Origin of the sequence: Streptomyces odontomachi (assembly GCF_024435355.1) — a bacterium.
GTDB classification, from domain to species: domain Bacteria; phylum Actinomycetota; class Actinomycetes; order Streptomycetales; family Streptomycetaceae; genus Streptomyces; species Streptomyces odontomachi.
In genome coordinates, this window is sequence record NZ_JAMJWG010000007.1 from 229,569 (window position 1) to 344,911 (window position 115,343).

Genomic DNA, 115,343 nt, shown 5'->3' on the forward strand with positions numbered 1-115,343 from the left:
GCGGCGAGGTTGCGGCCGGCCCGTTCGGGGTCGCTGGTCTTCCGGAGGAACCCCACCCCTGCCCCGTCCCGGGTCCGGATCGCGGCGGCGCGGAACTCCGGGGTCGGTAGCAGCCAGACGGCCTGCGCGACCTCGGCGAGCAGCGGTCGCACGAGATGCGGCAGCAGCCGGAAGCCCTCGACGACCACGCGGGGGTGCGGGGGCAGTTGGAGCAGGTCCTCGACGATCAGGTCGAAGGCTTCGCCGCGGAACCAGTGGAACGTCTCCAGCATGGTCTCCGGCGACCGCTTCACCCATCGCTCGTCCATGTCCATGGCCATGAACGCATGCAGGAACGGGGCCTCTTCGGGGATGGTCCGGTCGGTGTGGTCCCGCATCACGTCGTCGGTCGCATAGTGGTGCCAGCCGTACCGGTCCGCCAGCCGGCGGGAGATCGTCGACTTGCCCGCGCCGGGCCCGCCACCGATCCAGTAGACGTGCCGCAGCTGGGCGCGCAACGCCGAGAGGCCGGCGCCGTCCAAGGCGGGTTCTTGCTGCAAAGCGTCTCCTCGGGAGGGGCGCCGGTCACCTGGACGGCGGAAGCCTACTAGAGCTGGTTCCGTGTAAGGGACACCTGTACATCACATTTATTGCATATTTATGGTCGCATGCTGTTCTTGATCAGAATCACTTCGAGTGGAGGTTCCATGCCCAACCAGCCGCTCCGGCGCACCCTCCTGTGCGTCGCCACGGTGGTGGCCGTCTCGTCTGGCCTTCTGATAACGGGGAGTTTTCCGCGCGCATCCGCGTCGACCGGGGCTTCTGTCGTTGACTTCAACGGCGACGGCTACTCCGACGTGGCGTTCGGCGCGCCTGACGTCGTCGGCGATGACCCGTCCCTGTACGGGGGTTCGGTGACCGCCGTCTACGGATCGGCTGACGGCCTGGGGGAACGTCAGACGATCTCCCAGGACAGCGAAGGCGTCCCGGGAACGGCGGAGTACGACAACGCGTTCGGCCAGAGCCTGGAGCCCGCCGATCTCGACCGCGACGGATTCACGGATCTCGTGGTCGGAAGCCCCGGCGTACCGCATGACCCGCAGGGGGGCCGTGGTTCGGTGACCGTCCTGTGGGGCAGCCCGGACGGACTCAGCGGTGGCACCCTCCTGAGCCCCCCGGAGGAGTCGTTCGACGAAGCTCGCCACTACGGTCAAGATCTCGCTGTGGCGGACTTCGACGGCGATGGTGCGCTGGATGTCGCGGCTGTCGCCTATGCCGACGATGCCGACGTCTGGGTGCTCAAGGGTCCCTTCACCCGCACGGGGGCGTCCGGAGCACCCGTACCGATCAAAACCTCCGACGTCGCGTTCGAGCCGTCCTCCCTCGCCGCCGGCGACGTCGACGGTGACGGGGTCGGCGATCTCGCCGTGATGGGCTACTCCGCCGCCACGAACCAGCTGGTGCTCACTGCGGTTCTCGCCGAGGGCGGTCCGAGCGGGTTCACCCTGGGAGACGCCTTCCACCCGTACAGCGGCCGCGTTGCGGAAGGTACGCACATGTTCGGAGCGATCGCCGACTTCGACCGGGACGGCCACGGTGACCTCGCCGTCGGTCTTCCGGTGAAGTACACGGATGAATCGGGCAGCGTCAACGTGTACTACGGCACCGGGTCCGGGCTCAGCATGACCCGCACGCAGACCCTCACTCAGGACACCCCCGGTGTTCCCGGCACGGTCGAGGCGGAGGACTGCTTCGGCAGTGACGTGTCCGCGGGGGACGTCGACGGCGACGGCTTCCCTGACCTGGCGGTCGGCGTGAAGGGGGAGATGGTGGACGGCATCGGCGCGGGCGGTGTGAACCTGCTCAGAGGCGGCAGCTCGGGGCTGGTGGGAGAAGGGGCGCAGCTCTTCACCCAGGCGACCTCGGAGATCGACGGTGACCCGGAGACCACCGGGCTGTTCGGTGCCACCGTCCGGCTCGGTGATGTGACGCGAGACGGCAGAGCCGACCTCCTGGTCTCCGATCCCAGCGTCGACATCGGTCCGGACAGCTCCCCCGGCGGGTACGCCTACGCGCTGTGGGGCACGAGTGAAGGGCTCACCGCCCATGACTCGCTACTTCTTGGACCCGGCCTCGGCTCGGTGCTCGGTAACTGAACGGCGCCGTGGTGACGCGTGCTGCGCACCGCAGCTCGCCGACGAACACCTGACCACTTGGATCGCGCTGAAATCAACTCGCCCCTGAGGGATCGGCCTACGGGGCATCCGGCCCGGCCGACCGGGCGCGTGCGGCCCTGGGGTGGGGTTGCAGGGCCACCGGTCGGTCGGGCCGGAGTAGCCGTGAAGGTAGCACTGCTGCAAGGACTTGCGAAAGGCCTTGCAGCAATTTCCGGGCCGACCTGCGCCACCTTCAGCCGTTCCCAACTCCCCTTGTGACAAGGGTTGACCGCTGGTTACGCCGATCGTACGGTCTCGGATGCGGCAGACCTCTGACGGCTTGCTGCAAGAATCTGCAATTCACGGCATCCGAACATTCCGAACATCCGAGAATCCGAGATCGGACCTCCGGGCAGGGCGCGTTGTCCGAGGCGGCACTCGTGTGCAGTCAGGAGGAAACATGGCCGGCAGACCGCTGACCGTGACGCTCGCCCTCGCCTTCGCGGCGGGTGTGGCGGCCACGGCGATCATCCCGCCGGGCGCCGCGGAGGCGTCCCCGCCGGGTGGCAAGGACGTCACCGCAGAACTCTTCGAGTGGAAGTACGACTCGGTCGCCCGGGAGTGCACCCAGACCCTCGGGCCGGCCGGCTACGGCTACGTCGAGGTCTCCCCGGCCACCGAGCACATCCAGGGCGACCAGTGGTGGACCTCCTACCAGCCGGTGAGTTACAACATCGCCGGCCGGCTCGGCGATCGCAGCGCCTTCAAGAACATGATCGACACCTGCCACGCGGCCGGCGTGAAGGTCGTCGCCGACGCCGTCATCAACCACATGTCCGCGGGCTCCGGCACCGGCACCGGCGGCTCGTCGTACACCAAGTACAACTACCCCGGGATCTACCAGTCCCAGGACATGGACGACTGCACCTCCGAGGTGAACAACTACGCCGACCGGTTCAACGTCCAGCACTGCGAGCTGGTGGGCCTGGCCGACCTGGACACGGGCGAGACGTACGTGCGCCAGCGTCTCGCGCAGTACCTGAACGACCTGCTGTCGCTCGGCGTCGACGGCTTCCGCGTCGACGGCGCCAAGCACATCGCCAGCGAGGACATCGCCGCGATCAAGTCCCAGCTGACCAACCCCAACGTCTACCTCAAGCAGGAAGTGATCTACGGCGCCGGCGAGGCGGTCCAGCCGGACGAGTACCTGTCCAACGGCGATGTGCAGGAGTTCCGCTACGGCCGCGACCTCAAGCGGGTCTTCACCAGCGAGAAACTGGCCTACCTGAACAACTTCGGCGAAGGCTGGGGCTATCTCCCCAGCGGCCAGGCCGGCGTCTTCGTCGACAACTGGGACACCGAACGCAACGGCTCCACGCTGAACTACAAGGACGGCGCGAACTACACCCTGGCCAACGTCTTCATGCTCGCCTGGCCCTACGGCGCGCCGGACGTCCACTCCGGCTACGAGTTCTCCAACAACGACGCGGGCCCGCCGAACGGTGGCACGGTGAACGCCTGCTACCAGGACGGCTGGAAGTGCCAGCACCACTGGCCGGAGATCCAGAGCATGGTCGCGCTGCGCAACACCGCCCGGGGCGAGTCGGTCACCAACTGGTGGGACAACGGCAACAACGCGATCGCCTTCGGGCGGGGCAGCAAGGCCTTCGTGGCGATCAACCACGAGTCGTCGTCGCTCACCCAGACCTTCCACACCTCGCTGCCGGCCGGCGGTTACTGCAACGTGCAGAACGGCACACCGGTGACGGTGGCGTCCGACGGCACGTTCACGGCGACGCTCGGCAGCAACACGGCGCTCGCGCTGCACACCGGGGCGCGGTCCTGCTGAGCTGAGGCCCTTGCGAGGCCGAGCGCGGCGGGGCGGCGGGTGTCCCGGCCGGCGAGCGTCACGACGTGACCGGCGCCGGCGCCAGGGCCGCCAGCCGCTCCGCCAACTCCCCGAACACCCCGTCGGGCGGCTCCTCGGCGAACAACTGCCCGACCAGCCGGGCCAGCCCGTCGTCATGGACGGCGGCCACGGCGAGCAGGGCACCGAAGTCGTGCACCAACTGCCGCTCCACCTCGGCGCGCGGAATCGCCCCCCACGGCCCTGCCGACGTGGCCGGGACGCCCGGCCCTTCCAGCCAGATCAGCGCCGTCGACTCGACCAGCGTGATCCACGAGCGCAGCACGAGATCGAGCCTGGCCGGCGGCTCGGACACCCCCAGGTGCGCAAGCACCTGCTCGTACGCCGCCTGCCGCACCGAGTCGACCACGGCACCGGCCGCCGGCGCCGCGGCACCGTCACCGCGCAACAGCGTGACGAAACCCCGGCTGTGCTCCTCGGCGAAGTCGAAGAAACGCCGCATCACCCGCAACAGCCGCTCCCCGAACGGCCCTTGGTGCGGCTCCACGAACCGCCCGGCGAGATCCTCGGCGGCACGCTGCAACGCCGCCTCGTACAGGCCCAGCTTGCCGGGGAAGTAGTGGTAGACCAGCGGACGCGAGATACCGGCGGCGCTAGCGATCTCATCGATGGAGACCTCGTCCGGCGAACGGCTGCTGAACAGCTCCAACGCGATCCCGATCAACTGCCGCCGTCGTTCCTCCACAGCCATCCTGCGGCGCACCCCGGTTGTCATACGAACACCTTACCGACCATTTTCAGCCGTCCTAAAGCCCGGGCAGCTGGCCGGATATGGCACCGAATGCCACTGAACGGCACCGTAGACGCCTGATAAGGGCCACGGGGAACCGCGCGAGCAACCACCCACCGGACAGCAGATCCGGCCACGACAGAGGCCCCCCTTTGGGGAGGGGGACGACCCGAAGGGCCACGTAAGGGGCGCGGGGAACTGCGCGAGCAACCACCCACCGGACAGCAGATCCGGCCACGACAGAGGTCCCCCTTTGGGAGGGGGACGACCCGAAGGGCCACGTAAGGGGCGCGGGGAACTGCGCGAGCAACCAGGCACCGGACAGCAGGCCCGGGTACGACAGGGGAACCCCTCTGGGGAGGGGGACGACCCGAAGGGTCGCGTAAGGGGCGCCGCACGCCGCAAGGCGTCACCGTGGCGGTACGACCGGCGTCCCGTCCGCCAACCGCCCGGTCACCCGAGGCCGAGCGCCCCGCTCGGCCGGCACCGCGAGGATGGGCCCCGCAACCCGCCCCCGCACCGCGCCCCAGGACACGATCGAGACGACGTTCTCGCTCCCCGCCGCCAGCAGGTACCAGGTGCCGGCCGCCGACTTCCACAGCACCGCCGCCAGCACCTGCGGGGCACGCACCCCGCAGACGGGGGAGTTCTCGGCCGCGGCCACGAGCGCACTGGTGGTGCGGTCCGGGATCTGGATGCCGACCAGCACCCGGCTGCCGGGGCCCCGCCAGGTGTCGGCCCTGGCGCACAGCCAGGTGGCGACGCCGCCACCGTCGGGCAGGGTCTCCTCGGCGTACCGCCAGGAGTTGACCGCGCGCACGCCGTGCCCGCGCAGCTCCGTCAGCAGGCAGCCGATGTGCCCCCAGTCGACGCGCGACGCCCGCCCGGTGGCCTCACCCGCCGACGTGGGCCGGCCGGAGGTGAGGTGCGCCGGCACCGGCTCGCCGAGGTCCGTCATGAGACGGGTGCGGTCGCCGGCACGGACGCGGAGCGCGGGCCAGGAGACGCAGCTGCCGGAGCGCGGCGCGGTGGGCGCCGGAGACGTGACGCCGTCCGGGGAGCGCGGCAGCGTGGTGGCACCGGCCTCCGGCCTCAGCAGGTCGACGACGGCGATGTCGCGCACCCACGGCGCGGACAGATAGCGGGCCCGGTTGCCCTGGCGGCTCACCACCACCGCGGTCGCCTCCGACGCCACCGCCCCGTCGGCCCGCGCGACGTCGAGCTCGGTGCGCCGCCCGGCCTTCTCCGGTTCGGCGTACCGCACGAGCCGCAGCCCGTCGTAGAGCAGCACCACCCGGGTGTGATCCAGCGCGCCCGCGTAGAGGAGTTGGGCCGGTCCCGGTGGCGCGCCCGTCGGGGTGCCCGGTGTCGCGGACACCCGTACCCGCTTGCCGGGCCCGGCCCAGGTGGTGAGCGCCCGCCGCAGCAGCGCCCGGTCCTTGGTGAGGGTGCCGCGTGCCGGCCACACCGCGTAGTCGTTGCGGGTGGCCGTCCGCCAGGCCGCCTCGTCAGCGGTGACCAGCCGGGCGGGATCGAGCACGTCGGCACGGGCCACCGGCGGCGGCGTACGGTGCGGTGCCGCCGGCAGGTCGTTGATCCCGTGCTGTCCCGGCAGCCCCAGCAGCGGACCGCAGATCAGCACGGTGCAGCCGAGCACCAGTGCCGCTTTGACGCGCTGCCGGCGCCGTAGCAGGTCGGTCGGCCGGGCCCGTAGGGCGCACGGGTCGAACGCGGCGGAGCCCATCAGGGCGGCGATTCCGTTCGGGGACCCCAGGGTGCCGGCCGGGCGAGTGCCGTCCGATCCGGGGGCGGTCGTCCGGCCCACGTTCGCCGGCAGCCCGTCGGGCGATGCGCCGTCGCCTTCGGAACCGCGGGGCGCGCCCGGGTCCCCGCTGCCCCGTCCGGGGGGTGACGCCGCGGTCCCGTTCCCGGAGTCCGGTGGCGGCACGATCGTTTCACCGCCGGTGTGCGGCCGGGCCGCGGCGCCGTCCCCGGAGGCGGCCGGTGTGCCGGCCGCACGGTCCCGTTGGGCGGGCACCGTTCCGGTGCCCGGCGGGTACGTCAGACGGGCGGCCGTCGCGAGGGCGGCGTCCGGGTGGGTGACGCCGGCGGCGACCAGCACCCGGCGTGTCCCGGCCTCGCTGAGGCCCTCCAGGGTGCGCAGGACGACGGCGGCACGGGCCGGGGGGTCCAGCGCTGACAGCCGCCGGTCGAGCAGGAACTCGGCCTCGCCGCCCGGGTGCGGGGCCAGCCGCAGTCCCCAGACCAGCGGCAGCAGCGGCGGCGGATGCAGCAACCGCGTGGCCCATGCGGGACGTCGCCGGCGTGGTGCCCCTTCCTCCAGGGCACCGCGCACGACCCGTACCCGGATGCACGCATAGCCCGAGTCGACGTCCTCGCCCGGCGGTCGGCGCCCGCCGCGTGCGGCGTCGCGCGACCCGGGGGCACCGGGCGGCCGACCGGCGTCGGGCGCTGCGACACCGTCGGGCGGCTGCCCGGTGTCGTGCGACGGTCCACGGGTGGCCGGGGGCTCGTCCGGTACCCGGGACCAGGGCAGCGCGCGCTGGATGAGGGCGTGCGCGGTGCGCACCCTGGTGTGCCGGGGCAGTCCGGCGGGCAGCAGCAGGTACGCCAGGCGGGCCAGCCGCGCGTAGTGCTCCATGAGGGCGGCTTCGGCCTGGGCCACGTCGATGGTGGCCGGCGCCTGGGTGGTGACTTGATGGGGGAGCACGTTGAGCAGAACGAGCGGGGCGCGGTGTTGGTCACCGCGGAACTCCACCCCCGCGGCCGTGCCGCACGCCTACTCCGCCTGCCATCCCCGGAACTCCACGAGGCCGCGCGTGCCGTTCCCGCCGTTCGTGGCCGTCATGAACATCCCCGCGTCCTGGGCGACGGCCGCCTGCGGCACCGCCACCGTGGCCACGGTCTGCCAGGTGGCACCGTCGTCCGTCGAGCACAGACCGGTGTACGAGGTGCCGGCGCGCACCAGGCGCAGCCACACCGGGGCCTTGATGCCGGTGAGGCGCTTGTAGGCGTCCAGGGTGCCGTCACCGGTGGTGTCGTAGGTCAGTACGACGCCGTTGGCGGGGGTCACCGCGAGGTTGATGACGCCGGGGGAGCCCGCGGTGGCCAGCGAGTTGCGGGCGATGATCCCGGCGCGCGCCCAGGGGCCGGTGGCCGGCTGGGTGTCCACCCGCAGGGTGAGGGTGGTGCCGTCGGTGAGGACGCCTTCCCGGTAGACCGCGCCGAACTGGTTGGTGGTCTTCCACAGGTCGGACCCCGAGCCCTCGATCGCGAACCGGTCGTCGAGCTGCCCGAAGACCGCGTCGTTGCTGCTGACCGTCCGCCAGTCGGCGTCCAGGGGGCCGGCCTCGTGGAGGGTGCCGGGGAAGACGTCGGTGACCGGGTCGGCGCCCGCGGGCCCGTAGGTGGCCGTGAGCGTGTACGGCAGGGGCCGCAGGGGGCGGTCGAGCGGGGCGGCGGGGGCGCTCCCCTGCCAGACGAGGGTGCCGCTGCCCGCGGCGGGGACGCCCGGCAGGGTGGTGCCGGACTGCGGCTCGGCGTCGACACCGTCGAGGGCCAGGGCGACTTCTCCGGTGGCCTTGAAGCCGTTGACGTTGGTGAAGACGACCGTCAGCCGGGTCTGCCCGCCCGGCGGGAACACCGCCGGGTCGGCGGTGACCGCCACCGAACCCTGGTAGGGGGCGGCGGCGAGCACGTCACGGACCCGGACGGCCGTGCGGTACGGGTCGGCCACCGGCCGCAGCGGATAGTCCTTGCGCTCCCGTGTCCAGGGCTCCTCGAACGCGAACCAGTCCACGGGCGTCGGCGCGCGGCCCTCGTGCAGGGCGTCGGTCAGCTCGTCCAACCAGGTCTGCCAGCGGGGCAGGTAGAAGTCCGCGACGAGGCCGTGCCAGCTGCGGTTGGCGTACTCGTGCAGGGTGCCGGCGGTGGTGCGGTCGCCCCAGACCGTCACCAGCGCCTTCGCGGTGCGCTCGAACTCGGCGCGCTCGGCGTCGTCGGTCGCCATCCGGCGGGCGTCGTTCACCCACGGCCCGAGCAGGAAGTCGGGGTGGGTGCCGGCGACGTCGTCGGTGAGCCGCATCAGGTTCAGCCAGAGCGTGGTGAGCGTCCGGAACGTCGCCTCGTCGCCGCGGTCGTAGGCGTCCTTGAGGCGGGGCAGGTACTGGCGGCTGCGGTGCTCCAGCGCCTGGCGGGCCACGTCGACCAGGTCGTGGCCGTAGGCGCCGCTGCGGCGCAACGGCGCGGCCACCGCCAGTAGACCGGTCAGGGCCCCGTCGAAACGGGCCGGGTCGTAGGTGAGGTCGCTGGGCGCGTACTGGGCCGCGCGGGCGGCGGCGAGATCGGGGCGGGCCGCGAAGAGGGAGTCGTGCGGGTCGCTGCGCTGCACCGCATGCTGCTGGTACGCCGTCGCCTCCAGCACCCCCCAGGCGGCGCGCGCACCATCGTCGCGCGCCCCGTAACGGAAGTCCGCGTAGGACGCGAACCACGCGGGGCGGTCCACCGGACCCGACGACCAGGCAAGTTCGGAGAAGAGCTCGAAGGCCGCCGGGTCCCGGTCGGTCGCCTCCGGCAGATAGGCGGTGCCCACCAGCGCGCTGTCCGCCTTGTCGCGCCAGGCGAAGAACTTCTCGTTCCAGATGTGCGCCCGGGCGCCCAGCGTGGTGCGCCCACCGAAGTTGGGGATGGTGCCGAAGGCGTACGGCGTGCCGCCCCAGTCCTGCTCCCGGTCGGTGACGGACGTGTACCGGTCCGAGACTCCGTCGACGATCAGCATGCGGCTCTTGTCGACGGCGTCCAGCAGCTCGGGCAGCGGATTGGCCTCCCAGCCGAGGATCACCCAGGTCGCGTCCGGATGGGCGACGTCCAGGGCCCGCTGCACCCCGCGCGCCGCGTCCGGCACCGGCACGTCACCGGCCGTGCCACCCTCGTGCAGCAGGTCCATCTTGAAGTGCCCGGCGGCCCCGAACACGTCCTGCTGGTGGCGGTAGAACGCGGCGGCCACCGCGGCGAACGCGCCGGTGCGCGGGTCGAGCCAGTCGGGGCGCTCGAAGCCGTGCCAGGTGCCCTGGGGGACGACGTGCGCGTCGCCGCCGTAGCGCGCCGCGAACCCGGTGGGCACGTGCCCGTAGTAGCCGGGCAGCACCGGTGCCATGCCCAGCTCGCGCAGCCGGTCCGCGATCCGGCGGCCGAGCTGGGCGCGTGCGGCGATCAGGTCGGCACTCAGCGGGCCGCCGTAGCCCGAGAGGTTCTGCAACAGCCACCACGGCTGGTACGCCGGCGCGGGCAACCAGGCGCGCGCCTCGGCGTCCGAGTAGCCGAACTCCATGAGGGTGCGCTGGTAGACGGCCTCCATGCCGGCGATGACCAGCACCTCGTTGCAGCCGTGCAGCGCCAGGATGTCGATCATGCGCTCCCAGTACGACCAGTCGGCGTACGGGGCGGTGTAACCGTCGTTGGTGTCGTTCAGCGCGAACCGGTGCCGCAGGGCGGTGCTGCGCTCCAGCGGCCGGGCGGGTGCGGGCAGCCTGGCGGGCAGCGCCGTCTGGCTGCCGTTCCAGCTGAGGTGCGCCCCGCACACGTACTTCAGGTACCAGTGGACGCCGGTCAGCAGCACCGCGGGGCTGGTGCCCTCGACCGTGACGTGGCCCGTGCTGCCGGTGACCCGGAAGCGTTCCTCACCGTCCCCGGTCGGCAGGGCGCGCAGCGTGAACTGGTCGGCGTGACCGGGCAGCAAGCGGTGCACGGCGTCGGCGGCGGGGCCGGTGGCGAAGGTCGCGTGGGGCGCGTCCTGGGCGGCGCCGGAGGCCGGTGTCCGGGAGACGGCGTGCGCGGGGGAGCGGGACACCAGCGAGGTGCCTGCCCCGAGGACGCCGGCGGCGGACAGCAGCGCACGGCGCGTCGGACGCCGCGCGCCATCCGGTGGCGCCGGGGGGCGCACGGTCCCCGGCGCTCCGGAAGGCGTCCGTGAGCCGTGGGTGGCCCTTGCACCCGATGGAAGCGGCGAGCCCGACGAAGCGGTCATGTTCCCCCCACTGTGATGATCTGGTGGCAAGGTTGCAGTATGTGCATGCTGCTGAGCGCACGGTAGTGATCGTTACGCCTGAGGGCAACGGGGCGTGACGAGAGCCGTGTGAAGAATGTGCCGGCAGTACCCCGACGCGCCGCGTTTTCTGATGCCGCGTGGGCTGACGCCGAGCAAGCCTGCGGCCGAGTGGGTCCGACGCGGGTGGCCTGGCGGACAGCCGGGACGCGGCGGCGGAGCGGACCGTCAGCGGTCGCGGTCCAGGTAGGCGAGGACCGCCAGGACCCGCCGGTTGTCGTCGTCGGAGACCTCGAGGCCGAGCTTGGCGAAGATGTTCGACGTGTGCTTGGCGATCGCGCGCTCGGTGACGACGAGTTGGCCGGCGATGGCCGCGTTCGACCGGCCCTGCGCCATCAGCTCCAGCACCTCCAGCTCCCGCGCGGTCAGCACGGACAACGGCCGCTCCACCGAGCGGCGCGCCAGCAGCTGCGAGATGACCTGCGGGTCCATCGCGGTGCCCCCGGCGGCCACCCGCTGCACGGCGTCGACGAACTGCCCGGCGTCGAACACCCGGTCCTTGAGCAGATAGCCGATGCCACCGTCGCCGTCCGCCAGCAGTTCGCGCGCGTACAGGCGCTCCACGTGCTGCGAGAGGATCAGCACCGGCAGCCCGGGGCGCTCCCGGCGGGCCGCGAGCGCGCACTGGAGGCCCTCGTCGGTGTGCGTGGGCGGCAGCCGGACGTCGATCACCGCCACGTCGGGCCGGAGCTCGGCCAGGGCGCGGGTCAGCTCGGGGCCGCTCTCGACGGCCGCGGCGATCTCGAAGCCGAACGCCTGGAGCATCCGCACCAGACCGTCGCGGAGCAGGAAGAGATCTTCGGCCAGTACTACGCGCAAGGGATCTCCATGGTGATCATGGTGGGGCCGCCGCGCGGTGAGGTGACGGCCAGGATGCCGTCGAAGGTACCGAGTCGCCGTTCGACTCCGGAAAGCCCCGTCCCGGCACCGATCACCGCGCCGCCCTTGCCGTCGTCGGTGACCGCGATGCGCAGCATGCCCTCGACGTGGTGCACGTCCACCGCGATGCGGTCGGCACCGGCGTGCTTGATCGCGTTGGTGAGGGCCTCGCTCACCGCGAAGTACGCCGCCGACTCGACCGGATCGGTCAGCCGCGCCGGCAGGGACGCGTCGATGTGCACGTCGACCGGGATCGGCATCCGCAGCGCCAGCGCCCGTATCGCGTCCCCGAGACCGCGCTCGGCCAGCACCGGAGGATGGATGCCGCGCACCAGGTCGCGCAGCTCGGTGAGCGCCTCGGCGGAGGACTGGCGGGCCCGGGCGAGCAGTTCACGTGCGGTCGCCGGGTCCGCCTCCAGCAGCGCCTCCACGGTGCCCAGCTCCATGCCGACGGCGACCAGCCGGGCCTGCGCGCCGTCGTGCAGGTCGCGCTCGATGCGGCGCAGTTCGGCGGCCGAGGTGTCCACGGCGTCGTGGCGAGTGGTCGTGAGCCGGTCGATGCGCCGGCTGAGCGCGGCCGCACGCCCGCGGTCCAGCAGCGCGGCGGCGCACCGGAAGTGCAGCTCCACCAGTCGCGAGCCGACCATCGGAAGCACCGCCAGCCAGACACAGCCGAGCAGCCCCGCGAGGAAGGCCGTGCCCCAGCCGCCGACCGGGATGAACGCGAACCACCAGCCGTTCGCCGCGTCCACCACCGGCCGCCACAGCCCGAACGCCAGCAGGATCCCGAAGACACCCTCCTCGAGCAGGGCCGGCGTGAGGATCGCGAGCACCGTGCCGATCGTGACGTCGAACGGCAGCCACGCCAGGTCCCGCCAGGTCGCCCGGTCCTTCAGCATCAGCAGGCAGCGCCGCACCTGCCCGGCGATCCCCCCGGGCAGCCGCTTCGGGAGCGGCGCGTACGGCACCGGGATGCGCACCCCGCACCACTCGGCGGCCAGCAACCGCCGGTAGTTGGCGTGCCAGCGCACCAGGTCCAGCACGACCGGGGTGGTGAGCAGCCCCACGCCGATCGGGATCAGGGCGAGCGACAGAACGGTGAGCACGAACAGCGGGATCGAGCCGGCGAGCGTGGCGAGGGTCAGCAGCACGCCGCGCAGCACGGCGAGCCCCGCGGTGCGGGCACGCGCCTGGAGCTCGGTGCGCCAGTCGTCCGGGAGCAGGTTCCGAACGGGTACGCCGGGGACGCGCCGTCCGGTGGCGCCGGCGCCGGTCCGCTCGTCGCCCAGGGGCCGGCCGTGGCCGCGCGGCGGCGCCTCGGGATGTTCCGTCCCGCGCCCCACAGGGGTACGGGGTTCGCCGCGTTCAGGGCCGGGTTCCGGGGTCATGGTGCCCAGTGTCGCCGAGCAGGCCGCCCGGGGGCACGGGGTTCTGCCCCCGTGCCGGGGGTGTACCTGGCACCACCTGTCGCCTGTCCCGCGCCGGGTCCGGCAGCGCCGCGGGCCCGGCGGGCTCAGTGGGCCGCCGGCGGCGTGTACTTGTAGCCCACCCGGCGCACCGTCTGGATCACGCGCCGGTGCTCGGCGCCGAGCTTGCGCCGCAGGCGGGCGATGTGGACGTCGACCGTGCGCCCGTCGCCCACGTGCCCGTAGCCCCACACGGTGGTGACCAGGTGGTCGCGGGTGTGCACCCGGTGCGGATGGGCGACCAGGTGCGCCAGCAGTTCGAACTCCAGGTACGTCAGGTCCAGATGCCGCCCGTCGACCTCGGCGGTGCGGCGGACCGCGTCGATCCGTATGAGGGCGTCCCGGTCGCCCGGGACGCCGCCGGCAGCGCCCGCCGCGGCTTCCGCAACGCTCCCGCCCGGCGCGCCGTGGACCGGCACCCCGTGGACCGGCACGGCGGACGGCAGGCCGGCGAGTCCCGGAAGCTGGTCGACGGGGACGAGGACCAGGTAGCCGACCATCGGGGGGTGCCCCGGCAGGGTGGGCAGGGCGTGCGGCGGGGCGGGCAGCCAGGTGGCGCCGGGCGGGAGGAAGTCGGTGATGTCCTGGCCCAGGCTCTCCACCGCTCCCCCAGAGTTTTGAAGGGCCTGGGAGGTGCCCCCAGAGCGGGGGAGACCCCAATCCGGGTCCCGGTCGACGGCGCGTAGCCGGTGCCGGGCGGACCCGGAAGCGGCGGCTGCGGCGGGGGAGGGTGCGGCTTCGGCGACGGTGGTGAAGGAACGGGGGTGTGCCATGGGGAGTCAGCTCTTTCGCGCGAGAGGTTGTCGAAGGACATACGTCGTGCGCGCTGGTCGAACGCCGGGAAGACGAACGGCTTTCAGAGGGCCAGCGCGATCCACGCGCGGCAACACACCCGGTCGAAGTCGTGATTCTGACGGGACGGCCAGAAAGGCTCGAGGTCGTGATGACCCGTCGCGGTGTCCTGGAAGCCTGCCATGGAGCCATTGAACCAGACGGCGGCCCGATGGCCGAGGGTTCCGTGCGCCAGGTCTCACCCAGCGATACGACGTCCCTTCGACGGTTCCCGCCGCGCGATGCGCAGGCCCCGACGTGGCACCCGTCCGGCACCCGTCCGGCCACCTCGTCAGGATGCTCCTGGCCGTCTCTTCGGGGGATCCCCGGCCGCCTCCGTTCCCCCCTCGCACCACCCCGCCCCCGGGCCCCCTCCGCCCACCCCCGTCCCACCCTCCACGACGCCCTCAACTGCCCTGCTGGCCAGCGGCTTTTGTCAGTGGGGCGCAGTAGAATTGAAGCAGTGTTCGAGGGGTTCCGATCGGACGGAGAAGGACCCCTGACCGCGACAGGAGGATGGCTGTGCCCGCTGCCGCACTCACCTCGAAGCCCGTGCTCTTCGACCTGCCGTACACCCCGATGAAGAAGAAGCCGCTGCCCGCCGGACGCCCCCGGCAGTGGTACATCTCGCACAATCGACGCCTCAAGGCGATGCGTCTGGCCATCGCCCTGCTCGACTCGGGCGTCTACCTGCCGAGCCAAGCTCCCGATCACCGCATCAGGACCACCGCCGCCCGCGTCGGCATCCACCCGCCGTCGGACACGACCTGCCACATGGTCCGCGCTCTGCTGCGGTACAGCCGCTAAGTTCGCGCGGCGCCCCTGAAAGGGGCGCGGGATCGGTCGCGGTGCCCCCAGGGGCGCCCCGACCTCCCGCGCCCCTTGACGCCGTACGAGGCGTCCGCCGAGCACCACTCATCCGCGGCCCTGCCGCACATCGCCGGCCAAGACGCGGAATTCACCGAGGCGTTGCCGATCTGACGCCCGTCGGCCACCACCAAGAGGCGCCTGCTCGGGTACACCTGTGTGACACCGTCCCACCCGGTCCGTCACCGCCCCAAGCCCGCTGCGAAACGCGACTCCAGCACGCCCGACAACCCCTGACAACCCCTGACAACCGCTGCACCCGAACAGCTCCAGCCCCCAAGAGCCCCACCACACGCAAGAGTCACCATCAGAAACGGCCTCCCGGGGAGCGCTCGCCCACCGTCGCGCTCCCCGGGAGGCCGTTCGCCGCGGTCGCCGCACGCGGGCGGTGCCGCCGTTCCCACCGCATCCAGGGAGACCCGAATGACCCGATCGGCCCGTACGTCCGACCCCGCCCGTACGACCGACCCGATCGCGATCGCCGTGCCGGCGGGTCGCCCGCGTCGTGCGCGGCGCGCTGCCGGCGTCCTCGCGGCGGGTGCGCTGGTGCTCGGCAGCGTCCTCGCGGGCGGCGGTGCCGCGGTCGCCGCACCGGTCCGTGCCTCGGGCGCCGCGGGCTGCGCCGCCGCCACCGGGGCGCGGTCGTGCGCACAGGCCGGCGACCTCATCGACGTCACCCTCGGCGAACTGCACCCCACCCAGGCCACCCTGGGCTTCGACCAGATCTACTACAAGCTCGACCGCTACGGCAGCGCCAAGGACGAGCAGAACGGCGACGTGAACAAGCGCTTCGACGACTACTGCGAGACCAACGGCCAGGACCAGGCCGACGAGGTGCCCGCCGACGCCACCCTGTCCGACCCCGCCAGCTTCACCTGCAAGGTCGACGTCGGCGACGAGACCGACGACACGCTCGCCCAGATGAAGACGGTCGTCATCGGCCCCGGCGGGGCGCTGTACCTCACCGACGGACACCACTCGCTGACGTCGTTCCTCGAGACCCCCGACGGCGGCCCGAACCTGCGCATCCGGCTGAAGGTCGAGGCGAACTGGAGCGGACTGTCCCAGGCCGACTTCTGGCAGTCCATGACGGACCACGACTGGGTCTGGCTGCGCGACGCGCACGACGACCCGATCACCCCCGACCAGCTCCCGCAGCACCTCGGCCTGTCCGGCTTCCAGGACGACCCCTACCGCAGCCTCGTCTACTTCACCCGCGACATCGGCTACACCGCGCCGGACGGCGCCGCCGAGTTCCTGGAGTTCATGTGGGGCAGCTGGCTGCGTGACCGCGTGGACCTGGCTGCCTACGACCTCACCCACCTCGACTCCTACCTGGCCGCGGTGCGCGACGCCGCCGAGCAGATGACCGACGTCGACCAGGACACCGTCATCGCCGACGGCCGCACCGCCGACGACCTCGGCGTGCTCGGCAAGTGGAACGACGGCGAGGACGCCGACGACGGCGAGTTCGGCAAGCTGAGCCGCCCGCTCTCCGACGACGAGCCCGGCAAGCTGGCGTACGCACTGGACTTCCGCAGCCGGTCCTGAGCGCCGGGCCGCGTGCCCGGCGGTGCCGGCGGGCCGTGACGGTGTTGAATGTCGATGTGCAGGTTGCCGCTGCACGCCGGCAGTGACCGCAGTGACGGCAGTGACGGCAGTGGCCGCAGCGAAGGCACAGGACGTCGGCACGCACGCCGGCGTTGCACATCGGCAGACACGACCAGCCGGCCACCGGGCCGGCGACGCACGGCTTGGGGGCGCTTCGCCATGATCACCGGGACGATGTCATGAGCGGGGCACCGGACCAGGACGACGGCCGGGACCGGCCGGAGGTCGAACTCAGCGGGGTGCAGGAGACCCTGCTGTGGAACCTCTACCAGCGGGCGTGCGAGGCCCGTGAGCCGGGGACGGTGCTGGAGGACCCCAGGGCCGTCGAGCTCGTCGACCGTCTCGACTATCCCTTCGAGAAGAAGTTCGGCCCGTCCGTGCCCTTCCTCGCCCAGGGGCAGGCACTACGGGTGCGCAGCTTCGACGCGGCGGTGCGGGCCTTCCTCGCCGAGCACCCGGACGGCACCGTGGTCGCCCTCGCCGAGGGCTTGGAGACCCAGTTCTGGCGGGTGGACAACGGCCGGGTGCACTGGGTGTGCGTCGAGCTGCCGGAGACCGCCGAACTACGCGGCAGGCTGCTCCCGGACGGCGCCCGGCAGTCCACCCTCGTGCAGTCCGCGCTCGACCTGTCCTGGGCGGACGCCGTCGATCCCGCACGGGGTGTGCTGATCACCGCGCAGGGCCTGCTCATGTACTTCCAGCCCGCCGAGGTACGCGAGCTGATCGCCGGGTGTGCCGAGCGGTTCCCCGGCGCGGCACTGGTCTTCGACGCGGTGCCCAAGTGGTTCAGCGCCCGCACCCTGCGCGGCGAGATGCGCACCGCGCAGGGCTACTCCGCGCCGCCCATGCCCTGGGGCCTGGACGCGGGGGAGCTGCGCACCGTCCGCTCGTACCACCCGCGGATCACCGACGTGCGGGAACTGCGCGTGCCGCGCGGCCGGGGCTTCTACCACGGCGCGCTGTCCCCCCTTCTGCAACGGCTCCCGGGCCTGCGCAACATGCGCCCCACGATGACGGCCGTCGCACGCTTCGGATCCTGACGGGCTCTTCTTTTCCGCACCCTCCGCACCCTCCGCCCCCCTCGGCGCGCGGGCGCGTCCGCGCGCTCCCGTATCCGCCGGCACACGCCGGGCGGCCCGTGTGTCCTAGGCGCCCGCTGAACCGTCCGGGATACTTTCCGGATGGCTGCGACGCAGCCCTCAAAACCAGCCCTGAGAATCCCATCCGCCTGAGCAACCCGAGCCAACAGATCAGAGCACTGTCCCCCGGTCGAGGTGCGCCATGCCGCCGTACTCGTTCCTGTTCGTACTGCAACGGCTGATGAGGAGCGCCTGGGGTGGCAGCCGTCATCTGACGGCCGCGGTGTGGGCCGGCGCGGGCACGGTGGTGTGTCTTCTGGTGGGGGCCGCGCTGATCGTGCCCGCCGAGCGGGGCGCGCCGAAGGCGACCATCACCACCTACCCGCGCGCCGTGTGGTGGTCGATCGAGACGGCCACCACCGTCGGATACGGCGACTTCTTCCCCGTCACCGCATGGGGACGCGTCATCGCGTCCGTGCTGATGCTGGTCGGCATCGCCGCGTTCAGCATCGTCACCGCGGCCATCGCCACCTGGTTCGCCGGCGCCGCCGCGCGGGACATGCGCCGACTGGCCGTGGAGGCCGGCCGGATGGAGCACCGGGCGAAGACGGACGCGGCCGGCGACCTGCACGCCCTGCACGACCGGTTCGACCGCGTGGAACGACTCCTCAGCGAGTCCCGGGGGTCGTCCGGGGGACCGTAGGACCGTAGCGGCATCCACCGCCCCACGGGCCGGCAACATCCCCATCCCCATCGGCACCCGCCACCCGGCACCGGCATCCGGCACGCACCACCGAGTAGGCTCAAGGTTCCCCTCTCCCTTCCCTCTCGCCGAAGCGGCCCTGTCCAGGGCCCCGACCACCACTGGGAGTCCCTTGCTGGAAATGCTCGGGATACCACCGGAGCAGGAGCGGCTCTACGTTGCGCTGATCGCCCGCCCCGGTGCCTCGCTCGCGGAACTCGCCGATTTCGCGGACGTTGCCCTGGCCACCGCCGCGGCACAGCTCGACGAACTGGTGGCGCACGGCCTCGCGCTGGCCGACGGCGTCCAGCCGGGCGGGGCCCTTGAGGACGGCGACACCACCCGGACGTTCCGCGCGAGTTCGCCGTCCGTGGCGCTGCTGCCGCTGCTGGTGCGCCGGCGCGCCATGCTCGACCGGACCGAGGCTGCCGTCATGGCCCTCGTCGACCACTACCGCAGCCTCTCCTCGCCCGCGGCGGGGAGCGTCGTGGAAGTGGTCCACGGCGTCGTCGGCACCCGGCACCGCTTCACCCAGCTGCTGGGCGGAGCACGCCGCGAGGTCCTGCTGTTCGCCTCCGAGGCGGTGGTCGCCGTCGACCGGGAGTCCGCCGATCCGATGGTCGAGGACGTGCTGCGGCGCGGCGCCGAGCTACGCACGGTGATCTCCCGTCAGCATCTGCAAGGGCAGGGCATGATGGCGGCCGCGCTGGAGTCCGTGCAGGCCGGCGTGCAGGTGCGGGTCGCCGAGGAGATCCCGCTGCGCATGCTCGTGTGCGACCGGTCCAACGCCCTGCTCCCGCTCTCGCTCGCGGGCGACGGCGAGGCGGACTCCCTGGTCATCCACGGCACCGCACTCGTCCAGGCGCTCGCCCTGCTGTTCGAGCAGTACTGGCGGCGAGCCCACCCCGTGTTCCTGGACGACGGGACGTTCGCCGGCCAGCCGGTCCCCTCAGGTCCGACCGCAGAGGACCGGCTGATCCTCTCGCTGCTCTCCCTCGGACTGTCGGACCGCAAGATCGCGGCCCAGCTCACCCTGTCGCTGCGGACCGTGGAGCGCCGCATCCGGGCCCTGATGGACCGGGCCGACGCCCAGTCCAGATTCCAACTGGGCTGCCATGCGGCGCGGCACGGCTGGCTGCCCGAGACCGACGGCATGGCGGCAGGGTGACGGCACCCGTCCGGTGACGGCCCTCGCTTCGGTGACGGGTTTCCGTCAAGACGGGAGGCCGCCGCGTCCGGACGCGCCGGACCGGATGAACGATCGCCAAGAATGCCCACAGCCGCCGTTCGCACGAATTTCCGGAGGGCATTCTTGGCATCACGATTCGCACGTCGAAGGGGGCTGCGGGCCCTCGGCGCGGCCCTGCTGGCCCTGGCGGTGACCCCGCAGGTCGCCGACGCCGCCGGGCAGTCCACCGGTCACCCGGCCACCGTGCGCCCCGCGTCCGCCACCACGGGCACCCAGGCCGTCACCCTGATCACGGGCGACAGGGTCACGGTCAGGACGCTCGCGGACGGGCGCAGCACCGCCACCGTCAAGCGACCCGCGCACCTCACCGGCAGCGTGCAGACGCAGGAGATCGGCAAGGACCTGTACGTCTACCCCTCCGAGGCACTGCCCTATCTCGCCGCAGGCGTGCTCGACCAGCGGCTGTTCGACGTCACCCGGCTGATAGCCGACGGCGACGACGACGCCCACGCGGCCGGGCTGCCGCTGATCGTCCAGTACGGCGGCGACGGTGCCGTGCCGAAGTCGGCCGACCACCCGGCCGGTCTCGCCACCCGCCGGAGCCTCAGCTCGATCCACGGCGAGGCCGCCACCGCCACCCGCGCCAAGGCGGCCCGGCTGTGGCGGGACCTCACCCCGGCCGGCTCGCTCGACCGTGCCGAGGCCCGTTCCGCGGCGTTGCACGCGCAGCAGCCGCAATCCCGGAAGCAGGCCGCTTCCGCCACGCCCGTCTTCGGCGGCGGTGTCGCCCACATCTGGCTGGACGGCAAGGTCAAGGCCACCCTCGCGGACAGCACCGCGCAGATCGGCGCCCCGGACGTGTGGAACTCCGGTGTCGACGGCAAGGGCGTGGACGTCGCGGTCCTGGACACCGGCATCGACGCCGACCATCCGGACCTCGCCGGGCAGATCGCCGACGCGCAGAGCTTCGTGCCCGGCGAGGACACCGTCGACCACCACGGACACGGCACCCACACCGCCTCCACCGTCGCCGGCACCGGGGCGGCCTCCGACGGCAAGGAGAAGGGCGTCGCCCCGGGCGCGCACCTGCTCGTCGGCAAGGTCCTCAACGACGAGGGCAACGGGGACGATTCCTGGATCATCGCCGGTATGCAGTGGGCCGCCGAGACCAAGCACGCCAAGGTCATCAGCATGAGCCTGGGCTCCCAGGACGCCAGCGACGGCACCGACCCGATGAGCCAGGCACTCAACGCCCTGAGCGCGTCCACCGGAGCACTGTTCGTCGTCGCCGCGGGCAACGCCGGTGGCCCCCTGATCGGCTCACCGGGCGCGGCCACCTCCGCGCTGACCGTGGGCGCGGTCGACTCGGGCGACGGCCTCGCCGACTTCTCCAGCTGGGGTCCGCGGTCCGGCGACGGCGGGCTCAAGCCGGAGCTGACGGCTCCCGGTGTGGACATCCTGGCCGCCCGCTCCCGGTACGCGGAGGGCTCAGGACCGTACGCGACGATGAGCGGCACCTCGATGGCGACCCCGCACGTCGCCGGCGCCGCCGCGCTCGTCGCCCAGCAGCACCCGGACCTGACCGGCCAGCAGATCAAGGACGCCCTGGTCAGCACCGCCCACGCGACCCCGGACATCCCGCTGTCCCGGGGCGGCGCCGGACGCCTGGACACCAGGGCCGCGGTGCTCGGCGACATCCACGCCTCGGCCACCGCCTGGTCCGGTCTCTATCCCTGGCCGCACACCGCTGACCAGCCGTCGACGCAGACCATCACCTACACCAACACCGGTGCCGACGACACCACGCTGGACCTGGCCGCCAGGGCCACCACGACCGACGGCACCCCCGTGGACGGGAGGATCTTCACCCTCTCCGCGCCCACCGTCACCGTCCCGGCCCACGGCACCGCCTCGGTGACCGTCACCGGCGACCCGGACGCGGCGCCGTACGGCGTCACCGACGGTCTGGTCGAGGCGACCGGGGCGGACGGATCAGCGGTCGCCGGCACCCTGATCGGCATCGACCGCGAGGAGGAGCGCTACGACCTCACGCTCAGGGCCACCGACCGTGCCGGTGCCCCGGTCGCGGGGATCGCGGCGCTCTACCGGACCGGAGACACGCAGCCCTCGCAGGTCCAGATCCCGGACGGCGGCCGGCTCACCCTGCGGCTGCCCAAGGGCGAGTACTCCGTGGTCATGTATGCGGACCTGCCCGGCGCCGGCGGTCCCGACGACCTCGGACTCGGCGTGCTCTCCGCGCCGCAGATCGACCTTGCGGGCGACCGCACGGTGGACCTCGACGCCCGCCGGGCACACCGTGTCCTGGGAGTGACACCGCAGCGCACCGACGACGCGATGACACGGATCGAGTGGAACCGGGTCGCCGACGGCCACAGCTTCGACGAGAACGTCCTGCTCCCGATCGCCTACACCAGCGTGTGGGCGCAGCGCACCGCCAAGGTGACCAGCGGCAGCTTCAACTTCGTCGCCCGCTGGCGCAAGATCCACCCCGTGCTCACGGCGACGGCCACCACGAAGCCGTTCACCGGGGAGGACTCCCTGGAACTGACGCCGCAGGTGGGCGCGACGAGGCTGCCGGCGGGAACCAGCCACCTCGGCGTCGTCTACGCCGGAAAGGGCACCGAGGCCGACTACGCAGGGCTGGACGCCAAGGGCAAGGCCGTGGTCGTCACGTACGACCGCACGGCCTCCGTCGACGACCAGCCCGCGGCCGATGCCGCCCAGGCCGAGGCCGCCGTCGCGGCGGGCGCCAGGCTGCTGCTGGTCGTGGGCGACAGCGCCGGCCGGCTGAGCAACTGGTTCGGCTCCACCGACCTGGTGACCGACACGCCGATCGAGGTCGCGAGCCTACGGGCGACGGCGGGAGCCGTGCTGATCAAGGCGGCCGAGCACCCCGGCCTCCAGCTGAAGCTCACCTCGACGCCTGCCTCGCCGTACGTCTACGACCTGGTGGACCGGCACGACGGGGCCATCCCCGCGACCGGACTGACCTACCGCCCCGAGCAGCGTGACCTGGCCAGGTTCGACTCCCGCTTCGCAGGCCGGACCGACGCGCCCGGTTACAACGGCCGATACGACATGGAGGACTTCGACAGGTACGGCGCGGGCTTCGACACGATCCAGCAGCTCGGGACCGCCCGCACCGACTGGGTGACCCCCGGCAGGGGGAAGTTCACCTGGTACGAGCAGTCCGGCATCGTGGACGTGGTCGAGGAGCGCGCGCCCCTCGCCGACCCGGAGCCGGGCTCCCGCACCGCCGACCAGTGGCTCTCGCCGGTGATCCACCCACGGCTGGGCGACAGCGTGCTGCCCAACCGGCAGGGCGACTACTTCACCGTCAACGTCCCCGCCTGGGGGGACGGCAACGCGCGCCACACCGGCTACGACTTCGGCGACTGGCTGGAGACCCCGGACCAGCTGCACCAGACGGTGGCCCTCTACCAGGGGGACACCCTGATCGCGTCCACCGACCACCAGCAGTTGAACACCTTCGACCCGGCCAACCCTGCCGCCCTGCCGTACCGGCTGGTCACCCGGACCAGCCAGCACACGGTGTTCCCGACCTCGACGCAGACCAGCACCGAGTGGGGCTTCACCTCCGGCTCGGCCGGCTCCGGCACCGCGGACCTCCCCCTGATCCAGCTCGACTACGGCGTGGCCACCGACCTGACCGGTGCCGCCGCACGGCGCACCACGCTCACCCTGAACGCCTCGCACATGCCCGGCGTCACCGGTGCGGGGACGGTCGACGGGGCGACGCTGGCGGTGTCGTACGACGACGGCTCGCACTGGACCGGTGCCACCCTGCACCGAACGGCAGACGGCGCCTGGACCGCGCAGGTCCGGGCCCCGAAGTCGGCCCACCACGTGTCGCTGCGCGCCACCGCGAAGGACAGCGCCGGCAACACGGTCGACCAGACCGTACTGCGCGCCTACGGCGTGCGGTAGCGCCGGCGTGTGGCGAGTGAAACAGCCCTGAACACACGGGAGCCGCGTCCCACCTGGCCACGGCTCCCGTGCCATGGTCCGCACCGGCATCCCGAGCGGATCACTCGTCGACATCCCGACGGCAGGTGGACGCCGGAGCTGCTGATGGGTGCGTTGACCAACCCCTTCAGCGCCATCGAGATCCACCCCCCGCTCGCCTTCCGCACGAGCCGCTGCCCCACGGCGAAGGCTGCCTCCCCCGGGCGGGGGCGACAGCCTTCACATGGATTGGATCAAACGGCTCACACGTCGAAGTACAGCTCGAACTCGTGCGGGTGCGGACGCAGCTGGAGCGGGGCGATCTCGTTGGCGCGCTTGTAGTCGATCCAGGTCTCGATCAGGTCCGACGTGAAGACGCCGCCCTGGAGCAGGAACTCGTGGTCGGCCTCGAGGGAGTTGAGGACGGCCGGGAGCGAGGTCGGGACCTGCGGGACGTTCGCGTGCTCCTCGGGGGCCAGCTCGTAGAGGTCCTTGTCGATGGGCTCGGCCGGCTCGATCTTGTTCTTGACGCCGTCCAGGCCGGCCAGCAGCAGGGCCGAGAACGCCAGGTACGGGTTGCCGGAGGAGTCCGGGGCGCGGAACTCGACGCGCTTGGCCTTCGGGTTCGAACCCGTGATCGGGATACGCATCGCTGCGGAGCGGTTGCGCTGCGAGTAGACCAGGTTGACCGGGGCCTCGAAGCCCGGGACCAGCCGGTGGTAGGAGTTCACCGTCGGGTTGGTGAAGGCCAGCAGCGACGGGGCGTGCTTGAGGATGCCGCCGATGTAGTAGCGGGCGGTGTCCGACAGGCCCGCGTAGCCCTGCTCGTCGTAGAAGAGCGGGGCGCCGCCCTGCCACAGCGACTGGTGGACGTGCATGCCCGAGCCGTTGTCACCGAAGATCGGCTTCGGCATGAAGGTGGCGGTCTTGCCACGGCGCCAGGCGACGTTCTTCACGATGTACTTGAAGAGCTGGAGGTCGTCGGCGGCGGCGAGCAGCGTGTTGAACTTGTAGTTGATCTCGGCCTGGCCGGCGGTGCCGACCTCGTGGTGCTGGCGCTCGACCTGGAGGCCGGCCTTGTTCAGCTCCAGGGAGATCTCGGCGCGCAGGTCGGCGAAGTGGTCGACCGGCGGGACCGGGAAGTAGCCGCCCTTGTAGCGGACCTTGTACCCGCGGTTGTCCTCCAGGGCGCCGGTGTTCCAGGCGCCTGCCTCGGAGTCGATGTGGTAGAAGGACTCGTTCGCACTGGTGGCGAAGCGGACGCTGTCGAAGACGTAGAACTCGGCCTCGGGACCGAAGTAGGCCGTGTCGGCGATTCCGGTGGAGGCGAGGTAGGTCTCGGCCTTCTTGGCCACGTTCCGCGGGTCACGGCTGTACTGCTCGCCGGTGATCGGGTCGTGGATGAAGAAGTTGATGTTCAGCGTCTTGTCGGCACGGAAGGGGTCGACCCGGGCGGTCGACAGGTCCGCGCGCAGCGCCATGTCGGACTCGTGAATGGCCTGGAAACCGCGGATCGACGAGCCGTCGAACGCGAGTTCCCCCGCCGGGTCGAACGCCTCAGCCGGCACCGTGAAGTGCTGCATCACACCCGGCAGATCGCAGAAGCGGATGTCGACGAACTTGACCTCCTCATCCGCGATGAACTTGTTGGCCTCGTCGGCGTTCTGGAACATCCAGCTCCTCCTATCCCGGCCCGACACCCGGGTCGGGGGCTTGTGGCTTCGTCCGTGCTGCCAGTGCGGTGACGCACGCCCTCGTGCTGCCAGTGCGGATGGCACCCGTTGGGACCCGACCATAAGGACAGGGCATTTCTCAAGCGTGACCCATTTGTTTCGTCGAAGTTAACCGACCTGGGGGCGCTCCCGCGTTTCCGGCGTCGCCCGGGCCCTGGGGTCCAAGGGTAGTCACGGCCGCAGTACCGTGGACGGGTGGACAATAGGCAAGCAATGGGATCGTGGCTCTCGGGACCACGTTCGGCCGCCGAGGACATGGGCGTCGAGTTCGGTTACCGGGGGAAGCGGCTGGGGCTGCCGGAGGATGGCCCGGGCTCCATCGCACCGTTCGGACGCCGCTTCGGTGCGCTCGTGGTCGACTGGGTGGTGTGCATGGTGATCGCATACGGCCTGTTCGCGCACGGTGACCGCCAGGCGGTGGGGAACTGGACGCTCGGCATCTTCTTCGTCCTGAGCCTGCTCACCGTGGGCACGGTCGGCAGCACGCCCGGGAAGCGGATCTTCAGGCTACGGGTTCTCGGCGAGAACGGCACCCGTCTCGGCTTCGCCCGGGTGGTCCTGCGCAGCGTGCTCCTGTGCCTCGCCGTGCCCGCCCTCATCTGGGACCGCGACTCCCGCGGCCTGCACGACAAGCTCTCCCGGGCGGTCGAGGTTCGTTCCTGAGGCCGTCGAGGTTCGTTCCCGAGGCCGTTGCGGTGGGCCCGGCGGGGGCCAATCGAAGTCCCCTCGCGGGCCGGGGGAGCGGCCGGCGGCCAAGCAAGAGAAGGCGCGCCAAGAGAAGGGGCGCCCGGAACCATGCAGGTTCCCGGCGCCCATCAGTCGGTCACGAAAGGCCGGCACGCTCGTCTTCGGCGCCGCCGGCGTCACCTCACCGCAGCCGCCCTCCGCGCGGCATCCGCATCCCCTTGGGCATCGGCCCCTTCGGCAGCGGCATGTTGCTCATCAGGTCCCCGAGCGCCCGCAGCCGGTCGTTGGTCGCGGTGACCTGCGGGCCGGTGAGGGTACGCGGGTACTTCAGCAGGGTGGTGCGCAGCTTCTTCAGCGGGACCTGACCGTCGCCGTCGCCCACGATGACGTCGTGCACCGGGACATCGGCCACGATGCGGTTCATCTTCTTCTTCTCGGCCGCCAGCAGGGACTTCACCCGGTTCGGGTTGCCCTCGGCGACCAGTACGATGCCTGCCTTGCCGACGGTGCGGTGCACCACGTCCTGACTGCGGTTCATCGCCACTGCGGGCGTGGTGCTCCAGCCGCGCATGTTGTCGAGCACCGCTGCCGCCGCTCCGGGCTGGCCCTCCATCTGCCCGAACGCGGCGCGCTCGGCACGGCGGCCGAACACCCACGCGGTCGCGAGCAGACCGAAGAGGAAACCGGCGATACCGAGGTACACCGGGTGACCGATCAGGAAACCGACCGCGAGGAAGACGCCGAAGGTGACGATTCCGACGGCCGCCAGCACCAACCCGATCTTCGGATCGGCCTTGCTGGTCATTGAATACGTCAGGGCGATCTGCTTGAGCCGCCCGGGGTTCGCAGCTTCCGCTGCGGGTTCCTTCCTCGCCATGCTGTGAAGTCTACGTGGCACCCGGAGCCGCCACGACGGGCGGTACGGGAAAGCGCAACGGGCGAGGTGGCCGGGGTCGCGGGGCCGGACACCCGGCAGCGGACCGGACCCGGAGAAGGGCCGCCGGCCGGCTACGACGTACGGGCGGTGACCCCGGCGGCGCCGGTGGCCCGAGGGCCGGTCCCGCCGGCCGTACCGAGGCCGTCGAGCGCGTCGCCGGCGCCGAGCCGGTCGAGCATGCGCTGCACCTCGATCCGGTCCTCGGCGCGGCGGCGGTCCTCGAGTACGCAGGTCCAGGCGTTGCGGCGGGCGGTGCGCTGGCCGCCGTTCAACAGCAGCGCCTCGACAGCGCGCAGTGCGGCGGTGACGGACGGACGGGAGCTGCGGACGGGCGCTGCCTGCATGGCGAGGGTCCCCCTGGGAGCGCGAAGAGCGGTTTTTGCGGTGGACGAAACGGTGGCGCGTACCGGTGGCGGTACCGGAGGTACGCGGTGTACGTCCACCGTTACGGTTCGGTGTTACCAGGGCGTGACCGGCCGGTCAAACGGTCATGAAGGCCGGGCGGGCGAGGTGAAACCGCCGGTGACGCGCCACGCCGGGCCGCTACCTGCGGCGACCGGGCGAAGGCGCCGCGCCACCGCCCGTACCCGACGGTAATGGCTTGTGCGCAGTTTCACATTTACCGGGCCGCCGAACGGGCGAACCGCGTCCGTCCGGGACGTCAGACCGCCTGCGACGCCACGCGGTCCCCGCGGCGCTCCATCGCCATCTTGTACAACCGCCCCGCCCGGTACGAGGAGCGGACCAGCGGACCCGACATGACGCCGGAGAAGCCGATCGCCTCGGCCTCCTCCTTCAGCTCCACGAACTCGTGCGGCTTCACCCAGCGCTCCACCGGGTGGTGGCGCACGGACGGGCGCAGGTACTGGGTGATGGTGATCAGCTCGCACCCCGCCTCGTGCAGCTGCCGCAGCGCCTCGCTGACCTCGGCGCGCTCCTCGCCCATGCCGAGGATGAGGTTGGACTTGGTGACCAGGCCGGCGGCGCGGGCCTCGGTGATCACCTTCAGGGAGCGCTCGTAACGGAACCCGGGGCGGATCCGCTTGAAGATCCGCGGCACCGTCTCCACGTTGTGGGCGAGCACCTCGGGGCGGGCCGAGAAGACCTCGGCGAGCTGGTCCGGCTCGGCGTTGAAGTCGGGGATCAGCAGCTCGACCTTGGTGCGGCCGGCCTCGCGGTCGGCGGTCATCGCATGGATCCTGCGCACCGTCTCCGCGTACAGCCAGGCGCCGCCGTCCGCCAGGTCGTCGCGTGCGACGCCGGTGATGGTGGCGTAGTTCAGGTCCATGGTCCGGACGGACTCGCCGACGCGACGCGGCTCGTCGCGGTCCAGGGGCTGCGGCTTGCCGGTGTCGATCTGGCAGAAGTCGCAGCGCCGGGTGCACTGGTCGCCGCCGATGAGGAAGGTGGCCTCGCGGTCCTCCCAGCACTCGTAGATGTTCGGGCAGCCCGCTTCCTGGCAGACCGTGTGCAGGCCCTCGCTCTTCACGAGCTTCTGCATGGCCTGGTACTCGGGGCCCATTTTCGCCCTGGTCTTGATCCACTCGGGCTTGCGCTCGATGGGGGTCTGGCTGTTGCGGACCTCCAGGCGCAGCATTCGCCGGCCGTCAGGCGTGGGCGCTGACTGCCCTTCGGGTGCGGCTGCGGACACGGGGGCTCCCTGCTTCCTGGATCTCCAGCCGGGTTACGACTGGGTGGTGTCTTCCGGGGTTGTGTCTTCGATTCTTCGGCGCACCCCAGCGTACGCCCGTAAGGAGTACGGCTCCTCGCCCCACCCAACCTCCGGCCGGCCGGGTGCATTCCCCCGCCGCGGTGGGGGCCGGCGGGCCCGGGACGGGCCGGTGGATCAGGGTCGGCCGGCACCCGCCGGTGCGGACGCCGGGGCCGGCTGCGCCACGGGCCGGGGCTTCGGGTCGGCGTTCTCCAGCACGTCCCGCAGGTGTTCGACGACCACGGGCAGCACCTCCTCGACGGTGATGTCGCGGCCCAGCTCGTAGGCGAGGGACGTCACCCCCGCGTCCCGGATGCCGCACGGCACGATCCGGTCGAACCAGGTGTTGTCCGGGTTCACGTTCAGCGCGAACCCGTGCATGGTCACGCCCTTGGCGACCCGGATGCCGATCGCGGCGATCTTGCGGTCCTCGCGCCGCTGGCCGGCGTTGGACGGGGCGTACTCCGGGCCGTTCAGCCGGGGGTCGAACTCGTCGTCCGCCAGGCGCGGGTCGAAGTCGAGCGCCAGGCCACCGAAGGCGGACGCCTGCTCGCCCGGATCCTTGGCGTCGCCCAGCACCCACACACCGCTGCGGCCCTCCACCCGCGTGGTGGCCAGGCCGAAGTCGGCGCAGGTGCGGATCAGGGCCTCCTCCAGGCGGCGCACGTGCGCGACCACGTCGACCGGCCGCGGCAGCTTCATGATCGGATAGCCGACCAGCTGACCGGGCCCATGCCAGGTGATCTTGCCGCCGCGGTCCACGTCGATGACCGGGGTGCCGTCGAGCGGGCGCTCGGCGGGGGCCGTCCGGCGGCCGGCGGTGTAGACGGGCGGGTGTTCGAGCAGCAGGCAGGTGTCGGGAACCTCGTCGGCGAACCGGGCCGCGTGCACCCGGCGCTGCTCGTCCCAGGCCTGCTGGTACTCGACCGCGTCCGCCCCGAACCCGAGCCGGACGAACCGCATCTCACTCACGGCAAGTGCCTCCCTTGAACAGCGACCGTGCGGCGCCTGAACAGCGACCGTGCGGCGCCGCCGCAACCACCGAAACCGGCGCCGCATCCCCCGGCCCTCGGCGCGCCGGGTACCTCGCGCACGCGACTCATGGAGAAGCCGCCCCCGCGTGCGTGCCCGCGCGCCGTGCCGGTGTGCGCCGCTCTCGCGCCGCTCGTCGGTGACCCCCGCAGGTGCGGGGGCGCCCCTGCCACTCTACGGGGCCAGGTCGAGCGTCAGTCCTCGGACTAATCCTCACACGATCGGATGAATGCGGGGCGAAGCTGGCGATGAGGACAGCGTTGGCCGTTACATTCACGCCGACCACGAGATCACGTCGCTCCCCGCAGCTTCCTGCAGCCTCACAAAGAGCTGCTCACGACGGGTTCGGAAGGCAGGAGACCGCACAGCAGATGACGGAACGACCTCCGCAGCGCACCCCCAACCGCCAGCTTGCCGCCTTGATCGCGGAGGCAGGATTCTCCAACGCAGGTCTGGCGCGCCGAGTCGACCAGCTCGGCGTGGAGCACGGGCTCGACCTGCGGTACGACAAGACGTCGGTGACGCGCTGGCTGCGTGGGCAGCAGCCCAGAGGGACCACGCCGGCGCTGATCGCCGAGGTCTTCACCAGACGCCTCGGTCGACGGTTGAGCACCCAGGACCTGGGTCTCGACGCGTCGGCGCCCGTCTACGCCGGCCTGGAGTTCGCCGCGACGCCCGAGGAGGCCGTCGACATCGTCGGCGGGCTGTGGCGCAAGGACTCCGGCAGCCACGCCGAACTACGCAAGATCGCGTTCACCCCCGCCGGACTCGTCGTCCCCAGCCGTGACTGGCTGATCGGCCGGCCGGACGAGCGGGTGGCACGCGCCGACGAGCGCCCGGCGCCCAGCGGTCGGCTGGACGGGCGCACCGTCCCCGACCGCCCCGGCGCACCGGCCGGCCGCACCGCCGACCGGCCGGTCAGGGACGGCCGGCCCGGCGCCCGCATCCCCGAGCAGGGCCGCGGCGTGCCCGCCGGGACCCCCCGCGTGCCCACCGGCGTCCCGGAACCGGGCCGCCAGGCCCTGGTCGAGCAGCGCAGGCGCAGCATCGAGCGCGGTCCGGGACAGCGGGTGACCGGCGGAGACATCGCTGCGCTGCGCTCGGTCGGGGACCTCTTCCGCACCCTGGACCACGCCTACGGTGGCGGCCACGCCCGCCAGGCCCTGGTGCGCTACCTGGAACACGAATGTGAGCCGATGCTGCGCGGCGTGTACGGCGAGCAGACCGGCCGCAAGCTGTTCGCCGCCGCGGGCGAGCTGACCCGGCTGGCCGGCTGGACCTCCTACGACATCGCGGCACACGGCCTCGCACAGCGCTACTTCGTGCAGGCCCTGCGGCTCGCCCAGGCGGCCGGGGACCGCGCCTACGGGGCGTACGTCCTGGTCACGATGAGCCGCCAGGCGGTCTACCTCGGCCACGGCCGGGAGGCGGTGCAGCTCGCCCGGGTCGCCCAGCAGGGCGTCGGCTCCGCGGTGCCGTACACCGTGCAGGCCCTGCTGCACGCGGCAGAGGCGCGCGGGCACGGTGTGCTCGGCGAGGTGCGTGCCTGCACGGCCTCGCTGGCCCGGGCCGAGCGGGCGCTGGAGACGGCGCGCGCCGGTGAGGAGCCTCCGCAGTGGGTGCGCTTCTTCGACGAGGCACAGCTCGCCGACGAGTTCGGGCACTGCCACCGCGATCTCCAGCAGTACCGGGCCGCCGCCCAGCACGCCGAGCGTTCGCTGCAACTGCGGGCCCCCGGTTACGCCCGCAGCCGGCTCTTCTGCCGTGTGGTGCTCGCCACCGCCCGGCTCGGCCTGGGCGAGCTGGAACAGGCCTGCCAACTGGGCGCGGAGGCGGCCGAGCAGGCTGCTGACATGCGCTCGGTACGGGCCCATGAGTATCTGCGCGACTTCGAGCGCCGCCTCGAGCCCTACCGCGATGCCCCGCCGGTGCGCGGATACCGCGAGCGGGTCGCGGCCCTGGGCTGACGCCCGAGCCGTCGCGGCCACCCGCGCCGGTGCGTACGCCTTCGGGCGCCCTTGACACCAAGGGCGCCCGATCGGCGTTCACGGCTCATGCGCCGGCGGATCGGCGTTCACGGCTCACGCGACGGCGCGCAGCGGTACCGGTTCGGCGTGCGGCGGCTCCGGTTCACGTGCGGGAGCCGCCGCGAAGTCGGCGAGCAGGGCCTGGGCGGCGCGCCGCCCGGAATGCAGGGCCCCCTGCACCGTGCTGGTGTCCCGGTGCTCCCCGCACACATACAGGCCCGACAGCACCCGCACGGGCCGCAAGCGGTCGTGCGGCGGCGGCATCGCGGGCACCGCCTCGGGATCGTGGTGCACGGCGAGCAGTTCCCAGCCCGTCGTCGACGTGCCGTAGAGCTCGGCCAACTGGGCGCGTACCGCCCGGTCGAGGTCGGCGGTGGGCGCACCGAGCACCGTGGACGACACGAGCACCCGGCCAGGGGGGACACGGGACGGGTCGATCTCGCTGGCCACCGCGGTGTGTGCGACCGGACCCGCGCGATCCGCGTCGACGAGGAGAGCGCCACCCGCGAACGGCGGCTCGTCCGCGGCATGGTGCACGACCGTCACCGGGTGGGACGGCGGCACCCTGAGACCGGGCAGCAGGGCGGCGGCCGAACCGGGGCCGGTGGCGAGCAGCACCGCGTCGCACCGGATCTCGCCGTGTTCCTCGGTGGTCACGGACGTGGTGGACACCCCGGTCACGCGTACCCCGGTGTGTACGGTGCCGGGCGGCAGCGCGGACACCAGCCGGCCGGGCAGCGTGTGCGCACCGCCCTCCGGCAGGCACAGCCTGCCACGGGCGAAGGCGGCCAGCGCCAGGTCCGCGTACCGGCTGGACGTGGTCAGGTCCGGGTCGCACAGCAATGCGCTGAGCAACGGGCGCAGCAGACCGCTGGCGGCCCCCGTGGACAGGCCCCGTGCGATGAGCGCCTCGGCGGTGGGCTGCTCGGGCCGGGCCAGCAACCGCTTCTCGTCGACCGCGGCCAGCCGGGCGAGCACCGCGCCGAGCCGGGCCCGCTCCATCGGGCGGCCGAACGACGTGGGCCGATACGGTCGGGCACCCATCACCAGGGCGCGCGCCGCGCCCCGTGCGCCCGTCATGCCTCCTCTGGAGGCGCCCGACACTCCTCTGAGGCCGGGGGTGTTCTCCCACCGCCCGGAACGGGCTCCCCCACTGCCTTGAAGGGCGTGGGAGGTACCTCCAGAGGTGTCCCCGCCCTCGCCGTTCAGGCGGTGGGGGAGTGCACGTCCCCGTCCGGCGCGGCGGCCCTCGGCGCGGGCCGGTTCGCCCACGTGATGCAGCCGGTCACCGCTGCGCACCACGGCGCCCGATGCGAACGGCCGGAGCACCAGCTCGTCGAGCCCCGGCACATGCCGTAGCTCCTGGTAGGTGGCGAGCAGCAGCCGGCCGGTGCGGTCCAGCCGGAAACCGTCGAGCTGCTCGGTCGTCATATGGCCGCCGGGTTCCGCACGGGAATCCAGGACCACGGTGTGCACCCCCGCCCCGGTCAGTTGCTGGGCGGCCGAGAGCCCGGCGACCGAGGCTCCCACGACTACGACGTCCACACGGTGCGCAGGCTCAAGCACGTGCCCTCCCCGAGGTTGCGCGGCTGCTGGAGGGCTGATGCCCCGACAGCCGTCGGGCGTACCCGCGTTTTGGTCGAGAGTAGGCATGAAGGGGGCGGATGACAGTCGCGCATTGACCGGGCACGGGCGCACAGAGGTCGCATACCGTCGAATACGGTCATGTCGCATGTCGGTTCGGGCTGTGTCGCACGTCGCCCGGCCGCGTCAGCGTGCCGCCCTGAGTCGCGCGGCGGAGCGCTCGACGGCTTCGGCCGTGTCGCCGAGGCCGACGAGCAGTGTGGTGGCGAGTGGTAGCAGCGCCTGCTCGATGCCCGGGGCGCCGTCGAAGAAGCCGGCGATCTCCAGCAGCACGTAGCCGTGCGTCGCGCTCCAGAACTGCATCGCGATCAGGCCGGGGTCGGCCGGTCGGATCCGGCCCGCTGCGATGACCCGTCGGACGGCGTCCACCAGCTGGGCGAACGCGGGTTGCCCCTTGGTCAGGTCGCTCGACAACGTGACGACGTCCAGCTGCTCGCCCCGGTATCGCACGGCGTCCGGCGTCGTCACGCCGAACATCAGCCGGTAGAGCGAGGGGTTGTCGAGCGCGTGGTCGCGGTAGGCCAGTCCGAGCGCGAGCAGGTCGGCGACCGTGTCATCGGTGCGCGGCACCTGCCCGAGCCGCCGGCTGAGCCGGACGAACCCCTCCTGCGCGAGTTCGCGGACAAGCTCCCGCATCCCGCCGAAGTGTGTGTAGACGGCCATCGTCGACGTACCCGACTCGGCCGCGAGTCGCCGGGCCTGGAGTGCCCCCGGCCCGCCCTCGGCCAGCAGATGCAGGGCGGCCTCCAGCAGGCGGCCGCGGGTGGTTTCCGCGCTCACCCTTGCCAGTCTGCCATAACGTTGTTATACCCGACCATAACAACGTTATGGAGGTCTCCGATGCTGTTTCTGGAGGGCAACTACGCGCCGGTCGACCAGGAGCACACCGCCGTCGACCTACCGGTGACCGGCACCATCCCGGAGCATCTGGACGGCCGCTATCTGCGCAACGGGCCGAACCCGGCGTGCGAGGTCGACCCGGACACGTATCACTGGTTCACGGGCGACGGCATGGTGCACGGCATACGCATCCGGGACGGCCGGGCCGAGTGGTACCGGAACCGCTGGGTACGTTCCCCCGGTCTCGACCGTGCGCTCGACGCCTCCGGAGGGCGTCGTCTCACCGGCCCGTCCCACCACGAACTCGGCCCGAACACGAACGTCGTCGGTCATGCCGGCCGCACGCTGGCGCTGGTCGAGTCGGGGCTGTTGGGCTACGAGCTCACCGAAGAGTTGGACACCGTCGGGCCGTGCGACTTCGACGGCACGTTGCGCGGCGGCTACACCGCCCACCCCAAGCGCGATCCGCGGACCGGCGAGCTGCACGCGGTGTCGTACTTCTTCGGCTGGGGGAACCGGGTGCGCTACTCGGTGACCGACCCGGCCGGACGCGTCCGCCGCACGGTCGACGTGCGGGTCGGCGGCAGCCCGATGATGCATGACTTCTCGCTCACCGAGTCCCATGTCGTCTTCTACGACCTGCCGGTGACGTTCGCCCCGCGCCGGGCGGCCGAGGCCACGGTGCCGCGGTTCCTGCGCGGCCCCGCGCGGATGGTGCTGTCGGCGCTCATCGGCCGGGTGCGGGTGCCGGACCCGATCAGCGCGAGGGCCGTCCGCAAGACCGGCGCGAACGGCGTGCTCCCGTATGCCTGGAACCCGGCGTACCCGGCACGGGTCGGCATCATGCCGCGCACGGGCGGCGCCGACGACGTGCGCTGGTTCGACGTGCGACCCTGCTACGTGTTCCACCCGCTGAACGCCTACGACGACGGCGACACGATCGTGCTGGAGCTGGTCCGGCACGAGAAGATGTTCGACCGGGAGCAGCACGGACCCGGCGAGGAGGGCGCTCCGACCCTGGCCCGCTGGACGATAGACCCGGGCGCGGGCCGGGTACGCGAGGAAACGGTCGACGACCGGCCGCAGGAGTACCCCCGCATCGACGAGCGCCTCGTCGGCCACCGGCACCGCTACGGATACTCCCTCGTCCTGAACGGCAGCGGCCCGAGCGACACCCTCCTCAAGCACGACATCGTTCGGGGTGCGACCGCGGCCCGGTCCTTCGGCGCGGGTCGCGAGGCCGGTGAGTTCGTCTTCGAGCCGAACTCGTCCGGCGCCGCCGAGGACGACGGCGTGCTCATGGGCCTGGTGTACGACCGTGAGAAGGACCGGAGCGACCTGGAACTCCTCGACGCCGGCACTCTGGAGACGATCGCCAGCATCCACCTGCCCAGCCGCGTACCGCACGGGTTCCACGGCAACTGGCTGCCTGCGTGACGCCTGGGGGAGCACCGGCGGGACCGGCGTCGTTCACGAGCAGCCGCGCCGACGGCACCACGGGCGGGACCCGTGTCGAGGTCGCGAGTGCGCGCGGCACCGTCCGTGCCCGCGGTGCGAGGAACGGCGACACGGCGCCCGGCTCGCGTGCCGCCCGGACGGCGGCCCGGGTATCAGGCGAGGGCCGCGCGCAGCATCTCCTCGATGGTGCCGGACGTGAACGTGAAGCCGGACGCCAGCAGCCGGGCCGGCAGGACGCGTTGGCTGGTGAGCGTGTCGTTCGCCAGCTCGCCCAGGGCCAGCCGCAGGACCGGGGCCGGTACCGCGAACGGCGTCGGGCGGTGCAGTACGCGGCCCATCGCGGCGGTCAGCTCGCGATTGGTGCAGGGCTCGGGGCCGGTGAGGTTGACCGGGCCCGACAGGCTCTCGTCGGCGAGGAGCCGGCGCAGCGCGGCCACCTCGTCCCCGAGCGCGATACAGCTCCAGTACTGCCGGCCGTCACCCAGCCGGCCGCCGAGGCCCGCCTTGAAGAGCGGGAAGAGCCGCTGCCAGGCCCCGCCCTCACGCGCCACGACCATCCCGGTCCGGGCGAACACGGTGCGCACGCCGGCGTCCTGGGCGGGCGCGGCGGCACCCTCCCACTCCTGGCACAGGGACGGCAGGAACCCCTCGCCGGCCGGGGCGCTCTCGTCGACGGCCCGCTCTCCGGTGTCCCCGTAGAAGCCGACCGCACTGCCGTTCACGAACACCCGCGGGGGCGTCCCGAGGGTCGCGAGCGCCCCGGCGAGCGTGGCGGTGCCCTGCACCCGGCTGTCGCGCACCGCCTTCTTGTGGGCTTCGTTCCAACGGCGTGCAGCGATGTTGACGCCCGCCAGGTTCACGACCGCGTCGCAGCCCGTGAGGCCCGCCGCGTCGACGTACCGCCGTGCGGGGTCCCAGCGCACCTCGTCGGGCTCGCGGGGCGGCCTGCGGACCAGCCGGACCACGTCGTGCCCGTCGGCGGTGAGCGAGCGGACCAGCGCGGAGCCGATCAGACCGGAAGCGCCGGCCACGGCGATACGAGTGGGGTGCATGCCCCCATCCTGCCGCCGGAGGCGGGGCGCGACGCCCTTCCACCGCCGGTGTCACCCGGAAAGGACGCGGTTTCCCGCACCGCCCACGGGAGCCGGGCGCGTGTGGGCCGGGCCGCACCCCGTGCCGGAGGTGGTCGAACACGCAGGCGTACAGGGGTACCTGGGGGAAGAGGCTGCTCCGCGCACCCGTACAGTGACCTCATGGCGCAGACCTCAGACCTCTTCGTACGAGTCGCCCGGCTCGATGACGAGGACGCGCTCGGCCGTATCGACCGGGACAGCTGGTCCACGTTGCACGCCGTCAAGCCTCCGCAGGAGCCTCCCTACGGGCCCTTCTTCCACGAGACGTGCCTGCCCGAGGACTTCCTCGTCGCCGAACTCGACGGCCGGGTTTCCGGATACATCCGGCTCGGCTTCGCCACACCGCTGGCGTCCAACGCGCACGTCCGGCAGATCCAGGGGCTGCTGGTCGCGGAGGAGGCGCGCGGTCGGGGAGTCGCCAGGGCGTTGCTGTCGGCGGTGATGGACGCGGCGCGCCGCCAGGGCGCACGCCGCATCACCCTGCGGGTGCTCGGCCACAATGCGCCGGCGCGCAAGCTGTACGAGTCGATGGGGTTCGCCGTCGAGGGCATCCAGCCGGGGGAGTTCTACCTGGCCGGCGAGTACGTCGACGATGTGATGATGGGACGCAGCCTGTGACGGCCGGCTAGGCCCTGTCGTCAAACTCCCGTCTGCCTGGCGACGCCATGCACGCACTCTCGCCGCACCGGGCGCAAGCCCACGTACTCCCCCACTGCCTGAACGGCGTGGGAGGTGCCCCCATGCGTACGCGGACTCGCGCCCGGCACTCCCCCAAGCTCTTCGAGCAGGGGGGACCCCCAGAGCACGCACTGGGGGTACCGCCCACGCCCTTCAGGCAGTGGGGGAGCCGCCGGACCGCCCTTCGGGCAACGACGGGAGTTTGACGACAGGACCTAGCCGAACCGTTCCCAGAGCCGCGGGTAGCCGCGGGCCAGCGAGTCCGCGTTCTCGAAGTCGACCGGGACGCCCTCCGGCTCCGGCGCCGCCGGCGGCAGGCCCAGGTCGGGGATGACGGTGCCGGTGAGCTGCTCGTAGGCCTCGTCCGCCGCGTAGCCCAGGTCCTCCCCGTCGCCGTCGATCTCCTCGTCGAAGTCGTCCAGCAGGTCGGCGAGCGAGTCCGGGTCGTGCACGGCGCCCTCGAAGATCTCCCGGCCCTGCCCGATCAGCCAGCAGCGGAACGAGTCGAACACGTCGTCGCTCGCGCCGTCCAGCAGCACCCAGGCGGCACCCCACAGGTCCCAGCGGTAGGCGCGGTTGTAGCGGGCCTCGAAGTGCCGGGCGAAGTCCAGGACCGAGTCGGGGTCCAGCTGCGCCAGCCGGTCCACCAGCAGCTCGGCGTGGTCCTCGGGATCGCCGTCGGCCGCCTCGCGGGTGCCGTCCACGATCTCCCAGAACTCCGTCTCGTCCATCACCCGTCCAGCATGATCCGGCGAAGGGGCCGGTGCACGCCCAATGCCCCCGATGTACGCCTCTTTCGTTACACGGAAGCGTCCGCTCAGGCAGTCGCGGGGCGGGGCGGCGCCGGCTGGGGCGCTACAGGTTGCGGTAGACGTCCCGCCGGTCGCCCACCTTGACCACGAGGATGAGGAGTTCTCCGCCGTTGATCTGGTAAGCGACCCGGTGGTTGCCGACCCGTAGCCGGTAGAGCCCCGACGGGCCGCTGAGCTTCTTGACGTCGGCGTCCTCGCGGTACGGATCGTCACCGAGCGCGGTCAGCGCCGTCAGGATGCGCATCGCGTCGGGTTGGCCGAGGGCCCGCAGCTGCCGCTGCGCCGCCGCGGTGAACCGGAACGCGTACTTCACGCCGCGTCTTCACCACGTTCGGCGAACAGGTCCGCCAGCATTTCGGCCATCGTCACGGTCGGACCGCCCTCGGCCAGGACCGCTTCCGCCTCCCGGGCCAGCATGATGTCGGCCGCTTCCTCCAGCGCTTCGAGGTCCGCGATCGGCACCACAGCGGCCACCGGACTGCCGTTGCGCGTGATGACCGTAGGAACGCCTTCCTCGGCGCGGTTGATGTGCTCGGCCAGATGCGCGCGGGCTTCCCGCACGGTCACGGTGTTGTCGGTCATGGAGCCAGTGTACGCGATTTGGTGTACACGCGTCCCGGAACATCACGCTCTGGGAAGCACCGGAAAGGGCGACAGAGGATGTCGGCATTGGCTGCCAGGCTCCCGCCATGGAGAACTCACAGCCGCTTGCCGGCCGGGTCGCCCTGGTCGCGGGCGCCACGCGGGGCGCGGGCCGCGCCATGGCCGTCGAACTGGGCCGGGCCGGCGCCACCGTCTACGTGACCGGCCGCACCACACGGCAGCACGCCAGCGAGGTGGGCAGGACCACCGAGACCATCGAGGAGACCGCGGAACTCGTCACCGCAGCCGCCGAGGCCGCCGTCGCCGAAGCCGGCACCGGCACCAGGGCCGCCGGGGCCGCCGCGCCGGTCGGCCGGGGGATCGCCGTCCCCACCGATCACCTTCAGCCTGACCAGGTGCAGGCCGTCGTCGACCGTATCGAACGCGCGCAGGGCCGCCTGGACATCCTGGTCAACGACCTGTGGGGCGGCGAACACCTCATCGAGTTCGACACCAAGCTGTGGGAGACGGACCTCGACAAGGGCCTGCGGGTGCTCGAACTCGGCGTGCGCGCCCATGTCATCACCAGCCGGCTCGCGCTGCCGCTGCTGGTACGGCGGCCTGGTGGGCTGGTCGTCGAGATGACCGACGGCACCGCCGAGAGCAACCGCGGCTACCGGGTGAACCTCTTCTACGACCTCGCCAAGTGCGCACCCATCCGGATGGCCCTGGCCCTGGGCGAGGAGCTGAAGGACGTGGGCGGCACGGCGGTCTCGCTCACCCCCGGGTTCCTGCGCTCCGAGCAGATGCTCGACCACTTCGGGGTCAGGGAGGAGAACTGGAGGGACGCCATCGCCCGGGAGCCGCACTTCGCGATCTCCGAGTCACCCGTCTTCGTCGGCCGCGCGGTGGCCGCCCTCGCCGCCGACCCGGACCGGGCGCGCTTCAACGGCGGCTCGCTCTCCAGCGGCGACCTTGCTAAGGAGTACGGCTTCACGGACGTGGACGGCTCACGCCCCGACGCATGGGCGTACATCTCCGAGGTCGCCCTGGGCGGCGCGGAGCGCTCAGCGGAGGAGTACCGGTAGGCACACGGGCGCCCGGCGTGCGCGGGGGCAGGGAACTCGGGCCGGCCGGGCTCACCGGTAGCGCCCGGCCATCCGCTCCGCCGCCCGCGTGAACCGTTCCCGCAGCACGGCCGGGCGCACCACCTCCGCCTCAGGCCCCAGCGCCAGAAACTGGCTGTAGGCGACGTCCTCGGACTCCACCGGCACGGTCACCGTCACCCAGCCGTCCGCGTCGGGGTCACCGGCCGCCGCGAGGGCCTCCTGGGCGGCCACCGGATCGACGGCGTGCGGCAGCTGCCGTGCGCCGTCGGCGGAGAGCCGTACGACCACCGTGGACCGCAGGATCGCCCGCGCGAACGCCGCCGCCTGCTCCGCCCAGAACCCGGGCAGGTCGAACGTCTCGTCCCGCGCGAAATGCTCCTCGGCGGCGGTGACGGCGGTGAAGCGGTCGACCCGGTACACGCGGAACGCGCCGCCGCCGGGGCCCTCGCCGGGCCCCGGGACGACGCGGGCGGACACGTACCAGACGCCCGCCTTGAGGACCAGCCCGTGCGGCTCCAGGTCGCGGGCCACCTCGCGGTCGCCGCCGGCGTCGGCACGGCGGCGGTAGCGGACGGTGACCCGGCGGTCGTCCCAGACGGCCTCCGCCACCGCGGGCAGCAGCGGCGGGGTCTGCGGCTGCCGGAACCAGCCCGGGGCGTCCAGGTGGAAGCGCTGGGCGGCGGTGCGGGGGGCGTCCTGCAACGAGGGCAGCAGCGCGGCGGACACCTTGAGGTGGGCCGCCGAAGCGGCGTCCGCCAGGCCCATGTCACGCAGCGCGGACGGCACACCCGAAAGGAACAGGGCCTCCGCCTCACCGCGAGCCAACCCGGTGAGCCGGGTGCGGTAGCCGTCGACCAGACGGTAGCCGCCGATGCGGCCCCGGTCCGCGTAGACGGGGATGCCCGCCTCGGACAGCGCCTGCGCGTCGCGGGTGACGGTGCGCTCGCTCACGCCCAGTTCCTCGGCCAGCTCGGCGGCGGTCATGGTGCGCCGGGACTGCAACAGCAGCACCATCTTGATCAGGCGGGTAGCGCGCATGGGGTCATTCTCCGGGGCGGGCGACCCCGTGGCCCGCGCGCACCCGTGATCCGCCCACCCGCCTCGCAGGAGACGGGTGGGTGGGGGAGAGAGGCCGGGGTCACGGGCCCGTCAAGGCACCGTGAGGTCCGGGCCCCGCACGTGACCTCAGGCGCCGTAGCGTCCCCTGGCCTCCTTGACGGACGCCGCAGGCACCTCGCCGCGCCGCGCCAGCTGGGCCAGCGCCGCGACGACCACCGACGGGGCGTCGACGCCGAAGTGCCGGCGCGCCGCTTCCCGGGTGTCGGAGATGCCGAAACCGTCCGCGCCGAGCGAGGTGTAGTCCTGCTCGATCCACTGGGCGATCTGGTCCGGCACCTGCCGCATGTAGTCGCTGACGGCCAGCACCGGCGTGTCGATCCCGGCCAGCGCCTGCCGCAGGTAGGGCACCTGCTCCTCGCCGCGCAGCACCGCCGCGTCCGCCGCCATGGCGTCCCGGCGCAGCTCGCCCCACGAGGTGGCCGACCACACGTCGGCGGCCACGCCCCACTCCTCGGCGAGCAGCTTCTGCGCCTCGAGCACCCAGTGGATCGCGGTGCCGGAGCCGAGCAGCTGGATGCGCGGTGCGTTCGCGGGGACGGTGAGGCCGGCGGACTCGGCCGTGTTGAAGCGGTACAGGCCCTTGACGATGCCCTCGTCGACCCCGTCGCCGGCGGGTTTCGCCGGCTGCGGCATCGGCTCGTTGTAGACGGTGAGGTAGTAGAAGACGTTGCGGTCGTCCTCGGTCTCACCCGGGGCCGGCTCGCCGTACATCCGGCGCAGGCCCTCCTTGACGATCGCCGCGACCTCGTAGGCGAACGCCGGGTCGTAGCTGAGCGCCGCCGGGTTCGCCGCGGCGAGCAGCGGCGACTGGCCGTCCGCGTGCTGGAGGCCCTCACCGGTGAGCGTGGTGCGGCCCGCGGTGGCGCCGACCAGGAAGCCCCGGCCGAGCTGGTCGCCGAGCTGCCACATCTGGTCGCCGGTGCGCTGCCAGCCGAACATCGAGTAGAAGATGTAGAACGGGATCATCGCCTCGGAGTGCGTGGCGTACGAGGTCGCCGCGGCGATGAAGTCGGCCATCGAACCGGCCTCGGTGATCCCCTCGTTGAGGATCTGGCCGGTCTCCGCCTCGCGGTAGTACATCAGCTGGTCGCGGTCGACCGGCTCGTACGTCTGGCCCTTGGGGGAGTAGATGCCGAGCGACGGGAACAGCGACTCCATGCCGAAGGTGCGGGCCTCGTCGGGCACGATCGGAACCCAGCGCTTGCCGGTCTCCTTGTCCCTGATCAGGTCCTTCACCAGGCGGACGAAGGCCATCGTGGTGGCCACCGACTGCTTGCCGGAACCCTTGTCGAAGGCGGCGAACGCCTTGTCGGCGGGGGCCGGCAGCGGGGCGACCGGATGCAGCCGGCGGGCCGGCGCGGGGCCGCCGAGCGCGGCGCGCCGCTCGTGCAGGTACCGCACCTCGGGGGAGTCTGCGCCGGGGTGCGCGTAGGGCACCTGGCCGTCGACGAACGCGCTGTCCGGGACCGGCAGGCCGACCACGTCGCGCATCGTCTTGAACTCGTCCACCGTCAGCTTCTTCATCTGGTGGTTGGCGTTCTTCGACGCGAAGCCCGCACCGAGGGTGTGGCCCTTGACGGTCTGCGCGAGGATCACGGTCGGCGTGCCCTTGTGCGCCAGCGCCGCCTGGTACGCCGCGTGCACCTTGCGGGGCTCGTGGCCGCCGCGTGAGACGTGGAAGCACTCGATGATCTTGTCGTCGCTGAACTGCTGCGCCAGCGCCGCGAGCGCGGGGTCCGCGCCGAAGAAGTGCTCACGGATGTAGGCCGCGTCCCGGGTCTGGTACGTCTGGATCTGGGCGTCGGGTACCTCGCGCAGCCGGCGTACCAGTGCGCCCGTGGCGTCGAGGTGCAGCAGCTCGTCCCAGGAAGAGCCCCACAGGGACTTGATCACGTTCCAGCCGGCGCCGCGGAACTGCGCCTCGAGCTCCTGAACGATCTTGAAGTTGGCGCGTACCGGGCCGTCGAGGCGCTGGAGGTTGCAGTTGATGACGAAGGTCAGGTTGTCCAGGCCCTCGCGGGCGGCGAGCGCCAGTGCCGCCGTGGACTCCGGCTCGTCCATCTCGCCGTCGCCCAGGAACGCCCAGACGTGCGAGTCGGAGACGTCCTTGATGCCGCGCGCGGTCAGGTAGCGGTTGAAGCGCGCCTGGTAGATCGCGGAGAGCGGGCCGAGGCCCATGGAGACGGTCGGGAACTCCCACAGCCACGGCGTGCGGCGCGGGTGCGGATACGACGGGACGCCCTTGCCGCCGGCCTCGCGGCGGAAGTGGTCCAGGTTCTCCTCGGTCAGCCGGCCGTCGAGGAAGGCGCGGGCGTAGATGCCGGGGGAGGCGTGGCCCTGCACGTAGAGCTGGTCGCCGCTGCCACCCTCCTTGCCGCGGAAGAAGTGGTTGAAGCCGGTCTCGTAGAGCCAGGCGGCGGAGGCGAAGGTGGCGATGTGACCGCCGACGCCGTACTTCGAGCCGCGGGTGACCATCGCGGCCGCGTTCCAGCGGTTGTACGCGGTGATCCTGGCTTCCATCTCCTCGTCGCCGTCCACGGTGGGCTCGGCGGCGGTGGGGATGGTGTTGACGTAGTCGGTCTCCAGGAGCTTCGGTAGCGCGAGACCGGCACCCTCGGCGCGCTCCAGCGTGCGGCGCATCAGGTACGCGGCGCGGTGCGGCCCGGCCGCCTTGGTGACGGCGTCCAGGGACGCCTGCCATTCGGCGGTCTCTTCGGGGTCGCGGTCCGGGAGCTGATCGAGCGCGCTCGGCTGGAGGGTGGTCGGGTCGGTCATGTCGCCGCCTTCCGGGTCGAAGGGGTCCCCCACTGCCTTCAGGGCGTGGGTGGTGCCCCCACCTCGTCGGTGGGGTACGGGTTGCCCTTGGTCTGTGGCAGGACAGGGCGTGGGACTTCGGTGGAAGCCCGCGAGAACTCTAAGACTACGATCGATGATCGATCAAAGTTTGAGGGGCAAAACTTCCTGGAACGGGAAAAGTCGGCACAGCGTGCCGAGATAAGTGCACCCGGTGCCGCGCTGACCGATACCCCTGGGAAGGGGTGCGACCCGAGGAAGGCGTGGGGCTCAGGGGGCCGACTCAGGCACGCGGAGCGCAGCCTAGTACGTGCACCTTGACGATCTCCCCGATCCGGGGGTCGCGCCGCCTGAACGCCGCCATCAGCTCCTCGTGCTCCTCCGCGTACGACTGCTGCACGGTGCCGAGCCAGCGGATCGACAGGGCGGTGAAGACCTCGATGCCCAGGCCCTCCCAGGTGTGCAGCAGGACGCTGTTGCCCGCGGCGCGCACCAGCTCGCGGTGGAAGGCGACGGTGTGGCGTACCTGCGCGGTGCCGTCGGACACCAGGTCGGCCTCGTAGAGGGCGGCCACATGGGGTTCCAGCGCGCCGCAGTCGGCCGCCAGCTTCTCGCAGGCCAGCTCCGCCGCGATCTGCTCCAGACCGGCCCGGACCGGATAGCTCTCCTCCAGGTCGGCCGCGGTGAGGTTGCGTACCCGTACGCCCTTGTTCGGCGAGGACTCGATGAGCCGCAGCGACTCCAGCTCGCGCAGCGCCTCGCGTACCGGCGTCTGGCTGACCGCGAGCTCGGTGGCGATCCGGCGCTCCACGATCCGCTCGCCGGGCTGCCAGCGGCCGCTGACGATCCCTTCCACGATGTGCTCGCGGATCTGCTCGCGCAGCGAGTGGACTACCGGCGCGGTCATCTGAGCTCCTTCCGGCGGGCGGCGCCCTTGGGTTACCGGGAGAACCCAGGGCGTTACCCCTAGACAATACGGCGGCGCCCCCGCTCGGAAGGCTCCGAACGGGGGCGCCAGACGCAGGTGAGACGAGGCTTACACGGCCGCGGGCCGGGTCACAGACCCAGCTCGACCTCGAACTCCCCGGCTTCCAGGATCGCCTTGACGGCCGTCAGGTAGCGGGCGGCGTCCGCGCCGTCCACCAGGCGGTGGTCGTAAGAGAGCACCAGGTACGTCATGTCACGGATGCCGATGACGCTGCCCTCGTCGGTCTCGATGACCGCCGGCCGCTTGACCGTGGCACCGATGCCGAGGATGGCGACCTGGTTCGGCGGCACGATGATCGTGTCGAACAGCGCACCGCGCGAACCGGTGTTGGAGATGGTGAAGGTGGCGCCCGCCAGGTCGTCCGGGGTGATCTTGCTGGCGCGTACCGCGCCGGCCAGCTCCGCGGTCTTCTTGGCGATGCCCGCCAGGTTCAGGTCGCCGGCGTTCTTGATGACGGGCGTCATCAGACCACGCTCGGAGTCCACGGCGATGCCGATGTTCTCCGCGTCGAAGTACGTGATGGTGCCCTCGGACTCGTTGATCCGAGCGTTGACGACCGGGTGGGCCTTCAGCGCCTGGGCGGCGGCCTTCACGTAGAACGGCATCGGGGACAGCTTGACGCCCTCACGGGCGGCGAAGGAGTCCTTGGCGCGGGCCCGCAGCCGCATCAGCTTGGTGACGTCGACCTCGACGACCGAGGACAGCTGGGCCTGCTCGTGCAGCGCCTTCATCATGTTGTCCCCGATGACCTTGCGCATGCGGGTCATCTTCACGGTCTGGCCGCGCAGCGGGGACGGCTCCAGAGACGGCGCCTTCGGCGCCGCGGCAGCGGCCGGAGCCTGCGGCGCCGGTGCCTGCGCGGCGGCCTTGGCGGCCTCGGCGGCGGCGAGGACGTCCTGCTTGCGGATCCGACCGCCGACGCCGGTGCCCTTCACCGTGGACAGGTCCACGCCGTTCTCCTGGGCGAGCTTGCGCACCAGCGGGGTCACATACGCGCCCTCGTCGCCGGAGACGACGGCCGAAGGCGCGGCGGGCGCCGCCGGCTTGGCCGGCGCGGGAGCTGCGGCCGGCTGCGGGGCCGGCGCGGGCTGCGGCGGAGCCGGGGCGGCGGGGGCCTGCGCGGCCGGGGCGGCCGGCTGCGGGGCCGGTGCCGGCGCCTCGGCCGGTGCCTGCGCCGGGGCCGGCTCGGCGGGCGCGGGGGCAGCGGCCGGAGCGGCACCTGCGGCGCCGATCACCGCGAGCCTGGCGCCCACCTCGGCGGTCTCGTCCTCGTTGACGACGATCTCCAGCAGGGTGCCCGACGTCGGTGCGGGGATCTCGGTGTCGACCTTGTCGGTGGAGACCTCGAGCAGCGGCTCATCGGCCTCGACGGAGTCGCCGACCTGCTTCAGCCAGCGGGTGACGGTGCCTTCCGTGACGCTCTCGCCGAGCGCGGGCAGCACCACGTCGGTCCCTTCGGCGGTGCCACCGCCGGCGGTGGCCTCCGCGGTCGGCGCCGGGGCGGGCTCGGCGGCCTCGGCGCTGGGCGCCGGAGCGGCCGGCTCGGGCTCCGGCGCGGGCGCCTCCTGGGCCTCCGCGTCCGGGGCCGCGTCCTCGGCCGGGGCGCCGGAGCCGTCGTCGATCACGGCCAGCTCGGCGCCGACCTCGACGGTCTCGTCCTCGGCCACCTTGATGGCGTAGAGCACACCGGCGGCCGGTGCGGGGATCTCGGTGTCGACCTTGTCGGTGGAGACCTCAAGCAGCGGCTCATCGGCCTCGACACGCTCACCCTCGGCCTTCAGCCAGCGGGTGACGGTGCCCTCGGTGACGCTCTCGCCGAGCGCCGGAAGGGTTACGGAAACCGCCATGGTTTCACTTGCTCCTAACGAAAAGTGCGGAAGTCTGGGGCCGGCGCTCCCCCGCCGCCGCGCGGGCGTGGGCAGGACCGGATGGGGGTACCGCCCACGCCCTCAAGGCAGTGGGGGAGTCTGTCGAGGGCAGTGGGGGAGCACCACCGGCGAAGGACCGGCGATCCGCCCGTCCGGGCGGCCGGCTCCGCCCGTCCGGCGCCGCGGGGCTCGGCCGGCGGGATGCGCCGGCCCCCTGGCCGGATGGGCGGAACGGATGGGACACAGCTGAAGGGGACGGCGCGGATGCGTCAGTCATGGGAGTGCAGCGGCTTGCCCGCAAGGGCCAGGTGCGCCTCGCCCAGGGCCTCGCTCTGCGTCGGGTGGGCGTGGATGAGCTGGGCGACCTCGGCGGGCAGCGCCTCCCAGTTGTAGATCAGCTGGGCCTCGCCGACCTGCTCGCCGATCCGGTCGCCGACCATGTGCACGCCGACCACGGCACCGTCCTTGACCTGGACGAGCTTGATCTCGCCCGCGGTCTTGAGGATCTTGCTGCGGCCGTTGCCCGCCAGGTTGTACTTCAGGGCGACGACCTTGTCCGCACCGTAGATCTCCTTGGCCTTCGCCTCGGTGACGCCGACCGAAGCGACCTCCGGCTGGCAGTACGTCACGCGCGGCACACCGTCGTAGTCGATCGGAACGGTCTTCAGGCCGGCCAGACGCTCCGCGACCAGGATGCCCTCGGCGAAGCCGACGTGCGCGAGCTGGAGCGTGGGCGCCAGGTCGCCGACGGCGGAGACGGTCGGGATGTTGGTCTGCATGTACTCGTCGACGAGGACGAAGCCGCGGTCCATGGCGACGCCGACTTCCTCGTAACCCAGGTTCTGCGAGACGGGCCCGCGGCCGATGGCGACGAGCAGCAGCTCGGCCTCGAAGGTCTTGCCGTCGGCCAGCGTGACCCGCACGCCGTTCTCGGTGTACTCGGCCTTCTCGAAGAAGGTGCCGAGGTTGAACTTGATCCCCCGCTTGCGGAAGGCGCGCTCCAGCAGCTTGGAGCTGTTCTCGTCCTCTGCCGGGACGAGGTGCTTCAGGCCCTCCACGACGGTGACCTCGGTGCCGAACGACTTCCACGCCGAGGCGAACTCCACGCCGATGACGCCGCCGCCCAGGATGATCGCGGACTGCGGGACGCGGTCCAGCGTGAGCGCGTGGTCCGAGGAGATGATCCGCTCGCCGTCGATCGTCAGGCCCGGCAGCGACTTCGGCACGGAACCGGTCGCGAGCAGGATGTGGCGACCCTGGACCCGCTGGCCGTTCACATCGACCGAGGTGGCCGACGAGAGCCGGCCCTCGCCTGCGAAGACGGTCACCTTGCGGGAGGCGACCAGGCCCTGGAGGCCCTTGTACAGGCCGGAGATCACGTCGTCCTTGTACTTGTGGACGCCGGCCATGTCGATGCCGTCGAAGCTGGCCCGGACACCGAACTGCTCGGACTCACGGGCCTGGTCGGCGAGCTCGCCGGCGTGCAGCAGGGCCTTCGTGGGGATGCAGCCGCGGTGCAGGCAGGTGCCGCCGACCTTGTCCTTCTCGATCAGGGCGACGTCCAGACCCAGCTGCGCCCCGCGCAGCGCCGCGGCATACCCGCCGCTGCCACCGCCGAGGATCACTAGGTCGAAAACGGTGCTGGCGTCGTTCGCCACGTCACGTCCTCCATGCATGTGCGCCGAACGACGGGGTCCCGTCCGTGCGGGACGCCCCCGGTCGGCTGGTGTTCGGCCGCTCGTTCTCCGGCCCTGTGGTGGGGGCCCTGTCCTGCCGGGAACCCATCTTCGCACCTCTTGAGGGGCGGCGGGACGCCGGGCCGGTGACTGGGACGGGCCGGAGCCTGCCCCGCAGCCACCACCGTCCTGGCAACGATCGCGCCCGCCGCGCCTCTTCCCCCGTCCGATTCCGCCGTGGGTTTTCGCCGCCGGCCGTCGCGTCACGGAGCCCGGGCATCATCCCGGAGGGGTACGCCTGCGTATCAACGTACGACGTTCGGGTGCGTTTCCCGGCATCGCTCTGAGGGCACCTCCCACGCCTTTGGGGCAGTGGGGGAGCGGTCCCGGTCCGGCGCGCGCGAGGGCCGCGGCGCTTCGAACGGGCCGCTGTCATCCGGATGCGTTCCGTGTCCACCGCCGTCGGGCCCTGCCCGTAGGGGTGCGTGCCCCCGGCCGGCGTGATCCGGTCCGGGGTCGGTGTGTGTCCCGGCGCGGGTGCCGGGGTGCCGGGGTGCCGGGGTGCCGGGGTGCCGGGGTCCGGAGTCCCGGGTGCCCGTGCGGCCCGTGGGTGCGCGCCCGCCCGCGCGCACCGCCACCGGCAGCACCTTCGTGGTGCCGCCCGGACGGGCGTGGCCGTCAGGCCAGCTCGCCCGCGGCGGCCCGCTCGGCGAGCCGGACCAGGGTGCGCACGCCGCTGCCGGTGCCGCCCTTGGGGGTGTAGCCGAACGCGCTGCCCTCGTTGTACGCCGGGCCGGCGATGTCGAGGTGCGCCCAGGTGATGTCCTCGCCGACGAACTCGCGCAGGAAGAGCCCGGCGACCAGGCCGCCGCCCATCCGCTCGCCCATGTTGGCCATGTCGGCGGTCGGCGTGTCCATGCCCTTCAGCAGGTACTCCGGCAGCGGCATCGGCCAGGACGGCTCGCCGGCCTCCTCGGAGATCTCGTGCAGCGTGCTGCGGAAGGCGTCGTCGTTGGCCATGATCCCGAACGTCCGGCTGCCCAGCGCCAGGATCATCGCGCCGGTCAGGGTCGCCACGTCGACGATCGCGTCCGGCTTGTCCTCCGAGGCGCGCGAGATCGCGTCGGCCAGCACCAGACGGCCTTCCGCGTCCGTGTTCAGCACCTCGACCGTGGTGCCGCTGTACATCCGCAGCACGTCCCCCGGGCGCAGTGCGGACCCGGACGGCATGTTCTCGGCCAGCGCCAGCCAGCCGGTGACCTCCACCGCCAGGCCGAGCCGGGCCACGGCGAGCACGGTGGAGAGCACCGCGGCGGCGCCGCCCATGTCGCACTTCATCGTCTCGTTGTGGCCCGGCGGCTTCAGGGAGATACCGCCGGAGTCGTAGGTGATGCCCTTGCCGATGAACGCCAGGGACTGCTTCGCCTTGGGGTGCTTGTAGACGAGCCTGACCAGCCGCGGCGGTGCCGTGGAGCCGGCGCCGACGCCGAGGATGCCGCCGTAGCCGCCCTTCGTGAGCTCCTTCTCGTCGAGCACCTGGACCTTGACGCCGTGTTCCTTGGCCGCGGTGGACGCGAGGTGGGCGAACGTGGCGGGGGTGAGGTCGTTCGGCGGGGTGTTGACCAGGTCGCGGGCGCGGTTGATCTCCTCGCAGACGGCGGCGGCGCGCTCGAGGGCGGCCTTGTGAGCCTTGTCACGGGGCTTGCCGCCGAGCAGCGTCGCCTCGGCGAGCGGGGGCTTGGCGTTCTTGCCGTTCTTGCCGTTCTTGCGGGCGGTCGCGGCGCCACCCGGCCCGGACACCTTGTACGCGTCGAAGACGTAGGCCCCCAGCACGGTGCCCTCGGCGATGGCGGCGAGGGCGTCGGCGCCGTCGACGGGCAGCGCGAACGCGGCCTTCTTCGCGCCCGCCATGGCCCGGGAGGCGCAGCCGGCGGCGCGGCGCAGCGTCTCGGTGCCGAAGCCTTCGTTCGACTCGGGCAGCGCGCCGAGCCCGACCGCCAGCACCACGGGCGTCTTGAAACCGGCGGGGGAGGGCAGCTTGGTCACCTCGCCCTCCGCTCCCACGGCGCCCAGCGTCTCCAGCACGGCGGCGAGCCTGCCGTCGTATGCCTTGTCCACAGCCTCGGCGCCGGGTGCCACAACCAGTCCCTGGGATTTGGACGGTGTGCCCTTTGCGACCCCGACCACGATCGCGTCGGCCCGCAGGCCGGCCGCCGCGGCGGTACTGAGAGTGAGAGCAGTCACGGTGATGGATTCTCGCTTCCGTTGAGTTCCTTGGCTGGGGCACCTTCCGGGCCGCAGGGCACCGGCCCCGCGGTCGTCGGGCCCTTCAAGGAGCCTACGCTCCGTAACGCCGCCCCCCGACCGGAGGTCACCCCAGGACCACCGCGAAACCGGTCGGCGGTATCCCGTCCGCGCTGCCCGTCCCGGGGCGTTCGAGCCTGTTCGCACGGGGCGCACGGCGTCCGCACAGCGCCCTCGTCGGGGGCTCCCGTCACCGTACGAACGTCCTGGCGATCACCGGTGAGGATGAGGTGACGGTCCGTCAGTGCGTCCGGCGTGACGGTCGCCGGTCGCTTCTTCGGGCGACCAACGGCCGGAGGGCGTGGACGGTCGACGGCCGGGTGTCGTGACGAGCGCCTGATCACTGACCGAACGTCATGACCAGCAGTGCGGTGGTCGCCGCGGTCTCCGCCAGGGCGCCGAAGACGTCACCGGTCACTCCGCCGAACCGACGCACGCAGTGGCGCCGCAGCAGGGCGGCGCTACCACAGCCACACAGGACCGCCAGGGCGCACTGCACCGCGTCTGCCGTACCGAAGAGTGCGCCGGCGCCTCCCGCGGCGGCGACCGTCACCGCCGCCACGAGCAGTGCGCCACGCGCCGGCACGCTGCCGGCGACCGCGGCGCCCAGGCCGTCAGGGCGGGCGGACGGCACGCCGGCGCGGGCGGCGAGGGTGAGGGCGAGCCGGGCGGTGGTCGCCGCGAGCACTGCCCCGACGGCGCCCCATGCCCAGGACTCCTCGTAGAGCCGGGCCAGTGCGGCCACCTGGGCGAGCAGCACCAGGACCAACGTGACGACGCCGAACGGCCCGATGTCGGACTGCTTCATGACGCGCAGTGCCTTCTCGGCGCTGCCGGCGCTGCCGGTGTTGCCGGTGTTGCCGGGTGGGGCGCTCCCGAGGCCGTCGGCGGTGTCGGCGAGCCCGTCGAGGTGGAGGCCCCGGGTGAGCACCGCACCGGCCGCCACCCCCGCGACCGCGGCGAGCGGCCCGCCCGCGCCCAGGGCGAGCAGCAACCCGCCGACCGCCGCCGCGCACAGCCCCACGACCAGCCCGGCGAGCGGCGCCCCCAGCATGCCGGCGCCCGCCGTGGCCCGGTCCCAGCGGGACACCCGCACCGGTATGACGGTCAGGATCCCGAAGGTGAACCGCAGCGCGTCGGCCACGGTGGGGCGAACGGGGACGGTGGCGGCCGGGTCGTCCGGGCTCTCCGGGTGGTCCGGGTGGTCCGGGGGTTCCGGATCGGGCGGGGCCGGTGTCGCGGGGTCGTCGGGCGGGAGGGTCATTCCGGCTTCGCGGAGGGGGACCCGGTCGCCTCGGCCGACTCGGTCGCCTCGACCGCGTCAGCCGGCTCGGTCGAGTCGACCGGCTTCGCGGCCTCGGACGTCGCGGCATCGTCGGACGGCTTGGTGTCCTCGGCGGCGGGTTCGACGACCTGAACCTGCGTTTGGGGCAGTTCGGCGGCGAGCGCGGCAGCGGACCGTACGAAGGGGAGGGCCAGCAGGGCGCCGACGCCTTCCCCGACGGTGATCCCCTGGTCGAACAGTGGCTCGAAAGCCATCCGGTCGTAGGCCTTCGCCTGGGCCGGTTCGCTGCTGAGGTGGCCCGGCAGCCACCAGTCCGGCGCGCGGAAGGCGACCCGCTGGGCCACCAGCGCGGCGGCCGCGCTGACCACCCCGTCCAGGATGACGGGGGTGTGCCGCACCGCGCACTGGAGCAGGAAGCCGGTCGCCGCCGCGATGTCCGCACCGCCCACCGCGGCCAGCAGCTGCGCCGGGTCGCCGAGCACGAGCCGGGCCCTGCGCAGGGCGTCGCGCACCGCCGCGCACTTGCGCATCCAGGCCAGGTCGTCGATGGGCGAGCCGCCTCGACCGGTGACCACCGAGGCGTCCGTGCCGCACAGTGCCGCGATCAGGGTGGCGGCCACCGTGGTGCCGCCGACGCTCAGATCGCCGAGCACCACCAGGTCGGTACCGGAGTCCGCCTCCTCGTCGGCCAGTGCGACGCCGGCCTCCAGCGCCGCGTCGGCCTCGGCCGCGGTCAGCGCGTCCTCGACGTCGATCGGGCCGCTGCCGCGCCGCACCCGGTGGCGCACCACGTCGGCGGGCAGCGTGTCCGGGTCGCAGTCCAGGGCCATGTCGACGACGCGTACCGGCACGTCGAAACCGCGGGCCAGCACGGCGACGGGACTGGTGCCGGCGAGCACCGGACGGACGAGGTCGACGGCGGTCCCCGCGTGCCGAGTGGAGACCTGCCGCTCCGCCACTCCGTGGTCGCCGGCGAACAGCAGGACCTTCGGCTGCCTGATCGGGAGTACCGGGCTGGTCGCCTGCGCGGTCGCCAGCCATATGCCCAACTCGTCGAGGCGACCCAGGGCGTCCTCTACCAGCGGCACGCGGCCACGCCGTTCCTCGGCGTCGCGGCGCACTCCGCCGTCGGGTCGCTCGATCAGATCGGTGAAGTCGTCCAGGTTCACTCAGGCTCTCCTCGGATGACGTACGGGCACCCTGGCCGGCGTGCTCATGCGCCGAACAGTACCGGGAGGGGCGCGGGGCCGATGCGGGGCGGCCCGCGTATCCGCCGGGCCGGGTGCACCGGCGGGCCGGTTCGCCGCGCCCGCGCCGCCGGACGTCATTGCGTCGAACCCCTTGATCCCATACGTTCCGGTTTGTAGTGAATTATGGATTGTCCTACGGCTCGCAGGACCCCGGGGTCCAGGGCATCGGAGTGTCTTCAGGCAGCGGGCTGCGGCAGCGGACCATGGAGTCGCCATGCCCCCCACCGAGCAGGCCGTCACCGGACGACGCCCCCCGCACGCCACCGGACCCGGCCAGCGGACCGACCTCCTCCACGAGCCGCGCCGCACCGACTGCCCCTGGTGCGGTTCGACCCGGCTCAGCACCCGGCTGACCACCACCGACCTGCTCCAGCACCGCAGCGGCACCTTCGTACTCGACCGGTGCGACGACTGCGCGCACCACTTCCAGAACCCCCGGCTCACCCCCCAGGGACTGGACTTCTACTGCCGTGACCTGCACGACGGCCTCGGTCCCGCGGCGGCCGAGCGCATCCTGGGCGCCCGGCACAGCCCCCGCCGCCACCGGGCGGCCGCCGATGCGCTGCTGCGCTTCGGCGAGCCGGAGAGCTGGCTCGACGTCGGCACGGGACGGGCCCTGTTCCCGGCCGTCGCCAAGGAAGAGCACCCCTACATCGCGTTCGACGGGCTCGACGCGGGCGCGGTCGTCGAACTGGCCGTCGCGGACGGGCACATCGAGGAGGGGCACCGCGGCACGCTCCCCGAACTCGCGCCCCGCCTCGCCGGCCGCTACGACGCGTTGAGCATGTTCCACCACCTGGAGCACACCCCCGACCCGCGCGCCGAACTGCGCGCGGCCCGCACGGTGCTGCGCCCCGGTGGGCACCTGCTGATCGAGACGGCCGATCCGGAGAGCCGCTGTGCCGCCCTGCTGGGCCGCTGGTGGGTCGCGCACCTGCAACCGCAGCACCTGCACCTGATCCCGCTGCGCAACCTCCACCGCGAGCTGGAGGACCTCGGCTACACGGTCATCGCCGCCGAACGCCGCGCCGCACACGTGCCGCACGACCTGACGGCCGCACTGCTGCTCGCCCTCGGCCGCTGCCTGCCGGCGGCCGGCGCACCCCGCAGCGCGGTACGGTCCAGTGCGCTGCGCCGCGCCCTGCGGGCGCTGCTGCCGCGCGCCGCAGCGCCGGCCGTCGCCGCCGCCCGCGGCATCGACCACCTGCTCGCCCCCGCCGCCCGCCGGACCCGGTTCGCCAACGCCTACCGGATCATCGCCCGTCGGGACCCCGACGACGCGTCGGGGAGTGGGGGAGGGGGAGGCGGCTGACCGGTCCTGACGCGCGTGCGCGGGCGTACCGGTGCGGGTCTCACCCGCGCAGCACCAGCGCCTGGCCCGCCACGACCAGCAGGACGTGCTCGCACTCGGCGGCGAAGGCCGCGTTCAGACGGCCGAGTTCGTCACGGTAGCGCCGACCCGACGCCGTCGCCGGGACGATTCCGGAGCCCACCTCGTTCGAGACGGCCACCAGGGTGCGAGGGGTGTGCCGCACCGCGTCCGTGAGCGCCGTGACCCGTCGCCGCAGCTCCCGCTCGCCGCCCCCGCTCCACTCGTCGTCGTCCCAGGCCCCCACCTCGTCCATCATCGTGCTGAGCCACAGCGACAGGCAGTCCACGAGGAGTACCGGCCCCTCCCGGGCGAGCAGCGGTACGAGGTCGCAGGTCTCCTCGGTCCGCCAGGAACCGGGGCGCCGCTCGCGGTGCGCGTGGACCCGGGCCGCCCACTCGGGGTCGCCGGACCGGGTGCCGCCCGTCGCCACGTACAGCACGTCGGGGAAGGACTCGAGGCGCCGCTCCGCCTCCACGGACTTGCCCGAGCGCGCCCCGCCCAGGATCAGCGTGCGGCGTGGCACCACGGGCACGTCCGGCACGTACGGCAGGGCGGCCACGCCGGGCACCACCGGCGTGCCCTGTCCGGTACCGCCGTTGGAGCTGCCGTACGGGCCGGCGCCCACCCGTGCGCCGTCGGGCACCGCCCGTGCGCCGGCCGCGGCCAGCCGGCGGCGGAGTTCGGCGCCGGGCGGCACGTCATGGCTCAGGTGGACCGCGATCACGTCGGTGGCGGCGCCGACACCGCCGGAGGCACGCAGCCGGGCCAGCGCGTCGGGGCGGCCCACGACGTCGGCGAGCACCATGTCGTACGGTTCCTGACGCTCCGGCAGGCCGGCCGGCGCGGCGCCGGGTGGCAGGTACAGCAGCCGCGCACCGTCCGGGCCGAGCACCTCGTACCCGGTGCCGGGGGCGTCCATCGCCACGGCGCGTACCCGGTGGCCGGTGAGCAGCGCCAGTTCGCGCCCGTCGGGCACCCGGCCGGGCGGCGGCACCCCGGCGGGCACGTCGACGGGCGGGCCGTCGTGCGGGTGGGACAGCAACACCTGTCGCACGTTGCCCAGCGCGTGCCCGGCCCGGGCCGTGGTGAACGGCAGCCCCGGCGTCAGGTCGAGCAGCAGGGTGCCGTCCACCAGGACCGCGGTCGCGGCGCGCGCGTCCTCGCCGCGGGCCTGGGAACAGGCGGCGCACGCGCAGCCGGGACGGGGCATGCCCTCGGGACCGCCGGTGCCGAGCAGAGTCACTTCCACGGGAAGATCCTCCCGCGCCCCCGCCCGGCGTGCGCGTCCGGCTAGGCTTCTGAGGTACGGGCCCGGTGATCAAGGCGGACGAGCACTGACCACCGTCGACGTACCCAAGGCGGGCCACAGATGCGGAGGCTGGCATGACGGCATGGACGTGGCGGTTCGAGAAGTCGGACGGGACGGAGGTCGAGCCGGCCGTCCAGCCCGGGGAGTTCACCACGCAGGGCGATGCGGAGTCCTGGCTCGGCGAGTACTGGAAGCCGCTCGCCGAGGGCGGCGCCGACCAGGCCACGCTGCTGGAGGACAGCACGGTGATCTACGGCCCCATGGGCCTGCACCCCGCGGAGCCCGGCGACTGACCACGGCGCGGCGGCGGCGCGGACCGGGCGACGACGCCGCGCCGACGTGTCGGAGACCAGGTCGCTCACCTGCCGGAGACCTGGTCGCTGCGTGGGCATGGGCGGCACCTGGGGTGCGGGTCTGCGTCCGCAGAGGGCCCGGCACCGCTACGAGGGGCGCCCTCGTCCGGCTCCGGGTCGGCCGCGGCCTGCTATCGCGGGGTCTCGGCGGTCTCCGCGCCGGGCGCATCGCCACGCACCGCGGCAGCGGCAGGATCCGGCGCACCGCGGCAGCCACGACGCCCGAACCCGCCCGAGCCCGCCCGAGCCGCACCGCGGCACCGCCGCACCGCCGCACCGAAGGTCGCCGGTGCGGGCCTACATCGACGCGAGCGTGACCTGCACCGTTCGCTTCTTGCCGTCCCGCTGGAACGTCACCGGCACCTTCTGCCCGGGTTTTCGGTGTGCCAGGGCCTCGGTGAGCGAGGTCACCGAGGTGATCTTCGTCGAGCCGACCCGGGTGATGACGTCACCGGCTTTGATGCCCGCCCGGTCCGCCGCCCCGCCCTTCTTCGCCTTGACCACGGAGGCGCCGTCGGGCTGGAAGTCGTTGCCCAGCACGGTGCGGACCGTGACCCCCAGCGCGGCCCGACCCGAGTTGGTGACCTTGCCGGTCCTGATGATCTGGTCGGCGACCGTGGTGACCGTGTGCGAGGGGATGGCGAAGCCGATTCCGGGGGCCGCGCTGCCGTTCAGGTTGGGGTCGGTGGCGGCGAGCGTGGGGATGCCGATGACCTTGCCGTCGAGCCCCACCAGGGCGCCGCCGCTGTTGCCGGGGTTGATCGCGGCCGAGGTCTGCACCATGTCGACGATCGTGGCGCCCGTGCCGCCCGGCGCGCTGTCGTCCCCGCCGCCCTCGGTGACCGTCCGGCCGGTCGCCGACACGATGCCCTGGGTGACGCTGGAGGCCAGACCCAGCGGTGAGCCCATGGCCAGCACGATCTGGCCGACCCGCACCGAGGACGACTCGGCGAAGGACGCCGCACGCAGCCGGCTCGGCACCCGGTTCAGCCGGACGACCGCGAGGTCCTGGTCGGGGTAGGCGAACACCACCTTGGCGGTCAGCATGCCCCCGCTGCTGGACGAGGAGACCTTGAACGTCTTCTCCTTGCCCACCACGTGCGCGTTGGTGACCACATGCCCCTGGTCGTCGTAGACGATGCCGGAGCCGAGACCCTTGCTGCTCTGGATCTGGACGACGGACGGCAGGACGTTCCTGATCACCCGCTCGTAGGCGTTCTGCAGGTCCTCGGCGGCCAGCGGCGCCGACCGGGCACCCTGCTCGGCCGCCCCGCGTGACGCGCCCGTCGCGTGCCGCGCGGGTGATTCCGACGTTGCACAACCGCCGAGCGGCGCCGCCACGCCCAGGCAGAGGGCGACGGCGAGCGACGGCCGGACGTTGATCCGTACGGTTCGGGCGACGCCCCAGGGCAGCCGGCGACGGGGGAGTGCAGGCGCAGGGTCCATGACCGGAGTATCCCTTCAGTCCGGTCTGTCCGGCCTGTGCTGCGGGTCCGATCAGGGGGTGGCGCGCGCCGTCCCCGGCCGGGGGCTCCGGCTCGCCGTCGCGACACCGCCTACCGCGACCGCGGGCGCCGGCTTCCGGCGCTCGCGGCCGACACGGCCTACGGTCAGGGCTGCTCGCCGCGCTTGACCTGCGGCTTCGGCATCCGCAGGCGCCGCATCTGGAGGGTGCGCATGAGGGCGTACGCCACGGCGCCGCGGGTGGACTCGCCGGCGAAGCGCTCCGCGAGCCGCTTGCGCAACCGCACCCAGGTGACGGCCGAGTCGACGACGATGAGGATGATCACGACCAGCCACAGCAGCAGCGCGATGCTCTGCACCGCGCCCACCCGCACCATGCTCAGCACGAGGATCACGACCGCCAGCGGCAGGAAGAATTCCGCCATGTGGAATCGGGAGTCCACGAAATCGCGTGCGAACTTGCGCACCGGCCCCTTGTCGCGGGCCGGCAGATACCGCTCGTCGCCGCCGGCCAGCGCCTGGCGCTGGCGCTCCATCTGCACCCGGCGCGCATCGCGCTGCCGCTTCGCGGCCTCCTTACGGGTCACGGGCGTGTTGGCCACGCTGCGCCGCTGCGACTGCGCCACGCTGCGCTTGGGCGTCGGCCTGCCCTTGGGGGCCTGAGGGTCACGGGTCTCTTTGGAGGCGGTCGCCGGCGCCTTGGCTGCCGGGGCCTTCTCTTCCTTCGCACGGCTACGGAACACGAAACCCAAGGGTAGAGGGTCCCGGCGAGACGGCAGCTGCCGCGTGGGGAACGATCCGGCAACGCCGAGCGTCTTACCAGTCTGTACGGGGGCCGCACCAGGGCGGACCGGTGCCGCACCGGGGCGGGTTGGACACACGGCGTCACGAGCCGACTCCGGTGGGTGTACCCGGGGCGCCGCCTCCTCCTTACGCGGGAGCGGCGGTGGAGGCAGTCGTCCTTGGGGATGAGCGCATCCGTGCCGGAACAGTGCGGTAATGGATGCAGGGCCCGTACTGTGGGTGTAGTTGGGCAGCTGGAGCTGGAGTCCGTCAGAAGGGGGCGCGCGAAGCCCATGAGCGGTGTCATGAAGCGGATGGGAATGATCTTCCGCGCAAAGGCGAACAAGGCCCTCGACCGGGCTGAGGACCCGCGCGAGACCCTCGATTACTCGTACCAGAAGCAGCTGGAGCTGCTCCAGAAGGTGCGCCGTGGTGTTGCCGACGTGGCGACGTCGCGCAAGCGCCTCGAACTGCAACTCGGCCAGTTGCAGAAGCAGTCCTCCACCCTGGAGGACCAGGGCCGCAAGGCCCTCGCGCTGGGCCGGGAGGACCTCGCTCGCGAGGCGCTCTCCCGCCGTGCGGCCCTCCAGCAGCAGGTCACCGACCTGGAGACGCAGCACCAGACCCTCCAGGGCGAGGAGGAGAAGCTCACCCTGGCAGCGCAGCGCCTTCAGGCCAAGGTGGACGCCTTCCGGACCAAGAAGGAGACCATCAAGGCCACCTACACGGCCGCCCAGGCGCAGACCAGGATCGGCGAGGCCTTCTCGGGCATCTCCGAGGAGATGGGCGACGTCGGCCTGGCGATCCAGCGGGCCGAGGACAAGACCGCACAGCTCCAGGCGCGCGCCGGCGCGATCGACGAGCTGCTGGCCTCCGGCGCCCTGGACGACCCGTCCGGCATGGCCAAGGACGACATCCAGGCCGAGCTGGACCGGCTCTCCGGCGGCACGGACGTGGAGCTGGAACTCCAGCGCATGAAGGCCGAGCTGGCCGGCGGCAGCTCCTCCCAGCAGGCCATCGAGGGCGGCCAGAGCCAGAACGGCCAGCAGGCGCCGCAGGGCCAGCAGCACTCCGACACCCCGCGCTTCGACAAGCAGTAGGTCACGCCGAGGAGAGCGTCATGATCGTACGGATCATGGGGGAGGGCCAGCTGGTGCTGGCCGACAACCAGTTCCCCGAGCTGAACAAGCTGGACGACGACCTGCTTGCCGAGATGGAGCGCGGCGACAGCCCCGGCTTCCGCGACACCCTGCACGCGCTCCTGAACCGGGTGCGTGAACTGGGCGAGCCGCTTCCCGACGACTCCCTGGAGCCGTCGGAGCTGATCCTGCCCGCCCCCGACGCCACCCTCGAGGAGGTCAAGTCCCTGCTCAAGGAGGACGGCCTGATCCCCGGTTGACCCCGACCGCACGGCCGCGGCTGTTCCGCCGCGGCCGGCGCGGCGGAGCACCCGTCCAGCGCCCCCAGCGCCGGCCTCGCCACCGTCGGACCCCTCCCGCCGTGCCGTCCTCCGGCTGCCCCCGCACGCTCCCGCCGGGCGCCCCGTTCCGGGGCGCCGCCCTTCACCTCGTTCCCCCACCACCGTGAGACCGCTCACCGACGTCGGCCAGGCCTGGCTGCACCGCCATCCACTGGCGCTGGACGCCGCCCTGGCGACCGGCGCCCTCGTCTGCATGGTCGCCGGCTCCTTCCCCGACTCCCAGGGCAGGCACGGTCGCCTCTGGGCCACCCACCCCCCGAGCACCCTCAGCGTCCTGCTCATGGTGCTCGCCGCCGCTGCGCTGGTCTTCCGCCGCCGGGCGCCCCAGACCGTCCTCCTGGTCACCGGCACGCTGTCCCTGGTGGAGCTGCTGGCCATCGAACCCCGCGCGCCCGTCGCCATGAGCGCCGTGGTCGCCCTCTACACCGTCGCCGCCACCACCGACCGGTCCACCGCCTGGCGGGACGGACTGCTCACCGGTGCCGTGCTGACCACCGCCGGCATGCTCGCCGGCCCCTGGCCCTGGTACACGCAGGAGAACATCGGGCTGTTCGCGTGGACCGGCATGGCGGCGGCCGCCGGTGACGCGGTGCGCAGCCGACGCGCCTTCATCCAGGCCATGCGGGAGCGCGCCGAGCGTGCCGAGCGCACCCGCGAGGAAGAGGCCCGCCGCCGCGTCGCCGAGGAACGCCTGCGCATCGCCCGCGACCTGCACGACGTGGTCGCCCACCACATCGCCCTGGTCAACGTGCAGGCCGGAGTGGCAGCCCATGTCATGGACCGGCGGCCCGACCAGGCCAAAGAGGCACTGGCACACGTCAGGGAGGCCGGCCGCACCGCCCTCGGCGAGCTGCGCGCCACCGTCGGCCTGCTACGCCAGTCCGGCGACCCCGAGGCGCCCACCGAGCCCGCACCCGGCCTGGAGCGTCTTGACGACCTTGTCGAAACGTTCCGCTGTGCGGGTCTTCCGGTGACGGTCAACCACACCGATCCCGGGCTCGCGCTGCCGGCGGCCGTGGACCTCGCGGTCTACCGCATCATCCAGGAGGCGCTCACCAACGTGCGCAAGCACGCGGGCACCGGCGCGAGCGCCGAGGTCTCCGTCGTCCGCACGGGACGGCAACTGGAACTGACCGTCCTCGACACCGGTCCGGAGCGTTCCGCTGCCCCCGGCAAAGCCCCGCCCGCTGACCTCTCCGGCCCCACGGTCGCCGAGGCCAGAGCCGCTCACGCCCCGCAAGGGGCGAAGGAAGAAACCGCCCACCGGGGGACAGCCGCCGACGGCGAGAAGGTGCCGTGGGGGCACGTGCCCGCGCAGGGACCGCCGCAGGACGCACGATCACCCGACGGACCAGGGCAATCGCGCCGGCCCGATGGGGGTACCTCCCAGGCGTTGAGCGCTGGGGGAGTACATGCCCCCACGACACCAACCCACCCACCCGGCGCCAGCGGCCCTTCGGCACCCCGGCCGGGGGTATCCCCGACAGAGGCGCCCCGGCCAGAGGCACCCCCGACCGCGGCGCCCCCGGGGCCGACGGCACCCGAACCCGGCGAAGGGCACGGCGGCCACGGGCTCATCGGCATGCGGGAGCGTGCCGCGGCACTCGGCGGCAGCTGCACCGCGGGCCCCCGGTACGGCGGCGGCTTCCGCGTCCATGCGATCCTGCCGCTCGGCCCCATCGACCGGGCCACAAGAGCGACGGAGGGCCGCAGGTGACAACCGGGAGCACAGCGCCCGCCGCCACCCCCATCCGGGTGGTGCTCGCGGACGACCAGGCGCTGCTGCGCAGCGCGTTCAAGGTGCTGGTCGACTCCGAACCCGACATGGAGGTGGTCGGCGAGGCGTCCGACGGCGCAGAGGCGGTGCGGCAGGCCCGCGCGTCACACGCCGACGTGGTGCTGATGGACATCCGGATGCCCGGCACCGACGGGCTCGCCGCCACCCGGATGATCAGCACCGCCCCGGACCTCGCGGATGTGCACGTGGTGATCCTGACGACCTTCGAGGTCGACGAGTACGTGGTGCAGTCCCTGCGGGCCGGCGCTTCGGGCTTCCTCGGCAAGGGCTCGGAACCCGACGAACTGCTGAACGCGATCCGGGTGGCCGCCGCGGGGGACGCGCTGCTCTCCCCGGCGGCCACCAAGGGCCTGATCGCGCGGTTCCTCGCCCAGGGGGACGGCGCCGACGACCCCGACCGCCTGCACTCCCGGCGGCTCGACGCCCTCACCGGCCGCGAACGCGAGGTCCTCGTGCTGGTCGCCGGGGGGCACTCCAACGACGAGATCGCCGAGCGGCTTGAAGTCAGCCCGCTCACCGTCAAGACCCACGTCAACCGGGCGATGGCCAAACTCGGCGCCCGCGACCGCGCCCAGCTCGTGGTCATCGCCTACGAGACGGGCCTGGTACGCCCACGGGCGGACTGAACCGGGACACGCCGCCGGCGGGCCGGTGTCCTCGGCGGACCCGCGCAGTACGGGCCCGCCGTCGTGCACGACACGCGGGGGCGCCCGAGCCCCTACGGCAGCGCCAGCATGCGCTCCAGGGCGAGCTTGGCGTAGTGCTCGGTCTCCGCGTCGACCTGGATGCGGTTGACCACGGTGCCGTCGGCCAGGGATTCCAGGGCCCACACCAGGTGCGGCAGGTCGATGCGGTTCATCGTCGAGCAGAAGCAGACCGTCCGGTCCAGGAAGACGATCTCCTTGCCCTGGTCAGCGAAACGGTTCGCCAGCCGGCGTACGAGGTTCAGTTCGGTGCCGATCGCCCACTTGGAGCCGGCGGGGGCGGCTTCCAGCATCTTGATGATGTGCTCGGTCGAGCCGACGTGGTCGGCGGCGGCCACGACCTCGTGCTTGCACTCGGGGTGCACCAGCACCTGCACGCCGGGGATGCGGGCGCGCACCTCCTCGACCGAGTCGAGCGAGAAGCGGCCGTGCACCGAGCAGTGGCCGCGCCACAGGATCATCTTCGCGGCGCGCAGTTCGTCCGCGGTGACGCCGCCGCCCGGCTTGTGCGGGTTGTAGACCACGCAGTCGTCCAGGGACATGCCCAGGTCGCGGACCGCGGTGTTCCGCCCGAGGTGCTGGTCCGGCAGGAAGAGCACCTTCCCGTCGCCGCCGTCCACCTGCCCGAACGCCCACTGAAGTGCCCGGCGGGCGTTGGACGAGGTGCAGATGGTGCCGCCGTGCCGGCCGGTGAAGGCCTTGATGTCGGCCGAGGAGTTCATGTACGAGACCGGTACCACCTGTTCGGCTATGCCGGCCTCGGCCAGCACGTCCCAGCACTCCGCGACCTGCTCGGCGCTGGCCATGTCCGCCATCGAGCAGCCGGCGGCCAGGTCGGGCAGCACCACCTTCTGCTCGTCGGAGGTGAGGATGTCGGCGGACTCGGCCATGAAGTGCACACCGCAGAAGACGATGTACTCCGCGGCAGGCCGGGCGGCGGCGTCCCTGGCCAGCTTGAAGGAGTCACCCGTGACGTCCGCGAACTGGATGACCTCGTCCCGCTGGTAGTGGTGGCCCAGGACGAAGACCCGGTCCCCGAGTTTGTCCTTGGCGGCCCGGGCGCGTGCCACGAGGTCGGGGTCGGACGGTGCGGGCAGATCACCAGGGCACTCGACACCACGTTCGCTGCTCGGATCCGCGTCGCGGCCGAGCAGCAGCAGGGCGAGGGGTGTGGGCTGGACATCCAGGGGCTGGGCGGTGGTCACGGCACGCACCCTTTCTCGCAGGCGGGGGTCTCTTGCCGAGACCACTTTTCGTCTAATTGACGTTATCTATCATAACCCCTTCACGTCACTTTGACGATGACCATCGCGTCGATGTGACGTAATTCCCGAGGGTTCCCGCTTTTCCCCACTCGCCGCCCGAGGAAGCGGGCGGACGGATGTGCAAGCATGGAGGGCAAGCACAGTGGAATCCTTCATAAGAGCGGTCACCGGCCCGGAATGAATTCACGGCCCGCACGGTTGGACCGTCGGCAAGCAGTCTCCGTACTAACCGGGAGAGATGTAGATGTCCGTATCGGACGACACCACCACGGCCACCGACGGCATCATCCTGAGTGACGCCGCCGCGGGGAAGGTCAAGGCGCTGCTCGAGCAGGAGGGGCGTGACGATCTCGCGCTGCGCGTCGCCGTCCAGCCCGGCGGCTGCTCCGGTCTGCGCTACCAGCTCTTCTTCGACGAGCGCTCGCTCGACGGCGATGTCGTCAAGGAGTTCGACGGCGTCAAGGTCGTCACCGACCGGATGAGCGCTCCGTACCTCGGTGGCGCTTCCATCGACTTCGTCGACACCATCGAGAAGCAGGGCTTCACGATCGACAACCCGAACGCCACGGGGTCCTGCGCCTGCGGCGACTCCTTCAGCTGAACCCTCCCGGAGTCGTACGGCTCTCACTCGGGCCACAGCACGAAGGCGGTGCCCCCTAGCGGGGACACCGCCTTCGCCGTGCGCTGTTCGGTCGGGTGATCGGGTCGCATGAACGGTCCCGGTGACGTGCCGACATGCCACCTGGACACACCCGGGGCCGCTCCCGGGCTTCAGCCCTCGCGGACCGTGGCGCCCGTGCTGTCCACCACCTTGCGGTCACCGAGCGCCTTGTCCAGCGTCACCGTCTTCGTGAACTCCTTGGCGATCATGATGCACTTCCTGCCCGGGTCCTTCTGGTGCGCGGTCACGGTCACGCTGACCTTGTCCTGGCTCTCCTCGGCCGCGACGGTGTACTGGCTGCACACCCCGCCGTAGAAGTGCACGGTCAGCGACCGGTCGTGCGCGGTGTAGGAGGTGACGTGCACATGCGTGGAGTTACCGGACGAGGCCGGGGGAGAGGCCGGTGCGCCCGAACCGTGGCCGTCGCCGGGCTCGCCGTCGCCGGACAGGTACGCGGGCTGCACGGCCGGATACGTCAGCGTGTAGCCGGTGTCGGCACCCTTCGGCCGTGCCTCGAACAGCCAGGACGGCACGAGCGTCGGCCGGCCCGCCGCGTAGTGCGTGGACAGACCGAACGTGGCGCCCTGCACCGGCACCTCGACCTGCTTGCCGTGCGACCCGCTCGGCGCCAGGCAGGGCGATGCCACGACGTCCCGGCCGTCCTTGGAGGCCTGCCCGGAATCGGGCAACGCGCCGCGGCAGGCCTTGGGCGTCATACGCCCGGACCCGGACTTGTTGAGCATCTCCAGCGTGGTGCCGGCGCCGAGCACCGGGTACGTCTCGCCCTTGACCGGGGTCACCAGCCGCCCGTTGCCGCCGACCACGGAGCCGTTCGTGCCGACCCGGATGCCCGTCGACCAGCCGTACGTGGGCAGGCCGCCCACGACAGGGTCGACGTTGACCAGCCGTACCGAGCCCTGCACCTGCTTGGTGTCGAGCTTGCCGTCGTCCTGGCCGAGCGCCTTCAGCACGGGCGCGGCCGCCGCCTTCGCGGTCTGCTCGCTCACCGCGGGGCCGGTCCCGCCACCGGTCAGGCCCCCGCCGGAACACTCCTTGCCGCGCGCGCAGTTGTCGCTGCCCGGCATGCTCCGCATGAAGCTCCAGGTGCCCGGGGCCTGCCGGGTGACCTGGAGCGACGGGCCCGAGCCGGCCTTGGTGGCACCCACCTGCCAGCTCGCCCCGGACAGCCGGGGCGTGCCGGCCACGCCCAGCGCCTTCGCCAGCCGGCTCACCTGGTCCGCGCTCACCTCACCCGTGGCGCGGTACACGGGCGCTTCGGAGGGTCCCTTCGGCAGGTCCCCCGCGGCGCGGTACACGGTGGCCAGGCTGCCGTTCGGGTCGGGCTCCCCGGGCGCGATGCCGGGGGTGCCGGGAGCCTGCCCGGAGGCTCCGCCGCCCTGCGGATAGTCGTCGAGGACGAGCGGCGGCGGGTTGCCGTGGCCGGACGAGGCCGCCCCGGGGTCGGTGTCGCCGTGCCCGCCCGACGCGGAGGTGGCGAGGTAGGCGCCGCCGCCCCCGGCGAGCAGCACCGCGAGCGCCACGGACGCGACCATCAGCGGGGAGCGGCGCCGTGTGTCGGCCGCGTCGCCCGGGTCCGGCGTATGCGTCGCGTGCGTCGTGTTCGGTGGGTCGGCCACGTCGTGCGTCCTGCGTGCGTCCGTCTTGCCCGTCGCGTCGGTGTCCGGTGTGCGCTGCCGAGCCGTGTCGTCGTGTGCAGCGCTGACCTGGGCCGCCTCGTCCTGCCCGGCGCGCTGGTGCGCGGGGTCGGATCGTGCCTGGGTCTCCCGGCCGACCGCCTCGCGCGCCGTCTCGTCCCGCGCGCCGTCGTCCGCTTCGTCGTGAGTGGGTCGCTCGGTGCTCACCGCATCGCTCCTTGGTCTGCCGTGCAGTCCCGCTGCCCCTGTGTGAGGTGCCCGGGCCCCGGTAGGAGGGCCGCACCCTTCGTCATTGCGGGACAGCAATGGGACGCCGTCACAGAGCCGCTGGTTCCCCGCCCGGTCGAGGGCACGCGTGCTGCGCACCGGCGAGCGCCCGCTGCGCTCGCCCGGACGCGCCCGATGACCTGGGCATCCGACGGGGCGCACGCACCCGGTGAACGAAGGCTGCGGTGTCCGCCACGCGCGGTGTGGACGCCGCGGAGCCGTACGCGGGCTGACGCCGCGTCAGTCCCCGTAGTCGGACATCGCGTCCAGCAGCCGGGCGGAGGACGGGGGTACCACGACACCGCGGATGCGGGACGGTGGAACGGGGTGCGGGGTGGTGCTGCCGGGCGTCACCCAGTGTGGCACCATCCTGGCGCAGTCACCGCGCAGCGTCGCGAGGGAAGACCCCCATGTGGGGGAGTCGTGACCGCGTGCGTCGGAGTTCTCCATGCCGGCACCGTAAGTCCACGAAGACCGCGAAGAAAGCCCTACTATCGGGTATTTTTGCTTCCGGTGCAGGTCAGCCAGGCCGATAACGCGAAGATCACCTCGGCATGTCGTCCTATCGAACCATCGAACCACGGCCGTCCCCCAGCCGGCACCCGCCGTCCGCACCCGTGCCGAGTGCGGTGTTCAGCACGTGCCCAGCAACCCGACCCTTCACGCGACCCTTCAGGAGTACAGCCGTGCGTATCGCAGTCAGCGGCTCCATCGCCAGCGACCATCTGATGACCTTTCCCGGCCGGTTCGCCGACCAGTTCATCGCGGACCAGCTGCACACAGTTTCGCTGTCCTTCCTGGTCGACGGTCTGAACGTGCGCCGGGGCGGCGTCGGCCCCAACATCTGCTACGGCATGGGCCAACTGGGCACCTCACCCATCCTGGTCGGGTCCGCGGGTTCCGACTTCGAGGAGTACCGCGCCTGGCTGGAGCGGCACGGCGTGGACACCGCGTCCGTGCACATCTCCGAGACGCTGCACACCGCACGCTTCGTCTGCACCACCGACGCCGACGGCAACCAGATCGGCTCCTTCTACGCCGGTGCGATGAGCGAGGCACGCCTCATCGAGCTGAAGACCGTCGCCGACCGCGTGGGCGGGCTCGACCTCGTCCTGATCGGCGCCGACGACCCGGAGGGGATGCTCCGCCACACCGAGGAGTGCCGCACCCGCACCATCCCCTTCGCCGCCGACTTCTCCCAGCAGATCGCGCGCATGGACGGCGACGAGATCCGCACCCTGATGGACGGCGCCGCCTACCTGTTCTCCAACGAGTACGAGAAGGGGCTCATCGAGTCCAAGACCGGCTGGAGCGACGAGGAGATCCTGGGCAAGGTCGGCCACCGCGTCACCACCCTCGGCGCGCGCGGCGTGCGGATCGAGTCCGCCGGGGAGGACCCCATCGAGGTGGGCGTCCCGAAGGAGGAGGCCAAGGCCGACCCCACCGGGGTCGGTGACGCCTTCCGCGCGGGCTTCCTATCCGGCCTGGTCTGGAACGTCGGCCTGGAACGCGCCGCCCAGCTCGGCTGCATGCTGGCCACCCTGGTCATCGAGACGGTGGGGCCCCAGGAGTACGAGCTGCGCCGCGACCACTTCATGGAGCGGTTCACCACGGCCTACGGCGAGCAGGCCGCGGACGAGGTGCGCGCGCACCTCAAGTGACGCCGGCGGACGCGCCGGCAGCACGTCAGGAGGACCGCGGCAGCACGTCAGGAGGACCGGCGGACCGTGTAGGCGACACCAGGGTCCGCCGGTTCCTCACCCACATACGTCTGGCCCCGCATCCCGCACCAGGCGGGGATGTCCAGACGGGCCGCCGCGTCGTCCGAGAGCACCGTCACCGTTCCGCCGACCGGCACGTCCCCGATCACCTTGGCCAGCTCGATCACCGGAATCGGGCAGAGCTTGCCGCGCGCGTCCACCACCAGCGACGCGGGTTCGGGGTCGGCCGGCGGCACGGGTGAGGAAGGCGCGCCCAGCTTCTCGCGCACCGTGGCCACCACCCCGGGCAGCACACCCAGGAACCGTTCGACGTCCTCCTCCGCCGTGCCGGTCGGCAACGACACCCGCACGTTGCCCTCGCTCAGCACCCCCATCGCCTTGAGCACATGGCTCGGCGTCAGCGTGCTGCTCGTGCAGGACGAACCCGACGACACCGAGAAACCGGCCCGGTCCAGCTCATGCAGCAGGGTCTCTCCATCGACATAGAGACACGAGAACGTGACCAGGTGCGGCAGCCTGCGCACCGGGTCGCCCACCACCTCCACATCCGGCACCACGGCAGGCACCCGCGCCCGGATCCGCTCCGTCAACACCCGCAACCGGGCCGCTTCCGCCGCCGCCTCACCGCGCACGGCGCGCAGCGCGGCAGCGGCCGCCACGATCGCCGGAACGTTCTCGAAGCCCGCGGCACGCCCCGACTCGCGCTCGTCGTGCGGTCCCGGTGGCGCGAACCGGGTCCCCTTGCGGACGACGAGCAGCCCGACACCCGCCGGGCCACCCCACTTGTGCGCGCTCGCGGTCAGCAGCGACCAGGTGCCGGGCACCGCGCCCCACGGCAACGACTGCGCCGCGTCCACCAGCAACGGCACATCCGCGGCGCGGCAGGCGCCGGCCACCTCGTCGACCGGCTGTACGGTGCCGACCTCGTGGTTGGCCGACTGGAGGCAGGCCACCGCGGTGTCGGGGCGCAGGGCGTGCGCGAACGCGTCGGGGGAGACGGCGCCGGCACGGTCCACCGGGACCTCGGTGACGGTGCCGCCGTCGGACTCGTGCAGCTCGGCGCCGTGCAGCACCGCCGAGTGTTCGACGGCGGAGACCACCAGATGGCGGCCGGTGCGGCGGCGGCCGGCCAGCGCGCCGGCGAGCGCGGTGTGCACGGCGCGGGTGCCGGACGAGGTGAACACCAGCTCGTCCGGCCGGCAACCGACGGCCTCCGCGGCGGTCTCGCGAGCCGCGTCCAGCAGCATCCGGGCGCGGCGACCCTCCCGGTAGAGCCGGGCGGGGTCCGCCCAGCCCTCGTCCAGCGCGGCGTGCAGGGCCTGACGGGCGACGGGGTGCAGAGGTGCGGTGGAGGCGGCGTCGAAGTACGGCACGATGCGTACGGTAACCCGGGCCCGGGAGCGCCCCGGCCCGCCAGCCACCCCGGCCGCCACTTTGTCCTGCGGACGGCCTCCCTTCTCCTGCGGACGGCCTCCCTTCTCCTGCGGAGGGCTCCCTTCTCCTGCGGAGGACCCGCTCTCCTGCGGATTGCCTGCTTATCTCGTGCGGAGGACCCGCTCTCCTGCGGAGGCCCGCTCTCCTGTGGGGCCCCTTCTCCTGCGGGGCGCCGCCCGTAGAGCGGCGCCGCGCCCCTTTGCTGCCGGGGCCCCTCCTCCTGCGGGGGCTCCCTTCTCCTGCGGAGGGCTTCCCTTCTCCTGTGGGGGGCGCCCTTCTTCTGCGGGGGGCTTCCCTTCTTCTGCGGGGGGGGGCTTCCCTGCTCCTGTGGGGGCTCGACTCTCCTGCGGAGCCCCTCCTCCTGCGGAGGCCCCCTCTCCCGCAGAGGCCCCCCTCTCCTGCGGAGGGCTCCCACGGCTTCGGTGCGCGCCGGTGGTGGACTGCCGGTTTCGTACGTCTGTTTGCGCAGTTCCCCGCGCCCCTGAGCGTGGGCGTCCTTGGCCTTGAGGGTGCCGGTCCTGCGGCCTGTGGGTGGGGCAGCGAGCGGTGCCGTGGCTGGTTTCTTATGAGCCGCCTTCTTATAAGCCGCCCGCACGGGCGGCGGGTACGCAGGGGCGCGCGCACGAGCAGGCGCGCACGAGCAGGCGCCTCGGCGGCCAGGGGCGCGTGCCAAGCAGAGGTGCGGGGCGGGGCATTTGCGGCTCGGTGCTCCTTGGGTAGGTGCCCGTCGAACCGAGGGCGTCCGACCTCAGGGGCGCGGGGAACTGCGCGACCGACCACGACGGGACCGTCAGGTCGCCACCGTCCCGAAGGGGCAGTTCCTGTCGCGGCTCCGCGCCGGAGCCGTAGATCGCCAAGATCCCGCGGCCCCCTGTTCCTGGGCATCGGACCGCCTCCGCGGGCCCTGTGGCGAGCCCGGCCCCGGGGGCGCGGCGGGTCTCGTCACCACCCGCGCGTGCGGGCGGGAAATGAAAAGAACGCGACCGGGGGCACCCCGCGGCGCGTTGGGCACCCCCTCCTCGCGCAGGCCTGAATTGCGTCCAGTAGGGTTTGCTCCGCATAAACATCCAAACCCTGCCCGTGTGCGGGACGGCGACCGACCAGCGGGAAGGCCGCAGCCGAAATGCGCGGGCGAGACTCTCGGGAAGGCGCTACGTGAGTCCCAACGGCTCCGACCTCCCCCGCACCTCAGAGGGCTCCCCCACTGCCCTCACGGGCGTGGGTGGGGGCACCCCCATGCCCATTAGGCGATGGGGGAGTACCCCCAGCGGTACCCCCGCCTCGCGGCGCCCGATGCGGCGGAGGCTGCCGCAGGTGCTGACTGCGGGCCTGATCCTCGTGACCGCCACCGGTTGCACATACAAGGATTTCCCCCGCCTCGGCCTGCCCACCCCCGCCACGGAGGAGGCGCCACGCGTCCTCTCCCTGTGGCAGGGCTCCTGGGCCGCGGCGCTCGCTGTGGGCGTGCTCGTCTGGGGCCTGATCCTGTGGGCCGCCATCTTCCACCGGCGCAGCCGCACCAAGGTCGAGGTGCCCCCTCAGACCCGGTACAACATGCCCCTCGAGGCGCTGTACACGGTGGTCCCCATCATCATCGTCTCGGTGCTCTTCTACTTCACCGCGCGCGATGAGTCCAAGCTCCTCGGGCTCTCCGACAAGCCGGCCCACACCATCAACGTGGTCGGCTACCAGTGGAGCTGGGGCTTCAACTACGTGGAGGACGTGAAGGGCTCCACCGGTGACGCCAAGACGGCCAAGGAGCTGGCCGCCATTCCGGACCGGTTCAAGGAAGACTTCCCGGCCCACGCAGGCGGCGTCTACGAGGTCGGCACGCCGGGCGAGCGCAATCCGCAGAACAACAACCCCGGCCCCACCCTCTGGCTCCCCAAGGGCGAGAAGGTCCGCTTCGTGCTGACCTCGCGGGACGTCATCCACTCCTTCTGGGTGCTGCCGTTCCTCATGAAGATGGACGACATCCCGGGCCACACCAACTCCTTCGAAGTGACCCCGACGAAGGAGGGCACCTTCCGTGGCAAGTGCGCCGAACTGTGCGGCGTCGACCACTCCCGGATGCTCTTCAACGTGAAGGTCGTCTCTCCCGAGCGTTACCAGAAGCACCTCCAGGAGCTCGCGGCGAAGGGGCAGACCGGGTACGTCCCGGCGGGTATCGCCCAGACGAGCCATGAGAAGAACCGGGAGACGAACAACCTGTGAGCATCATCGACGAACCCCAACGCGGCACCGGGTCGCCTTCGGAGACGTACGAGAGCCAGCTCCCGGTGCGGCGCAGGCAGCCCGGTGGCGCCGTCGTCAAGTGGCTCACCACCACCGACCACAAGACGATCGGCACCCTCTACCTGGCCACGTCGTTCGCGTTCTTCCTCATCGGCGGCGTGCTGGCCCTCTTCATGCGTGCCGAGCTCGCCCGTCCGGGTGAGCAGATCATGTCGAACGAGCAGTTCAACCAGGCGTTCACGATGCACGGCACGATCATGCTGCTGATGTTCGCGACGCCGCTGTTCGCCGGCTTCGCGAACTGGATCATGCCGCTCCAGATCGGCTCGCCCGATGTGGCGTTCCCGCGGCTGAACATGTTCGCCTACTGGCTGTACCTGTTCGGCTCGCTCATCGCGGTGGGTGGCTTCCTCACCCCCGACGGCGCCGCCGACTTCGGCTGGTTCGCCTACTCGCCGCTGTCGGACGCGGTCCGCTCGCCGGGCGTCGGCGCCGACATGTGGATCATGGGTCTGGCCTTCTCCGGCTTCGGCACCATCCTCGGCTCGGTCAACTTCATCACCACCATCATCTGCATGCGCGCTCCCGGCATGACGATGTTCCGCATGCCGATCTTCGTGTGGAACGTGCTGCTGACCGGTGTGCTGGTGCTGCTCGCCTTCCCCGTGCTGGCCGCCGCGCTGCTGGCGCTGGAGGCCGACCGCAAGTTCGGCGCTCATGTGTTCGATGCGGCCAACGGTGGGGCCTTGCTCTGGCAACACCTCTTCTGGTTCTTCGGCCATCCAGAGGTGTACATCATCGCCTTGCCGTTCTTCGGCATCATCTCCGAGGTCATCCCGGTCTTCAGCCGCAAGCCGATGTTCGGCTACGGCGGTCTGATCGGCGCCACCATCGCCATCGCCGGCCTGTCCGTGACGGTGTGGGCGCACCACATGTACGTCACCGGTGGCGTGCTGCTGCCGTTCTTCTCCTTCATGACCTTCCTGATCGCGGTGCCCACCGGTGTGAAGTTCTTCAACTGGCTAGGCACCATGTGGAAGGGCTCGTTGTCCTTCGAGACACCGATGCTCTGGTCGGTCGGCTTCCTGATCACGTTCCTCTTCGGCGGTCTGACCGGCATCATCCTGGCCTCGCCGCCGATGGACTTCCACATCTCCGACTCGTACTTCGTCGTCGCGCACTTCCACTACGTCGTCTTCGGCACCGTGGTCTTCGCGATGTTCGCCGGCTTCCACTTCTGGTGGCCGAAGTTCACCGGCAAGATGTTGGACGAGCGGCTCGGGAAGATCACCTTCTGGACGCTGTTCATCGGCTTCCACGGCACGTTCCTCGTCCAGCACTGGCTGGGCGCGGAGGGCATGCCGCGGCGCTACGCGGACTACCTGGCGGCGGACGGCTTCACCACGCTGAACACCATCTCCACCATCAGCTCCTTCGTCCTCGGCGCGTCGATGCTGCCGTTCCTCTACAACGTCTGGAAGACCGCCAAGTACGGCAAGAAGGTCGGCGTCGACGACCCGTGGGGCTTCGGCCGCTCCCTGGAGTGGGCGACCAGTTGCCCGCCGCCGCGGCACAACTTCCTCACGCTGCCGCGTATCCGCAGTGAGTCCCCGGCCTTCGACCTGCACCACCCGGAGATCTCCGCGCTCGACCAGCTGGAGAACGTCCCGGCCGGCGTCGGCGGCAGCACGGGCGGTAAGGAGGCCGGAAAGTGAAGATCCAGGGCAAGATGTTCCTCTGGCTCGCCGTCTTCATCCTGACCATTGCCGTGGTCTACGGCCTCTGGTCGAAGGAGCCGGCCGGCACCACCGCCCTGTTCCTGGCGTTCGGCCTGAGCGTCATGATCGGCTACTACCTGGCCTTCACGGCCCGGCGGGTCGACGCGGGCGCGCAGGACAACAAGAACGCGGACGTCGCGGACGACGCCGGTGAGGTGGGCTTCTTCAGCCCGCACAGCTGGCAGCCGCTCGCCCTCGCGATCGGCGGCGCGCTCGCCTTCATGGGAATCATCTTCGGCTGGTGGCTGCTGTACTTCTCGTTGCCGATCATCCTCGTCGGCCTGTTCGGCTGGGTATTCGAGTACTACCGCGGTGAGAACCAGAACCAGTGAGCCACGGCGGCCCACGCGTACGGTGCCGGCTTGCCGCGCCCCGTACGCCGTGACCACCGGCCGCGGCTGACGTCGAGCAGCCACGGGCCCGGACCCTCCTCCAAGGAGCGTCCGGGCCCGTCCGTTTGCCCGGGTGGGCCCCGCCACTCGATCAGCTCACTGACCGCGCCGTCCCGGGCGATCCTCCCTAGCGTGAAACGCATGAACGAGTCAGCGCGTACCCGCATGGTATGGAGCTGTTCGCTGCTGGTGGCCGCCCTCACTGCAGCCACCGCGGCCTGCAGCTCCGGTAACCAGCTCACGGCCGAGCCCTACGACGCGGCGTCCCAGATCGCGTTGGGTGGCCTCAAGGACGGCGGCACGGCCGATCCGGACAAGCCCCTGGAAGTCACCTCACGCGGCGACGGCGGACGCATCACCGACGTCACCGCGCACGACGAGTCGGGCCGCTACGTGGCAGGCAAACTGTCCGACGACGGCCGCCACTGGCGCAGTACCGCAACCCTGGCCGCCGGCGCCCACTACACCGTCAGGGTCAGCACCGAGAACAGCGACGGCGAACCCGGCCGCAAGGTCCTCAGCTTCGACACCGGACACCCCCAGCACGCGACGAAGAAGCTGACGGTGGCCTTCGGGCCCAAGGCCGGCGAGTACGGCGTGGGGCAGCCCATCACCGCCAAGCTGAGCGCCCCCGTCCACGACCGGGCCGCCAGGATCACCGTGGAGCGCGCCCTCGGCGTGCAGTCCGAGCCCGCGGTCGAGGGCAGCTGGTACTGGGTGGACGCCAAGACGCTGCACTACCGGCCGCGCGAGTACTGGCCGGCGCACGCCACCATCCAGGTGCGCAGCGGCCTGAAGGGCATGCGGATCGACGACAGCCTGTGGGGCGGCGACTCCAAGCCGCTGAAGGTCACCACCGGCGACCGCATAGAAGCGGTCACCAACGCCAGTGACCACACCCTGACCGTCTACCGCAACGGCGAGGACATCAAGGACATCCCCGTGACCACCGGCAAGCCGGGCTTCGAGACCCGCAACGGCATCAAGGTGGTCCTGGAGAAGCAGTCCTTCGTCCAGATGAAGAGCTCCACCGTCGGCATCGCCGAGGGCAGCGGCGACTCGTACGACCTTCCGGTGCACTGGGCCACCCGGGTCACCTGGAGCGGCGAGTACGTACACGCAGCGCCCTGGTCGGAGGGCTCGCAGGGCTCCGCCAACGTCAGCCACGGCTGCACCGGCATGAGCACCGAGAACGCGGAGTGGTTCTACAACACGGTGCGCGAGGGCGACATCGTGCGGGTGGTGGGCAGCGACGGCGAGACCATGACCCCGTTCGACAACGGCTACGGCGACTGGAACCTGGGCTGGGCCAAATGGCGCGAGGGCAGCGCGCTGCTGGGCGGCGGCAACGCGGACCCGGGCCAGCAACAGGCCGAAGCGACGGCTCGCCTTCGCCCGGAGGTCTGACCCCCGGGACCCCTGCGGCGACGGCCGCCACGTCGCACTCAAAGGGGCGCGGGGAACTGCGCGACCAGCCCACCACCGGCCGGTGGTCCGGACACGACGGAAACGGCCCCTTCGGGCCGGTGACGACCCGCAGGGTCACGTCGTGGCTGGTCGCGCAGTTCCCCGCGCCCCTTAACGTGCGCACCCGGCGCCGCAAAGGCGCCGTGAGTGCGCACCGGCGCCGCTAGGGCACCGTCTACGCCTCGACGGCGAGCCGCGACCGCAGCAGACCGGCGAGCGCGTCGGCGAACTCGACGGGCTCGACCGGCAGCGTCACCGCCGCGTCCGCCCGGCTCCAGGTGGCCAGCCACGCGTCCTGCGGGCGGCCGATGAGCAGCAGGACCGGCGGGCAGCGGAAGATCTCGTCCTTGATCTGCCGGCATACGCCCATGCCGCCCGCGGGCACCGCCTCGCCGTCCAGCACACAGACGTCGATGCCGCCCTGGCCCAGCTCCTTGAGCACGGCGGGCAGGGTCGCGCACTCCACGAACTCCACCTCGGGCACATCGGTGGCCGGCCTGCGGCCCGTCGCGAGGCGCACCTCCTCGCGGGTGCGGGCGTTGTCGCTGTAGACCAGCACCGTGGCGGTGGCCTGCATGGCTCCTCCGGCTTTCTCGGCGGCTTCCGGGCGGCTGCCCGGCGGCTCTCCCCGTGGGGGCACCTCCCACGCCCGTTCAGGGCAGTGGGGGACCTCGAGCGAGCGCACCGGACCCCGATGTCGCGGATGCTACTCCCTCAGCTCCCCGGTCAACACGGCGTCCCACCCTGTACGGGCCTGACCGGAGCGGCCGCACACGCGCACGGACACACCGAACGGCACCCCCCGGAGTGAGTGCAAGATAAGCGACCGACATAATGACGGCGTGGCGACAGCAACGACAGTAGAAACCGGACACGCGCACCCGACGGTGAACCGGCCGAACCTCACCAGTGTCGGAACCATCATCTGGCTGAGTTCCGAGCTGATGTTCTTCGCGGCCCTTTTCGCGATGTACTTCACCCTTCGATCGGTGACCGGGCCCGATCACTGGAAGGCGATGGCGGACTCGCTGAACATTCCGTTCTCGGCGACCAACACGACCATCCTGGTGCTCTCCTCGCTCACCTGCCAGCTCGGCGTCTTCGCCGCCGAGCGCGGTGACGTGAAGAAGCTGCGCGGATGGTTCATCGTCACCTTCATCATGGGTGCGATCTTCATCGGCGGTCAGATCTTCGAGTACACCAACCTGGTCAAGGAGGACGGCATCTCGCTCTCCTCCGACCCGTACGGTTCGGTGTTCTACCTGACCACCGGCTTCCACGGGCTGCACGTGACGGGCGGACTCATCGCCTTCCTGCTGCTCCTCGGCCGCACCTACGCGGCCCGCAGGTTCACCCACTCCCAGGCCACGGCCGCCATCGTCGTGTCGTACTACTGGCACTTCGTCGATGTGGTCTGGATCGGCCTCTTCGCCACGATCTACCTGATCAAGTAATCGGCCGCGGCCCGCCCACAGCCGAAGCATCGCACCATCCCTGAAGCATCGACGCAGAAGATCCTGACACCGGGGTAATCCGTGAAAAAGCTCTCCGCACGACGACGCCATCCCCTGGCGGCAGTCGTCGTCCTACTCCTCGCGTTGGCGGCCACCGGGGGGCTGTACACCGCGTTCGCCCCTGCGGACCAGGCACAGGCCGACGAGACCGCCCAGTCCCTCGCCATCGACGAGGGCAAGCGGCTGTTCTCCGTGGGCTGCGCCAGCTGCCATGGGACCGGCGGACAGGGCAGCTCCGACGGCCCGTCCCTGGTGGGCGTCGGTGCCGCAGCCGTCGACTTCCAGGTCGGCACCGGCCGGATGCCGTTGCAGCAGCAGGGTGCCCAGGCGCCGAAGAAGAAGGTCATCTACTCGCAGGCAGAGATCGACCAGCTCGCGGCGTACGTCGCCTCCCTGGGTGCCGGACCGGCCAAGCCGACGAAGAACCAGACGGACCCGTCGGGCGCCGACATCGCCAAGGGCGGCGAACTGTTCAGGACCAACTGCGCGCAGTGCCACAACTTCACCGGTGAGGGCGGGGCGTTGACGCACGGCAAGTACGCGCCCAACCTGCGGGACACCAGCCCCAAGCACATCTACGAGGCCATGCTCACCGGCCCGCAGAACATGCCGTCCTTCCCCGACACCACCATGCCGGAGAAGAACAAGAAGGACATCATCGCGTACCTGCACGCGGTCAACAGCTCCGAGTCCACCACCCCCGGCGGCCTCAAGCTGGGCGGACTCGGCCCCGTTGCCGAGGGTCTGTTCGCCTGGATCTTCGGCCTCGGCGCGCTGATCGCCGTCGCAGCCTGGGTCGCCGCTCGGACCGCAAAGGCCAAGAGGTCATGAGTAGCCACGACGACATTCCAGAAGAGAACCTGCCCGAGAAGCGTGGGGAGCACGGCGAGGTAGAGCCCGCCGAGGAGAACCCGTTCGAGGACCCGGGACTGCCGCCCCACGAGCACCGGATCCAGGACATCGACGAACGTGCCGCCAAGCGCTCCGAGCGCAGCGTCGCCCTGATGTTCACGATCTCCATGCTGGCCACCGTGGGCTTCATCGCCTCGTACGTCACGATCAAGCCGGGCAAGTCGATCTACGTCTTCCCGCTCGGGCACATCAGCGCGCTCAACTTCGCCCTCGGCACCACGCTGGGCGTCGCCCTCTTCGCCATCGGCGCGGGCGCCGTGCACTGGGCGCGCACCCTGATGTCGGACGTGGAGATCGCCGACGAGCGGCACCCCATCGAGGCGTCGCCCGAGACCAAGGAGAAGGTCCTCAGCGACTTCCGGCAGGGCGCCAAGGAGTCCGCGATCGGCCGCCGAGGCCTGATCCGTACCACCATGTTCGGCGCGCTGGCGCTGGTGCCCCTCGCCGGCGTCGTGCTGCTGCGCGACCTCGGCACGCTGCCCGAGGACAAGCTGCGCCACACCCTGTGGGGCAAGGGCAAGCTCCTCGTCAACACCAACACCGACCTGCCGCTGCGTCCCGAGGACGTCCCCGTCGGATCGCTGACCTTCGCCAAGCCGCAGGGCCTCAAGGAGGACGACGAGGACTTCCAGCAGCAGATCGCCAAGGCGGCGCTGATGATCGTCCGGCTCCAGCCGGAGAACATCAAGGACAAGCGCGAGCTCGACTGGTCCCACGACGGCATCGTGGCCTACTCGAAGATCTGCACCCACGTGGGTTGCCCGATCTCCCTGTACGAGCAGCAGACGCACCACGTGCTGTGCCCGTGCCACCAGTCCACCTTCGACCTCTCCGACGGCGGCCGAGTGCTGTTCGGCCCGGCGGGGCACGCCCTTCCGCAGCTGCGCATCGGCGTGAACAAGGACGGCTACCTCGAAGCGCTCGGCGACTTCGCGGAGCCCGTCGGTCCTGCTTTCTGGGAGCGTGGATGACGATGAGCGGAACGTCGACCAACACAACCAACGCTTCGCGCCGCCAGGCGCCCGCCGGTGAGCGGGTCGCCGACTGGGCGGACGGCCGGCTCGGGATCTACTCCCTGGCCAAGTCCAACATGCGCAAGATCTTCCCGGACCACTGGTCCTTCATGTTGGGCGAGGTCTGCCTCTACAGCTTCATCATCATCATCCTCACGGGTGTGTATCTGACGTTGTTCTTCCACCCGTCGATGAACGAGGTGGCGTACCACGGCTCTTACGTCCCGTTGCAGGGCCAGATGATGTCCGAGGCCTTCAACTCGACGATGCACATCAGCTTCGACGTGCGCGGCGGCCTGCTGATCCGGCAGATCCACCACTGGGCGGCGCTGGTCTTCCTCGCCGGCATGTTCGCGCACATGATGCGGGTCTTCTTCACCGGCGCGTTCCGCAAGCCGCGTGAGATCAACTGGGTCTTCGGCTTCCTGCTGTTCGTGCTCGGCATGTTCACCGGCTTCACCGGCTACTCGTTGCCGGACGACCTGCTCTCCGGCACCGGTGTCCGCTTCATGGAAGGCGCGATCCTCGGTACGCCGATCGTCGGTACCTACATGTCGTTCTTCCTGTTCGGCGGGGAGTTCCCGGGCGGCGACTTCGTGGCCCGCTTCTACGCGGTGCACATCCTGCTGCTGCCGGGCATCATGCTCGGCCTGCTGGTGGGCCACCTGATCCTGGTCTTCTACCACAAGCACACCCAGTTCGCCGGCCCCGGACGGACCGAGAAGAACGTGGTCGGCATGCCGCTGCTGCCGGTCTACATGGCCAAGGCGGGAGGCTTCTTCTTCCTGGTCTTCGGCGTCATCGCGATCATCGCCGCATGCTTCTCGATCAACCCGATCTGGGCCATCGGACCGTACCGGCCCGACATGGTCTCCACCGGTGCGCAACCCGACTGGTACATGGGCTTCTCCGAGGGCCTGATCCGTGTGATGCCTGGCTGGGAGATCAACTTCCTGGGCCATACGCTCGTCCTGGGCGTGGCCATCCCGCTGGTCGTGGTCTTCCCGCTGGTGCTCGTCGTCCTCGCGGTGTACCCGTTCATCGAGGCCTGGGTCACCGGCGACAAGCGCGAGCACCACATCCTGGACCGGCCGCGCAACGCCCCCACGCGTACCGCCATCGGTGTCGGCTGGGTCACCTGGTACGTGGTGATGCTGATCGGCGGTGGCAACGACCTGATCGCCACGCACTACCACCTGTCGATCAACTCGATCACCTGGTTCGTGCGGATCGCGTTCTTCGTGGCACCGGTGCTGGCGTTCCTCATCACCAAGCGGATCTGCCTCGGCCTCCAGCGCCGTGACCGTGACAAGGTGCTGCACGGCCGCGAGTCCGGCATCATCAAGCGGCTGCCGCACGGTGAGTTCATCGAGGTCCACGAGCCGCTCAACGCGGAGCAGCTGCACACGCTCACCGCGCACGAGCAGTACAAGCCAGCGGAGCTCGGCCCGGCCGTCGACGAGAACGGTGTGCCGCGGCGGGTCTCGCCCGGCCAGCGGCTCCGGGCGAAGCTCTCCCGCGGCTACTACGGCGAGGGGAACCAGATCCCGAAGCCGACCGCGGAGGAGTACAAGGAGCTCACCAGCGGTCACGGTCACCACTGAGGTACCGCTGACCAGCACTGAAGCACCACCGCCGGCCCCGCCGGCACGGCACAGGGCCCCGTCCACTGCTCGGACGGGGCCCTGAGCCGTGCCCGGACCTGGATAGGCTGGGCGGCGACCGAAGCATGCGACGACCACAGGAGCGGCTGATGAACGCTGTGCACCCCGCTGGAGGCCACACCGCGGCGGGCCGTTCCTGGCCCCAGGCACTGAACGCCCTGCTCGCCGGCGAGAACCTGGACGCGGACGCCACCGCCTGGGCGATGGACCGCATCATGACGGGCGAGGCCACCGATGCGCAGATCGCCGGTTTCGTGGTGGCCCTCAGAGCCAAGGGCGAGACCGTCGAGGAGATCAACGGGCTCGTCCGGACGATGTACGAGCACGCCAAGGTGATCGAGGTGCCCGGGAAGACGGTGGACATCGTCGGCACCGGTGGCGACGGTGCCAAGACCGTCAACATCTCCACCATGTCGGCGATCGTCGTCGCCGGCACGGGAGCCACGGTCGTCAAGCACGGCAACCGTGCCGCGTCCTCCGCGTCCGGTGCCTCGGACGTCCTGGAGAAGCTCGGGGTCAACCTGGAGCTGACCCCGCAGCGGGTGGCCGAGGTGGCGCAGGAGGCCGGGATCACCTTCTGCTTCGCGATCAAGTTCCACCCGGCGCTGCGTCATGTCGGCGCCGCACGCGCCCAGTTGAGCATCCGCACGGTGTTCAACATCCTGGGTCCGCTCACCAACCCCGCCCGGGTACGCGCCCAGGCGGTCGGCGTCGCCGATCCGCGCATGGCGCCGGTCGTCGCGGGCGTCTTCGCCGAACGCGGCAACTCCTCCCTGGTCTTCCGGGGGGACGACGGCCTCGACGAGCTGACCACCACGGCCACCTCCCGCGTGTGGTCCGTCCGCGACGGCAAGGTCACCGAGGAGAGCTTCGACCCCCGCGACGTCGGCATCGAGCTGGTCCCGGTCGAGGCCCTGCGCGGCGGTGACCCGTCGTACAACGCGGAGGTCGCCCGCAGGCTCCTCGACGGCGAGACGGGCCCCGTACGGGACGCCGTGCTCCTGAACGCGGCGGCCGCACTCGTCGCCCTCGACCCGGGCCCCGGGACGCTGGCCGAGCAGATCCACGCCGCCATGGCCAAGACGGCGGAGTCGATCGACTCCGGCGCCGCCAAGCGCACCCTGGACCGCTGGGTGGCCGCCAGCAACGCCTAGGCGTGTCGACCGGAAGCGGTCCCGCAATCCGGACAGGAGTTGCGGGACCGCGAGCGCTTCACTTAGGTTCCTGACCAGGTCAAGAGCGACAGTCATACGGCCCCGGCCGGCTGTCCGGCAACCCTCCGTCCGTGGCGGGGTGCCCCGGGTGAAGACCAGGCCGTGGACAGCAGGGTCCACGGCAAGCGCGGACCCCTCGCACGCTTCTCATCGAGTGTGGGGCCAGGGGTCCTGGTCGTACGAGGGAGCCTCCCGTGAGCAAGCGAATGCGCTAGGGGGTCTCTGACGGCTCTCCGCGGCGTCGCGACGCCTGGCACACTCCCCCACTGCCTCAAGGGCGTGGGAGGTACCCCCACGCGCCGCGCCGAACGCCGCTCCTCCTTCCACGGAGATCCATCAGAAACCCCCTGAGGCCGCAGAGCCCCGCCTCCGCACCCCCTCCACCCTTTCCATCGCGCCGTCGACGCCCCCGCGCGGGCCTGTCCGGCGTGGTGATCCGCTGCCGCCACGGGAGTACCCCCATGCCTGTCTCCACCTCCGCCTTCGCCTCCACCTCCGCCCCGGCCGCCGGACCGTCCGTGGGCGTCCCGCTGCCCGTGCTGGGACGGGACGTCACCGTCCCGCTCGTCACCGGCGGCGAGGTCGGATACGCCGCCCTCGACCACGCGGCCAGCGCTCCCGCGCTGCAACGCGTCTGGGACGACATCGCGGCGTACGCGCCCTACTACGGCTCCGTGCACCGTGGCGCCGGCTATCTGTCGCAGTTGTCCACCGACCTCTTCGAGAACGCACGCGGGACGGTGGCCGCCTTCCTGGACTGCCGGGACGACGACCAGGTGGTCTTCACCCGGTCCACCACCGACTCGCTCAACCTGCTCGCCGCCGCCCTGCCGGCCGACTGCCGCGTCCTCGTCTTCGAGACCGAGCATCACGCCGCCCTGCTGCCCTGGCCCGCGGACCGGGTGACCCACCTGGCGGCGCCGCGCAGCCCCGAGCAGGCGGTGCTGGCCGTGAGCCGTGCGCTCGCCGCGCACCCGGCGGGCACGCCCGCCCTGGTCTGCGTGACCGGCGCGTCCAACGTCACCGGTGAGCTCTGGCCGGTGCGCGAGATCGCGGCGGTCGCGCACGCACACGGCGCACGTGTCGTGCTGGACGCCGCCCAGCTCGTGCCGCACCACCCGGTGTCGGTCCGCGAACTCGACGTCGACTGGGTCGCCTTCTCCGGCCACAAGCTGTACGCGCCGTTCGGCGCCGGGGTGCTGGCCGGCCGTGCCGACTGGCTGCGGGCGGCCGACCCGTACCTCGCCGGCGGCGGAGCCAGCCGCAGGGTCAGCCGGCGCACCGACGGCGGCGTGCACGTCGAGTGGCACGAGGGCGCCGCACGGCACGAGGCGGGCTCGCCCAACGTCATCGGCGCCTACGCCATCGCCTCCGCCTGCCGGGCCCTCACCGACGCCGGCTTCGACACGCTCGTCCCCCGTGAGCGGTACCTGCTGCGCACGCTGCGCGAGGGGCTCGCCGAGGTGCCCCAGGTGCGGGTGCTCTCGCTGTTCGGCGACGACGCCGCGCGGGTCGGCGTGGTCTCCTTCGTCGTCGCCGGCTGGAACAGCTCCCACTTCGCCGCCGCGCTCTCCGCCGAGTACGGCATCGGCGTACGCGACGGCCTGTTCTGCGCCCATCCGCTGGTGCACACCCTGCTGGGCGGCGATCCGCAGACCCAGGGCGAGTGCGGCGCCCCGGACGCGGCGCCCGGCGAGCCGTCCCTGAACGCGGTCCGCGTCAGCTTCGGCGTGGGCACCCCCGACGAGCACGTCGAGCGCTTCGTCCGCGCGGTGGGGGAACTGGTGCGCGACGGAGCCCGGTGGACGTACCGCACCCAGGACGGCCGGTGCGTCCCGGCGGTCTGACTCCCTGACGGGTACGCGACGTATACGCTCCCTCTGACGTGGCTCGTGGACACGGGGGGAGCGGAAAGGTGCAGGCGCTGCGCGAGGCGGATCCGCGGCGGATCGGCCCGTACGAGGTCCTGGGCAGGTTGGGCGCGGGCGGCATGGGCGAGGTGTACCTCGCCGAGGCCCGTACCGGGCCCAGGCTGGCCGTCAAGGTGGTCAGGGCCGAGCACGCCGAGGACCGCACCTTCCGGGCCCGGTTCCGCCAGGAGGTGCGCGCCGCGCAGACCGTCGGCGGCGCCGGAACGTACACCGCGCGGGTCGTCGACGCGGACACCGAAGCCGAACGCCCGTGGATGGCCACCGAGTTCGTCGACGGTCCGAACCTGCGGGACGCCGTCCTCGACCAGGGGGCGCTGCCCGAGCAGGCGGTGCGCACCCTGGCCGGCGCGCTCGGCGAGGCGCTGGCCGCGATCCACGCCAAGGGCATGGTGCACCGCGACCTGAAGCCGTCCAACATCCTGCTGGCCGCCGACGGCCCGAGGGTCATCGACTTCGGGATCGTCCGGGCCCTGGAGGCGACCGTACTGACCCGCACCGGGACGGTCGTCGGCTCGGTCGGCTTCGTCTCGCCCGAGCAGATCCGCAACGGCGCGACCGTGGGGCCGCCGAGCGACGTCTTCTCGCTCGGCACGGTCCTCGCCTACGCGGCGGCCGGCCGCGGGCCGTTCGGCGAGGGGCAGGACTCGGTGGTCCTGCTGCGCATCCTGACCAGGGACTTCGATCTGTCCGGGGTGCCTGCGGACCTCCGGCCGCTGGTGGAGTCATGCCTGCGCGAGGACACCGAGCAGCGGCCCACCCCGCACGAGGTGGTCAAGGCTGCCGGGCACACGGCGCGCACCCTGCGGGAAAGCATGCGGCCCGGCTGGTACTCGCCGCCGGCCGGATCCACCGGCGGCGGGGCCGACGAAGCCGCCCGGGCCGGCGGCGAGGAGCGCTGGCTCCCGCAGCACGGGTCGGTGGAGGGCGAGAGCCGGGTCGAGTACATGGCCCCGGTGACGGTGACGGACGTCCCGGCACCGAAGCCGACGCCCGGGACTTCCCGACGTCGCCTGCTGACCGCCCTGACCGGCGGTGCTGCGGTCGCGGCGGTGGGCGGTCTCGGCGGCTGGCTCTGGCTGCGGGACCCGGGGGACAAGGACGGCGGATCCGGCGGGGCGTCCTCCCCGCCCTCCGGGGCCGCGCACCCGCACAAGCCTGCGACGGCCACGGTCGGCTGGCAGTACGCGCTCGGCAAGGACCGCGACCTGTCCGAAGGCTGGGGTGCCTGCGGGGCGCTCTCCCCGGACGGCTCCGTGCTCTATCTCGCGGTGGACGACGGCACCCTGCGGGCCGTCGGCACCGCCGACGGCAAGGAGCGCTGGCAGGTGCGCTACACGAGCAAGTTCGACGAGTACGCGGTCGTCACCACCCCCGCGGTCGGGCGGGACGGGACCGTCTACGTGGGCGTGCGGGCGAACAGCGGAGGGGAGCCCGCACAGCTGCGGGCGGTGACCCCGAAAGGCAAGGCCGCCTGGTCGCGAGCGCTGCCCGGCGACATCACCGACACGGTCCAGGTGGCCGGCTCCCGGGTGCTCGTCGGCTACGCCAGCAGCCCGCCGGACGGGCCCGGCGGCGTCTGCGCGTTCAGCCTGAGCGGCCATCCGGCCTGGGACACCGGGATGCCGGGAGCGCCGGACGTCGCGCCGACGGTCGCCGGCGGCGTGGTGTACGTGGGGAACTACGACAACCACCTGCATGCCCTGCGAGCGTCGGACGGCAGTGAGCTGTGGAAGCTCCAGCTGGAGAGCGACGTCTACCGGCCCGCCGTCTCGGGAGACACCATCGCCGTGGGCGTCAACGGCGGCTCGGCCGCCCTGTACGGCATCAGCACGGCAGGCAGGCAACGGTGGAGGAAGCCGGGCCGCGGTACCGGAATCCCCTTCGCCCCGCTCACCCTGGGATCCGTCTTCATCGTCTCGACCGGGCGGGAACTGATCGCGACGGGCACCGACGGTTCCGCGCTCTGGAAGCACCCGATCGGTGACGACGGCGGCCAGCCGGCGGTGGTCGGTGACCTGTGCTGCGTGCGTTCGGGCAGTGAGATCCACGCCCTCGACGTGAAGGGCCGCGTGCGGTGGAAGGTGGAGGTCGGTGGCATGGCCCTCGATCTGCTCGCCCCGGTGGTCGCCGGCGACGGCAAGCGGTTCTACACCGCGTCGGGGGAGGGCGTTGCGGCCGTCGACATCAAGGGGTGATCGAGGTGCTCCCGTGACCCGGGAACCATCCGGCCCGGGGAGGCGCCGCCGAAGTGCGGGGCACGGGTCAGCTGTCCAGCCCGATCGCGAACGCGGCCTCCAGGTCGTGCTGCGAGTAGGTACGGAACGCGACATGCGTGTCCGTGGCCTGGACGCCCGGGATCCTGCTGATCCGGCCGGGAATGATGTCCGCGAGGTCGTCGTGCGAGGCGACCCGGACCATGGCGATCAGGTCGTAGGTGCCCGTCACGGAGAACACCTCGCTGACGCTGTCCAGCGCGGCGATCGACTCGGCGATCTCCGGGATCCGGTCCACGCTGGTCTTGATGAGCACGATCGCGGTGATCACGGCTGGCTGTCTCCCTCGGTGACCGGTCTTGGCCCCTCACTGTAGCCGCCCGGTGGGGCTCCGGGCGGGCCGCCTTTGCCTCGTTCGTCAGCAGAGCAGAACAAACGGTGACCAAGGGGTGTGCCGTGGTGTGGGGTCACGCCGCCCACGCACCTGCGGCCCGTCAAGGCCGTAGGGTTACCACCCGAACGCACCGTGCAACCCAGTGCGCCGAGCCCTGGGACGCTCGACTAAACAGGCGCACTCTGGAAACGCGAGGGAGGGCACAGCAGAATGACGGCACTCGCCGGCGGCCGAGCTCCGTCGGCGTCGCATCCGCTGCGGCGATCCCGCTCGGTTCGACGTGACGCGTCCTTCCCGGGCTGGTCACGCAGGTGCCCTTCGACCCGGCCGGTGGGGCCGGGGTCGGGGAGCACGAGGTGGTGAATGAGACCATCGAGTCCGTGCGCTGCCCTTGGTGCGATGCGGTGAACCAGCCAGACCGGACGGCGCTGGCGGACAAGCCGGGCGCCGGTTCCTGACGGGAGCGGTGCCCACGACTCCCTTGGAGTGACGGACGATGGTGGAGAGCGCGGGCGGGAGGCCGGGCGACGGCACCGCTGAGGTGCTCGACCGCCCGCTGCCCGAAGGTGTGCGCCGTCGGGTCGTCCAGATCGTCTCGGACGGCTTCGGCGGCCTCACGGTCGCCGAGCTGCCCGCGGCGCTGCGGCAGTACGCCCGGTTCACGCCGAACCGCCGCGCCAAGTTCGCCGGGAACGCCATGGCCTCCGCCGTGGAGAGCGAGCCGTTGTTCCGCCAGCGCATCGCCGAACGGCTCCGCGAGACCCAGTCCGAGCTGGCCACCGCACTCGACTCGGGCACCCCGCCGCCCGCCGCCGATCCGCTCGACGTGGCCGCGGCGGCCTATGTGCTGCGCCCCCCGGGCTGGGTGAAGCTGGTCACCGCAGCGGGCGAGGAGGTCCAGCGGGCCGACGCCGAACGCGCCGACGACCGGGCCAAGGCCGAACTGACCCGGCTGCGCGTCGAGCTGGCCGAGGCCAGGGAGCAGACCAGGAGCGAGACCGAAGGGCTGCGCATCGAGCTGGAGGCGGCGAAGAAGGAGGCCGAGTCGCTGCGCCGCAAGTTGCGCGGCGCCCTCAGCGACGTCAAGCGCGGCGAGGCCGCGGTCCGCAAGGCGCGCGACGAGATCGAGGCGGCACGTGCCGAAGGGCAGGCGCAGGCGTCGGTCGCGGAGAGCGAGGCACGGCGCCTCAGGTCCCGGCTGTCCGAGGCGGAGTCGGCGCTGGAGGCCACTCGCAGAGCGGCTCGTGAGGGCCGCAGCGTCGAGGACATGCGGCTGCGCCTGCTGCTCGACACCCTGCTCGACTCCGCCCAGGGGCTGCGCCGCGAACTCGCCCTGCCGCCCGTCTCGGTGCGGCCGGCGGAGACCGTGGAGGCGGTCGAGCCGGGGCAGATGACCCCGAAGGACATCGCGGCACGTGCCCTGTCGGAGCATGATCCGGCCATTCTTGATCAGCTGCTGGCGCTGCCGCAGGCCCATCTCGTCGTGGACGGGTACAACGTCACCAAGACCGGCTATCCGCAGATGCCGCTGGAGAAACAGCGGCTGCGACTGCTCGGGGCGCTCTCGCTGCTGGCCGCCCAGACCGGCGCCGAGGTCACCTGCGTCTTCGACGGCGCCGAACTCGCCGCGCCGGTGCTGCTGGCGCCGCCGCGCGGCGTGCGGGTGCTCTTCTCCAAGCCGAAGGTGACGGCGGACGAGCTGATCCGCCAACTGGTCCGTGCCGAGCCGCCGGGGCGGCCGGTGATCGTGGTCTCCACGGACCGCGAAGTCGCCGACGGCATCGCCAAGGCGGGTGCGCGCCCGGTGGCCTCCGTCGTCCTGCTCAAACGCCTCTCCCGGGGCTGATCGCCGGCCTCGCGCGATTCGGCGCGCCTTCGTTCCCGACCGCTCGCCGGCGACTTCGGGCTTTGAATCCCCTACGCACCATCGGCAACATGTGCCTTCAATGCCCCGATTAAGGATATCTGTGCGCAACGTAGCGTCAGCTCTATATCACTAGTGGTGAGTTATGGGTAAAGAAAACCCTGAGCAAGGCAGTTTTTCTCCGTCAGGATTTGAACTGATCACAAGAAGGTCACTAGGGTCTGGCCTCGAACCTCCGCTCGGGTGATCGCTCATCGGGAGCGACGGTGGAGGGGCACCCGCCCACCAGTGTTCCGGTAGGCGGCTGGAGGAGAAGGAGCTCGCCTCCGTGGCGTCCCACCGTCGATCCAAACAGCCGAGCCGCGCACGCGTGACCGTGCTCACCGCGACCGCCGCAGCCGCTGTCGCCCTGACCTCGCAGGCCGCCCAGGCCACTCCGAAGCAGAGCAAGGAAGAGGTCAAGGCCAAGGTCGACAAGCTCTACCACGAGGCGGAGACGGCCACCGAGAAGTACGACGGGGCCAAGGAGCGGGCGAAGAAGCTCGAGAAGCAGGTCGGCGACCTCCAGGACAAGGTGGCCCGCGGCCAGGGCGAGCTGAACGACCTGCGGGACGACCTCGGTTCGGTGGCGAGCGCCCAGTACCGCTCGGGCGGCATCGACCCCTCCGTGCAGCTCTTCCTCTCGTCCGACCCGGACGACTACCTGGACAAGGCCTCCACCCTCGATCAGCTCAGCGGCCAGCAGGTCGAAGCGCTGAAGAAGATCCAGGAGAAGCAGCGCACCCTCGCGCAGGAGCGCAAGGAAGCCACCGCCAAGCTCAAGGATCTCCAGGAGACCCGCAAGGAGCTCGGCAAGAAGAAGAAGCAGATCCAGGGCAAGCTCTCCGAGGCCCAGAAGCTCCTCAACACCCTGACCGAAAAGGAGCGGCAGCAACTCGCCGCCGACGAGGCCAGGGCCAGCCGGGACAGCGAGGGCCGTCTCGGTGGCGGTGTCCCCGCCTCCGGTCGGGCCGGCGCGGCCTTCTCCGCCGCCCAGACCAAGATCGGCTCGCCGTACGTCTACGGCGCCACGGGCCCCAGCTCCTTCGACTGCTCCGGCCTCACCTCGTGGGCCTACGCCCAGGCCGGTGTGTCCATACCCCGCACCTCCCAGGCCCAGGCCAACGCCGGGACGCGTATCTACTCCGCCAGCCAGCTCAAGGTCGGCGACCTCGTCCTCTTCTACAGCGACCTGAGCCACATCGGCCTCTACGCGGGCAACGGCCAGATCCTGCACGCCCCGCACACCGGTGCCAACGTGCGCTACGAATCCCTCAACGCCATGCCCTTCCAGTTCGGCGTGCGCGTCTGAGCCGACTCCAGGTGCCGCTCCGGTCGGCACCGTCGGACGGCTCGGCGACACGTCACGTCACGTCGCCGGGCCGATCGCCCACGAACGAGGGAATTCCCCGCCGTCGCCGTACTCCCATGACCCGCCGCTGACCTGCGTCTGCGGCGGGTTTCGCGCGCTACCGCACGGCACGGGCACAATACGGAACGTAGCCATGACGGGTGCGAATGGTTACTCTCTGGCGTCGCAGCCCTGTACCAGGGGTGCGTCAGCGTAAGGAGAGCGACTGCCCGTGGGGTCTCATCGCCGCCTCGCAGAACCCGGCAACGACCGGCGGACCCGTGGCACCCGAGCCACCGTCCTGTCCGCCGCGACGGCCACCGCGGCCGCGGCGCTCGCCGCCGCGCCGGCCTGCGCCGCACCACCCGACCGGCCCGCCGCCGGCACCCTGGCCGAACTCGACCGGCTGTACGGCCAGGCGGAGCGGGCCACCGAGGCGTACGACCGTGCCACCGAGCGGGCCAGGACGCTCGCCGGGCAGGTGTCCCGGGCCCAGGACCGGCTGGCCCGAGGCCAGCAGCGCATCAACACCCTGCGCGGCGCCCTCGGTTCCCTCGCCGGGGAGCAGTACCGCACCGGAGGCCTCGACCCCGCCGTCCGCCTCTTCCTGTCCTCCCGGCCGGAGAACTACCTGGACCGGGCGTCCGCCCTCGACCGGGCCGGCAACCGAGCCACGGAGCGGCTGAGACAGCTCAGGGCGCTCACCCGCACCCAGGCGCAGGATCGCGACGAGGCCGTCCGTGGCCTGGCGGAGCTGGAACGCAGCCGTCGAGCGGTGGCCCGGCACAAGCAGACCGTCGAACGCAAGCTCGCCGCGGCCCGACGGCTGCTGCTCACCCTGCCGGCCGCGCAGCGTGCCGCCCACGCGGCCGGCACCACCCCGAACGCCCCGTACGCCGTCCTGGGTGCCGTCCTCGACCCGGGCGCCGCGCCCGCCTCGGCGCGTGCCGCGGCCGCCTTCGCCGCGGCCCAGTCGGCCCTCGGACGGCCCTATGTGTGGGGCGCCGAGGGCCCGGGCTCCTTCGACTGCTCCGGTCTCGTGCAGTGGGCGTACGGCCAGGCGGGTGTCGCACTGCCGCGCACCTCACAGGAACAGCGCTTCGCCGGGCGGCAGGTGCCGCTGGCGCAGGCCAGACCCGGCGACCTGGTCGCCTACCGGGCCGACGCCAGCCACATCGCCCTGTACGCGGGGCGCGGCCAGGTCATCCATGCGCCGTATCCCGGCGCGCGGGTGCGTTACGACCCGGTGGGCATGCTGCCGATCTCGTCGGTGACGCGGATCTGAGCCGCCACGCGGGGCGGACGGCGGGCTCCGGCGACACGGGAAGCACCCGCTGTCGAAGGCGCCGACCGGAACACCGGCGCCCAGGTGGACCTGAAGGGCGGCGCCGCTCACCGTACGATCGTGCCCGTGGCGGGTCGTGGGCAAGGCAAGCGGCAGGTACGACTCGGCCTTGCCCTGCTCGGAATCTGCGCGGGCGCGGCCGGTCCTGCCGGCCTGGTCGGCTGCGACCGGACCAGCACCGTCGACCCCGCCACCGGCCAGGTGCGGCAACTGCTCGACCGGCGCGCCCGTGCCGTGCTCGGACACGACGAGGCGGCCTATCTGGCCACCGCGGGCGCCGACGCCGACCCGGCCGCCGCCCGCAGGTCGGCGACCTGGTTCGGCAATCTGGCGGCCGTCCCGCTGAGCTCCTGGACGTACCACGTCACCGCCGTGCACCGCACCGGCGCCACGGCACGAGCCGACGCCGAACTGCGCTACCGGATCAGCGGCTACGACCACGCCCCGATCACCACGGCCCGCACCCTGTCCCTGCGCCGCCGGGCCGGCCACTGGTACGTCATCGACGACGAGCCCGCCGCGCACGCCGTCCAACAGCTGTGGGAGCAGGGCCGGGTGGTGGCCGTGCGCGGCGCGCACAGCCTGGTGCTCGGCGTCGGCCAGGAGACCGCCCGGCTGAAGCAGTTCGCACGGCTCGCCGACCGTGCGGTCCCCGCGGTCTCCAGCGCCTGGGGCGCCGGATGGTCGGCCCGGGTCGTGGTGCAGGTGCCCGCCTCGCTGAGCGGCATGGCGAGCCTGCTGGGCTCGCCCGCCTCCGGATACCGCGGCATCGCTGCCGTCACCACCGGCGAGGTCGGCGGCTCCGCCCAGGCGCCCGCCGACCGCGTGATCATCAACCCGGAGGCGTACGGGGTGCTCAGCGACTTCGGCCGGCAGGTCGTGCTGACCCACGAGACCACCCATGTCGCCACCCGTGCGGCCACGTCGGCCGCCACCCCGCTGTGGCTCTCCGAGGGCTACGCGGACTGGGTGGGCTACCGCCACAGCGGGCGCACCGCGGCCCAGGCCGCCCCCGAACTCCAGCAGGCGGTGCGCGCGGGCCGGGTGCCCGGCCGGCTCCCGGACGACACCGACTTCGGCTTCTCCCGGCAGGCGGCGCCGCTCGCCGAGGCGTACGAGGGCGGCTGGCTGGCCTGCCGGCTGATCGCCGACCACTGGGGCGAGGCACGGCTGAACGCCTTCTACAAGGCGGTGGGCGCCCACGACGGGCGCACCGGCGCCGTCGACGACGCCCTGCGGAACGTCCTCGGGGTGAGCCGGGCGGAGTTCACGGCACGGTGGCGGGCGTACCTGCGCGATCAACTCGGGTGAGCCGGTCGCGTGGACGGCGCGGTACGCCGGGGCGCGATCAGTCGGGGTGCGCCGGCACGGACGAGAGCCAGCGGCGCCCGTCGCCCGGGTCGTGAGCGGTCTGCGGGGCGGCGGCGGAGGAGGCTTCTGCCGTCCGGCGCGGCACGGACACGGTGCGCCGCCACAGCCGGACGCCCGCGATCACGGTCGCGGCCACCAGCAGGCCGTTGCGCAGGCACAGCAGCAGGATGCCGAAGGCGTCGCCGGCCACCACATGGCCGAACCAGATCGGGAACTCCAGCGTCGTGACCGCCGTGGCCGCCAGCACCAGCACGGCGGGCCCCGTCATCGTCGCGGCACGGCGCACCAGGCAGACCGCGGCCAGCCCGACCAGCCACACCATGTACTGCGGGCTGATCACCCGACTGGTCGTCGTGAACAGCAGCACGGCGACGAACGCGGCATCGGCGAGCGTGCCGGGCGGCCGGGCGCGCGCGGCGTACCGCCACACCAGCAGCCACGCCAAGGCCACCAGGGACAGCCCCTCGGCGACACCGCTCACCACCGCCACGTACGGCCCGAGGAACTCGATCGAGCCGTAGTTCAGCCGTACCTCGCCCGCCCAGCCCAGGTGCCGGGCCACCTGGAAGACCAGGGCGCCCAGCGACTCCACCTCCGTGCCGCGGCCCCGCTGGGCGCCCAGGAAACCGAGCGCCCCCGGCAGTGTGAGCCCCGTGACCAGCAGCAGGACCATGCCCGTGGCCACCGCCGTGCCCCAGGAGCGCACCGTGGTCCGGCCCCGCCGGGTGCCCACCAGCACCAGCAGGGGCCACACCTTCAGCAGCGCGCCGAACGCGGCCAGCGCCCCCAGCAGCCGGGGCCGTCGCGCCCCCACGAGCAGGGCCGCGACGGCGACGGCGGCCACCATCAGGTCGTACCGCGCATACCCGGTGGGACCGAGCAGCGGCACCCCGGCGACCCACACCCAGGCGCCGCGCAGCGACCCGGAGCCGCCCGGCGCGCTCTGAGCCGTCCGGCGTTCGCCCGCGCGCAGCAGCATCGCGAGCACCAGTGCGTCCAGCGCCAGCAGGACGAGCGCGAACGCGGTCGCATAGGCCAGGAAGGGCAGCAGCGCGGGGGAGAGCATGGCGAGGGCGGCGCCGGGCGGGTACTGCCAGGTGATGTCGCCGACCGGGTAGCTGCCGGTGCGCAGCACCTCGTACCAGCCGCGGTAGGTCACCGACACATCGCCGGTGACGTCCAGACCGGGGAACGGGACCGCCTTGAGCACCCAGGCCAGCAACAGGACCCGGCTGCCGACCCAGGCCGCCACCGCCCACCGTCGTCGGGCCCCACCCGCCACTGCCACCTGCTCACCTCGTCGCTTCCTGCTGCCACCCACGCCCGGGACGCCCGCGCAGCCCCGGCCCGCACAGCCCCGACGGGCGCGTGCACCCGTCATCATGCCGGGCGCTGCTGAGAGCTCCATGCGGGGACGGTTCGGTACTGTCAGCGGCGATGTACAAGACCCTGATCGTGACCAATGACTTTCCGCCCCGCCCCGGTGGTATTCAGACATTTCTCCACAACATGGCCGTACGCCTCGATCCGGCGCGGATCGTCGTCTACGCGTCCACCTGGAAGCGAGGCGCCGAAGGCGTCGCGGCCACCGCGGCCTTCGATGCCGAGCAGCCCTTCACCGTGGTGCGCGACCCGACCACGATGCTGCTGCCCACCCCACAGGTGACCCGGCGCGCGGCCGGCCTGCTGAAGGAGCACGGCTGCGCCTCCGTGTGGTTCGGGGCCGCGGCACCGCTCGGCCTGATGGCGCCCGCGCTGCGCAGGGCGGGCGCCGAGCGGCTGGTGGCCACCACGCACGGCCACGAGGCCGGTTGGGCGCAACTGCCGGCCGCCCGGAGCCTGCTGCGGCGCATCGGGGACGCCACGGACACGGTCACCTACCTCGGCGAGTACACCCGGTCGCGGATCGCGGCGGCGCTCACCCCCGAGGCCGCCGCGCGCATGGCGCATCTGCCGCCCGGCGTCGACGAGAAGGCCTTTCACCCCGGCTCCGGCGGTGACGTGGTACGCGAGAGGCTCGGCCTCAGCGGGCGCCCCGTCGTGGTCTGTGTCTCCCGGCTGGTCGCGCGCAAGGGCCAGGACACCCTCGTCCGGGCCATGCCGCGGATCCTGGCCGACCAGCCGGACGCGGTGCTCCTGCTGGTCGGGGGCGGGCCCTACGAACAGCGGCTGCGTGCGCTCGCCCGCGACACCGGCGTCGCCGACGCCGTCCGATTCACCGGCGCCGTGCCATGGGCGGAACTGCCCGCCCACTTCGGTGCGGGCGACGTCTTCGCCATGCCGTGCCGCACCCGGCGCGGCGGGCTCGACGTGGAGGGCCTCGGCATCGTCTACCTGGAGGCCTCGGCGACCGGCCTTCCGGTGGTGGCCGGTGACTCCGGCGGCGCGCCCGACGCCGTACTCGACGGGGAAACGGGGTACGTGGTGCGCGGCGCCGCGCCCGAGGCCCCCGCCGAGACCGCGGACCGGGTCCTTGCCCTGCTCGCGGACCCGGCGCTGCGCCGACGCATGGGGGAGCGCGGCCGCGCCTGGGTGGAGGCCCAGTGGCGCTGGGACCTCCTGGCGGACCGCCTCAAGCGCTTGCTCTGACCCCAGCCAAGCGCCTGCCGGCGAGGGCGCCGAAGGCGCCGTAGAGGGGCGCGGGGAACTGCGCGACGAGCCACGACGGGGCCGTTGGTTCGTCACCGTCCTGATGGGGCTGCTTCTGTCGTGTCCGGACCGCCGGCCGCTGGTGGGTTGCTCGCGCAGTTCCCCGCGCCCCTGGAGGGGCACTTCGTGCGTCCTCCAAGGGCCATGGGGCGCCGGGTGCCCGAGAGGCTCCCGGGACAGGCGCGCGCCGAAGGCGCCGTAGAGGGGCGCGGGGAACTGCGCGACGAGCCACGACGGGGCCGTCGGTTCGTCACCGTCCTGATGGGGCTGTTTCTGTCGTGTCCGGACCGCCGGCCGGTGGGGGTTGCTCGCGCAGTTCCCCGCGCCCCTGGAGGGGCACTTCGTGCGCTCTCCAGGGACCATGGGGCGCCGGGCGCCCGAGAGGCTCCCGGGACAGGCGCGCGCCGTAGGCGCCGTAGAGGGGCGCGGGGAACTGCGCGACGAGCCACGACGGGGCCGTTGGTTCGTCACCGTCCTGATGGGGCTGTTTCTGTCGTGTCCGGACCACCGGCCGGTGGGGGTTGGTCGCGCAGTTCCCCGCGCCCCTGGAGGGGCACCGGGAACCGGAAGGGCGCGCCCCGCGCGCCAAGGCCGGTGAGGCCGCTCAGGCCTCAGTTGCGATACAGCGCCTCGATCTCGTCCGCATACTCCTTCGCCACCACGTTCCGCTTGAGCTTCAGTGACGGCGTCAGATGCCCCGCCTCTTCGGTGAACTGCGACGCCAGGACGCGGAACTGGCGCACCGACTCCGCACGGGACACCGCGGCGTTGCCCTCGTCCACCGCTTCCTGGACGGTGGCCAGGAGCACGGGGTCGTCACGCAGGGCCGCCACGGGCGTCCCGGGGGGTCGGCCGTGCTCCTTCAGCCAGTGGGCCAGGAACTCCTCGTCGAGCGTGATCAGCGCGCCCACGAACGGCCGTCCGTCGCCGACCACCATGCACTCGGCGACCAGCGCGTGCGCACGGATACGGTCCTCGATCACGGCGGGCGCCACGTTCTTGCCGCCCGCCGTGATGATCAGCTCCTTCTTGCGGCCGGTGATCTGGAGGTAGCCGTCCTCGTCGAGGGTGCCGATGTCACCGGTGTGGAACCAGCCGTCGGCCAGCGCTTCCGCGGTGGCCGCCTCGTTGTTCCAGTACTCCTTGAACAGGTGCTCGCCGTGCAGCAGCACCTCCCCGTCGTCCGCGATGCGCACCACGGAACCGGGCAGCGGCTGCCCGACGGTGCCGATCTTCTGCCGGTCCCAGGGGTTGAACGCGGTCGCCGCGCAGGACTCCGTGAGGCCGTAGCCCTCCAGGACGGTGAACCCGATGCCGCGGAAGAAGTGGCCGAGACGCTCGCCCAGCGGCGCGCCGCCCGAGATGGCGTACTCGCCGCGGCCGCCGAGCACCGCGCGCAGCTTGCTGTAGACCAGCTTGTCGAAGGTCTTGTGCTTCAGCCGCAGGCCCAGGGAGGGGCCCGAGGGGGCGTCCAGGGCGCGGCTGTAGGCGATCGCGGTGTCCGCGGCCCGGTCGAAGATCTTGCCCTTGCCTTCGGCCTGCGCCTTCGCGCGTGCCGCGTTGTAGACCTTCTCGAAGACCCGTGGCACGCCCAGGATCAGGGTGGGCCGGAAGGCCGCCAGCTCCTCGGTGAGCTGCTTGACGTCCGGCACGCAGCCCAGCTTGATCGGCGCCATCATCGGCGCCATCTGCACCAACCGTCCGAAGACGTGCGCCAGCGGCAGGAACAGCAGCACCGAGCACTCGCCGGTGCGGAACAGCGGACGCAGCCGCTCCACGATGTTGCCGCACTCCGCGAAGAAGCTGCGGTGGGTCAGCACGCAGCCCTTCGGGCGCCCGGTGGTGCCTGAGGTGTAGACGATGGTGGCCGGGTCGTCGGCCTTCGCCACGGAGCTGCGCTCCTCGACCACCTCGTCGGCGACGTCCTCCCCGGCGTGCCGGAGCCGCTCGACGGCGCTGGTCGACGGGTCACCGCCGGCCGGCTCGATCTGCCACACGTGCCCGAGCGCGGGCAGCCCCTCGCGCACCGACTCCACGGCCTGGGCGTGCACGTCCTGCTCGACCACGCAGGCCACCGCCGCGGAGTCACCGAGGATCCACTGCACCTGCTCGGGCGAGCTGGTCTCGTACACCGGCACGGTGACCGCGCCGGCGCTCCAGATCGCGAAGTCCAGCAGCGTCCACTCGTAGCGGGTGCGGGACATCAGGCCGACCCGGTCCCCCGGCCGGATCCCCGAGGCGATGAATCCCTTGGCCACGGCGTGCACCTCCGCCAGGAACGCGGCGGCGGTGACGTCCTGCCAGACACCGTCCCTCTTGCGGGCGATGACGGCGACGTTCGGATGCTGAGCCGCGTTTCGGCGGACGATGTCCGTCAGATTCCCGTCCGTGGGGACCTCGTACAGGGCCGGAAGGCTGAACTCGCGCAAAACTGCTGCTCCTCATCGGGCGCCGGCGTCGGGGGAGACGGCGCGTGCGGCGCGTCCTTGGAAGGGTGATGGGCTGACGTACCTCGGTGGCGCCTCCCAGCGGCGGCGGGGGAGGTGGTGGGGGGAGAGTGGGCGATACGACGGACGGTCCAAGGCTAGTTGGGAGTCCCCCCTGCTCCTCGAGGAGCGTGAGGGAGGATGAGTCACGGGTTTCGTAGGCTGAAAAATGCTCAACCGATGACGGGCCCGTGGCTCACTGGACTGGCCGACGTTACCCATCGGTACCACCCGGGCGGTAGGGGGGCCGCTCAGATGTTTGCCGCGTCACACATCATGTCGGTGCTTCGCGCACAGTAGTCCACTCCCTCCCCTAGGAGGAAGTTGCCGCAGGTCCCACCCCGTCTGGCCGTGTTTGTTCCACCGTCGCACACGGGGGCTTAGGCTGGATCGTCATGGACGGCAGCACGGCATTCGGTCAGCGTCCGGGCGATGCCGCGCGGGGCGGGACGGCCGTGCGCCGGCCCGTCACCACGCGGGTGCACGTGGTGAGCGACGTGCATGGCAACGCCCGGGACCTCGCGCATGCGATGGACGGCGCCGACGCCCTGATCTGCCTCGGTGACCTGGTGCTGTTCCTTGACTACCACGATCACTCGCGCGGCATCTTCCCCGACCTGTTCGGCGTCGAGAACGCGGACCGCATCGTCGAACTGCGCACCGCCCGCCGCTTCGACGAGGCCCGTACCTTCGGCGCCGGGCTCTGGGCGGACCTCGGTGCCGACCCGCGCGCCGCCATCGAGAAGGCGGTGCGCAAGCAGTACGCCGAGATGTTCCCCGCCTTCCCCACGCCGACGTACGCCACCTACGGCAATGTCGACATACCGGACCTGTGGGCGGAGTACGCCGGACCCGGCACCACCGTCCTCGACGGCGAGCGGGTGGAGATCGGCGGCCGCGTCTTCGGCTTCGTCGGCGGCGGTCTGAAGACGCCCATGCGGACCCCCTACGAGATCGCCGACGAGGAGTACGCGGCGAAGATCGAGGCCCTCGGCGAGGTCGACGTGCTGTGCACGCACATCCCGCCCGAGGTCCCCGAGCTGGTGTACGACACCACGGCGCGCCGCTTCGAGCGCGGCAGCCGCGCCCTGCTCGACGCGATCCGGCGCACCCGCCCCCGGTACGCCCTCTTCGGCCATGTGCACCAGCCGCTGGCGCCGCGCATGCGGATCGGCCGGACCGAGTGCGTGAACGTCGGGCACTTCGCCGCCTCCGGCCGGCCCTGGACGCTCGAGTGGTGACACGCCCGTGCAGGTCCCGTATCCCACGCGCGGTAGCCTTCCGCTGCATGGGCGGCCGTACGGCGCGAGCCTCGGTGCGCCCGCAGCGCTGACCCACGTCCGACACCCTTGGCCGGACCCGCATCTGGAGGAGCCACGGCGATGGCGGAACACACCAGTTCGAGCATCACGATCGAAGCGGCACCGGATGAGGTGATGGACGTGATCGCCGACTTCGACCGTTATCCGGACTGGACGGGCGAGGTGAAGGAGGCCAAGGTCCTCGCCACCGACGACACGGGCCGTGCCGAGCAGGTCCGGCTGGTCATGGACGCCGGCGCCATCAAGGACGACCAGACGCTCGCCTACACCTGGCACGGCGACCGCGAGGTCAGCTGGACCCTGGTCAAGTCCCAGATGCTGCGCTCCCTGGAGGGCACCTACCGCCTCACGCCGGTCGGCGACGGCGGCACCGAGGTCACCTATCGGCTCACGGTCGACGTCAAGATCCCCATGCTGGGCATGATCAAGCGCAAGGCCGAGAAGGTCATCATCGACCGCGCCCTGGCGGGCCTGAAGAAGCGGGTCGAGTCCTCGTCGACGGCCGGATGAACGACGACCTCGCCACCGGGGCGCTTCGGCCCGGCACCGTTGCCCCGGCTCTCCCGGCCGCCGTTCGACGTCGCGTGATGCGGACGCGGCCGGACACGTCCCCGCGGGGCGGCGACGGCGCTCGGCGACGCCCGGCTCCTTCGGCCGGCCGGCGCCCGCTGGTCCGGCCGCGGCCGGTCCCGCTCCTTCGGGTCCTCCGAGACGGCGCTCGGATCCTTCGGGACGCGGGAGGCGCGTACCGCGTGCCGCACACGGTCGGCAGCCGGCGGATGGTCGGGACGCGGTACGGCGGGGCGCTGCGGGGTGGCGGCGGCGCCCGTCGCCCGGCGCGTCCCTCGCGTTCGCCGCATCCGGCGCGGCCGTCGTGCGCGACCGGTCGTCGACCGGCGGTCCGTACGGAATCGGAAACACCCCTTCGACCCGGTGACGGTGTATGCGGAGTATGCGGACGCTTCTAGTCACCGGCCCCGGCGGCGCCGGTCGCACCACCGTCGCGGCGGCCACCGCGCTGGCCGCCGCCCGCCAGGGCACTCGGACGTTGCTGCTGGCCACCGACCCCACGGACACCGTGGGCGGCGTCCTCGGCACCGGCACGGCACCCGGCCTGACGGTGCTGCGCCTCGACCCGACCGCGCGGTTTGCCACGGACCTGCTCGCCGCGCAGCAGCGCGCCACGTCCATGCTCGATCTGCTCGGCGCCGACCGCTTCGACGCCGACGAGCTGACCCCGCTGCCCGGCAGCACCGAACTGGCCCTGCTGCGCGCCCTGCGGGACGCCGCCACCGGCCCCCACGACCTGGTGGTCGTGGACCTGCCCGCCACCGAAGCCGCCCTCGCCGCCCTCGCCCTGCCCGAACGGCTGCGCCGCTACCTGCGCCGCCTGCTGCCGCAGCAGCGCCAGGCAGCCCGTGCGCTGCGCCCCCTCCTGGGGCGGCTGACGGGCGCGCCGCTGCCCACCGAAGGCCTGTACGAGACAGCGGCCCGCTGGGACGTCGAGCTGGCGATGGTGCAGAGCGTGATCGAGGATCCGACCACCAGCGTGCGGCTGGTCGCCGAGCCAGGCGAGGCCGGCGGCGAAGCCGTGCGCACCGCGGCCCTCGGCCTCGCCCTGTACGGCCTGCGGATGGAGGCGCTCGTCGCCAACCGGCTGCTGCCGGACTCCGCCGGCCCGTGGCTGGACCGGCTCGCCGCGCAGCAGCGCAAGACAGTCGACGACTGGGCCGCGACGTACGGCCCGCGGGACGACCGGCACCTGCCCGGGCATCCCGACGCCCGGCTGTACGGCGTCGGCCACCTCGGCCACGAGCCACGCGGCGCCGACGACCTCGCAGCCCTGGCCGCCGCGCCGCCCCGGTATCCGGTGGACCCGTTCGTGCCCCCGCTCGTGCCCGTGCCCCCGGCCGGAGCGCAGCGCACCGCCGCGTGGCCGGTCACCGATCGCCGTGCCGCCGACGGCGTGCTCGTCTGGCACGTTCCGCTGCCCGGCGCGCGCCGTGGTGAGCTCGACCTGGTGCGGCGCGGTGACGAACTGGTCGTCACGGCCGGCCCGTTCCGCCGCATCGTCGACCTGCCGTCCGCGCTGCGCCGGTGCACCGTCGACGGTGCCGGCCTCACCGACGGCGAGCTGTGCGTCCGCTTCCGTCCCGACCCGACGCTCTGGCCGAACCACGGCTGACGGCCGCGACGCACCCCGACGATCCTCGAACGACGGACCGTGAACCTCCGCTCCCCGGTCCGGTACCGTCGAAGGTGCGCACCGTAGATTCATCCGCAGACCTTCGCGGGAGTCAGACCGCCATGAGCGAAGCCGCCGAGCGCCCGGAGCACAGCCGGGACCCCGTAGAGCCGCGGGATGCCGCCCGCACCCCGGAAGAGCACGGGGCCCCCGCCGCCGACCCGGGACCCGAACCCTCCGGTGCCGAGGACGCCCGCACCAAGGGCCCCGGAGCCGAAGACGCACGTTCCGCGTCCGAAACCGCCGGGACCCGGCCGTCGGAGCCGGCCGCGTCCGGCTCGGCGTCGCAGCCCGACGCCGACGCCTGGGAGACGGCCTGCGCGGAGGACCTCGCCGCCGAGCGGGCCCGTCGCCGCGCGCAGCACGGTCCACCGCCCGGGTCGGCCGCCGAGGAGTTGCGGCGGCTGCTGGACGCCGTGGCCGACCGGATCTCGGGCCTGTCGAGCGGCGCGGCGCCGCTGTTCGGGATGGCCGCCCAGGGCGCGGCGCAACAGATGGTGCAGCAGGTCGTCCGGCAGGCCAAGGCCGCGGTGGAACCGGTCATCGAGCGCAACCCGAACGTCTTCGACCATCTCGCCGCCGCGGGCACCGAACTGCTCGCCGCCTACCGCTCCGCGGTCTCCGCACAGGAACAGCGTTGGACCCGCACCACCCCTGCCGGGCGGCCCGGAACCGAGCCCGCCGCCGACGCCGCCGAAGATCACGCCGACCCCTCGGGCCCCCAGGACCACCGCCGTCACGGCGACGGCCGTGACCACCCGGACGACGGCCCTGGGCCCGGTGAACACATCGACCTGGACTGACGCCCCTCGGGTACGGTTGGCCGTAGCGGGGCTCGACCGGAACTGAGGGACACATGGGACTCACCATCGGCGTGGACATCGGCGGCACGAAGATCGCGGCCGGAGTGGTCGACGAAGAGGGTTCGATCCTGGAGACACACACCGTGCCCACCCCGCCCACCGCCGAGGGCATCGTCGACGCGATCTCCGCGGCCGTCACCGGCGCGGGCAAGGGGCACGAGATCGAGGCCGTCGGCATCGGCGCCGCCGGCTACGTGGACGACAAGCGGGCCAGCGTGCTCTTCGCGCCGAACATCCAGTGGCGCCACGAGCCGTTGAAGGACAAGGTCGAGCAACGCGTCGGCATGCCGGTCGTAGTGGAGAACGACGCTAACGCCGCCGCATGGGGCGAGTACCGCTTCGGCGCCGGCCAAGGCCACGAGGACGTCATCTGCATCACGCTCGGCACCGGCCTCGGCGGCGGCATCATCATCGGCAACAAGCTGCGCCGTGGACGCTTCGGCGTGGCCGCCGAGTTCGGTCACATCCGGGTGGTGCCGGACGGCCTGCTGTGCGGCTGCGGCAGCCAGGGCTGCTGGGAGCAGTACGCCTCGGGACGCGCCCTCGTCCGCTACGCCAAGCAGCGTGCCAACGCGACCCCGGAGAACGCCGAGATCCTGCTCGGCCTCGGCAACGGCACCCCGGAAGGCATCGACGGCCGCCACGTCAGCGAGGCGGCCCGGCAGGGCGACCCGGTGGCGGTCGACTCCTTCCGCGAACTGGCCCGCTGGGCCGGCGCCGGTCTCGCCGACCTCGCCTCCCTCTTCGACCCGTCCGCGTTCATCGTCGGCGGTGGGGTCTCCGACGAGGGCGAGCTGGTCCTCGACCCGATCCGCAAGTCCTTCCGCCGCTGGCTGATCGGCGGCCAGTGGCGTCCGCACGCCCAGGTACTCGCGGCCCAACTGGGCAACAAGGCCGGTCTGGTCGGCGCGGCGGACCTCGCCCGTCAGGGCTGACGCCCCGTCGGCCCCGCCAGGCATGGGGCGCCTGGCCCAACGGGTAGGGCGCCCACGGCGCGCGCCACCCACCATTGCCTGGTGGTCCGGACGCGACAGATGCAGCCCCTGTGGGGCGGTGGCGACCTGACGGTCTCGTTGTGGCTGATCGCGCAGTTCCCCGCGCCCCTTTGCGGGCACTGCGTGCCCGATTGGGGGCGTCCCGCGCGCGCAACCCACCACTCCCGGTGGTCCGGACACGACAGAAGTAGCCCCTTTGGGCCGGTGGCTACCCGCAGGGTCGTGTCGTGGCTGATCGCGCAGTTCCCGCGCCCCCAGCCCTGGCCGGGGGCGCCCCCAACCGGGGGTGCTGGCCGAGATACGGGGCGTACCCCGTATCTTGATCCGCATGCCCGCCCGTACACCGTCCACGACCAGGTCGATGCCTGACTCCCGTACCGAGCCGGACGGTTCGGTCGTCGTCCGGGTGCTCAGCTACAACATCCGGTCGATACGGGACGACGTCGACGCGCTGGCCCGGGTCGTCCGGGCCTGTGCGCCCGACCTCGTCCTGCTCCAGGAAGCGCCCCGGTTCTTCCGGTGGCGCAAGAAACTGGCCCGGCTGGCCTCCGCAGCGGACCTGGTGATCCTCTCCGGTGGTGCGCCCGCCGCGGGGCCAGCGCTGCTCTGCTCGCTGCGCGCCACGGTGGAGCGCACCGAGGACGTCCTGCTGCCGCTCACCGCGGGCCGGCACCGGCGTGGCTTCGCGACGGCGGTGGTCCGCTTCGGGCGGGCCCGACTCGGCGTCCTCAGCTGCCATCTCTCGTTGGACGCCGAGGAGCGCCACGTCCAGGGCGGACTGCTGCTGAAGCAGCTCGACGGGCTCGGCGTCCCGTACGCCGTCGCGGGCGGCGACGTCAACGACCGGCCCGACGGTCGGACGTTCCGCCGGCTCGCGGGTGCGCTCCAGGACTGCTGGGCGGTCGCGCCCTGGGGAGCGGAGCACACCCTGCCGCCGGCGGCACCGCGGCAGCGCATCGACGCGATCTTCGCCACGCACGGCGTGGAGGTGCTGGCCTGCGGGGTGCCCGTGGACCTGCCCGGCGTCAGCCAGCGCGACCTGCGAGCGGCCACGGACCACCTTCCGGTGCTGGCCGCGCTGAGGATCCCGGCGACCGGCGACTGAGCAGGACCCGACCGGCGGCGCACGAGCCGGCGGGGCGGGGAGCAGAGCCAGCGGGCCGGGAGCCATAGCCCCCGGCCCGCTGTTCCGTCCTGTCGACCGCGATCCCCCCGGTCCGCGGTCGACGGGTCACCTACGGGCGCTGCTTGACCCGGTCGGTGACGGCCCAGCTGTCCAGGTAGGACAGCTGGATGTAGGTCTTCTTGGCCTTGCCCTTGTGGTCATCCGAGGTGCGGATGTCCCGGAAGCCCAGGAAGGCGTACGTCGTCGGGTTGAAGATGAACCAGCTGTCGGAGTTGCCCATCTGGCTCTTCGGGTTGTCGTAGACGATGGCCACTCCGGTACGGCCCTTGGCGTCCTTCTGGCCCGGTACGGCCTTCACCCCGGGCACCATGCCGAGCGCCTCGTACGCGGCGGGACGCAGCCCTTCGGGCATCACCGGGACCAGCTTGAGCAGCCCGGAGAGGGCGAACTCGACCGAGTCCCAGTCATCGGTGGACAGATCGTCGATCGTCTGGCCCTTCTGGGGCGGCAGCCCGAAGTTCGACGCGGCCAGGATGAGCTGCTCCGGGTCCGTCGGCAGTGCCTTGAGGGTGGACCACTTCTGCGGCGGCCACTCCGATTCGCCCTTCCCCAGCGGTGGCGCCCACCAGCCGTGGCCGATCTCCATGATCCAGGAACGCTTCGAGCCGTCCACGGAACGCCAGTTCTCGTCGGTGTACGCCTTCGTGGCCCCGGTCGCCTTGTCCGTCTCCTTGATGATCTCCTTGGTGTAGATGAACTGGTCGTCGCGCGGCACGACGGCCTTCTCGTGCTTGCGCTCGTAGGCCGCCGCCCTGTTCAACACGGTCTGGGCGCTGACGTCCTGCATCGCGGGGGTGTGCGTGCCGCCCGTGGTGGGCTGCCCGGAGCCACCGCCGTCGTTCAGGTTGACCAGGACCGTCGCGGCGAGGGCCGCGGCGACCGCGCCGCTGACGAGGGTGCGCAGCAGCGGGCTGCGCCACAAGGGGCGCCGGATGCCGGCCCGTCCGCCGGACTTCTGGCCCTGCTCGTTCATCGCGCGCAGCAGGCGGGTCCTGGCCCGGTGCCGGGCGTCGGTGTCGAGCGGGTCTGCCCCCGCGTCCCAGTTGCGCAGTGCGTCGAGCTCCCTGCTGCGGGACTCGTCGAGTTCAGTCATGGGCGTGTGCCTCCCGGAAAGCTGTCGGATCGGATCCGCCCAGTGCTTCGCGCAATGTGCTGCGAGCCCGGTGCAGTCGGGACCTGACCGTGCCGACCGGTACCCCCAGCGCCTCGGCCGTCTCGTGGTAGTCGAGATCGGCCCAGGCCACCAGCAGGACGACATCGCGCTGCCCGGCCGACAGCCGGGCGAGGGCAGCCGCCAGGTCCGGACGCGCCCGCTGGGCACCGGCCCGCGCCACGGCCAGGTCGGCGACGTGTTCCGCGTCGTCGACCGGGGCGGGCAGCTGGGCCAGCGCTTTGAGCCGGCGGGCCTCGGCCCTGCGGTGGCGGCTGATGAGGTTGGTCGCGATGCCGAACAACCACGGGCGGGCGTCGGCCCGTCCGAGGTCGTACCGGTGACGCTGCCGGAAGGCGGTGATGAAGGTCTCCGACATCAGATCCTCCGCTGCCTGGGGACCGAGCCTGCGTGCCACGTAACGGTGCACGCTGTCGGCATGCCGGTCGAAAAGGGCAGCGAACTGCTCGGGCTCGTCCCGGGACCGCTCGATCGCTCGGGCGTCGCTCTCCTCACTGGTGTGGACGCCCGATTCGACGGTCATCGGGGCTCCTTTCGTTCGTCTGAACGCCTCGAAGGCTTGGGCTTTCACCCTTCCTTCGCCGCAGAACCCGAAGCGGTTCCATGGGAGTTCGGACGATCGCGGGCTCAGATGATCGTGGGCTCAGATGATCGCGGGCTCAGACGACCGCACCCCGGCCGGGGTCGTCGTCGTCCTCGTCACCCGGGTTCATCCGGATCACCAGGGTGACGAAGCCACCGACGAGGCCGCCGATCCCGAGGGCCGTCAGCCACCAGGTCATCTGCCAGCCCAGCAGCACCGCGAGCAGCATCAGCAGCGGGCCGCCGAGCACGCCGAGCCAGGCGAACTTGGCGGTGGGCTCGGCGGCGGGCAGCGGGGGCGGCTCCGGCGGCACGAAGTGGCCCTCGTCGTCCTCGTCGAAGTCGTCGTCGGACGGGCTGGAGGGTGTGTAGTCGCGCGGGCCGACGCCGGGGGCGAAGACCACGGAGCCGCCGAGTGGGCGGGTGGGGCCGCCGGCGGGGCCATCGGTCCGGTCGGCGTCCCCCTCGGTGTCGTCGTCGGACTTGGGCCGGTCCGCCGCCCCTCGCTTGCCGGGGCGCCCACCAGTGCCGTCCCAGTCGTCCACGTCGCCGTCGGGGTCCGGCTCCAGCAGGGCCAGGTTCTCCACGGAGCGGAACGGCCGTGCGCCCGGCGGGTCCGGGGGCTCCGCGCCGTAACCGGCGATGATGGCCTGCCAGGCGGCCTCCTCGTCGAAGCCCGGGTCGTCCGGCCCCGGGTCGTCCGGCCCCGGGGCCGGACGGTCGGCGGCCTTCCTGCCGGCTCGCCGCCCGGTGACCGGCGCCTCCGCGACGGGTTCCGACGCAGTGGGCTCCGGGGCGCCGGGCTCCGGGTCGACGGGCTCCAGGACGGCGGGTTCCACGGCCGTGGGCTCCGCTTCGGCGGGCTCGACGCCCTCGGCGCCGGAGGCCTCGGTGCTCGGCAGCACGGCCTCGCTTCCCGCCCGCTCCGCCCCCTGGCCCTCGCCGGGGGCCGGGACACGGGGCGCCGCGGCACCGGCGGGCTCCACGGGTCCGTTCTGGTCGGGACCGGCCGGGGTGTGCCCGGCGCCGGGTGCGGGGTCAGGTCGCTGCTCGTCCGGCTCAGTCACCGGCGGCCGTCCCTTCCGTGCCGGAGGCGGGGGCGAGCCGGCTGACGAACGCCAGGGTCTCCTCGAAGATCCGCTCGGCGTCATGGTCCAGCGTCGCCACGTGGTAGCTCTTCTCCAACAGGCACTCCGTGACGTCCGTGGACGACACCCGGCTGAGCACCCGCGCGGAGTCGGCCGCCGGCACCACATGGTCGCGCGTGCTGCGCAACAGCAGCAACGGCTGGGTCACCTGGGGAAGTTCACCGTCCACCAGCTGGAAGAAGCGGCGCAACGAGTGCGCGGCGTGCAGCGGTACCCGGTCGTAGCCGATCTCCCCGCCACCCGGCTTGGCGATGTCGTCGATCAGGCCGCGTACCGAGGGGACGAGATGCCGTACGACGGGCAGGAAGTGGGCCGCCACGCCGTGCACCTTGATGCCCGGGTTGACGACGATGACCCCGGCCACCGCGTCGCCGTGCTTCGCCGCCAGCCGCAGCGCCAGCGCGCCCCCCATGGACAACCCGGCGACGAAGACCCGGCTGCACCGCTCACGCAGCGCCCGCAGGGCGCGGTCCACCTCCGCGTACCAGTCCTGCCAGCCGGTGAGCTGCATGTCCTCCCACCGCGTGCCGTGCCCCGGCAGCAGTGGCAGGGACACCGTCAGGCCGTGCTCGGCCAGGTGCTCCGCCCACGGGCGCAGCGACTGGGGCGTACTGGTGAAACCATGGCAGAGGAGGACGCCGACGTCACCGCCCTCGTGGTGGCACTCCCCCGCTGCCGGGGGAGTGCCACCATCTGCTCCAGCGACTAGGGGCACCTTCCGCTCTCCTGTTCGTCTGCGTGCGCGCGTGCGGCCCGCGGGATCGTGGCGGCGCACTCGGCCGACGGCCGAGGCGTACCCGGCCGCGCCCACCGGTGAGGCCTCCTCACGGTACGCGACCCCACCGGCACCGGCCAGGTCCGCTGGCCGGTGGACCTACGGCCACGGCTGCGTCGGCCGTCGGCGGGTAAGGTCGACTTGACGCTGGGGGTGACGCCCAGGCCGGCTGCGGCCCTGGGGGAAGGAGGCACCGGTTTGATCTACGGCGCGATGAAGCTCTCCCTCGGGGGATCGCTGAAGCTTGCCTTCCGACCCTGGGTGGAGGGCCTGGACAACATTCCGGCCCATGGCCCCGCCATTCTCGCCAGCAACCATCTGTCGTTCTCGGACTCCTTCTTCCTGCCCGCCGTGCTCGACCGCAAGGTCACCTTCATCGCCAAGGCCGAGTACTTCACCACACCGGGCATCAAGGGCCGGATGACCGCCGCCTTCTTCAAGGGCGTGGGACAGCTGCCGGTGGACCGTTCCGGGGCGCGCGGTGCGGGGGAGGCGGCCATCAAGAGCGGTATCGACGTGCTGCGGCGCGGTGAGCTGTTCGGCATCTACCCCGAGGGCACCCGCTCGCCCGACGGCCGCCTCTACCGCGGCAAGCCGGGCGGCCTCGCGCGGGTGGCGCTGGCCACCGGGGTGCCGGTCATCCCGGTGGCGATGATCGACACCGAGAAGATCCAGCCGCCCGGCAAGGTCGTACCGAAGCTGATGCGTCCCGGCATCCGCATCGGCGAGCCGCTGGACTTCGGCCGCTACCAGGGCATGGAGCACGATCGCTTCGTGCTGCGGGCGGTGACCGACGAGGTCATGTACGCCATCATGAAGCTCTCCGGCCAGGAGTACGTGGACATGTACGCGACCGCCGCCAAGCGCCAGCTGGCCGAGGCCGCCAAGCAGGAGAAGGCGCGGCGAAGCTGAGTAACAGCGGGCGGTGGCCCGGCCGGACCGTCAGCGTGCGCTACGGCGACCGGGGCCGTACCGTGCCGCGCGTGCGGGCCGCGGGCCGCGGCAGGAGCCGTACACCAGGGGAGCCGTGGGGGCGGCGGACGGGAGTCGTTCGAGGGGTGGGGTCATGAGCCGGCGCGAGCAGGACATGAGGATGTCGGTCGAGCAGCCGCTGTGGCGCGCCGTCACCGTCTACCGCCCGGTGACCGCGCTCTACGCCATAGGCCTCTTCGTCTTCGCCTACGACCACTACGCACGCCCGGCCGTCGCCGTCGGCTACTACGTCGTGCTCGCCGGCTGGAACCTCGCCACCCTGCGCAGGGTCACCGGTGCAGCGGCGTGGACCCGGTGGTTCCTCGCCACCGACCTGGGCATCGCGCTCACCGGCATCCTGCTCACCCCACTCGCGGTGGAGCACGAGCAGATCGTGGCCGGCGGCCCGACGCTGCCGTCGATCTGGACCGCAGGCTCGGTGCTCGGCTACGCGCTGAAGGGCGGCTGGCGCTGGGCCGCCGGGGCCGCCGCGCTGGTCGGCGTCGCCAACGTGGTGCAACGCGGCGCACTCAGCCGGGACACCCTGCACAACGTGGTGCTGGTCTGGGTCGCGGCCATCGGCATCGGCTACGTCATCGAGGTGGCCCGGGTCTCCGAACGCACCCTCGCCCGCGCCCTGGAGATCGAGGCGGCCACCCGGGAGCGCGAGCGGCTCGCCCGCGACATCCACGACGGGGTGCTCCAGGTCCTGGCGATGGTGCAACGGCGCGGCAGCACCCTGGGCGGCGAGGCCGCCGAGCTGGGCCGTCTCGCGGGCGAGCAGGAGGCCGCGCTGCGGGCCCTGGTCACCAGCGCTCCGCAGGTCCCGGCAGGGTCGCGCGCCGAGGGGGGTGTCCGCGCCGCGCGGTCCGCCGCGGGAAGTTCCGGCGGCGCCACCGCCGCGCCGGCCGGCGCGTGCACCACGACGGCAACGGAGTTCGACGGCACGGGCCCCGCTGCCGGCAGCGGCGGCGGCAGCGTCGACCTACGGTCCCTGCTCGCCCCGTACGGTGGTTCCGCCCGGGTGACGGTCTCCGGACCCGGTACCGCCGTGCCGATGGCGACCGCTGCCGCGAAGGAGCTGACGGCCGCGGTCGGCGCCGCTCTGGACAACGTCCGGCAGCATGCCGGCGAGCACGCGCGGGCCTGGATCCTTCTCGAGGACGAGCCGGACGCGGTGATCGTGACGGTGCGGGACGACGGCCCCGGCATCCCCGAAGGGCGGCTCGACGAAGCCGCGGGGGAGGGGCGGCTCGGTGTGGCGCTGTCGATCAGGGGGCGGCTGCGGGACATCGGAGGCACGGCCGAGCTGATCTCGGTACCGGGCCAGGGCACTGAGGTGGAGCTGACGGTACCGCGCTCGGCTGCGGTACGGCGGAAGGTGTGATGACGGTGCGTGAGGACCACGGCGAGCAGGCGGCGGCCACGGCGGCGCCGGGGACGGTCGAGGCGGCCGGGCCCGACAGCCGGGCCCAGGGCGCGGCGGACGGTGCGCGCGGCCCCCTGAAGGTGATGGTCGTGGACGACCATCCGATGTGGCGGGACGCCGTCGCCCGGGACCTCGCCGAGGCCGGGTTCGACGTGGTCGGCACCGCGGGGGACGGTGCGCAGGCGGTGCGCCGCGCCCGTGCCGCCGCGCCCGACGTGCTCGTCCTCGACCTGAACCTGCCCGCCAAGCCGGGTGTCGAGGTGTGCCGGGAACTCGTCGCCAGCACGCCCGCGCTGCGCGTCCTGGTGCTGTCCGCGAGCGGTGAGCACGCCGACGTCCTGGAGGCGGTCAAGTCCGGGGCCACCGGCTATCTGGTCAAGTCGGCCTCCACCCGGGAGCTGATCGACGCGGTGCGCCGCACCGCGGCGGGGGACCCCGTCTTCACACCGGGCCTGGCCGGCCTCGTGCTCGGCGAGTACCGCAGGCTCGCCTCCGAGCCGGCGCCCGTCGCGCCCGACGAGCCCAAGGCGCCCCGGCTGACCGATCGGGAGCGCGAGGTGCTGCGGCTGGTCGCCAAGGGGCTCAGCTACAAGCAGATCGCCGAACGCCTGGTCATCTCGCACCGCACCGTGCAGAACCACGTCCAGAACACGCTCGGCAAGCTCCAGCTCCACAACCGCGTGGAACTCGTCCGGTACGCGATCGAGCGCGGCCTGGACGACGCCTGACTGCGCGTCAGCCACTCCCTTCCCGAATGACCGTGTTCCTCACCTTTCTCCCCCAGATGCGCCCCACCTTCGAGTGAATGTGAAAGATCAACTCCACGTGAAAGGGGCGGAATTGACCATTCGTCCCATGTTGGAGTGACGTGGATCACTACTAGCGTGTGCGCCGACAGCTCACCTAGGGCGAAGGGACATTTCCATGCGGGTCGGAGTACTGACCGGTGGCGGCGACTGCCCGGGGCTCAACGCCGTCATCCGGGGAGTCGTCCGCAAGGGCGTGCAAGAGTACGGCTACAACTTCGTCGGATTCCGTGACGGCTGGCGCGGGCCGCTGGAAGGAGACTCCTTCCAGCTCGACATCCCTCAGGTGCGTGGCATCCTGCCGCGGGGCGGCACGATCCTCGGTTCCTCGCGCACCAACCCTCTCAAGGTGGAGAACGGCATCCGTCGGATCCGTGAGAACCTCACCAAGCAGGAGGTCGACGCGCTGATCGCGATCGGCGGTGAGGACACCCTGGGCGTCGCCGCGGCCCTCGCCGACGAGTACGGCATCAACGTCATCGGCGTCCCGAAGACCATCGACAACGACCTGTCCGCCACCGACTACACCTTCGGGTTCGACACCGCGGTCGGCATCGCCACCGAGGCCATCGACCGGCTGCACACCACCGCCGAGTCGCACATGCGGGTCCTGGTCGTGGAGGTGATGGGCCGGCACGCCGGCTGGATCGCCCTGCACTCGGGTCTCGCCGGCGGTGCCAACGTCATCCTCATCCCCGAGCAGCGCTTCGACGTGGAGCAGGTGTGCACCTGGGTCACCTCCCGGTTCCGCGCGTCGTACGCCCCCATCGTGGTCATCGCCGAGGGCGCCATGCCGAAGGACGGTGACATGGTGCTCAAGGACGGCTCGCTGGACTCGTTCGGCCACGTCCGGCTGTCCGGCATCGGCGAGTGGCTGGCGAAGGAGATCGAGCGGCGCACCGGGAACGAGGCGCGCACCACCGTCCTCGGCCACGTCCAGCGCGGCGGCACCCCCAGCGCCTTCGACCGCTGGCTCGCCACCCGGTTCGGACTGCATGCCATCGAAGCGGTGCGGGACGGCGACTTCGGCAAGATGGTCGCCCTGCGCGGCACGGACATCGTGCGCGTCCCCATCGCCGAAGCCACCGCCAAGCTCAAGACCGTCGATCCGTCCCTCTACGAGGAGGTAAGCGTGTTCTTCGGCTGACGGGCGCCCGGGACCGGGGCGCCACGAGGGCCCCGGCCCCGGGCACCGCCGTAGCGGCGTCCGTACCCACCCGACCGGCCTACCTGGCCGACGGCTCGCTCACCTCCCGCACCCAGCGAAGCAGCTCCCGCACCACATCGGCGCCGCGCAGCGACAGCACCGACTCCGGATGGAACTGCACCCCGGCGAACCCGGGCCCGCGCAGCGCGTGCACCTCCCCGGTGGCCGCGTCCCGGCTCACCTGTACGCCACGCCCGGCCAGCCGCGCCGCCCCGGCCTCGTCGCACCGCGCCACGAAACTGCTGTAGAACCCCACCGTCTCGCTCCGCCCGAACAGGTCGACGGTGCACTGCGCGCCCTGATAGGGCACCTTCTTGCGGACGATCGGCAGCCCCAGCTCGGCCGTGATCAGCTCATGGCCCAGGCAGACGCCGAGCACCCCGTGCCGGTGCGTGCGCAGCGCCGTGGCCGTGAGGTCGCGCAGGTGGCGCATCTTCGGATCATCGAGGTCCACGGGATTGCCGGGACCCGGGCCCAGCACCAGCGGTCCCTCGTGCGCCGCCACCACATCCGCGAGCCCCGGCGTGTCGTAGCGCCGTACCGTCACCTCGAGCCCCGACGAGCGCAGCAGATGCGCCAGCATCGCCGTGAACGTGTCCTCGCCGTCCACCACCAGCGCACGCCCGGTGAGCCCGCTACCGGCCGGGTCGCTGCCGCCCGCCCGGCCGCCGCCCCCGGGTCCGTCCCCGCCGGCGGACACGGTCGGCGGCTCCTGCATCCGCAACCAGAACGGCGCCAGCGACGCCCGCCGGCCGTCCAGCGCCGCCCGCACCCGCGGGTCGTCGGCCAGCCGCGTCCGCCGGCCCGCCGGGCGCGGGCGGGTCGGGCGCACGCCGAGCGCCGCCAGGACCGCCGCCGCCTTGGCGTGCGTCTCGGCCACCTCGCCCACCGGGTCCGAGCCCCGTACCAGGGTCGCGCCCACCGGCACCCGCAACCGCCCGCCGGCGTCGATGTCGGCGGTGCGGATCAGGATCGGCGAGTCGAGCGTCTGGCCGCCCGTCGCGTCCCGGCCGATCAGCGCGAGCGCGCCCGCGTAGTAGCCGCGCCCGCCGCCGTCCGGTGCGGGCGGCTCGTGGCGCTCGATGACCCGGCAGGCGTTCTGCACCGGCGAGCCGGTCACCGTGGCGGCGAACATGGTCTCCTTGAGCACCTCGCGCACGTCCAGCGAGGAACGCCCCCGCAGCTCGTATTCGGTGTGCGCGAGGTGCGCCATCTCCTTCAGCCGTGGCCCGACGACCACGCCGCCCATGTCGCCGACCGTGCACATCATCTTGAGTTCCTCGTCGACCACCATCGACAGCTCCTCGATCTCCTTGCGGTCGCCGAGGAAGTCCAGCAGCCCCGCCACGGTCGGCCCGCCGGTCGGATAGCGATAGGTGCCGCTGATCGGGTTCATCACCACGGTGCCGGGCAGCCGCCCGCCGCCCTCGGCCGAGGGCGCCCGGCCGCCCGACATCCGCACGTGCACCTCCGGGCTCGCGCCGACCAGCGTCCTGGCGCCGGTGTGCACGACGAACGTCCAGTACGCGCCGCGTTCCCCGGCGAGCAGCCGGCGGAACAGCGCCAGCGCGTCAGCCGCGTCGAAGCCCCTGATCAGACCGCGGAAGTCCCGCCGGATGACGAAGTTGGCGCCCTCGCCGACGCCGATCTCGTCCCGCACCACCCGCCTGACGACATCGGCGTACGCCTCGTCGCTCACGTCGAACGCCCCGTCCGTGACCTGCACGTCGTGCCCGGGTAGCGCATCGAGGACGTCGGCCAGCGGCAGCTCGTGGACCTCCTCGGGCGCCAGCACGGCCAGCGGGGTCCCGTCGTCCCGTACGTCGAAGCCGCGTTCGCGGATCTGCCGGAACGGGACCATGGCGAGCACGTCGTGCACCGGGCGGCCGGCGCGCGGAGCCCCGGCCGGCAGCGGGATGTCCGCCAGCCGCGCCACCTCGGTCACCGGGCCGAGCAGCACCTCCACGGTCTCGAGGGCGTGGCCCGGGGTGGTGCGGTGCAGCAGCGCGAACGGGCCGCTGTCGGGGGAGAGCAGCCGTCTCATGACGGCAGCCGCCGAGACGGACGGGCCGGCGGGTGCGGCGTGGTCAGCAGGCGCAGCCTGGTCGGACGGTGCAGGTGATGCAGGTGATGCAGGTGATGCAGGTGACGCGGCGGCGCGGGTGGACTGCGGGTCGGGCGCCGGGCGTGGCGTCGGGTGCATGCGAATGGGTTCCTTCCGATACGGAGGAACGGTCCGCGGAAACACCGAAGGCCGCCCCTCGGGCGGCCTTCGCGGTGTCGTGGTGTCCGCGCAGAATCAGTGGGCCGCCGAATGAGCGGTCCACCACCAGGTCATGTGCGCGTGTGCGATGTTCTGCGGGTCCACGGGCGGCACACTAGCGCACAATCGGCACCGGTGGACGGTGTACGGGCCCAGCAGACCGTCGAGAATCAGCCACCCAACGTGACCGTACGGCGACCGAAAGCAGCGCGGTGCAGGAAACGCGGCGGCGGGGAGACGGTGTGATTGTCTCAATCGGTGAGAGCACCCCAGGGCGCCCCAACCGGACCCCGTAACCTGGTGCGCGTGACCGTGAACGCTGAAACCAAGGCTGCTGAAAACCAGGCCGGTGGGAACACCTGGCAGAACCTGCCCGCGGCGCAGCAGCCCGAGTATCCCGACGCCGAGGCACTGCGCTCAGTGATCGCGGAGCTCGCCTCGTATCCGCCGCTCATCTTCGCCGGCGAATGCGACCAGCTGCGTGCCCGCATGGCGGCCGTGGCCAAGGGTGAGGCGTTCCTGCTCCAGGGCGGTGACTGCGCCGAGGCGTTCGACGCGGTGTCCGCCGACCACATCCGCAACAAGCTCAAGACCCTGCTCCAGATGGGCGCCGTGCTCACGTACGCCGCGTCCGTGCCCGTGGTCAAGGTCGGGCGGATCGCCGGCCAGTACTCCAAGCCGCGCTCCAAGCCGACCGAGACCCGCGACGGCGTCACCCTCCCCACCTACCGCGGTGACTCCGTGAACGGCTTCGACTTCACCCCGGAGGCGCGGGTTCCCGACCCCGAGCGGCTGAAGCGGATGTACCACGCCTCCGCCTCCACGCTGAACCTGGTGCGCGCCTTCACCACCGGTGGCTACGCCGACCTGCGTCAGGTGCATGCCTGGAACCAGGACTTCGTGAAGTCCTCCCCGTCCGGGCAGCGTTACGAGCAGCTGGCCCGCGAGATCGACAACGCGCTCCACTTCATGCGGGCCTGCGGTGCCGACCCGGAGGAGTTCAAGACCGTCGAGTTCTTCTCGTCGCACGAGGCGCTGCTGCTGGACT

Annotated in this window: 89 protein-coding genes, 2 pseudogenes and 1 riboswitch (2 of these 92 cut by a window edge); of the genes and pseudogenes, 49 read left to right on the top strand and 42 right to left on the bottom strand. The window is 72.2% G+C overall.

Going from position 1 to position 115,343, the window contains the following annotated elements:
- On the bottom strand, window positions 1–539 hold the 5' portion of the coding sequence (locus NQO67_RS17365; RefSeq protein WP_255950911.1) for an AAA family ATPase. It extends 130 nt beyond the left edge of the window; the window shows 539 of its 669 coding nt (coding positions 1–539); the start codon lies at window positions 537–539; its stop codon lies beyond the left edge, outside the window.
- Window positions 540–686: 147 nt separating this feature from the next.
- Here NQO67_RS17365 and NQO67_RS17370 point away from each other — a divergent pair, with 147 nt between their 5' ends.
- A complete protein-coding gene (locus tag NQO67_RS17370) occupies window positions 687–2,135 on the top strand; it encodes an FG-GAP-like repeat-containing protein (RefSeq protein WP_255950912.1) in 1,449 nt (482 codons plus the stop codon).
- A 460-nt stretch (window positions 2,136–2,595) separates the two neighbouring features.
- Window positions 2,596–3,984, top strand: a complete 1,389-nt coding sequence (locus NQO67_RS17375) for an alpha-amylase (RefSeq protein WP_255950913.1) — start codon at window positions 2,596–2,598, stop codon at window positions 3,982–3,984.
- A 58-nt stretch (window positions 3,985–4,042) separates the two neighbouring features.
- Here the strand turns inward: NQO67_RS17375 and NQO67_RS17380 are convergent, their stop codons facing one another.
- The 6 genes from NQO67_RS17380 to NQO67_RS17405 all read right to left on the bottom strand — a co-directional run bounded on the left by NQO67_RS17380 (window position 4,043) and on the right by NQO67_RS17405 (window position 14,034).
- Window positions 4,043–4,777, bottom strand: a complete 735-nt coding sequence (locus NQO67_RS17380) for a TetR/AcrR family transcriptional regulator (RefSeq protein WP_255950914.1) — start codon at window positions 4,775–4,777, stop codon at window positions 4,043–4,045.
- Window positions 4,778–5,201: 424 nt separating this feature from the next.
- Window positions 5,202–7,454 (bottom strand): hypothetical protein, encoded by a 2,253-nt coding sequence (locus NQO67_RS17385; protein WP_445195099.1) that lies wholly within the window; start codon window positions 7,452–7,454, stop codon window positions 5,202–5,204.
- Window positions 7,455–7,592: 138 nt separating this feature from the next.
- Complete coding sequence (locus NQO67_RS17390) at window positions 7,593–10,754, bottom strand: alpha-N-acetylglucosaminidase (protein ID WP_255950916.1); 3,162 nt, start codon at window positions 10,752–10,754, stop codon at window positions 7,593–7,595.
- A gap of 330 nt (window positions 10,755–11,084) precedes the next feature.
- Window positions 11,085–11,735, bottom strand: a complete 651-nt coding sequence (locus tag NQO67_RS17395) for a response regulator transcription factor (RefSeq protein WP_255950917.1) — start codon at window positions 11,733–11,735, stop codon at window positions 11,085–11,087.
- Window positions 11,726–13,183, bottom strand: a complete 1,458-nt coding sequence (locus tag NQO67_RS17400) for a sensor histidine kinase (RefSeq protein WP_255950918.1) — start codon at window positions 13,181–13,183, stop codon at window positions 11,726–11,728. The genes NQO67_RS17395 and NQO67_RS17400 overlap by 10 nt, the downstream gene beginning before the upstream one ends.
- 125 nt (window positions 13,184–13,308) lie before the next feature.
- On the bottom strand, window positions 13,309–14,034 hold the full coding sequence (locus tag NQO67_RS17405; RefSeq protein ID WP_255950919.1) for a winged helix-turn-helix domain-containing protein: 726 nt from the start codon (window positions 14,032–14,034) through the stop codon (window positions 13,309–13,311).
- A gap of 574 nt (window positions 14,035–14,608) precedes the next feature.
- Here NQO67_RS17405 and NQO67_RS17410 point away from each other — a divergent pair.
- From NQO67_RS17410 to NQO67_RS17435, 6 genes are all read left to right on the top strand, one after another.
- Window positions 14,609–14,899 carry a hypothetical protein gene (locus NQO67_RS17410; RefSeq protein WP_255950920.1) on the top strand — a complete coding sequence of 97 codons (291 nt, stop codon included), beginning with the start codon at window positions 14,609–14,611 and terminating at the stop codon, window positions 14,897–14,899.
- 483 nt (window positions 14,900–15,382) lie between these two features.
- A complete protein-coding gene (locus NQO67_RS17415) occupies window positions 15,383–16,510 on the top strand; it encodes a ParB/Srx family N-terminal domain-containing protein (RefSeq protein ID WP_374119015.1) in 1,128 nt (375 codons plus the stop codon).
- Between the two features lie 239 nt (window positions 16,511–16,749).
- Window positions 16,750–17,610 carry a class I SAM-dependent methyltransferase gene (locus NQO67_RS17420; protein ID WP_255950921.1) on the top strand — a complete coding sequence of 287 codons (861 nt, stop codon included), beginning with the start codon at window positions 16,750–16,752 and terminating at the stop codon, window positions 17,608–17,610.
- A 241-nt stretch (window positions 17,611–17,851) separates the two neighbouring features.
- Entirely contained in the window at window positions 17,852–18,352 is a 501-nt protein-coding gene (locus NQO67_RS17425) for a potassium channel family protein (RefSeq protein ID WP_255950922.1), read from the top strand.
- Between the two features lie 181 nt (window positions 18,353–18,533).
- Complete coding sequence (locus NQO67_RS17430; RefSeq protein ID WP_255950923.1) at window positions 18,534–19,559, top strand: LuxR C-terminal-related transcriptional regulator; 1,026 nt, start codon at window positions 18,534–18,536, stop codon at window positions 19,557–19,559.
- Between the two features lie 144 nt (window positions 19,560–19,703).
- A complete protein-coding gene (locus NQO67_RS17435; RefSeq protein ID WP_255950924.1) occupies window positions 19,704–23,549 on the top strand; it encodes a S8 family serine peptidase in 3,846 nt (1,281 codons plus the stop codon).
- Between the two features lie 281 nt (window positions 23,550–23,830).
- Here the strand turns inward: NQO67_RS17435 and glnA are convergent, their stop codons facing one another.
- Entirely contained in the window at window positions 23,831–25,240 is a 1,410-nt protein-coding gene (gene glnA / locus NQO67_RS17440; protein WP_255950925.1) for a type I glutamate--ammonia ligase, read from the bottom strand.
- 255 nt (window positions 25,241–25,495) lie between these two features.
- On the opposite strand from glnA, the gene NQO67_RS17445 reads away from it, so the two are divergent.
- Window positions 25,496–25,963, top strand: a complete 468-nt coding sequence (locus tag NQO67_RS17445; RefSeq protein ID WP_255950926.1) for an RDD family protein — start codon at window positions 25,496–25,498, stop codon at window positions 25,961–25,963.
- 205 nt (window positions 25,964–26,168) lie between these two features.
- Here the strand turns inward: NQO67_RS17445 and NQO67_RS17450 are convergent, their stop codons facing one another.
- From NQO67_RS17450 to lipB, 4 genes and pseudogenes are all read right to left on the bottom strand, one after another.
- Window positions 26,169–26,864: a DUF4191 domain-containing protein gene (locus NQO67_RS17450; RefSeq protein ID WP_255950927.1), complete on the bottom strand. Its 696-nt coding sequence runs from the start codon at window positions 26,862–26,864 to the stop codon at window positions 26,169–26,171.
- Between the two features lie 230 nt (window positions 26,865–27,094).
- Window positions 27,095–27,268 (bottom strand): annotated as a pseudogene (locus NQO67_RS44785) (SCO2195 family GlnR-regulated protein); the annotation flags it as partial.
- A gap of 317 nt (window positions 27,269–27,585) precedes the next feature.
- A complete protein-coding gene (gene lipA / locus NQO67_RS17460; RefSeq protein WP_255951026.1) occupies window positions 27,586–28,521 on the bottom strand; it encodes a lipoyl synthase in 936 nt (311 codons plus the stop codon).
- Window positions 28,522–28,770: 249 nt separating this feature from the next.
- A complete protein-coding gene (lipB, locus tag NQO67_RS17465; RefSeq protein WP_255950928.1) occupies window positions 28,771–29,607 on the bottom strand; it encodes a lipoyl(octanoyl) transferase LipB in 837 nt (278 codons plus the stop codon).
- 431 nt (window positions 29,608–30,038) lie between these two features.
- Between lipB and NQO67_RS17470 the strand changes: the two genes are divergently transcribed.
- Window positions 30,039–31,634: an NsdA family TPR-like regulatory protein gene (locus NQO67_RS17470; protein WP_255950929.1), complete on the top strand. Its 1,596-nt coding sequence runs from the start codon at window positions 30,039–30,041 to the stop codon at window positions 31,632–31,634.
- A 114-nt stretch (window positions 31,635–31,748) separates the two neighbouring features.
- Here the strand turns inward: NQO67_RS17470 and NQO67_RS17475 are convergent, their stop codons facing one another.
- Both NQO67_RS17475 and NQO67_RS17480 read right to left on the bottom strand, forming a co-directional pair.
- Window positions 31,749–33,260 carry an FAD-dependent oxidoreductase gene (locus NQO67_RS17475; protein WP_255950930.1) on the bottom strand — a complete coding sequence of 504 codons (1,512 nt, stop codon included), beginning with the start codon at window positions 33,258–33,260 and terminating at the stop codon, window positions 31,749–31,751.
- A 204-nt stretch (window positions 33,261–33,464) separates the two neighbouring features.
- On the bottom strand, window positions 33,465–34,118 hold the full coding sequence (locus tag NQO67_RS17480) for a WHG domain-containing protein (RefSeq protein WP_255950933.1): 654 nt from the start codon (window positions 34,116–34,118) through the stop codon (window positions 33,465–33,467).
- 60 nt (window positions 34,119–34,178) lie between these two features.
- Here NQO67_RS17480 and NQO67_RS17485 point away from each other — a divergent pair, with 60 nt between their 5' ends.
- Window positions 34,179–35,615 carry a carotenoid oxygenase family protein gene (locus tag NQO67_RS17485; RefSeq protein ID WP_255950934.1) on the top strand — a complete coding sequence of 479 codons (1,437 nt, stop codon included), beginning with the start codon at window positions 34,179–34,181 and terminating at the stop codon, window positions 35,613–35,615.
- Between the two features lie 173 nt (window positions 35,616–35,788).
- Here the strand turns inward: NQO67_RS17485 and NQO67_RS17490 are convergent, their stop codons facing one another.
- A complete protein-coding gene (locus NQO67_RS17490) occupies window positions 35,789–36,688 on the bottom strand; it encodes a TIGR01777 family oxidoreductase (protein WP_255950935.1) in 900 nt (299 codons plus the stop codon).
- Between the two features lie 201 nt (window positions 36,689–36,889).
- Here NQO67_RS17490 and NQO67_RS17495 point away from each other — a divergent pair, with 201 nt between their 5' ends.
- Entirely contained in the window at window positions 36,890–37,387 is a 498-nt protein-coding gene (locus NQO67_RS17495; RefSeq protein ID WP_255950936.1) for a GNAT family N-acetyltransferase, read from the top strand.
- Window positions 37,388–37,662: 275 nt separating this feature from the next.
- On the opposite strand, the gene NQO67_RS17500 is transcribed toward NQO67_RS17495, so the two are convergent.
- From NQO67_RS17500 to NQO67_RS17510, 3 genes are all read right to left on the bottom strand, one after another.
- Window positions 37,663–38,178 carry a DUF4240 domain-containing protein gene (locus tag NQO67_RS17500; protein ID WP_255951027.1) on the bottom strand — a complete coding sequence of 172 codons (516 nt, stop codon included), beginning with the start codon at window positions 38,176–38,178 and terminating at the stop codon, window positions 37,663–37,665.
- Window positions 38,179–38,302: 124 nt separating this feature from the next.
- Window positions 38,303–38,572, bottom strand: a complete 270-nt coding sequence (locus NQO67_RS17505) for a type II toxin-antitoxin system RelE family toxin (RefSeq protein WP_255950937.1) — start codon at window positions 38,570–38,572, stop codon at window positions 38,303–38,305.
- Window positions 38,569–38,841 carry a type II toxin-antitoxin system Phd/YefM family antitoxin gene (locus NQO67_RS17510; protein WP_255950938.1) on the bottom strand — a complete coding sequence of 91 codons (273 nt, stop codon included), beginning with the start codon at window positions 38,839–38,841 and terminating at the stop codon, window positions 38,569–38,571. Before NQO67_RS17510 ends, NQO67_RS17505 begins: the two co-directional genes overlap by 4 nt.
- Window positions 38,842–38,948: 107 nt before the next feature.
- Here NQO67_RS17510 and NQO67_RS17515 point away from each other — a divergent pair, with 107 nt between their 5' ends.
- Complete coding sequence (locus NQO67_RS17515; RefSeq protein WP_255950939.1) at window positions 38,949–39,929, top strand: SDR family oxidoreductase; 981 nt, start codon at window positions 38,949–38,951, stop codon at window positions 39,927–39,929.
- A gap of 51 nt (window positions 39,930–39,980) precedes the next feature.
- Here the strand turns inward: NQO67_RS17515 and NQO67_RS17520 are convergent, their stop codons facing one another.
- The 8 genes from NQO67_RS17520 to NQO67_RS17555 all read right to left on the bottom strand — a co-directional run bounded on the left by NQO67_RS17520 (window position 39,981) and on the right by NQO67_RS17555 (window position 53,152).
- On the bottom strand, window positions 39,981–40,988 hold the full coding sequence (locus tag NQO67_RS17520; protein ID WP_255950940.1) for a helix-turn-helix transcriptional regulator: 1,008 nt from the start codon (window positions 40,986–40,988) through the stop codon (window positions 39,981–39,983).
- Window positions 40,989–41,135: 147 nt separating this feature from the next.
- Window positions 41,136–43,844 carry a pyruvate dehydrogenase (acetyl-transferring), homodimeric type gene (aceE, locus tag NQO67_RS17525; protein ID WP_255950941.1) on the bottom strand — a complete coding sequence of 903 codons (2,709 nt, stop codon included), beginning with the start codon at window positions 43,842–43,844 and terminating at the stop codon, window positions 41,136–41,138.
- 301 nt (window positions 43,845–44,145) lie between these two features.
- On the bottom strand, window positions 44,146–44,769 hold the full coding sequence (locus NQO67_RS17530; RefSeq protein ID WP_255950942.1) for a GntR family transcriptional regulator: 624 nt from the start codon (window positions 44,767–44,769) through the stop codon (window positions 44,146–44,148).
- A 149-nt stretch (window positions 44,770–44,918) separates the two neighbouring features.
- Window positions 44,919–46,697, bottom strand: a complete 1,779-nt coding sequence (gene sucB, locus NQO67_RS17535; RefSeq protein ID WP_255950943.1) for a 2-oxoglutarate dehydrogenase, E2 component, dihydrolipoamide succinyltransferase — start codon at window positions 46,695–46,697, stop codon at window positions 44,919–44,921.
- A 290-nt stretch (window positions 46,698–46,987) separates the two neighbouring features.
- The gene (gene lpdA, locus NQO67_RS17540) at window positions 46,988–48,376 is read right to left on the bottom strand and encodes a dihydrolipoyl dehydrogenase (RefSeq protein ID WP_255950944.1); all 1,389 of its coding nucleotides are present in this window, start codon (window positions 48,374–48,376) and stop codon (window positions 46,988–46,990) included.
- Window positions 48,377–49,072: 696 nt separating this feature from the next.
- Window positions 49,073–50,638 carry a leucyl aminopeptidase gene (locus NQO67_RS17545; RefSeq protein WP_255950945.1) on the bottom strand — a complete coding sequence of 522 codons (1,566 nt, stop codon included), beginning with the start codon at window positions 50,636–50,638 and terminating at the stop codon, window positions 49,073–49,075.
- 400 nt (window positions 50,639–51,038) lie between these two features.
- Entirely contained in the window at window positions 51,039–51,962 is a 924-nt protein-coding gene (locus tag NQO67_RS17550; protein WP_255950946.1) for an adenosylcobinamide-GDP ribazoletransferase, read from the bottom strand.
- A complete protein-coding gene (locus tag NQO67_RS17555; RefSeq protein WP_255950947.1) occupies window positions 51,959–53,152 on the bottom strand; it encodes a nicotinate-nucleotide--dimethylbenzimidazole phosphoribosyltransferase in 1,194 nt (397 codons plus the stop codon). Before NQO67_RS17555 ends, NQO67_RS17550 begins: the two co-directional genes overlap by 4 nt.
- Before the next feature lie 295 nt (window positions 53,153–53,447).
- On the opposite strand from NQO67_RS17555, the gene NQO67_RS17560 reads away from it, so the two are divergent.
- Window positions 53,448–54,545 (top strand): class I SAM-dependent methyltransferase, encoded by a 1,098-nt coding sequence (locus tag NQO67_RS17560; RefSeq protein WP_255950948.1) that lies wholly within the window; start codon window positions 53,448–53,450, stop codon window positions 54,543–54,545.
- A gap of 40 nt (window positions 54,546–54,585) precedes the next feature.
- Here the strand turns inward: NQO67_RS17560 and NQO67_RS17565 are convergent, their stop codons facing one another.
- Entirely contained in the window at window positions 54,586–55,854 is a 1,269-nt protein-coding gene (locus NQO67_RS17565) for a bifunctional adenosylcobinamide kinase/adenosylcobinamide-phosphate guanylyltransferase (RefSeq protein ID WP_255950949.1), read from the bottom strand.
- 134 nt (window positions 55,855–55,988) lie between these two features.
- On the opposite strand from NQO67_RS17565, the gene NQO67_RS17570 reads away from it, so the two are divergent.
- The gene (locus NQO67_RS17570; protein ID WP_255950950.1) at window positions 55,989–56,207 is read left to right on the top strand and encodes a hypothetical protein; all 219 of its coding nucleotides are present in this window, start codon (window positions 55,989–55,991) and stop codon (window positions 56,205–56,207) included.
- Between the two features lie 357 nt (window positions 56,208–56,564).
- On the opposite strand, the gene NQO67_RS17575 is transcribed toward NQO67_RS17570, so the two are convergent.
- Together NQO67_RS17575 and NQO67_RS17580 are read right to left on the bottom strand one after the other, a co-directional pair.
- Window positions 56,565–57,713 carry a S1C family serine protease gene (locus NQO67_RS17575; RefSeq protein ID WP_255950951.1) on the bottom strand — a complete coding sequence of 383 codons (1,149 nt, stop codon included), beginning with the start codon at window positions 57,711–57,713 and terminating at the stop codon, window positions 56,565–56,567.
- Window positions 57,714–57,877: 164 nt separating this feature from the next.
- A complete protein-coding gene (locus tag NQO67_RS17580; RefSeq protein ID WP_255951028.1) occupies window positions 57,878–58,510 on the bottom strand; it encodes a DUF3043 domain-containing protein in 633 nt (210 codons plus the stop codon).
- 297 nt (window positions 58,511–58,807) lie between these two features.
- Between NQO67_RS17580 and NQO67_RS17585 the strand changes: the two genes are divergently transcribed.
- The 4 genes from NQO67_RS17585 (at window position 58,808) to NQO67_RS17600 (ending at window position 62,418) form a co-directional block, all read left to right on the top strand.
- Window positions 58,808–59,614: a PspA/IM30 family protein gene (locus NQO67_RS17585; protein WP_255950952.1), complete on the top strand. Its 807-nt coding sequence runs from the start codon at window positions 58,808–58,810 to the stop codon at window positions 59,612–59,614.
- Window positions 59,615–59,634: 20 nt separating this feature from the next.
- Entirely contained in the window at window positions 59,635–59,913 is a 279-nt protein-coding gene (gene pspAA / locus NQO67_RS17590; RefSeq protein WP_255950953.1) for a PspA-associated protein PspAA, read from the top strand.
- A 184-nt stretch (window positions 59,914–60,097) separates the two neighbouring features.
- Entirely contained in the window at window positions 60,098–61,711 is a 1,614-nt protein-coding gene (locus tag NQO67_RS17595) for a sensor histidine kinase (protein WP_255950954.1), read from the top strand.
- Window positions 61,708–62,418 carry a response regulator gene (locus tag NQO67_RS17600; protein ID WP_255950955.1) on the top strand — a complete coding sequence of 237 codons (711 nt, stop codon included), beginning with the start codon at window positions 61,708–61,710 and terminating at the stop codon, window positions 62,416–62,418. The genes NQO67_RS17595 and NQO67_RS17600 overlap by 4 nt, the downstream gene beginning before the upstream one ends.
- A 92-nt stretch (window positions 62,419–62,510) precedes the next feature.
- Here NQO67_RS17600 and nadA read toward each other — a convergent pair whose 3' ends face one another.
- Window positions 62,511–63,710 (bottom strand): quinolinate synthase NadA, encoded by a 1,200-nt coding sequence (gene nadA / locus NQO67_RS17605; RefSeq protein ID WP_255950956.1) that lies wholly within the window; start codon window positions 63,708–63,710, stop codon window positions 62,511–62,513.
- 295 nt (window positions 63,711–64,005) lie between these two features.
- On the opposite strand from nadA, the gene NQO67_RS17610 reads away from it, so the two are divergent.
- Window positions 64,006–64,362 carry a HesB/IscA family protein gene (locus NQO67_RS17610; protein WP_255950957.1) on the top strand — a complete coding sequence of 119 codons (357 nt, stop codon included), beginning with the start codon at window positions 64,006–64,008 and terminating at the stop codon, window positions 64,360–64,362.
- A 170-nt stretch (window positions 64,363–64,532) separates the two neighbouring features.
- Here the strand turns inward: NQO67_RS17610 and NQO67_RS17615 are convergent, their stop codons facing one another.
- The gene (locus NQO67_RS17615; protein ID WP_255950958.1) at window positions 64,533–66,284 is read right to left on the bottom strand and encodes a hypothetical protein; all 1,752 of its coding nucleotides are present in this window, start codon (window positions 66,282–66,284) and stop codon (window positions 64,533–64,535) included.
- A gap of 300 nt (window positions 66,285–66,584) precedes the next feature.
- Window positions 66,585–66,794 (bottom strand): hypothetical protein, encoded by a 210-nt coding sequence (locus NQO67_RS17620; protein ID WP_255950959.1) that lies wholly within the window; start codon window positions 66,792–66,794, stop codon window positions 66,585–66,587.
- 236 nt (window positions 66,795–67,030) lie between these two features.
- Here NQO67_RS17620 and NQO67_RS17625 point away from each other — a divergent pair, with 236 nt between their 5' ends.
- Complete coding sequence (locus NQO67_RS17625) at window positions 67,031–68,005, top strand: carbohydrate kinase family protein (RefSeq protein ID WP_255950960.1); 975 nt, start codon at window positions 67,031–67,033, stop codon at window positions 68,003–68,005.
- Window positions 68,006–68,052: 47 nt separating this feature from the next.
- Here the strand turns inward: NQO67_RS17625 and NQO67_RS17630 are convergent, their stop codons facing one another.
- Window positions 68,053–69,438: a cysteine desulfurase/sulfurtransferase TusA family protein gene (locus tag NQO67_RS17630; RefSeq protein WP_255950961.1), complete on the bottom strand. Its 1,386-nt coding sequence runs from the start codon at window positions 69,436–69,438 to the stop codon at window positions 68,053–68,055.
- Between the two features lie 1,354 nt (window positions 69,439–70,792).
- On the opposite strand from NQO67_RS17630, the gene ctaC reads away from it, so the two are divergent.
- The 4 genes from ctaC to NQO67_RS17650 all read left to right on the top strand — a co-directional run bounded on the left by ctaC (window position 70,793) and on the right by NQO67_RS17650 (window position 75,311).
- Complete coding sequence (ctaC, locus tag NQO67_RS17635; RefSeq protein WP_255950962.1) at window positions 70,793–71,713, top strand: aa3-type cytochrome oxidase subunit II; 921 nt, start codon at window positions 70,793–70,795, stop codon at window positions 71,711–71,713.
- Window positions 71,710–73,449 (top strand): aa3-type cytochrome oxidase subunit I, encoded by a 1,740-nt coding sequence (gene ctaD, locus NQO67_RS17640; RefSeq protein WP_255950963.1) that lies wholly within the window; start codon window positions 71,710–71,712, stop codon window positions 73,447–73,449. The genes ctaC and ctaD overlap by 4 nt, the downstream gene beginning before the upstream one ends.
- The gene (locus NQO67_RS17645) at window positions 73,446–73,844 is read left to right on the top strand and encodes a cytochrome c oxidase subunit 4 (RefSeq protein ID WP_255950964.1); all 399 of its coding nucleotides are present in this window, start codon (window positions 73,446–73,448) and stop codon (window positions 73,842–73,844) included. Before ctaD ends, NQO67_RS17645 begins: the two co-directional genes overlap by 4 nt.
- A 201-nt stretch (window positions 73,845–74,045) precedes the next feature.
- On the top strand, window positions 74,046–75,311 hold the full coding sequence (locus tag NQO67_RS17650) for a L,D-transpeptidase (RefSeq protein ID WP_255950965.1): 1,266 nt from the start codon (window positions 74,046–74,048) through the stop codon (window positions 75,309–75,311).
- Between the two features lie 235 nt (window positions 75,312–75,546).
- Here the strand turns inward: NQO67_RS17650 and NQO67_RS17655 are convergent, their stop codons facing one another.
- Complete coding sequence (locus tag NQO67_RS17655) at window positions 75,547–75,948, bottom strand: hypothetical protein (protein ID WP_255950966.1); 402 nt, start codon at window positions 75,946–75,948, stop codon at window positions 75,547–75,549.
- Window positions 75,949–76,213: 265 nt separating this feature from the next.
- On the opposite strand from NQO67_RS17655, the gene ctaE reads away from it, so the two are divergent.
- The 7 genes from ctaE to NQO67_RS17690 all read left to right on the top strand — a co-directional run bounded on the left by ctaE (window position 76,214) and on the right by NQO67_RS17690 (window position 85,814).
- On the top strand, window positions 76,214–76,825 hold the full coding sequence (gene ctaE, locus NQO67_RS17660) for an aa3-type cytochrome oxidase subunit III (RefSeq protein ID WP_255950967.1): 612 nt from the start codon (window positions 76,214–76,216) through the stop codon (window positions 76,823–76,825).
- 81 nt (window positions 76,826–76,906) lie between these two features.
- Window positions 76,907–77,716, top strand: a complete 810-nt coding sequence (gene qcrC, locus NQO67_RS17665) for a cytochrome bc1 complex diheme cytochrome c subunit (protein WP_255950968.1) — start codon at window positions 76,907–76,909, stop codon at window positions 77,714–77,716.
- Window positions 77,713–78,768, top strand: coding sequence for a cytochrome bc1 complex Rieske iron-sulfur subunit (qcrA, locus tag NQO67_RS17670; RefSeq protein WP_255950969.1), 1,056 nt, complete (start codon window positions 77,713–77,715; stop codon window positions 78,766–78,768). Before qcrC ends, qcrA begins: the two co-directional genes overlap by 4 nt.
- Before the next feature lie 2 nt (window positions 78,769–78,770).
- Entirely contained in the window at window positions 78,771–80,414 is a 1,644-nt protein-coding gene (gene qcrB / locus NQO67_RS17675) for a cytochrome bc1 complex cytochrome b subunit (protein ID WP_255950970.1), read from the top strand.
- 149 nt (window positions 80,415–80,563) lie between these two features.
- Window positions 80,564–81,628, top strand: coding sequence for an anthranilate phosphoribosyltransferase (gene trpD / locus NQO67_RS17680; RefSeq protein WP_255950971.1), 1,065 nt, complete (start codon window positions 80,564–80,566; stop codon window positions 81,626–81,628).
- A 77-nt stretch (window positions 81,629–81,705) separates the two neighbouring features.
- Window positions 81,706–81,822, top strand: a riboswitch (SAM riboswitch).
- 327 nt (window positions 81,823–82,149) lie between these two features.
- Complete coding sequence (locus NQO67_RS17685; protein WP_255950972.1) at window positions 82,150–83,535, top strand: aminotransferase class V-fold PLP-dependent enzyme; 1,386 nt, start codon at window positions 82,150–82,152, stop codon at window positions 83,533–83,535.
- A 38-nt stretch (window positions 83,536–83,573) separates the two neighbouring features.
- Entirely contained in the window at window positions 83,574–85,814 is a 2,241-nt protein-coding gene (locus NQO67_RS17690) for a protein kinase domain-containing protein (RefSeq protein WP_255950973.1), read from the top strand.
- Between the two features lie 67 nt (window positions 85,815–85,881).
- Here NQO67_RS17690 and NQO67_RS17695 read toward each other — a convergent pair whose 3' ends face one another.
- Window positions 85,882–86,163 carry an Lrp/AsnC family transcriptional regulator gene (locus NQO67_RS17695; RefSeq protein ID WP_255950974.1) on the bottom strand — a complete coding sequence of 94 codons (282 nt, stop codon included), beginning with the start codon at window positions 86,161–86,163 and terminating at the stop codon, window positions 85,882–85,884.
- Window positions 86,164–86,476: 313 nt separating this feature from the next.
- On the opposite strand from NQO67_RS17695, the pseudogene NQO67_RS17700 reads away from it, so the two are divergent.
- From NQO67_RS17700 to NQO67_RS17720, 5 genes and pseudogenes are all read left to right on the top strand, one after another.
- Window positions 86,477–86,684: pseudogene (locus NQO67_RS17700) on the top strand (hypothetical protein).
- A gap of 38 nt (window positions 86,685–86,722) precedes the next feature.
- Entirely contained in the window at window positions 86,723–88,072 is a 1,350-nt protein-coding gene (locus NQO67_RS17705; RefSeq protein WP_255950975.1) for an NYN domain-containing protein, read from the top strand.
- A 346-nt stretch (window positions 88,073–88,418) separates the two neighbouring features.
- The gene (locus NQO67_RS17710) at window positions 88,419–89,441 is read left to right on the top strand and encodes a C40 family peptidase (RefSeq protein WP_255950976.1); all 1,023 of its coding nucleotides are present in this window, start codon (window positions 88,419–88,421) and stop codon (window positions 89,439–89,441) included.
- A gap of 271 nt (window positions 89,442–89,712) precedes the next feature.
- Window positions 89,713–90,765, top strand: a complete 1,053-nt coding sequence (locus NQO67_RS17715; protein ID WP_255950977.1) for a C40 family peptidase — start codon at window positions 89,713–89,715, stop codon at window positions 90,763–90,765.
- 126 nt (window positions 90,766–90,891) lie between these two features.
- The gene (locus NQO67_RS17720; RefSeq protein WP_374119016.1) at window positions 90,892–92,136 is read left to right on the top strand and encodes a hypothetical protein; all 1,245 of its coding nucleotides are present in this window, start codon (window positions 90,892–90,894) and stop codon (window positions 92,134–92,136) included.
- A 37-nt stretch (window positions 92,137–92,173) separates the two neighbouring features.
- Here NQO67_RS17720 and NQO67_RS17725 read toward each other — a convergent pair whose 3' ends face one another.
- Window positions 92,174–93,580, bottom strand: coding sequence for a glycosyltransferase 87 family protein (locus tag NQO67_RS17725; RefSeq protein ID WP_374119021.1), 1,407 nt, complete (start codon window positions 93,578–93,580; stop codon window positions 92,174–92,176).
- 53 nt (window positions 93,581–93,633) lie between these two features.
- Here NQO67_RS17725 and NQO67_RS17730 point away from each other — a divergent pair, with 53 nt between their 5' ends.
- A complete protein-coding gene (locus NQO67_RS17730) occupies window positions 93,634–94,785 on the top strand; it encodes a glycosyltransferase family 4 protein (RefSeq protein ID WP_255950978.1) in 1,152 nt (383 codons plus the stop codon).
- Window positions 94,786–95,456: 671 nt separating this feature from the next.
- Here NQO67_RS17730 and NQO67_RS17735 read toward each other — a convergent pair.
- A complete protein-coding gene (locus tag NQO67_RS17735) occupies window positions 95,457–97,274 on the bottom strand; it encodes an AMP-dependent synthetase/ligase (protein WP_255950979.1) in 1,818 nt (605 codons plus the stop codon).
- A 542-nt stretch (window positions 97,275–97,816) separates the two neighbouring features.
- Between NQO67_RS17735 and NQO67_RS17740 the strand changes: the two genes are divergently transcribed.
- From NQO67_RS17740 to NQO67_RS17765, 6 genes are all read left to right on the top strand, one after another.
- Entirely contained in the window at window positions 97,817–98,572 is a 756-nt protein-coding gene (locus tag NQO67_RS17740) for a metallophosphoesterase family protein (protein ID WP_255951031.1), read from the top strand.
- Window positions 98,573–98,713: 141 nt separating this feature from the next.
- A complete protein-coding gene (locus tag NQO67_RS17745) occupies window positions 98,714–99,163 on the top strand; it encodes an SRPBCC family protein (protein ID WP_255950980.1) in 450 nt (149 codons plus the stop codon).
- Window positions 99,164–99,605: 442 nt separating this feature from the next.
- Window positions 99,606–100,838: an ArsA family ATPase gene (locus NQO67_RS17750; protein WP_255950981.1), complete on the top strand. Its 1,233-nt coding sequence runs from the start codon at window positions 99,606–99,608 to the stop codon at window positions 100,836–100,838.
- 122 nt (window positions 100,839–100,960) lie between these two features.
- Window positions 100,961–101,701 (top strand): DUF5304 domain-containing protein, encoded by a 741-nt coding sequence (locus NQO67_RS17755; RefSeq protein ID WP_255950982.1) that lies wholly within the window; start codon window positions 100,961–100,963, stop codon window positions 101,699–101,701.
- A 53-nt stretch (window positions 101,702–101,754) separates the two neighbouring features.
- Complete coding sequence (locus NQO67_RS17760; protein WP_255950983.1) at window positions 101,755–102,696, top strand: ROK family glucokinase; 942 nt, start codon at window positions 101,755–101,757, stop codon at window positions 102,694–102,696.
- A gap of 388 nt (window positions 102,697–103,084) precedes the next feature.
- The gene (locus NQO67_RS17765; protein ID WP_255950984.1) at window positions 103,085–103,861 is read left to right on the top strand and encodes an endonuclease/exonuclease/phosphatase family protein; all 777 of its coding nucleotides are present in this window, start codon (window positions 103,085–103,087) and stop codon (window positions 103,859–103,861) included.
- Between the two features lie 130 nt (window positions 103,862–103,991).
- Here NQO67_RS17765 and NQO67_RS17770 read toward each other — a convergent pair whose 3' ends face one another.
- From NQO67_RS17770 to NQO67_RS17785, 4 genes are all read right to left on the bottom strand, one after another.
- Window positions 103,992–105,035, bottom strand: a complete 1,044-nt coding sequence (locus tag NQO67_RS17770; protein ID WP_255950985.1) for a CU044_5270 family protein — start codon at window positions 105,033–105,035, stop codon at window positions 103,992–103,994.
- On the bottom strand, window positions 105,028–105,636 hold the full coding sequence (locus NQO67_RS17775) for an RNA polymerase sigma factor (RefSeq protein WP_255950986.1): 609 nt from the start codon (window positions 105,634–105,636) through the stop codon (window positions 105,028–105,030). Before NQO67_RS17775 ends, NQO67_RS17770 begins: the two co-directional genes overlap by 8 nt.
- A 136-nt stretch (window positions 105,637–105,772) precedes the next feature.
- Complete coding sequence (locus NQO67_RS17780) at window positions 105,773–106,534, bottom strand: hypothetical protein (protein WP_255951032.1); 762 nt, start codon at window positions 106,532–106,534, stop codon at window positions 105,773–105,775.
- 220 nt (window positions 106,535–106,754) lie between these two features.
- Window positions 106,755–107,558, bottom strand: a complete 804-nt coding sequence (locus tag NQO67_RS17785; RefSeq protein WP_255950987.1) for an alpha/beta hydrolase — start codon at window positions 107,556–107,558, stop codon at window positions 106,755–106,757.
- Window positions 107,559–107,816: 258 nt separating this feature from the next.
- Between NQO67_RS17785 and NQO67_RS17790 the strand changes: the two genes are divergently transcribed.
- From NQO67_RS17790 to NQO67_RS17805, 4 genes are all read left to right on the top strand, one after another.
- A complete protein-coding gene (locus tag NQO67_RS17790) occupies window positions 107,817–108,530 on the top strand; it encodes a lysophospholipid acyltransferase family protein (protein WP_255950988.1) in 714 nt (237 codons plus the stop codon).
- A 154-nt stretch (window positions 108,531–108,684) separates the two neighbouring features.
- Window positions 108,685–109,977 (top strand): MacS family sensor histidine kinase, encoded by a 1,293-nt coding sequence (gene macS, locus NQO67_RS17795; protein ID WP_255950989.1) that lies wholly within the window; start codon window positions 108,685–108,687, stop codon window positions 109,975–109,977.
- Between the two features lie 125 nt (window positions 109,978–110,102).
- The gene (locus NQO67_RS17800; RefSeq protein ID WP_255951033.1) at window positions 110,103–110,747 is read left to right on the top strand and encodes a response regulator; all 645 of its coding nucleotides are present in this window, start codon (window positions 110,103–110,105) and stop codon (window positions 110,745–110,747) included.
- 196 nt (window positions 110,748–110,943) lie between these two features.
- Complete coding sequence (locus NQO67_RS17805) at window positions 110,944–111,972, top strand: 6-phosphofructokinase (protein WP_255950990.1); 1,029 nt, start codon at window positions 110,944–110,946, stop codon at window positions 111,970–111,972.
- A gap of 79 nt (window positions 111,973–112,051) precedes the next feature.
- Here the strand turns inward: NQO67_RS17805 and NQO67_RS17810 are convergent, their stop codons facing one another.
- Window positions 112,052–114,076, bottom strand: a complete 2,025-nt coding sequence (locus NQO67_RS17810) for an anthranilate synthase family protein (RefSeq protein ID WP_255950991.1) — start codon at window positions 114,074–114,076, stop codon at window positions 112,052–112,054.
- A gap of 525 nt (window positions 114,077–114,601) precedes the next feature.
- Between NQO67_RS17810 and NQO67_RS17815 the strand changes: the two genes are divergently transcribed.
- Window positions 114,602–115,343, top strand: partial view of a class II 3-deoxy-7-phosphoheptulonate synthase gene (locus NQO67_RS17815; protein WP_255950992.1) — the 5' portion only. It continues 623 nt past the right edge of the window; only the first 742 of its 1,365 coding nucleotides appear in the window; its start codon is at window positions 114,602–114,604; its stop codon lies beyond the right edge, outside the window.

Bases quoted from the DNA above. Each gene is read 5' to 3' on its own strand.
- NQO67_RS17370 (WP_255950912.1), top strand. From the start codon at position 687: ATGCCCAACCAGCCGCTCCGGCGCACCCTCCTGTGCGTCGCCACGGTG.
- NQO67_RS17375 (WP_255950913.1), top strand. From the start codon at position 2,596: ATGGCCGGCAGACCGCTGACCGTGACGCTCGCCCTCGCCTTCGCGGCG.
- NQO67_RS17380 (WP_255950914.1), bottom strand. From the start codon at position 4,777: ATGACAACCGGGGTGCGCCGCAGGATGGCTGTGGAGGAACGACGGCGG.
- NQO67_RS17385 (WP_445195099.1), bottom strand. From the start codon at position 7,454: ATGGAGCACTACGCGCGGCTGGCCCGCCTGGCGTACCTGCTGCTGCCC.
- NQO67_RS17400 (WP_255950918.1), bottom strand. From the start codon at position 13,183: ATGACCCCGGAACCCGGCCCTGAACGCGGCGAACCCCGTACCCCTGTG.
- NQO67_RS17405 (WP_255950919.1), bottom strand. From the start codon at position 14,034: ATGGCACACCCCCGTTCCTTCACCACCGTCGCCGAAGCCGCACCCTCC.
- NQO67_RS17410 (WP_255950920.1), top strand. From the start codon at position 14,609: ATGGCTGTGCCCGCTGCCGCACTCACCTCGAAGCCCGTGCTCTTCGAC.
- NQO67_RS17415 (WP_374119015.1), top strand. From the start codon at position 15,383: ATGACCCGATCGGCCCGTACGTCCGACCCCGCCCGTACGACCGACCCG.
- NQO67_RS17420 (WP_255950921.1), top strand. From the start codon at position 16,750: ATGAGCGGGGCACCGGACCAGGACGACGGCCGGGACCGGCCGGAGGTC.
- NQO67_RS17425 (WP_255950922.1), top strand. From the start codon at position 17,852: ATGCCGCCGTACTCGTTCCTGTTCGTACTGCAACGGCTGATGAGGAGC.
- NQO67_RS17430 (WP_255950923.1), top strand. From the start codon at position 18,534: ATGCTCGGGATACCACCGGAGCAGGAGCGGCTCTACGTTGCGCTGATC.
- glnA (WP_255950925.1), bottom strand. From the start codon at position 25,240: ATGTTCCAGAACGCCGACGAGGCCAACAAGTTCATCGCGGATGAGGAG.
- NQO67_RS17450 (WP_255950927.1), bottom strand. From the start codon at position 26,864: ATGGCGAGGAAGGAACCCGCAGCGGAAGCTGCGAACCCCGGGCGGCTC.
- lipA (WP_255951026.1), bottom strand. From the start codon at position 28,521: ATGCTGCGCCTGGAGGTCCGCAACAGCCAGACCCCCATCGAGCGCAAG.
- NQO67_RS17470 (WP_255950929.1), top strand. From the start codon at position 30,039: ATGACGGAACGACCTCCGCAGCGCACCCCCAACCGCCAGCTTGCCGCC.
- NQO67_RS17485 (WP_255950934.1), top strand. From the start codon at position 34,179: ATGCTGTTTCTGGAGGGCAACTACGCGCCGGTCGACCAGGAGCACACC.
- NQO67_RS17490 (WP_255950935.1), bottom strand. From the start codon at position 36,688: ATGCACCCCACTCGTATCGCCGTGGCCGGCGCTTCCGGTCTGATCGGC.
- NQO67_RS17495 (WP_255950936.1), top strand. From the start codon at position 36,890: ATGGCGCAGACCTCAGACCTCTTCGTACGAGTCGCCCGGCTCGATGAC.
- NQO67_RS17500 (WP_255951027.1), bottom strand. From the start codon at position 38,178: ATGGACGAGACGGAGTTCTGGGAGATCGTGGACGGCACCCGCGAGGCG.
- NQO67_RS17510 (WP_255950938.1), bottom strand. From the start codon at position 38,841: ATGACCGACAACACCGTGACCGTGCGGGAAGCCCGCGCGCATCTGGCC.
- NQO67_RS17515 (WP_255950939.1), top strand. From the start codon at position 38,949: ATGGAGAACTCACAGCCGCTTGCCGGCCGGGTCGCCCTGGTCGCGGGC.
- NQO67_RS17520 (WP_255950940.1), bottom strand. From the start codon at position 40,988: ATGCGCGCTACCCGCCTGATCAAGATGGTGCTGCTGTTGCAGTCCCGG.
- aceE (WP_255950941.1), bottom strand. From the start codon at position 43,844: ATGACCGACCCGACCACCCTCCAGCCGAGCGCGCTCGATCAGCTCCCG.
- NQO67_RS17530 (WP_255950942.1), bottom strand. From the start codon at position 44,769: ATGACCGCGCCGGTAGTCCACTCGCTGCGCGAGCAGATCCGCGAGCAC.
- sucB (WP_255950943.1), bottom strand. From the start codon at position 46,697: ATGGCGGTTTCCGTAACCCTTCCGGCGCTCGGCGAGAGCGTCACCGAG.
- NQO67_RS17550 (WP_255950946.1), bottom strand. From the start codon at position 51,962: ATGACCCTCCCGCCCGACGACCCCGCGACACCGGCCCCGCCCGATCCG.
- NQO67_RS17560 (WP_255950948.1), top strand. From the start codon at position 53,448: ATGCCCCCCACCGAGCAGGCCGTCACCGGACGACGCCCCCCGCACGCC.
- NQO67_RS17570 (WP_255950950.1), top strand. From the start codon at position 55,989: ATGACGGCATGGACGTGGCGGTTCGAGAAGTCGGACGGGACGGAGGTC.
- NQO67_RS17575 (WP_255950951.1), bottom strand. From the start codon at position 57,713: ATGGACCCTGCGCCTGCACTCCCCCGTCGCCGGCTGCCCTGGGGCGTC.
- NQO67_RS17585 (WP_255950952.1), top strand. From the start codon at position 58,808: ATGAGCGGTGTCATGAAGCGGATGGGAATGATCTTCCGCGCAAAGGCG.
- pspAA (WP_255950953.1), top strand. From the start codon at position 59,635: ATGATCGTACGGATCATGGGGGAGGGCCAGCTGGTGCTGGCCGACAAC.
- NQO67_RS17610 (WP_255950957.1), top strand. From the start codon at position 64,006: ATGTCCGTATCGGACGACACCACCACGGCCACCGACGGCATCATCCTG.
- NQO67_RS17620 (WP_255950959.1), bottom strand. From the start codon at position 66,794: ATGGAGAACTCCGACGCACGCGGTCACGACTCCCCCACATGGGGGTCT.
- ctaC (WP_255950962.1), top strand. From the start codon at position 70,793: ATGCGGCGGAGGCTGCCGCAGGTGCTGACTGCGGGCCTGATCCTCGTG.
- NQO67_RS17650 (WP_255950965.1), top strand. From the start codon at position 74,046: ATGAACGAGTCAGCGCGTACCCGCATGGTATGGAGCTGTTCGCTGCTG.
- NQO67_RS17655 (WP_255950966.1), bottom strand. From the start codon at position 75,948: ATGCAGGCCACCGCCACGGTGCTGGTCTACAGCGACAACGCCCGCACC.
- qcrA (WP_255950969.1), top strand. From the start codon at position 77,713: ATGAGTAGCCACGACGACATTCCAGAAGAGAACCTGCCCGAGAAGCGT.
- qcrB (WP_255950970.1), top strand. From the start codon at position 78,771: ATGAGCGGAACGTCGACCAACACAACCAACGCTTCGCGCCGCCAGGCG.
- trpD (WP_255950971.1), top strand. From the start codon at position 80,564: ATGAACGCTGTGCACCCCGCTGGAGGCCACACCGCGGCGGGCCGTTCC.
- NQO67_RS17685 (WP_255950972.1), top strand. From the start codon at position 82,150: ATGCCTGTCTCCACCTCCGCCTTCGCCTCCACCTCCGCCCCGGCCGCC.
- NQO67_RS17705 (WP_255950975.1), top strand. From the start codon at position 86,723: ATGGTGGAGAGCGCGGGCGGGAGGCCGGGCGACGGCACCGCTGAGGTG.
- NQO67_RS17725 (WP_374119021.1), bottom strand. From the start codon at position 93,580: ATGATGACGGGTGCACGCGCCCGTCGGGGCTGTGCGGGCCGGGGCTGC.
- NQO67_RS17730 (WP_255950978.1), top strand. From the start codon at position 93,634: ATGTACAAGACCCTGATCGTGACCAATGACTTTCCGCCCCGCCCCGGT.
- NQO67_RS17745 (WP_255950980.1), top strand. From the start codon at position 98,714: ATGGCGGAACACACCAGTTCGAGCATCACGATCGAAGCGGCACCGGAT.
- NQO67_RS17750 (WP_255950981.1), top strand. From the start codon at position 99,606: ATGCGGACGCTTCTAGTCACCGGCCCCGGCGGCGCCGGTCGCACCACC.
- NQO67_RS17755 (WP_255950982.1), top strand. From the start codon at position 100,961: ATGAGCGAAGCCGCCGAGCGCCCGGAGCACAGCCGGGACCCCGTAGAG.
- NQO67_RS17760 (WP_255950983.1), top strand. From the start codon at position 101,755: ATGGGACTCACCATCGGCGTGGACATCGGCGGCACGAAGATCGCGGCC.
- NQO67_RS17765 (WP_255950984.1), top strand. From the start codon at position 103,085: ATGCCCGCCCGTACACCGTCCACGACCAGGTCGATGCCTGACTCCCGT.
- NQO67_RS17770 (WP_255950985.1), bottom strand. From the start codon at position 105,035: ATGACTGAACTCGACGAGTCCCGCAGCAGGGAGCTCGACGCACTGCGC.
- NQO67_RS17775 (WP_255950986.1), bottom strand. From the start codon at position 105,636: ATGACCGTCGAATCGGGCGTCCACACCAGTGAGGAGAGCGACGCCCGA.
- macS (WP_255950989.1), top strand. From the start codon at position 108,685: ATGAGCCGGCGCGAGCAGGACATGAGGATGTCGGTCGAGCAGCCGCTG.
- NQO67_RS17800 (WP_255951033.1), top strand. From the start codon at position 110,103: ATGGTCGTGGACGACCATCCGATGTGGCGGGACGCCGTCGCCCGGGAC.
- NQO67_RS17805 (WP_255950990.1), top strand. From the start codon at position 110,944: ATGCGGGTCGGAGTACTGACCGGTGGCGGCGACTGCCCGGGGCTCAAC.
- NQO67_RS17810 (WP_255950991.1), bottom strand. From the start codon at position 114,076: ATGAGACGGCTGCTCTCCCCCGACAGCGGCCCGTTCGCGCTGCTGCAC.